We start from the raw sequence: 85,236 nt of genomic DNA, 5'->3' as shown, positions 1-85,236 counted from the left end.
CCTCACGAGCCACCGGATCCCCCGACCCCGACAACTCCACCGTGTCACCATCACGAGCCACCGGATCCCCCGACCCCGACAACTCCACCGTGTCACCATCACGAGCCACCGGATCCCCCGACCCCGACAACTCCACCGTGTCACCGTCACGCGCACCGGGGGCGCGCTCTCCGGATGTCCGAGCCGGGGGCAGGTAGCCGGTGCCCGGCTCGACGGGTGGGAGCGCGTAGCGGCGGCCGGCCCGCCAGTCGGTGAGCGGTGGGCGCTGCGCGTCCCAGTGGTAGCCCTGACCGATCGCGTAGGTATTGGCCGCCTGCCAGGTGGCACCCGGATTGTCGACCAGGAACTGCGCCTCGGCCAGCGCATCTTGCAGCAGTACGAAATCCGCGGGGAGCGGCTTCCCTTCGCGCAGCCGGTGCCATGCCTCGGCGATATCGGCGAGACGGTCCATCGGCCGCCGGATCAGCTGGCCGGTGGGGTCGTCCGCATCGCGCACCAGGTGTTCGTCGGCCATCAGATGGTTCTTGATCTGTTCGAGTTCGGCCCGGGTGAAATTCGGTACCTCGTCGCGCATCCGGCCGATCAGCCGATCGGCGATTTCACCGGGATCGACCGCGCGCACGATCGTGTCCGGGTCGGCGCCGGGCACGATATCGGCCGGATCGACCACACCCAGCAGCATGTCCCGGACCTGGTCGACCGTATTGCGGACCAGCTCCGGATCATCGTCGGCGAACCGGCCGGCGGCCTCCGCGGCCACCTGGTCGATCGCGGTCTCCATCCGGGCGAGTTGAGCCGGTACATCACCCAGCGGATCGATACCGCCGAGTTCGTCGACGAGTCGGCGGCGCACCAGATCGACGAATTCGCGCGCCGCCGCCCGCTGCCGATCGTGCCGATGCTCCTCGACGCCCCGGGCGACCCGGTCCAGATCACCGTCGTCGGCCAGGAAGCGGTCGTACTGTTCGTCGGCCCAGCGCTGGACCTCCCCCCACCGCTCGGCCTCACGATCCCATTCCCGGCGCAGACCGGCCGGGATATCGGTCAGCGCGGCAGGCGGCAGATGATCGTCTTCCTGCCAGCGGCGATGCATCGGCTGCACATCGGTGTCCGGCGGCGCGAACCATGCGTAACCGCGGAACACCGTCCCGAACGGCGGTAGCTTCTGCAGCCAGGGCCGCGCGTGTACCCAGCGGCCGATCTCCGGATGCCGCTGGATCCAGGCCTTCACCGCCGGATGTTTCGGGACCTGCGCGGCCATCAACATCAACCGCATGAAGTTGTAGGCGTCCGCACCCCAGTGCTGGCCGTAGACGTCGTTCGGATCGACCCCCGAGGTGTTGTACTGCGACGGCGCCATCGGCGCGTGCACCGGCAGAGTGCTCTCCGGGACCTTGCCGGCCGGCACATCGTCGGTGGGCAGGGTGATGTCGTTGATCACATCCTCGCTGGCCCAGCCGCTCACTCCGTCGGGTAGATCCTTCTGACTGTACTTCTTCGGCAGTTCGGAATCGTCGCGGCCGGCCACCCGGTCCGGACGGGTCGGGTCGACGGGATGCCAGTCGCCCTCGCTGTCGCGCCATCTCGTCATATCGAGGCGGCGCCCGGCGACCCATCCGGTGCTCATCCGCTCGACCTCCGGCGGATCCATGGGCTCGTCGACCCGCCAGTTGTCTTCCCGGTCGACGCGGATACGCCGGTATTCCACCGTTGTTTCCGGGCGCACCACGGCCTGTGCGACAGCGGCGTGGTGCTGTAGGGCGTGCAGCAGTGCCGCATCGTGATCGGCTCGCGGGTTCGCCGGATCCGGGCGCGGACCGAATACGATGATCCGCGGCTCATCGCCCTCGATCAGACCGACCCGATCGGTCACCATCCGGCCGCCCTCGGCCTCCACCAGCCCCCGCCAGACCCCGGCTACCCGGGCCATATCGTCCTGCAACCGGCCGATCCGGTTGTGTGCCCGGTTCACATCGCCGGCCGCGTCCGCCAGCGCATCGATACGCAGCAGCCGCCGCTGATACGCGGAAGGACGCAACCCGCCTTCGCGGAACTCCCGATACGCGCCGTCCCGCAGTGCCCGCAGCACCGAGTCCAGCTCTTCCGGCTCGAGGAGACCCTCGACCAGATCGCCGCTCTCGTCCACCAGCCCGAGCCGGCGGGCCAGATCGTCACGCATGACACGGCGCGGTTTGATCCGCTGTAGTTCGGCGCCGCGCTCCCGGGCCAGTCGCTCCAGTTCGGCCGCCACCGCTTCGGGCCGGGGCCGGGCGAAGTAGTCCGGATCCCCCTCCAGTCCACCGATCTCCTGGTCCACCTGCCGCAACCGGGCATCCAGTTCGTCGAATTCGGCGGTCTGCCGAATCAGTTTGCGCAGAATCTCCCGGCGGTGCAGGCGCTCCTGTTCGCCGACCGGAGACCGATCCCGCCGGGGGCCCTCGTCGATGCCGCCGTCGTATTCGACGGTGTCGTAGCCGGTCTCCTCGTCGAGACGGAGGATGACCTGCTCGCGTTCGTCGGGCCCGAGATCCGTCCAGTCCGCGGGGTTCTCCACGCCGAGATTCCGGGCGCGGTCGATAATCTTGGCGCGCAGGAACTCCCGTTCCCGGATGATGCCCTGCCGCTCCCGCTGCAACCGGTCGTATTCGATCCGGCCGGTCAGATCGCGTACTTCCCCGTCCGCGCGGATCAGCCGGGGCACGAGTGCACCGATCTCGTCGACCAGCCGAGCGTCCGCGGCGTCGAGAGCACGACCACCCAGGTCCCGTACGGTGGCTCCGATCCGGTCCGGTTCGAAGGCACCCGGGTCGACCCGGGTGTGCAGCGCCGCCGCGAGGTCACCTACCCGAGCCGCCAGGGCGTCCCGGCGCAGGATCGCGTCGGCCAGCGCGTCACCGAGCAATTCGTCCGCGTCCGCACTATCGCGCACGGAGCCCTCCGGCCCGGATTCCGCTGCGCCGGCTCCGGGCCGACCTCGGTCCTCCTGCGCCCCCGCGCCATCGGGTTCGGGCTCGCCACCACCGGATTCCGGCTCGTCGGCACCGAGACTCGGATCCGCCGCGGGCTCGGCGGGCGTCGCGGCCGGCTCGGCGTCCGGCTTTCCGGCACGACCGGATTCCGGGCCCGAATCGGAATCGGGTCCGCGATCATCCGGCCCCGCCGGCCCAGGCGGGGTGTCATCACCGGGACCACCGAGCATCTCGTGCCACCAGCGCGCCCGGTCCTCGGCCATCCGCGCGACCCATTCGGCCAGTACCGCGCGCTGTCCGGCCAGCCAGTTTTCCGGATCCATATCGGCCAGGAACCGCATCCGGCCGGCGTCCATCCGGGCATTCCATGCCGCCCGGTCCACCTGGGTGAGCTGTATCCGGTCGAGGCGCTCCCGGGCGTAGCCGAGCTGCCGCTCCGCCTGCTCGGCCCGGAATCGGAGGAGGTGATCGTCCGGGTGATCCGCGGCCTGACGGCGCGCCCAGGCGGCGTCGTCCGCGGCGGCGTCGACGGCGAGCTGCGCCCGGCGCAGTTCGATCCAGTCCGTCAATTCCCCGAACGATTCGGGTGGTGGACCGGCGGCCCGCGGCTCGTTCCCGGATCCACCGGGCTCACCACCGGGGCCCTCGTCCGGATCTCCGGACGCCACCGGCGGACTCGCGGGCGGTTCGCCACCGCTGCCGCCGTCCCCACGGCCGGTCCCGGGCTGCGGCGGTATCGCACCACCCTCCGAACCCGGTGCCGGAGGCACTTCGCCACTCTCCGGCCCGGCCGCGGGCGGTGAGGTCCCACTGTCCGGATCATCCGACGGCGAATCACCGCTGTCCGGCCCCGGTTGTGGCGGCGCCCCGTCACTCTCGGATCCGGGTTCCGAGGCGATCCCGCCGTCCTCCGGACCGGGCGCGGGCGGGGGTGTTTCCTCGCTCCGCGGGCTGTGCGGCTTCGACGGGCCGTCCTCGGGACCGTGCGGCCGGGGACGGCCCCCGCCCGGACGCGACGATCCTCCGTCGAGCAGTCCCGGATCGGGACCGGTGAGACCGGTTGTACCGCGGGTGTATTCGTCGAATAGACGGACCAGCGCGGCGATCAGGTCGGCACGGTCGCGTACTTCGCGGCGCAATCGGTCCAGTTCGGCGGCGAGCTCCTGCGGACTGAGGCCCTCGTGGTTCTCGATCCGGCCGTCGCGGTACGCCTCGTAGACCTTCACGAATGTCGCGTCGTCGGCATCGGTCAGGTCGACGCCGACCAGCCGCGCCCAATCGCGGTTCGCGGTGGGCCGCCGGCCCGGATCGTCGTCCGGGACCAGGTGGCTGTCCGGCCGGGCCGCCGCTTCGGCGACCGCGCGGGCGAAATCCGCGGCGCCGAGCGCCCGGACCGCATCCGCGATGAGAGCACGCAACCCGCCCATGGCGTCGCGATCGTGCATCGGGAACCGGCCGTCGGCGATCCGCGGATCGGCGGTGTGGTCGCCACGAGGGACCTCGGTGTACGGGTCGATACCGAACAGGGTGTTCAGATACTCGTCGAGGGCCCGGCGCACCAGCTCACCCTGACCGTCCCGTTCCAGCGTGCGGATCAGCCGGAACAGCTTCTTCGAGTCGAGTCCGCCGGGATCCACCGCGAACAACCGTCTTCCGCCCGGCCCGTCGACATACCCCGGTGGCAGCAGGGCCGCGACCCTGCGCTCGACGCCCGCGCGCTCGGTGGCCCTCTCGGTCGCCATCTTTCGCGCGATATCGTCGGTGACCAGCCGCTCGGCCAGCCGGTCGCGTGCCGCGTCGACAGCCGCCGCGTCGATCTCCCGGAGTCGTTTCGCGTAGTCGGTCAGGTCCGCGAACTGCTGCGCTCGCCGCGCCCGGCGCCGGCTCCGGTCGGTCAGCCCGTCCACGGCCGATCGGTGCGTGAGCGTCCGCTCCGGAGCGTCCGGGTCCGGGATCAGGCTCAGGCCCAGCCGATCCGCGAGCTGACTCCGCGCATCGGTGAGCTCGTTGAACAGCTCGATATCGGTGGCCGTCCGGATGAAATCGGCCAGCGCTTCCAGCTGCACCGCCCGGACCGCGTTGTCCAGCATCAGATCGGCCGCCACCCGGTGCAGATCGTTCAACAGCGCCGCGTCCGGGACGATGCCGAGTTCCGCCGAAATCCTGGCGATCTCGGCCGCCACCACTCGGGCGGGGCGCGGGGGTGTCGCACCGAACGCGGCCCGATGGTCCGCGGCGGAACCGGCGATCTGCTGCCATGTTCCGTCCGCGTCACGGACCAGCAGTACCGCGAGTTCCCGGTCGAGGATCGTCTCCCGCAGATAGCGCATCGGCGGGACGGGAACCGGATCCAGCACCGCTTCCCCGGTCCAGTCGTGCCGGACGGTCCGGTAGTCCAGGACCAGTTCCCGATCGTCGAGCTGATCCTGCAGCGTACGGTCCGCGGCCAGCGCGTCGGCGAGTACCTGGTCACGGTCGCGCGGGCCGTCCACGACGACCAACCGATCCGGCTGCCCCTCGCCACCCGGCACGCGCAGGATCTGCCGCCCCAGCAGATCCCCCACCGGCTCGCCGAGATCGGGGTCACCGAGCGTGCGCCGGGCCGCCTCGACGAAATCGGCGACGCGCTGCGACCGGGCCGCATTCTCCGCGCGCAGCCGGTCCACCACGGCCTGTGGATCGGTGAGGAGGTCTTCCAGCGACAGGTCCCGCATGGCGGCCCAGCTCGCCAGTTCGTCGCGGATCTGATCGCGGCGCAGGGCGTTCTCGAAGAACCGGCGCAACCCCTCGTCCCGGCCGAGCTCGTAGCCGTCTCCCCACATGGGCAGTTCGTCGGCACCGTTCTCCACCGCAGAGATGCCGAGCAGACCCGGTTCGTGGCCGAAGGCGGCCAGGATCTCGACGAGGAAGCGGCCCATCGGGTTCTGGTCGATGAAACTGACCTCGCCGCGGAACGGTACCGCCCGGCCCGCCGGATCCGGCGGTGCGAAACGCCGGGGCCGACGAGGTTCCGGGGCATCCGCGTCGTCGCGGAAATCGTCACCGAGGAAATCGCCGTCGAGGAAATCGCCGTCGAGGAAATCGCCGGGATCGTCCTCGGCCCGCCGCGGACCGTCCAATTCCCCGGGCGGTTCCGTACGCGGCAACCTGCGCTCGCTCTCCGCCCCGGAATTCGGATCCTGCGTGGTGTAGGGCAGCGTCTGTTCGATCAGGTAGCGCCGGACGGCGGCGGCGAGGCCCTCGATGGCCCCGGCGGCCCGCGCCACCCGGTACTGCTGCTCGTCGATGACCCGCCCCAGCGTTCCCGGGTTCTCGTCGGGGAGCTCGATATCCAGCAGTCGCCGGGCCGCGTCGGCCAGGCTCTCCCCGTCCGGCGCCGGGCCGACCGGTAGTTCCGAGGTCCGGGTGTCGCGTTCCGCGGCCAGCGCGTCGGCCAGGGCCTCGGCTTCGGTATCGGAGATCAGTCCACGGTCGCGCAACTCGTCGAGGATCCGCTGTTGCTGTCCGGAGTCGGCGTCGGGGCGCCCGGCAACGGTCAGCAGATCTCGCAGGGCCGCCGCCCGCGTGACCCGGTCGGAATCCAGATCGGCGAGCAACTGGTCGCGTGCCGCGCCCGGGTCGCCGTCGGTCAGCCACGGCTGGTACTCCGCGCCGTCGCCGGGACGCATCGGGACGAATTCGCCCGCGGTATCGCGCATCCGCGCCGACAGGCCGCCGAACAACGGGATGTGCTCCCGATTCCGGATCCAGACCGGTAGCTGCTGACCGATCCGCAGCAGGGTGGGATCGGCCGCGCCCGCCTCCGGTGCCGGACCGATCACCGGGTGGTCGGAGGTGGCCGGCGGCGCGGCGGGCGGGGGCGGTGCCGGGTTCGCCAGATCCCCGATTCCCGCGACCCCGTCGGCGATCGCCGCCTGACCCCGGCTGTCCCAGCCGGACCCGGACGGGTACTTGACCTGGACCTCGCGCACCGGCCACATACGCCGGAGCGCCTCGATCTCGCGGCGCAGCGCCGCCATCCGCTCCGGTGTGGCGGACGGGAGCTCACCCTGCGGAACCAGACGCCAGCGGTCCGGGCCGTCGGGTACCAGATCGAAGGCGACCTGTTCGCCGCCGAGATCGAGCACCAGCGGCGGCATGACCGCATCGGGTTCGATCGGGCCGTCCGGCCCGCCGGGATCGTCGCCCGCGGGCTGCCCGTCGCCGGGATCCGGTGGCGGCGCGGCCGAATCGGGCGGTCCCACGGATCGTTTCCGCGCGCCGCCCGAGCCCGCCGCGGGTCGGGCGGGATCCGGTTCCGTTCCGCCGTCGCCGTTCCGGGGAGGTCCGTGCCCGGAATCCATCGCGTCGCGGGACCGATCGGACAGCCCGGTCCCGCCGTAATCGTGCTCGGCGGTTCCCGTGAGCAGTAGGAACAGTTCACGTACCGGACGCGGTACCGCGTCCGCGCCGCGCATGACGTACTCCATGAACGCCTCGGCCAGCGCCTCCGACGACCACAGATCGCCGTCCGGCGTTCGGCTGTAGCCGCTGAGCTCGTCCAGCCACCGGCCGTAATCCGCGTCGGGGTCGGCCAGCGCGCGGGCGAGTAGATGTCCCTCGGCCAGCGCGCGGGCGGCCCCGCCGCCGGCGTAGTCCAGTGCGTGCCCGTATTCGTGCACTGTCACGGCATAGACCGCACGGCTCAGTACCGTCGGCGAGAGAATTTCGTCGCGGACGGAACGCTCGGCCCGGCCGAGGAAGTCCGCCGCGTTCGTGGCGTGCCGGTAGTTGAGGGTGATGTCCTGTGTGAAGTAGGAGTCGCCGTCCCGGTCGTATCCGGCGCCGGTGTCCGCGAGCACCCCTTCCCGGATCTCCCCGATACCGACCGAGCGGATATCGGCCTGTGGGAACCGCCGGTACATATCGGTGATCGCCCGCGCGAACTCCCGCACCACCCCGGAATCCAGACCGTCGAGATCGAATCCGAATACCGCGAAATCCGGATTACCGGTCGCCTCGCGCAGGAGATCGCGTAGCCGTTGACCGACCTCCGCGGGAGTCAGATCCGACCATTCGTCCCGGTGCGGGGCACCGAGTACGGCGGGATCGCCCGCGCTCGGCTCCGCCGCAGCGTCGGCATCGGATACAGCGGCGGTACCCTCGTCCGGCACCGCATTGCCGACCGCGTCCGGCGCGGTGTCGTCGACAGCATCCCGGACACCGTCGGCCGCGACCCGACCGTCCTCCGGCGGGGTCCCGTAGTCCGGAATATCCGGCTCGGCCCGGCGGCCGCCGGATTCCGGCCGGCCCGGCGGCGCGGCTTGCGGTCCGTCGGGCGGATTCGCACTCCCGCCGTCGGTGCTCACCTCGGACCGTGGTGGCCCAGGGGGACGCAACCGGACCGTATCCGGATCGAGGTCCATGGGACCGACCTCGGGAGCCGGTGGCCGCGACCGAGGCGCCGCCGGATCGGTTTCCCCGGGATCGGGTCCGGATCCTTCACCCCGGTCGGGTTCCGGGCCGGCGTGCCGGATCAGCCGTTCGTACAGTTCGCGCACCGCGGCGGTGGTGGCCCGGTAGCGAGCGGCGCCGTCGGTTCCGCTCAGGACATACTCGGTGAAGGCGTCCAGGAGCACCTGATCCGCACGTGGGTGCGCGTGTTCGGCCTCCTCGGCCCCGGGCACCCGGCGGCCGAGCCATTCGCCGAAATCCTCGCCCGGAAGCCGTCCGGATCGCAGCACGAGTTCCATCTCGACACCGAGCCGCGCCCGCAGCCCACCGGCGTAGTCGAGCGCGCGGGCGTATTCACGGACCGTACTGCCATAGACCGGCCGGTCCAGCACGATCGGCGGCAGTTCACCGGCCGGCACCCGCACGCGCACCTGCCCCACGAAATCGTGGACCCGCCCGGCCCGCTCGTAGTCGAGGGTGATCTCGCGAATATGGGGTGGGTCCGCGGTCGTGTAATCGTCCTTGCCCGGGACGATATCGACGAGCCCCTCGTACCGCGGTTGCCCGATACCGACCGACCGGATATCGGGCTGTGGGTACGCGCGGTACATATCGGCTACGGCACGGGCGAATTCGCGGACGGTTTCGTGGTTCAGATCCGGTAGCTCGAACCCGAACACTTCGAAATCCGGATTGCCGGTGGCTTCCCGCATGAGATCGCGCAGTTTCACGCCGACACTCTCCGGGCTCAGGCCCGACCAGTCATCCGGTTCCGGCACACCGAGCAACGCGATATCCGCCTCGGCCGTCCGGCCGGTACCGCTGTCCCCGGCACCGGGTTCCGGCACTCGCGTAGGCCTGTCCGGCAAGAGTTCATCGACTTCGCCGGCGTCCGGCGTCGCACGGTCGAGCACCCGCCGCTGCGCCTCCCGCGCGGAACTCTCCGGACCGGGTTGCCGGAATCGGGCCTGATCGAGCAATCGCCCGATCTGCGCACCCGGCGAGTTCGGCGCCGCCGCCCGGACCAGCATGTCGTGCAACCGCACCAGATGCGGATCGGCCTCGTCGCGGCCGTGGGTCACGACCTGATCGAATACCTGCTCCAAGGCGAACCCGGGATGCAACTCCCCGGTTTCGGTCTCGAACGCGCGTCCGCTGAACTGCTCGCGCACCCATTCGTCGTAGTCCTGCCCCGGCCGCTGTTCGCGATGGTGACTGCGCAGTACATTGTCGACCAACGCCTGTACCGATTCCGCACCGGTGATATCGAGTGCCCGTGCCCATTGCTGGACCGCGACCGTATACGCCGGGCGTTCCCATCCACCCGATTTCGGCGCGTTGTAGTAATGCGCGGCGACTTCATCGGGTACCGACCGGAGAAGGTCCTGCGCCGACCGGATATCGAATTCGATCGACGCGGAATGTGGTGTCCGGCCCGCACTATCCGCCTCGAAGGTCGTCGCGTAGGGGTCACCCTGGCCGAACGCCACGCTGTGGATATTCGCCATCGGATATCTGCGGGCCATATCGATGAGCCCACGTGCGAATTCCCGGACGATATCCGGATGCAGCCCTTCGCTGTCGAATCCGCGCACCGTCAACTCGTCGTTGCCGAGTATCTCGCGCAGTCCGGCCTGCAGTTCCTCCCCCACGCGCACCGGATCGAGCGCACTCCAGTCGTCCCGGCCGGGGATACCCAGCACCCGCTCGGAGTGTTCCAGCCCGAGCAGGATTCGCATATCGGCGTCCGGTACGAGCAGGCGCGGCTCGACACCGTCCTGCAATCCCAGCAGGTCGTGCAGCAGGACGAACGGACCGTCCGCCTGATCCCGGCCGCGGAGCTCCACCTCGACGAAGGCATCGATCAGGAGCCGCTCCGGTATCAGGCGATCGACCCGCACGCTGTAGCTCTGGAAGATGTCCAGCTCCTGCCGCATCCAGCGGTGGAAAGCGACCCGGTGCTGCTCGCCCAGCCGGTTGTACACGTAGTACTGCGCCAAGGGTTCCTCGATCAGACCTTCGGCCGTCCGCCCGGTCGAATCGTTCAGGGCGGCGGCGAACGCCTCCACGGTCTGCCGGTGCACCGTGGACACCGACCCGACCGCGCGCAGCGGATCGGAATTCAGCACCAGCGACCGGACGGGCGCGGCCGGGCCGGGATCGTCGGCGACGGACAGCTCGACCCGCCGCGAATACATCGCACTCCGGTCGATCCGCACACTCTGCAACCCCACCTGGGGATAGCGCGCCGACAGATCGGCGACCGTCCGGGCGAACCGGCGCGCTTGTTCGATATCCACCGGTACCGTCCCGGACCTGCGCGGCCGGTGGAGTTCGCCGGGATCGTCCGGCACCCGATCGAACCCGTACACCTCGAAATCGGGGTTTCCGAGTGCGGCCCGCATACGGTCGCGGAGTTCGTCGCCGATTTCCGTCAGGCTCAGCTGCGACCATTCGTCCTGTCGCGGCGTGGCTCCGGCGGACGGATCATGCTCCGGGGACATCGGATCCGGGTCACCGCGCCCGGCGTCCATCTGATCGCGCGGAATGTCCGCCTCGGCATTCCGCCCGCTCAGCCGATCTCGGAACCGGCGCCACCGGCCGGGTGGTTCGCTCCGCGCGTCCGGCGCCGCGGCAGGGTCGTTCAGCAGATCGGCGATGCGCCTGCCGAGGGCTTTCGGCGTCGGCGCGGATATGCCGTGGTAATGCCGGGCGAGGATCTGCGAACTGTCACCGCCGGCGGTCGGTCTCGGCACCCGCCAGCCGCCCCGGCCGTCGGGTTCCAGCCAGAGCGACAGATGGACGGCCCCGAAATCGAGCACCTGGAGTCGCTGATGCGGTAGCGAGCGCCCGGAGTCCGGCAGCACGATCTGCCGGGTGTGCAGTCGGCGGGCCACCGCGGCCGGGTGCGGTGCGTCGGCGGGCATATCCTCGGCGACGGCACGGCGATAGCCGGCTTCCACGAAATCCGAGCGCAGCGAACCGGCCTGCTTCCAGCCCGGCCGGCGGGCACTGCGCTGATCGTCGATGGTATGGAACGCCTCCGGACCGAGTTGCTCCAACCAGTCGGCGAAGCCGAGATCGGTCCGCCCGGCCTGCCGGAACCCGAGGTAGTGCTCCAGCATCTGCGCCATGATCTCGGAACGGCCCGGACGCCGGAACGATCCTTCCGCCACTCCGGCACGGGTGGGCACGGAATCCGGCTCTCCCCCGGTACCTGCTTCCACCGTCCGGTATTCGAGATAGTGGCTGTCGTCCCAGAGCACATCGGCATATTCCGGATGTGCCAGCGCCAGATCCGTGAGCGCGGCCAGATGATCCCCGGGGGCGGCCACGATCCGCAGCCACGGCCGCCCGTTGTCGATGGTCGCCGGATACCGGGCGACCCGATCGGTCAGCCGCTCCGCCATATTGTCGCCGTCCGCGTGGTTCGCGCGATTCGACGCGAGGCGGTCCGGATGAGTCGCCACGATCCGGTCGAGCGCCCGGCCGGCCGGGCCGGGTCCGGCATCGTCCGGGCGGGACGGTTTTACGGCGGCCGGGCCGTCGTCGTCCCAGCGGGGCGCTCCCCATTTGCTGTGGTCGTCGTTCCGGACGGCACGCACCACATCCATCGCGATCTCGGTATCCGCGATCCCGTTCTTCCGGAGGTAGCGCCGCACCGCCTCGACGCCGGCCCGGTAGGCCACCCGCTCGGGCGGTTCGGCGCCCGGCGCCCGGTTGCGCGATGCCTTGGAAAGAGCTCTGTCGTAAGCATCGGTGTAGGCCTGCTCGGGCGGACCGACCGGCACGAATTCTCCGAGGTCACGCAGCATCCGCAGCGTCTCGATCTCCTGTACGAGACTGCGGGCTCGGCTGCGCTGATCCGGCGGGTTGTCGCCGAGCCGGGTAGGAGGTGCCGGCGGCTCGGCCCGATCCGGCCCGATCCCGTGGGCACGGTCCCAGGCAGCGGCGAGATGTTCGCCGTGGGTGATGCCGCCGATCAGCGGCCCGCGACTCGGCAGCTGGTCGAGAACAGCGCGGAAGCCGGCGCGATGGGCGGCCGCGTAGAAATAGCCGTACGAACCGCCGAGCGTCCGGCGGTCACCGTAGATCTGCTCGGCCCGCCGGTAGGCCTTCCGGTACGCGTCCGCATAGGTCTTCGCCAGCGGGTCGACGGGCTCCGATTTCGTCGGGCCGCCCTCCAGCCCGACGAGACTGTGCAGAGACAGCGCGTAGGCGTCGGCCGTCCGTTCCGCCATCAGGCGTACGTATTCGTCCCGCGGCAGGGTCAGCCGTTCCCGGACCGTATCGACATCCGCCAGTTGTTCGGCCATCCGGGCCGCCACGATCAGGTCCCGGGCATGCTGAGCAGGAGTGTTACCGGGATCGAGCACAACTGTCCGGGTGCCGGGGTCGTACCCGGCGGCCGGGCCGAGCCGCAGCCGGCCGCCCGGCGGCCGGCTCGTCGCGGACTCGGGTCCCACGCTCAGCTGGATCCGGATGCCGTGCTGTTCCAGCGAGTTCGTCAGCCACGGGGCCAGGCCCCACAGGAATGTACGACGCTCGATCTCTTCGAGAGCCTCGCGCACCCCCTCGTACACCGCCGCGACGCGCTCGGCGGCCGCGGTATCCGCCGCGCTGTCGGCGGTGAGCGGACCCTCGGTATCCCGCGACGAACGGTCCTGCCGTCCCGTGCGGTCCTGCGGTGCACCATCCTCGCGGCTGCTGTCCCGCACTGCGTTCGGGTCACCGGATTCGTCCGCCGACGTCCGATCACCCTGGAGGGCGTCCCATTCCGTGCCCGCCTCCTTGCGGCCGCTCAGTCCGATATCCGGATCGCCGGGGTTGTCGAACAAGGGATTCCCCAGCAACTCCCGGATACCCGCCGCACGCCCCGCGTCCGGACCGGCCGCCGCGGCCACCGCGTTCCGGTAAGCCTGTTCCAGCTCCCGGCGCCGCAGTGCGTCCACCGGATCGGCGGTGGGCCCGCCCAGCGGGTCGTATCCCCAATCGGCCATCTCGCGGTGGAAGTCGGCCTGACGCGCGAAAGCTTCGGCCTCGACCGCCATCCGCGCCACCACATGCGCGTCACGATCGATACCGCGAATCCGATCGGGAGTCACCGCCGACCGGCCGTCCCGCACCGCCTCGGCCAGCGCCGCCGCCCGGACGATCGCCGCCGCCTGAGCGACCTGGTCCCGGCCGTGGGCCGCGACGACGACCTCCATACTCCTGCCGTCGAAACCGTCGGGCCGGACCGGACCCTCCGATATCGAGTCGAACCGAATGGTCGCGCCGGCCGCACGCAATACGGCAATCGCCTGTCGGCCGGTCGCGCTGCGCGACAGCAGATCCGCCACCTCGACGGCGTCCGGCGCCGACGCTTGTCCCGGCCACAGCTCCGCGGCGGCCCGTGCCGCGGCGACCTGTTCCGAACTATCCCGGTTGTTGCCCGTCGCCGGATCCCGGCCCGGCTCACCGGCTCCGGTCGAGGCCGGGTCCCCCGCGTTGCCCCGATCGTCCGCGGACTGCCCCCGCTGATCCGCCGGTCCCCGGTCGCGCCCCGGCGCCGAGCCGGGATCGGCCGGCGATCCGGACCCGTCTTCTCCCGCCCCGGGTTCGGAAGGGCCGGGGTGACGCCCATCATCCGTACCGCCCCGTTCGGGCGGGCCGAGACCGCGGCGCGCGGGATCCGGCGCCCCCAGCTCCGGGGTGTCGAACCAGCCGAATTCGGCGGTTACCGGCTCGTCGGCCGACCGGACCAGCAGATCGTGGATGATCCCGACCGGACTCCCGGGGTCCGGTGGCAGGGTGCCGTCCGGCCCGAACCGGCTCATCGTCACCGCGAGGAAGGCTTCGGAAAGCGCCTCGGCCGGGTTCAGCTGGCGGCTACCGGAATGGAAGCTGTAACCGCTGAGCGATTCCCCCAGCCACGCGAAATAGTCGTCGATACTGGTGGCGTCCTGATTGCGCCGGAAGAACTCGCGCAGCAGATGTCCGTTGATCTCGCGGCGCGCCGCATGGTCGCCGGCGGCGTCGAGAACATGACCGAATTCGTGGACGGCCCGGGCATACGCGGGGCGGTGCCGCACCGCGTCCGGAAACCATCCGGTATCGGCGTTGTGGTCGGTGGCCCGCCGGACCTCCGCGGGGTCACCGGCCATGAACGCGTTGAACTCGATCGCCGCGGCGCGCCGTTCGCCGTCGACGAGCGTCCACCGGGTGTGGCCGAAAACGCCCATCCGCATTCCACCGCGGAAACCCACCTCGTTCAGTTGGGCCGAGGGGTGCGCCGTGAACAGATCGACCAGTGCCCGGGCGTACTCGCGGACAACCTCCGGGTGCAGTTCCGGGCGGTCGAACCCGAAAACCCGGAATTCGGGATTGCCGGTGATCGCGCGCAGTTCGTAGCGGAGCCGGGCGCCGACCTCGGCCGCGGAAAGGGCCGACCACATATCGTCCTCCGGGGCGCCCAGCAGTTCGGTATCCGACGGGCGGTCGGCCGGGCCGACGATCGGCAACGGCTGCGTATCGGCGGCGCCGGGCGCCGGCCGGGTGTCCCCGACGACCGGCAACGGCTGGGTGTCACCCGCGGTGAATGCCGGCGGTGAATCGGCGACACTCGGGAACCACTGACCGTCACCCACACTCACGGTCCGCGGCGAACCCGGAGTGCCGGGCCGGTCGCCCACGGGCAGCGCTGTCCGGCTCGGTTGTGAATCGGCCGTACTCGGGAACCGTTGACCATCGGCCACGCTCACGGTCCGCGGCGGAGTCGGCCGGCTGTCGCCGGAGACCGGCAACGGCTGTGTATCGCCCGCCGTCGGCGGCGCGTCGCCGGCGATCGGCAGACGCTGGGTTTCGGCGGTATCCGATTGCTCCGGTCGCCGGCCCCGGTCCTCTGCGCCGCGGCCGGCCGGACCACCGCCGTTGTCGATTCCGCCGATCATCTCGACGCGCACCGGATCCCCGTCCCGGGTGAGGTCGAAACGGCGCACCGTGACGTCGCCGTTGGCCGTGGTCCGCGCCTCGTGGTACTCGACCTGCAATGTTCCGTCGAGATGCGCGGTCAGCAGCTCCTCACGGGCACGGATGAGCGCACGTCCGGAGGCGCTGTCCGGGTCGATCCCGCGGGCACGCAGCTGCGCCGGGGTCTCGGTGAGGACGGTGGCGAGGTTCTTGTCCATGGCGAGGGTCCGGACCAGATACTCCGGCGAACCTTGCTGCGCGTCGGACACTCTGGACCCGCCGAGCGTCGAACTGCCCCCTTTTGCTTCGACCACCAGCAATTTCGGTGGCGAATCGGCTGTACCCGGCACCAGTACAGCGATATCGACGACATTCTTCGCACTGCTCGCGCCCTCGAACGGCGAGAGCTGGATCGCGCCCGGATGCAGGTCCGGGTCCAGGGCGTAGGCCAGCCCGCCCAGCTCGCCGAGCTGCTGTGAGGTGAGGACCTCCTGCCGGACCAGGGCATGGTACTGCTCGGCGTGCGAGCGCAGATCGTCCAGCAGCGCGAGCCGATCCTGCCGATCGTCTTCACTCAGGCTCTCGTCGTACAGGACCTGCTGTTCTTCGCGAGCTATCTCCCCTTCGAGTTTGTTCGGGGTGAGATATCGGAGATCGGCCAGGTCGGCGCGGGCCACCACACCCGCCTCGACCACGAGCACTTCCAGATTCGCGGCCAGCAGGTCACGCCGGGCCTGCTGTTCGAGGCGCGTGGCCGAGGCTTCGGCCAACTGTCCGGACAGCGCCGGATCGACGGGTCGATAAGGGGTGGCCGAGCCCGGCTGAGCCCGATGCCGGTAACCGGCTCCGGCCAGCGGATCCGGCACCCAGCCGTGCTGGTCGCGCAGCCGCAAATCATTGTCGCGATACGTATTCGGCGGATCATCGCGATGATGCCGCCGCCCTTCGGAATCACGGTAGTAGGGGTCGCCGCCCACCTCTTCGTCCGCCGGCCGGTTCCGGCCCTGGTCGACGCCCGATTCCGGGGCACGACGCCCCCCGGGCGCACTGTCGTCACCGGGGCCGGGTGTCGCGGCCTCGTCCGAACGACCGGCCGGCCGGTCCGCTCCCGGGGCAGACGTCCGCTCCTCGTCCGACCCCGAGGGCTCGTTTTCGTCCCGACCGGAGGGCTCCTCTTCATCTCGGCCCGACGACTCCTCTTCATCTCGGCCCGACAACTCGTCTTCGTCCCGGCCCGACAACTCCTCTTCGTCCCGGCCCGACAACTCGTCTTCGTCCCGGCCCGACAACTCGTCTTCGTCCCGGCCCGACAGCTCCGCTTCGTCCCTACCGGAGGCCCCCTCCTCGTCCCTACCGGAGGACTCGTCCGCCTCTCGCGAGTCGTCGTGTCCCGCCGGGGGCTGCTCGTCGTCGCGCGGCCAGTCCGACAGCCGCGTCTCCGGTCGGCGGCGGGTTTCGTCCCAGTGATCGTCGGCGGTGGCACGGTACTGCGCGGCATCGCGGTCGGCCGCTTCCGCCCGATCGCGGAGCAGATCCCGAAACCCGGCGGGGCCGTCCGCCCCGGCCCCGTCCGCCAGCATGTTCAGATACTGCGCCCGCCGGCGCTCGAGCAACGACTGCAGGTCGGCGGCCTCGGCGGCCCGGCGCGCCGTATAGTGCTCCGGGTCCTCCCGCCGGCCCCGCACCCGCTGCCGGTTCGCGCGGTAGTCGTCCTGATCGTGACGCAGGTAGGCCTCGACCGAGGGACGGACCCGCGCATCGTGTCCGCTGGGCGGGACCACCCGCCCCACCCCGTCCAAGATGGTCGCCGAGACCTTGCGGATTCGCGCCGGCGTGGCCGGTGGGTAACCGCGCGTGGGCGGTTCTCCCGTCGGATCCGACACCACGATCTCGTACTTTCCGGTGAGCGGATCGATCCGCACCCGCATCGAGTAGGCGTGCGCACCCACCCCGTATTCGTCGACCGCGCCGGCATAGGTATCGAGAACGAACGCCCGCGGCCCCCGCCCCGCGGCCACCGCCCGCGGATCCATCTGCGCCGCCCGGCGCAACAACTCGTCGGCGACGGCCTGGTGCCGCGGTTCGTCCCCGTCCGGCGCCGGATAGTCGTAGAGCTTTCCGCCGAGGGCGTCCTCGATCTCGGCGCGGTTCATCCCGCGCGGCCCGACCGGATCCGCGGGCGGCCGGATCCGATCGCTTCCGGTCTGCTGCGCGAGCTCTTCCAGGGTGAGTCGTGCGCATTCACCACGGTTACGCGGATCGGGCGCGGACGCGGGGTCGTCCGGGGCCCGACCGGGATCGTCGGAATCATCCGGGGCCCGACCGGGATCATCAGGACCATCCGGAGTCCGATCAGGATCATCAGGACCATCCGGAGTCCGATCAGGATCATCAGGACCATCCGGAGTCCGATCAGGATCATCGGAGCCGGGTCGGGAATCGTTGTCGCGGGCGGTATTACGCGATACCGAATCCCTGGACGTACCGCGGGTTCCGCTGTCCCGGCCGGCACCGCCCACCGGATCACCGCCGGGTACCGGTAGCGGGAGCACGTCCTCGGGCCCGATACGGCCGTCGCTCATATCCCCCGCCGGCGGCGCACCGATCGGTTCGGACCCGTCCTCGGACCGCACGCCGTTGTCCGAATCCGGCACCGGGGCACCGGTCCGGCCCGCGCGGATACCGCTGCCGTCCGTACCGGGATACGGCGACCGACCGCCTGCTCCGGCGCGATCCCCCGCCCGCGCGCGCGAACCGCCCTCGCCCGCACTCGATGAACGCGACTCCCCCGGAGTACCGGACGACGACCGCGAATCGCCACCACTGCTCGGGGCCTGCGACAAACCCGGAGCTGCGGGGCTGGAACTGCCGGATGCGGTACCGGGAGTGGACGGCGCGGAGCCGGGCGCCGCACCGGATGCACCGGGTGGTGTCGCCCCCGCGGGCGGTATCGGGGCACCCGCTATCGGGCCCGCGCCGGGCGTGCCGACGACCGGCCCCGGCGTGTCGGTGCGGTCACCTGTCACCGGATCGGCCGTACCGGTATCCGTACCGCCGGGCGCGCGCGTGCCTTCCGAGGCGGCACCGGTCGCGCTGTCCTGTTGTCCGGCAGCGTTATCGGTGCTTCCGGAACGGTCCGCGGGCGAATCCGACCGGGATTCGGCGACCGGCCCGGCCGGTTCCTCGCCCCCGGCGCGGTCGGCGACTCCTGCACCCGATTCGGACCGCTCCCCGCTACTACCCGCCGGATCCGCGGCACCGCCGGTATCCGCGGTTTCGTCACCGCGCGATGCCGGCCCGTCCCCGTCGCCACCGGCCGGCGAAACCGAGTTCGCCGGATCGGAATCGCCGCTGCCGGTGCTCTCTCCGGAGTCATCGCGGCTGCCGCCGGGGCCCCCGGATTCGTCGCGGCTGCCGGTGGTTTCTCCGGAGTCGTTGTTCGCGCCGGGCCCGTCGCCGGTGGCTCCGCTGTCCACCGAACCGGCGCGATCGCCGTTTCCGCCGTGCGAAGCACCGTTGTCCCCCGGCGCACCGCTCCCGTCGGAGCCGGCCGGTGTACGCGCCGGGCTACTGGTCTGTGAGCCGTCACCGGACGAGCCGCCGGCCCCCGGTGCGAACCCCGCCCGGGGCTCGGTGCCGTTGACCACCGCGTTGATCCGGTCCATGACGGTCCGGTCGCCCCAGGTGTCACGGTAGCTGTCGCTGTGCACGCCGATTCCGTGGTTGGCGTAGAAGGACTCGGCCCGTACCTTGTTACCACCGGTCAGCAGGCCGTTGCCGGCCCCGGCGGCCAGTGCCATCGGGCCGAACTGCTGGGGCAGCGTGGACATCGTCTGTCCCATCGCGGTGTCCCAGCTCCCGGTCTGGGCCCAGATCACCGCGAACTGGGTCGGAATCGCGGCGAGCACACCACCGAGGCCGCCGGTGAAACCGGCGACGGCACCGGTGATCATCCCGTCCACATGCTGACGCAGCAGCCCGCTGGTCTCGTTGCGCAGGGCGTTACCGACCAGATCACCGACCGGACCGGCCGCCGCGCCGCCCGCGGCGGAACTCACCGCGGTCACGACGATCTGGCCGAGATCGAAATCCGGGCGATGATTCTGCTGGATCTGCCAACCCTGGATACCGATTTCCTGGAGGGTGCCGAGGATCGTATCGATCGCGACGTGCCGCAGCATGAACTGGACGAATTTGCGACCCACGATGCGCAGGATCGCCTGCATCACCCGCTGACCCAGAATCCGCACCGCGATCCGGGTGATCGCCACCGCCGCGGCCGAGACCGCGGGGGCGGTGGGCGGAAAGATCCACGCCGCCGCGAGTTCCGCCGCCAGCAGGGCCAGCGACGAGAGGTACATCAGCTTCGTGTACTCGATCTCGGTACCGGTGCTGTACGCCGAATCGCCCAGCTGGCGGAAGTATTCGGCAAGTTTCGGGACCGACTGATCGTTCTCGGATCCGTCACCGGAGATGAGGCTGTCGAAGGCCGCGACCATCTCGGTGACGCCGTCGCCCTCCGGATAGGCGTACAACGAAGCACGTTTCGCCTCGATGATGTCGGCGACGATATCGTCGAGCGAATCGGCGGCGCTCCGCCAGTCGCCGCCCAGCCCCCACATCTCGTCTTCGTTGCCCTCGGGCCATTCCACGCCCGCGAGAATCGCGAGATGTTTCGCCCAATCCCAGATCTCGATCATGGCGGGTTACCGGTGATTCACCAGCTGGAGTGCGTGACCGAACCGCTCCGGCCGCCACTGTCCGCACCGGCGGGCGGCGGCGCACTACCGTCGGATACCTGCCGGCGGACCGCGGCGGGCGGCCGTGCGGTGGACGCGCTGACGGTGCCCGGGATATCGACGCTCTCCATACCCTCGACGAGGTCGGAGAGTTTCGGCATCCGGTTCCGCTGCATATCCAGCGGCGCCATCAGATCGGTGGTCTTCTCGGAGATCGACTTACACGCCTGCTGAGTGGCCTCGACCACCGCCTTCGAGATCTCCGGATAGTCCAGTTCGTCGATATCGTCGGCGAATTTCACGTCGATCACCACATTGTCGGCGTTCACCGTGACCCGGACCTTCTTACCGCGGGCCGTGCCGGTGGCGGTGAGTTCCGCGCGTTGCTGCTGGATCCGGGCGATGGTGCGCATCTGTTCCTGCACACCACCGACAATCGCGGCGAGATCTGCCTTGGCCTGTTCGTTGGTCATTGTCGCGCCGGCCCGATCAGCGCAGACCGTCGCGGTTACCGTCTTCCATATCCTGCAGGTAGTCCGCGCTCTCGACCTGTCCGTCGTGGAAGGAACCCATCGTGCCGGAGATGTTCTCGGCACTGGCTACCAGGTTCTTCTTGCCGGAGCGGTATCCGTTGTCGTTGTCGCCCTCGTAGAAGGCGGTACCCAGCGAATCGTCACCCCAGGGCTTCCCGCGCGCCCCGATCCGCGATTCGAGGGTGTCGAGCACAGCGTCCACCCGGTCCCGGACACCGCCCGTCCGGTGCGCGGCCGCGCGGAAGGCTTCGTCGTTGTAATCGACCCTGTCGCCCATAACGCCCGCTCCTCCCGTGGTGCCGAGCCACCCCCCGCACCGTTGTCACCGTCGGGATCGACGATGGCAGCCGGGAACGAACCCGGCGTGATGCAGGTGTGAACAGGAGCTTGCTCATAGTTTGCGAACTGGAAATAGCGCAGCGCGCAGCAACTTACGTGCGACCGCGGCGGACCGGAACGGTGCGGAGAAGTATCCGGACGGATTTCGGTGAGCGTACCCCGGCAGCGAAGCGTCGAGCATCTCGACCGCCACCGCCCCTGGGATCCTCTGGCACCCGGATACAGAAACAACCTGCGACAGGGCATCATCGACCGGTATGCGTGCCCTTGTACAACGCGTGACCACGGCGCAGGTCCGGGTGGACGGCGAGACGGTGGGCCGGATCGATCCGGCCGCCCACGGAGTCCCGCACGGTCTGCTCGTGCTGATCGGGGTCACCCACACCGATACCGAGGCCCTCGCCCGCGCCATGGCCGAGAAGATCTGGCGCCTGCGGATTCTCGAGGGTGAGCGCAGCGCCGCCGATCTGTCGGCTCCGGTTCTCGTGGTCAGTCAGTTCACCCTGTACGCGGATACACGCAAAGGGCGGCGACCGTCCTGGTCGGCGGCCGCGCCCGGACCGATGGCGGAACCGATCGTCGAAACCGTCGCCGAAACGCTGCGGCAGCTGGGCGCCCCGGTGGCCGGTGGCCGTTTCGGGGCGCATATGCAGGTGGACCTGACCAATGACGGACCGGTCACCGTCCTACTGGAGCTGTGATCCGGCGGCGCGGTGATATCCGGCGCTACGGGCGCAGCGTGAGAATCCGGGGGCCGTCCTCGGTGACCGCGACGGTGTGTTCCCAGTGCGCCGCACGGGAACCGTCCGTGGTCACGACGGTCCAGTCGTCGTCGAGGACCTTGGTATCGGAGGTACCGAGCGTGAGCATCGGCTCGATGGCGAGTACGGAACCCACCACCAACCGGGGCCCCTTACCGGGTTCCCCTTCATTGGGCAGGAACGGATCGAGATGCATTTCCCGGCCGATACCGTGCCCGCCGTACCCGTCCACGATGCCGTACGGGCGCCCGTGCTCACCCGCCGCGGCGCGGGTACCGAGTTCGATCGCGTGCGAGATATCGGTGAGGCGGTTCTCCGGAAGCATGGCGGCGATACCCGCCTCCATGGATTTCTCGGTGGCCTCACTCAGCAACCGGTCGGCCTCGGACAGTTCACCGACCCCGAACGTCCACGCCGAATCCCCGTGCCAGCCGTCCAGGATCGCGCCGCAATCGATGGAGACCAGATCGCCCGGCGCCAGAACCTCCGAATCGGTCGGGATCCCGTGCACCACGCGGTCGTTCACCGAAGCGCAGATCGAAGCCGGGAACCCGTGGTAGCCCTTGAACGACGGCACCGCGCCCGCGTCCCGGATCACCTGTTCGGCGACCCGGTCCAGTTCGAGTGTGGAAACGCCCGGCTCGGCCGCCGCACGCACCGCGACCAGAGCCCGGCCGACGATCGCACCGGCCGCCGCCATGGCGTCGAGCTCCCCGGCGGAGCGGAACGGTACGACCTTCTTACTCTTGCGACCGAAGACCACAGCTCTCCCTCATCGAAGGATCGGCGCCGGATCGGGCACCGTGGCTATCCCGTGGTGGCATTACGGCCCAGTGCCTCCAGGGCCCGCGCGTTGACCTCGTCGACCTCGCCGACGCCGTCCACCGAAACGACCAGGCCGTCGTAGTAGTTCAGCAGCGGCTGGGTCTCGTCACGGTAGATCCGGAGCCGGGTACGGATGGTTTCCTCGTTGTCGTCGGAGCGACCCCGGGCCAGCATCCGATCGACCACGGTGTCCTCGGACACCACGAAGCACAGCACCGCGTCGAGTTCGCTACCCAGATCGTCGAGGATCTTGGCGAGCGCGTCGGCCTGGTCGACCGTCCGGGGATAGCCGTCGAGGACGAACCCGCGCGCGGCGTCCGGTTCGGCCACCCGGGACCGCACCATCCGGTTGGTGACATCGCTGGGCACGAGTTCGCCCGCATCCATGTAGCGCTTCGCCTCGAGGCCCAGCGGAGTCTGCTCGCTGATATTCGCGCGGAAGAGGTCACCCGTAGAGATATGTGGTACGCCCAGCTTCTCCGATAGCAGCACGGCTTGAGTGCCCTTGCCCGCTCCCGGCGGTCCGAGTAGTACAACTCTCACTTGAGGAACCCTTCGTAATTGCGATTCATGAGTTGGCTTTCGATCTGCTTCACGGTGTCCAGGCCGACGCTCACCATGATGAGCACGGCGGTACCACCGAACGGCAGATTCTGCGCCCCACCGGAGGAACCGATATCGAGGAACAGATTCGGCAGGACGGCGACCAGACCGAGGTAGATGGAGCCGGGCAGGGTGATCCGGCTCAACACATAGGTCAGATGGTCGGCCGTCGGCTTACCGGGGCGGTAGCCCGGGATGAAGCCGCCGAACTTCTTCATTTCGTCGGCGCGTTCCTCCGGGTTGAAGGTGATCGCGACGTAGAAGTAGGTGAAGAAGACGATAAGGCCGAAGTAGATCGCGATGTACACCGGGTTACCGGGGTTCACCAGGTACTTCTGGATCGCCTCCTGCCACCAGCTGGGATCGGTGGCCGAGGTCGAGCCGGTGAGCTGGGCGATCAGGTTCGGCAGGTACAGCAGCGAGGACGCGAAGATGACCGGGATGACGCCCGCCTGGTTCACCTTCAGCGGCAGATAGGTCGACGAACCGCCGTACATCTTGCGGCCGACCACACGCTTGGCGTACTGCACCGGAATCCGGCGCTGGCCCTGTTCGACGAAGATCACGGCCATGATGATGAGCAGCGCGGCCACACAGACGAGGCCGAAGACGAGGCCGCCGCGGCTGTCCAGGATCGATTTGCCCTCGCCCGGGATCCGGGCGGCGATACCGGCGAAGATCAGCAGCGACATACCGTTGCCGACACCGCGTTCGGTGATCTGCTCGCCGAACCACATCACCAGGGCGGCACCCGCGGTCATCACCAGGACGATGATGATCATCCCGAAAATGCTGGTGTCGGCCAGGATGTCCTGCTGGCAACCCTGCAACAGCTGACCGCGCGCGGCCAGTGCCACCAGACCGGTGGCCTGCAGGATCGCGAGCGCGACCGACAGGTAGCGGGTGTACTGCGTCATCTTGGTCTGGCCGGCCTGGCCTTCCTTGCGCAGTTCCTCGAACCGCGGGATGACGACGGTCAGCAGCTGGACGATGATGCTCGCTGTGATGTACGGCATGATGCCGATCGCGAACACCGAGAGCTGCAGCAGCGCACCGCCGGAGAACAGGTTGATGAGCTGGTAGATACCGGCGGAGTCACCACCGGAGACCAGGTCGATACATTCCTGGACCGCCCTGTAGTCGACCCCGGGCGACGGTAGCGAGGCACCGAGGCGGTACAGCGCGACCAGCCCCAGCGTGAAGAGAATCTTCCGCCGCAAGTCCGTAGTCCGGAAGGCCGTAACGAAGGCGGAAAGCACAGATCCTCCTGGCGAACGACATGGTCAGGCCATGGAATTTTTCAGCGTGTCCCGGTCGGAAATCGCCGAACCCATGACGGGTCTTGGCAGACAACACTTGAACTCTAACAGTGACGCCGGACGAGCCTGCACTCGTCCGGCGCCCGGTGTCTTCTCGACATGGTCGGGAGCGCTGCGTGGTTACACTGCGCTACCTCCTCCGCGCTTGACCCGACCATGTCGATCGTCGAAACGGCTGACGTCAGCCCAGTTCGGTGGCGGTGCCACCGGCGGCGGTGATCTTCTCCTTGGCGGAGCCGGAGAACTTGTCCGCACTGATCTGCACGGCGACGGAGATCTCTCCCTCACCGAGCACCTTGACCAGCTGGTTCTTCCGGACAGCGCCCTTGGCGACCAGCTCGTCCTTACCGACGGTGCCCCCTTCCGGGAACAGCTCGGCGATGGCGCCCACGTTCACGACCTGGTACTCCACCCGGAACGGGTTGGTGAAGCCCTTGAGCTTCGGCAGCCGCATGTGGATGGGCATCTGACCACCCTCGAAGGCGGCCGGCACGTTCTTACGCGCCTTGGTGCCCTTGGTGCCGCGACCCGCGGTCTTACCCTTGGAACCCTCACCGCGACCCACGCGGGTCTTATCGGTCTTCGCGCCCGGAGCGGGACGCAGATGGTGCAATTTGATGGTCATGTCAGACCTCCTCAACTGTTACGAGGTGGCGCACGACATTGATCAGCCCACGGTTCTGGGCAGTGTCCTCACGGACCACCGACTTGCGGATGCCCCGCAGGCCGAGGGTGCGCAGGCTGTCCCGCTGATTCTGCTTGGCGCCGATCGAACTCTTGATCTGGGTCACCTTGAGATCTGCCATCGTCAGACTCCTTGTCCGGCACGGGCACGCAGCATGCCCGCGGGAGCGACGTCCTCGAGCGGCAGACCACGACGGGCCGCGACCTCTTCGGGACGCTGCAGCATCTTGAGCGCGGCAACGGTCGCGTGCACGACGTTGATCGCGTTGTCGCTACCGAGCGACTTGGCCAGGATGTCGTGGATGCCCGCGCATTCCAGCACCGCGCGCGCGGCGCCACCGGCGATCACACCGGTACCCGGAGAGGCCGGACGCAGCATGACCACACCGGCCGCCGCTTCGCCCTGCACCGGGTGGGTGATGGTGGAGCCGATCATCGGGACCCGGAAGAAGCCCTTGCGCGCTTCCTCGACACCCTTCTGGATGGCCGCGGGAACTTCCTTGGCCTTGCCGTAGCCGACGCCGACCAGACCGTTGCCGTCACCCACGATGACCAGGGCGGTGAAGCTGAAGCGCCGACCACCCTTGACCACCTTGGAGACACGGTTGATGGCGACGACGCGCTCGAGCTGGTTCTTCTCGGCCGCATCGTTACGACGGTCGCCGCCCCGGCGGTCGCCGCCGCCCCGGCGGTTGTCGCGACCCCCGTCGGGGGCGTTGGAGTTCTGTCCGGCGGGTCCGTTTCCGCCGTCACGCCGCTGACGTCCCGGCATCAGACGTTCCTTCCGTTCACACAGGTATGTGCAGTCATGTTGGTCATCAGAACTTCAACCCGCCTTCCCGAGCGGCATCGGCGAGCGCCGCGATCCGACCGTGGTAGTCGTGGCCACCGCGGTCGAAGACCACGGCCTCCACACCGGCGGCCTTGGCGCGCTCGGCGATCAGTTCGCCGACCTTCTTGCCCTTGGCGGTCTTATCGCCTTCCAGCGCCCGCACATCGGCCTCGATGGTCGACGCCGAAGCGAGGGTACGACCGGCGGAGTCGTCGACGAGCTGGACGTGCAGGTGCCGCGAGGAGCGGTGCACGATCAGCCGCGGACGCGCGGTGGTGCCTTCGATCTTCTTGCGCAGGCGGAAATGGCGACGCGTCTTCGACAGCCGCCGGCGAGTGGAAGCATCCTTGCCCAGCGGAATCCGCTTGGCCTTCTGATTCTCGGTTTGCGCCATGATCACTTACCCGTCTTTCCGACCTTGCGGCGAACGACCTCGCCGGCGTAGCGGATGCCTTTGCCCTTGTACGGGTCGGGCTTGCGCAGGCCGTGGATGACCGCCGAAATCTGGCCGACCTTCTGCTTGTCGATCCCGGATACGGAGAATTTGGTGGGCGATTCCACCGCGAAGGTGATGCCCTCGGGCGCCTCGATCGGCACCGAGTGGCTGTAGCCGAGGGCGAACTCGAGGTTGCTGCCCTTCTGCTGCACGCGGTAGCCGACGCCGAAGATTTCCATCTTCTTCTCGTAGCCCTTGGTGACACCGGTGACCATATTGTCGACCAGCGTCCGGGTCAGGCCGTGCAGTGAGCGGCTGCGACGTTCGTCGTCGGGCCGGGTGAACACCAGCCGGCCGTCCTCCTGCGCGACGGTGATCGGCTCGGCGATGGTCAGCGACAGCTGTCCCTTCGGGCCCTTCACCGCGATGTCCTGACCGTTGATGGTCACCTCGACACCGGAGGGGAGCACCACGGGATCTTTACCGATACGCGACATTGTCCGTACCTCCCTTTACCAGACGTAGGCGAGGACTTCCCCGCCTACTCCCTGCTTGGCCGCCTGGCGGTCGGTGAGCAGGCCGGTCGACGTGGAGATGATCGCCACGCCGAGGCCGCCCAGGACCTTGGGCAGGTTGGTGGATTTCGCGTACACGCGCAGACCCGGCTTCGACACCCGGCGCAGACCCTGCAGGCTGCGCTCCCGGCTGGGGCCGTACTTGAGGTCGACGACGAGGGCCTTGCCCACGGTCGCGTCCTCGGTGCGGTAATCGGCGATGTAGCCCTCACGCTTCAGGATCTCGGCGATATTCGCCTTGAGCTTCGAATGCGGGGCCTTCACCTGATCGTGGTACGCCGAATTGGCGTTGCGCAGACGTGTCAGAAAGTCTGCGATCGGATCGGTCATGGTCATAGTTCGACCTCGACACCTTTCTCGCTGCGGTTCCCATACAACACCCGCGCCAAGGGCGCCGGCCGTGGGCCTACAGCAATTCGGCTGGTCCGGACGGCAGTCACCGCCGGATGAGTTCGTATCGCCCGGGGGCCCGCACAGGGCCGCCCAAGGGCACAATGGTGCCCCGGCAACCGGTCTAGTGTAGGAGCTGACCCGGGTACGACAAAATCGGGGCCCGCGATCGCCCGCTCGGCACGCGCGGGCGGATGGAACACCGCACGGCCGGACGGAACACAGCGGCCCGTACCAGGAGACGGCGGCAGGGGCCCGAGTGTCGACCGACTCGGGCCCCTGCCGGTTTTCCGTACCGTACAGCTCACCGGGCGCTGCGGTGCACCTCCGGCAACTCGCCGAACTGTTCGCGGGTCACCTCGTCCGCGCCGGCCGGGCTGTGCGGCGGTTCGGCCCGCAGATCCATATCCAGCCCCTCCACATCGTGCTCACCGATGTGCACCTGGGCCGTGGACGGTGCGTATCCGGTCGCGACGACCGTATAGGTGCCCTCGTCCAGATTGCCGAACACATACGACCCGTCCGCGCCGGTCTCCTGTGTCTCGATCACATTGCCGAGCGCATCGGTGAGCGTCACCCGGGCCTCGGCCAGCGGCCGGCCACCGCCGCGCACCACACCGCCGACCCGCACACCCGGACGCAGCAGCACCTCGAGCGGTGCGGTATCCCGGCTGCTCACCTGTGCCGATACCGCGGCCGGGTGGTAGCCGAACGCGCTGACCGCCACCGTGAACTCGCCTTCGGGCAGACCCGTGAGGTCGAAGCCCCCGGCGGAGTCCGACTCCGCCGCGGCCAGTACCTCGCCGCGCATATCGAGGGCGGTGACGGTCGCACCGGATACCGGCGTGCCGTCGCCGGTGCGCAGCACCGTACCCACCAGACCGGCCAGCGTGGTGAGGGTGACGTCGTAGGACACCGGATTGCTACCGAGGATCGCGGTGGACGCGTCCGGGCGCCGGCCCTCGGCCGAGGCGATCAGAACATACGAACCCGGCGCCGGGGCAGCCAGTTCGTAGAAACCGTCCTGACCGGACAGGGCCCGGCTCAGCTGCTGCCCGGCGGGTGAGATCAGCGTGAGGGTCGCACCGGCGATCGCGATCGCCCGCCCGTCGTAGACCCGGCCGAACAGGACCGAACCGCTACCGCTCGGCTGCGGTGCAGTATCAGCCGAGGTATTCGCACCGTTGCGGCCCACCGCGGCGAATGTCGCGGGTTCCGGCGCGGCATGGCGTGGCGATGGGTCGGTTGCCACCTTGCCGGTCACCGGCGTCGCGGCCTCGGCCTCGTCGACGACCCGCTCGGCTTCGACCGAGAGCCCGGCCGGCGCGGCCGGCGCCGCTTGCGCCATGGCGTGGACGGTTTCGGGCTTCGCGGCCTCGGCGGGAACGCCCGCGACCGCGGCGGCCGCCGCCCGCTTGGCGGTGGGGATGGTCAGCGCGATGATCGCCGCCGCGGCGGCCACGCCACAACCGATGAGGATGCCGACCTTGAAACCGTTCTCGGTGGGCACCGTGAAACCACCGGCGAAGGTGGTGCTCATCTCGGCCAGCACCGCACCGATGGCCGCCGAGGCCACCGAGGTACCGATCGAACGCATCAGCGTATTGAAGCTGTTCGCGGCCGAGGTCTCGGTGATCGGTACCGCGCTCATGATCAGGGCGGGCATGGCGCCGTAGGCGAAACCCACCCCGAGGCTGATGATGATGGCACCGACCATCAGTCCCCACGGCTCGCCCATCAGCGGCACCGTGGCGCCGTATCCGGCCGCGATGATGATCGCACCGAGGATCAGCGTGACCTTGGGCCCGGCCAGCGCGGACAGTTTCGCGCTCAGCGGCGAGGACAGCATCATCATCAGACCGCCCGGCGCCATCCAGAGGCCCATCGCGACCATCGACTGACCCAGGCCGTATCCGGTGGCCTCCGGCAGCTGCAGCAGCTGCGGGAAGATCAGCGCCTGCGCGAACATCGACATACCGATGACGATCGAGGCGGCATTGGTCAGCAGTACGCGCGGACGGGCGGTGACGCGCAGGTCGACCAGCGGATCCCGCGAGCGCAGCTCCCACGCACCCCACAGCAGCAGTACCACGGCAGCGGCGACGAACAGCGAGATGGTGGTGGCACTTGTCCAGCCCCAACTCGCGCCCTTGGATACGGCCAGCAGCAGGCTGACCAGTGCGGCGCCCAGACCGAGCGCGCCCAGCACATCGAACCGGCCGCGTTCGGCGCGCGGCGGGGTGGCGGGCACCACCGCGAAGATCAGCAGACCCGCCACGGTGGCCAGCGCCGCGACGCCCCAGAACAGGTAGCGCCAGCTGCTGTATTCCACGACCGCGGCGGCCAGCGGCAGCCCCAGGGCGCCGCCGACGCCGAGCGAGGAACTGATGAGCGCGATCCCCGAGCCGAGTTTGGCGGGCGGCAGCAGATCGCGCAGCGCGGCGATACCGACCGGGATCAGGCCCACGCCCATCCCCTGCAGTCCGCGTCCGATCAGCATCGGCCACAGCGACGAGGACACGGCGCAGATCACCGAGCCGATCACCAGCGGGACCACCGATCCCACCAGAACGGGCCGCTTGCCGAAAAGGTCACCGAGCCGGCCCGCGACCGGGGTGGTGACCGCGCTGGCCAGCAGGCTCGCGGTCACCACCCAGGTCGCGTTCGAGGGTCCGGTGTCCAGGATCTCCGGTAGCTGCCCGAGCAACGGCATCACCAGGGTCTGCGTCAACGACGCGACGATCCCGGCGTATGCGAGCACCGCCAGTACCGCCGCGGGGCGGACGACGGGTTCGGGTTTGGTCACGAGCGTGCTCCTCGATAAGTGGACGATCGACCGATGTGCATAATACACATAACATGCATGATGCAATCTAACCAATTCGCCGCGGTGAACATTCCGCGTCATCCGGCGCCGACGAGGTCGAACACAGACCCGGGCGCCGCGCCCCCGGCCCGGATCGCCGCGGATACTGCACCATTGGGAAGGTGCAGTACACGCTCGCCGATCTCCTGCCGTCCGTCGCCGCGTCGTTCGGGCTGGATACACCGAACCCGCTGGCTCTCGCACCCAACCGTGATGTGGTGGTGCTGCTGATCGACGGCCTGGGTGCCGAACTACTCGCCCGTCACCGCGATATCGCGCCCACCCTGGCGGCCCATATCGGCACCACGCTCACGGCCGGATTCCCGGCGACCACCGCGACCAGCCTGACGAGCCTGGCCCTGGGCGCGCCGTGCTCCGCGCACGGCATCATTGGCTACAGCTTCGCCGTCCCCGATACCGACGGCATCCGGTTGTTCAACTCGTTGCGCTGGCGGTTCGACTCCGCGACCGGCGACGATGCGCGCGACACCTATCCGCCCGAAACAGCCCAGCCGGAGAAGAGCCGCCTGCAGGACCTCGCCGCGCAGGGCGTGGAGGTGCACTATGTGACCCCGGAATACCAGACCCGCTCCGGCCTGACCCGGGCCGCCTTCCGCGCATCCGGAATCCATCATTCCGCCGCCACCCTCGCCGAGGTCCGGGCCGGAATTCTGGAGGTCGCCGACCACCCGGGCACCCGGTCCCGGTTCGCCTACGCCTATTTCCCCGAACTCGATTCGGCCGGACATCTGCACGGACCCGAAGCACCCGAAACACTGGCGGTACTCCGCGAGATCGACGCCTTCACGGCCGATCTGCTCGCCGATCTGCCGGATACCTGCACCCTGCTGGTCACCGGTGATCACGGAATGATCCACGCGGACAATATCGTCGACCTCGACGCGCGCGAGATGCTCCACCGGGGAGTACGTCTCATCGGCGGCGAGGCCCGGGTCCGCCATATCTATCTCGAACACCCCGGCGCATCCGCCGACGTGCTCGACACCTGGCAGGCCGAGTTGTCGGCACACGCACGGATCGTGAGTCGCGAACAGGCCCTGGACGAGCAGTGGTTCGGTCGCACCCCGCCCGGCCCGGTGATCGCGAACCGGATCGGCGATCTGGTCGCCGTCGCCGAAGGTCGCACCGTACTGGTCCGACCGGCGAGCGAACCCCTGGAGTCGGCGATGCCCGGACATCACGGCGCCTGGACGCCGGACGAACAGCTGGTACCGCTCATCACCTCGCGCTGATCCGACGATCCGGGTGGTGCCGGTTCTCCACACCGGGCCGGACCGCCAGGGTGAGCGCCCCCGCCGCCGCTGTGGCGGCCGCGGCGAACGCGACGAGACCGGACCAGCCGAACCAGCCGACCGCGGCGGCACCGAACGCGGTCCCCAGACCGCCGCCGACGAAGTACACGGCCATATAGGCGCTGTTGAAACGGGCCGGCGCGGCCGGCTCGACGGCCAGGACCGTGCTCTGGTTCGCGACCTGGGCCGCGAACAGCCCGGCGTCGAAGAGGCCGAGACAGATCAGCGTCACCGGGGTGTTCGACAGGGAGAAACCCAGCGTTGCCGCCGCCGCGCAGGCGAGCGCGAGGCCGGCCAGGATCACCCGCCGCGCACCGACGCGGTCGGTCCAGCCACCGGCTATCCGGGTCGCGGCGACCCCGAGGAGGCCGGCGCAGGCGTACCCACCGATCCGCTCGGGTGAATACGAGTACGGCGGCTCGGACAACGCCACCGCCAGCCCCGCCCATATCGCGCAGAAAGCGAAGAACCACAGGGCACCTCGTATCGCCGCCCGGCGCAAGACGGCGAATCGGGCGAGGAGTCCGGGGATTCCGCGCACGGTCGCCAGGTACCCGGCGGTCGTCCGCCCCACCGCGGCCGGCAGCGCGAAACGGGCGCCGACCGCCACTGCGGCGCAGGCCCCCGCGAATACGAACAGCATTGCGCGCCAGCCGATCATCTCGGCGAGCCACCCGCCCACGATGCGTCCCACGAGTATCCCGGCCGAGATCCCCGCGGTCACCACGCCGAGCACCGTGGCCCGCCGTCGCGGTGCGGCGAATCTCCCCGCCACCGAACTCAATTGCGCGCCGACGGCCGACCCCGCCCCGATCAGCCCCACCAGCACGCCGAGTTGTGCGGACGAACCCACCGCGGCGCCCACGGCCAGAGCGGCTGCCAGCGCCGCGAACTGCACCGATACGACGGTCCGCGGCGGGAACCGGTCCACCAGCGGCACCAGCAGTACCAGGCCCACCAGGTAGCCGATCGGTCCACCGGCCAGCGCGGCACCGACCGCGGCCGGCGAGGTGTGCAACGATCCGGCCACCTCCGCGACGGCCGGTTGCAGGGGGTAGGTGGTCGCGGTGCCCAGCGCGGCCGCGAGCGCCGCGAACCACACGACGGGCGTCCGCAATGCAGGTTCGGGAATCGGATCGGTTTCCATACCGCCGACGCTAGGAACGCACCGGCCCCGGTTCCGGCGGAAACCGGACATCACCGTCGGCCGAACGGATCCGCGCTCACCACCACCGCACGGCGCCCACCGACAACCCTTGACCTGAATCATTGTTTAGGTCTTAGCGTCGGGTCATGGTCACGAACTCGACAACCGATTCCGCAACAGCGTCCGCCGGCACGATCCGCCGGATACTCCCCGACCTCTGGGAGACCGGGGAATTCGTCGTCCCCGGTGGACCCCGCACCCATGCCTACCTGTGGACGCCGCCCTCGGGCGCGAACATCCTCTTCTACTCCCCCGGTAACACCGCCGATTTCGACGCACTCGCCGAACTCGGCGGCGTGACCCGGCAGTACCTGAGTCACCAGGACGAGGCCGGGCCGATGCTGCGGGCCGTATCCGATCGGTTCGGCAGCCGATTGCACGCCCCCGCCGCCGAGGCCGAGCGGATCGAGGCCTTCGCTCCCATCGATACCGCGCTCGCCGAGCGGGCGGTGGACGACGCCGGAATCGAAGTACTACCCACCCCGGGCCATTCCCCGGGCAGCACCAGCTACCTGGTGCCCGGACAGGGCGGTCTCACCTACCTGTTCACCGGCGACACCCTGTTGCGCTACGACGACGGTGTCTGGCGGACGGGCTACATACCCGGCTACAGCGACAAGGACGGACTACACGCCGCGCTCGATATTTTCGCCACGGTACAACCGGATGTCGTCGTATCCAGCGCCTTCCTCGCCGGGTCGGCCGGCTTCCACCGGATCGACCGGGGCACCTGGCTCAGTTGCCTCGACCAGGCCCGGTCCGGGCTCTGAGCCGGCGGATATTCGACCGCAGCGCCGGCCGGCCCGGCGCCCATAGCCCGAGGACGACGGCCGCGGCCAGACTGATGACGGCCAGAGTGAAGCAGGTCTGCTGCATACCCTGGACGAATCCGCCGCGGGCGAGGTCCAGCAGCGGCCGGGCCTGCGGACCGGCCGCTTCGGCGAGCCGGGCGGTGGCGGCGAGCGAATGAGCGACCGGTGCACGGGCGGGTTCCGGAAGCCGGGCCAGCACCGGGGCGACGGTATCGCGGTAACCGGCCGCGAGCACGGTACCGGCGACCGCGATACCGATGGCGGCGCCGATCTCCCGGGCCGCGTCGTTGACCGCGGCCGCTACGCCGTGATGTTCGGCGGCGGTGTCGTTCATGATCGCGGTGGTGGCCGGCGCCGCGGCGAAACCGAGTCCGATACTGATGACGAACAGCGGCCACAGCAGGCCGAGATAGCCCGAATCCGGCGTACACCGGCCCATGAGCAGCAACCCGACGCCGAGAACGCTCAGGCCCGTGACCGTCGGGAGACGCAGCCCGACCCGCACGGCCAGACGCGGAGTCAGCCAGGACAATCCGACGATCGCCACGCCCATCGGTAGCACCGCGACAGCGGCGCGCAGCGGGCTGTAGCCCAGGATGAGCTGCAGATATTGCACGACGATCAGGAACAGACCGAAGGTGATCAGGAACTGAACGGTGAGCGAGGCCGCGCCGCAACCGAATCCGCGGCGCGTGAACAAGCGCAGATCGAGCAGCGGTTGCCGGACCCGGAGTTCGACCGCGACGAACAGCGCCGCCGCCAGCCCGGCCCCGGCCAGTCCGGCCAGGATGCAGGGATCGGTCCAGCCTCGATCGGCGACATCGATCAGAGCCCAGACCAGCAGGCCGATCGCGGCGGCCACGGTGAACGCGCCGAGCGGGTCCCGGCTCACCGGACCGGAACTGCGCGATTCGGTGAGGGTGAACGCCGCCGCGAACAGCACAGCCGCCACCGCGGCCAGCCCGACGAAGATGGACTGCCAGGACCACCAGCGCAGCAGCAGTCCGGACCCCACCAGTCCGAGCAGACCGCCACTGCCGGCGAAACCGGCCCATACGCCGATCGCCCGGCCGGCCACCGCGGCGGGAAATCCCGCGGTGATCAGCGATAACGTCGACGGCATCACGAGAGCGGCACCGGCACCGGCGAGACCACGGGCCGCGATCAGCCAGCCCACCTCGGCGGTCAGCAGCGGCAGTACGGAGGCCCCGGCGAATATCGCGAGGCCGATGACGAGCACCCGGCGGCGCCCGAACCGGTCGCCGAGCGCACCGGCGGGCAGCACCAGACAGGCCAGCGCCAGGGTGTAGCCGTCGACGATCCATGCCGACTGGGTCGCATCGGCGCCGGTCGCCACCGCGAGCTGGGGCAGCGCGCTGTAGAGCGCCGCCATCGACGCGATCACCAGAGCCACCGCCAGACACGACACCACCACCGTCCGGCGCTGGTTCCAGGTCCAGCCCGACGGCGGCGCGCTGATCAACTCCGTGGTCGACAACTGCTTTCTCCGTTCACGATTCGTTGCGCGACCGGTGCGAACCGACCGGGTCGACGGCGAGATCCAGCCGGGCGAGCCTGCGCACCAGATGACTCGGCACCCAGTCCGGTTCGGGATCGCGGACGCTGAAATCACTGGTATGCCGCAGCAGCAGGTCGATGGCCGCACGAACCTCCAGTCGCGCCAGGGCCGCGCCGATACAGAAATGGATCCCACGACCGAAGGCGAGGTGGCCGCGGCGCCGCTCGAGCCGGACCTCCTCGGGCTGTTCGAATACCGCCGGATCGCGATTGGCCGACCCCCACAGCAGATACAGATGCGATCCGGCCGGCAGCTCGACCCCACCGAGCGCGGTATCGGCGGTGACGTGCCGGTAATGCCCCCGGAACGGTGATTCCAGCCGGAGCGCTTCGTCGACGAAGACCGGGACCAGCGCCGAATCGGCACGCAACGCGGCGGTGATATCGGGCCGGGTCGCGAGCAACCGGACCGCGGTGCCCAGCAGCGACGCCGTGGATTCGGCGCCGGCGGCCACGAATTGGACGAGCATCAGCACCGCCGTACCGGTCGATACGGTCCCGGCCGCCACGGCACGCGCCAGCTCACCGAGCAGATCCGGACCCGGCCGCGCGACGGCCCGGTCGAAATGCTCCGACAGATAACCGGCCAGTTCCATGGCCGCAGTGGTCGCGGCGGCGACCTCGTCGGCGCCGACCACCCCGTCGAGCAGTTGTGTAGCCGCGAACGACCACGACAGCAGAGTGCCGGAGTCCTGCTCGGGCAGACCCAGCAATCGGGCCACCACGGCCATCGGCAACCGATGCGCGATCCCGGCCACCCAGTCGATACTTTCCCCCCGCACACCGTCACGCCATGCCTGCTCGAGGGTCGCCACGACGAACGGTTCGAGTTCGCGGATCCGCGCGGCGGTCAGGGCCGGGGTGAACACCCGGCGCTGTGCTCGATGCGCCGGCTCGTCGCCGGTCGCCAGCACATGGCCGGGGTCGGCGAGGGGCGCGAGTTCGATCTCCGCGACCGTGCCGTCCGGGTGGACCATCATCGTCGCGGTCAGGTTCGAGGAGAAGTCGCCCGGCCGGGCGGCCGCTTCGGTCACCAGATCCCAGGTGGACACCAGGTAGAACCGCGATCCACCCACTCGGTGGACCGGGTCCTCGCGGCGCAATCGCTCGTAGAACGGATACGGATCGCCCAGCTCGTGCATGGACTCCACGCTTGCCGCCGCGACCGCCCCGAGACAAGTAGTGCGACCGAAGTCGATACGAAAAAGGTTCCGAGATATCGGACTGTTGTCTCGAGGGGTTACTTTCACCTGCGAAAACAAGCTCACACGCACGGTGATTTCGTCTCATACTGAGATAATGAGCAGGGATTGGCTACTGGGCACCGACCGGCACCACAGCGCCGCCGACCATATCTACGGCGCCGCCGCCGACCTCATCGCGCGCCACGGATTCGATCGGCTCGATGTCGACTCGGTGGCCCGGCACGCGCACTGCTCCCGCGCCACGGTCTATCGGCACACCGGGGGCCGGACGCATCTACGCGAAGCCGTCCTCACCCGTGCCGCCACCCGGATCACCGATCGCATCCAGGGAGCGATCGGTGATCGCACGGGCACCGACCGCACCTGTACCGCGCTCACTGTCGCGCTCAGCGAGATCCGCGCCGACCCCGTCGTGATGGCTTTCCTGACCTCCCGCCACGGCCCCCGGGCCGCGGTGACCTTCGCCGCATCACCCGCGCTCCTCCGCGTCGCCGCCGACCTGGTCGGTCTCCGGCGCGACGACCCGCTCACCGCCACCTGGCTCATCCGCTCCGTACTGCACCTGCTGCTGTGGCCCACCGACCAGGACACCGAAGCCCTTTTACTCCAGCGATTCCTACTCCCCGCCACCGATCAGCAACCACCTGCCTGAGCTGATTCCGGAGCCCGCCTTCCGGCCACTCAGACTGCGACCGGTTGTATCCTGATCTCGCATTTCGAACCCTTCGCGGTACCGGCTCCGGAGTTGACGCTCACGGCGAGAGAGTCCCGGATCGCCGGAACCACGAGACCGCTGGCCACCCAGGCGGAATACGGTTACATTCGAGCGAACACTTCGGTCCGGAGGTTCCATGGTCGCTCGCGCACAGTCGGCAGACGAGACCGGAGGGTTTTCGCCGGGAGATCGCTGGGTACCGGTGGACCGGCGCTGGTTCGGCCTGGACCGGGCCACGATCACACCCGCGCTGGTGGTGATCGTCGTGGCGATCGTCATGGGTGTCGTACTGCCCGCGGTGAATCGCGCGGTGCCCTACGACGACAGGGTTCGTCCCGGGGATGTCATGGCGCTACGCGGCGGAATCGAATTCACACCGGTACCGGGCTGGGGCATCACCCAGGGCGTACGAGCCGATGCCCCGCCGGTGGGCGGGTCCTATCCGACCCAGGCGGTGGTGGTGGACGGGCCACTGCGTTTCGGTATGGAAACCGGGACTTTCTCCGGGACCACGGCGGAGCTGCTCTCCCGGATCCAGCGGACCGACGAATTATCGCATCGAGGCGACCGGCCGCGAGTTACCGGGGACCCGGTCGCGATCGTCACCCGGGACGGCCTGCGCGGGCTGCTGGTCCGGTACTCCGATACGCATACCGACGGCGCGCTGGCGGCGTTCGTAGTGGCCGGAACCGGTGTGGAGGTCGTGGCCACCGGCCCGATCGACACACCGCCCCGGGCCGCGACCGATATCGCCGAGATGCTCATCAGCATCGCTCATACCGGGACGGAGTCATGATGAGCACCGATCTCGTACAACGCAGGGTCCGGGCAGTGGCGGATTCCGGGTGGGGGCGCGGCTTCACCTTCTACCAGCCACGCAACCTCGCCTTCTGGGTGTATCTGGTACTGGTCGGTGCCGGATCGGCCGAATTCGTCTCGATGCTCGCCGATCGCTCCGCTGTCTACGGTCCGGCGCTCGCGGTCGCGATCGTGGCCTTCACTTTGTACGGAGCATTGTTCTGGTGGTTCACCCAGCGCCTGGACCGCTACGCCCGCCAGCCCGCCACCATCCTGGTGGCCGCGTTCGGATGGGGTGGTTTCGCCGCGACCTGGATGCTGGCCGCGAATGCCAACGACGCGCTACGAGCGCTCTATGCCAAGGCTTTCGGCCAGACCTGGGCCCTGGACTGGGGTGCGGGACTCGCGGCGCCCTTCACCGAGGAGATAGCCAAGGGCATCGGACTGCTGTTGCTGATCGCGCTGGCGCCACGACTGGTCCGCACCGCATTCGATGGATTCGTACTCGGCGCGCTGATCGGCCTGGGCTTCCAGATCATCGAAGATATCGCCTACGCCATGAATTCGGCCGCTTCGCAATTCGGCGCCAACCAGATCGGCGCCGAGGCGTCGACGATCTGGATGCGGATGGTCGTCGGGGTCGCCGCCCATATCCTCTACAGCGCGATCTTCTGTGCCGGACTGGTGTACCTGCTCGGCCGTCCCGCCGAACCGCGCCGGGTGGGTCGTGGACTGGTATTGGCGGCCGCGGCGATGCTGCTGCACGGACTGTGGGATTCGACCGGCGCGCTGACGTTCGGCAACGGCGCCCTGGTGATCGCGGCATGGGTGGTACTCGTCCTGGTCGCGCTGGTACTGGTCGTACGCGTTTTCGAGATGACCGTGGTCCGGGAACGACAGTTCCTGCGCGATATCCTCGCCCCCGAGGTCGAGACCGGGGTACTGACCACTGCCGAACTGGACGCGGTCAGCGGTGACCGCCGGGTCCGGCGCCGCTACCGCAGATCCGGGCAGGGACGAACCGAACGCCGGCATCGCGGATTCGTTCTCGAAGCGGCCGGCGATCTCGCCGACGCACTCGCGGATGCGCGCGGCACGGATACCGCTCGCGTCGAATTCGCTCGCGGCGAGGTGACCCGGCTGCGCGAGCAGCGCCCGCCACCGTCACGCGATACCGCTGTCGACCGATAGGTCAGAAGCGCCCGCCCCGGCTGATCCGCCGCGATCCGCCCGACCCGCCGAAGGATCCCGCCCGATACCCACCGTGGCGACGGTGACCGCCACCCATCCCGCCGCCCATTCCACCGCGCAGCATGCTGTCGATCAGGATGCCGCCGAGGATCGCGCCCGTCTGTGCCGTACCCGACGGTGGGCGGCGGACCTCCCAGGCCTGTACCCCGGCCTGCGCTTCCTGCAGTGCGCGGCCGGCGAGATCGGCGGCCGCGCGGGCATGCTCGAGCGCGGCGGCCGGGTCCTCGGTGCGCAGCCGCTGCGCCTCGTCGAGATGGCGCTGGGCCTCCGACAGCCGAGTGCGGGGCATCGCGTCCATCGCGCCACGACGGGTGGCGATGAAATCGGTGGCCATCCGGACCCGGGTGGCCGCGTCGCCGAGCGCCTGGTCCAGCCGGCGTGCCACGTCCTCGGCGGCCCTCTTCCGGTCCCCGGCCGCGGCCAGCGCGTGATCCAGGGCTCCGTCCGCGGCGACCGCGTCGTGGTAGGCACTCAGCGGGTCGGCCGCGGCTGCGGTCTCGGCGCCGGACAGCACGGTCCGCGCGGCGGCGACGGCCGTCGCCAGTTCCGCACCGCCGTGTTCGGTGAGGCCGGCCGCGGTCTCGAGATCGCCGCGCAACTCCGCCAGGGCGGCGGGCAGCCCGGCCCGCGCCTGCTGGATATGGGCCGCCGCACCGTCCACCGCGTCGAGCAGGGTGCGCGCCTGTCCGAGCGCGCCCTCGGCCGCCCGGATATCGGCGACCGCCCCGCCCTGTTCGCCCACCGGCCGGGCGATTTCCCGGCGACCGTCACCGACGCACTCCTCGGCGAAGGCGATCCGTTCGCGGGCCATGGTGACGTTATCGGCGATCGGGGCCAGCACACTGGCCGGATGCGCGCCCGCGAGCCGGGTCAGTTCGGCCGCCGCGGCGGGGATCCGCCCGGTGAGATCGACGATATCGCGGGTCAACGCGTCCAGCCGGGGCCCGGCGTCGATCAGCAGATCACGCATGGCATCGAATTCGGCCACGCGGGCATCGAGTTCGCGGTCGGCACGTCCGGCGGTGGTGATCAGCTCGAGCAGCAGGGTGCGCTGTTCGTCCGGTGTCTCCGGGACAGCGTCGTCGAGCCGCTGCCGGATCGCGAACGCGGTCGCCGTGGCGGTCCGCGCGTTCTCCAGTGCGGTCCGGAAGGGCAGCACCGCCGTATCACCGAATTCCCCGACGGCCAGTTCCAGCTCCTCGGCGCTGGTCCGGACGGCATTGTCGAGTTCGACCAGGATTTCCCGCGAACGCGCGTGCAGTGCCTCGAGCGGCAGTGCCGCGAGCGCGGCGGGGTCGGTGGGATCGGTCTCCCGGGCCTGTTCCAGTTCGGCCCGGTCGCGAGCCCGCCGCCGGTAGCGCTGATACAGCAGCAGACCCGCCAGCGCGAACACGATCAACACCGCGATGATCAACACCGGGCCCGTGCTCACCCCGCCTCCGCTGATGGCCGTCCCGATCCCGGTGGCCGTGGCCACACCCGCGTCGGCCCAGCGGCTCGCACGCAGTGCGGGTTCCACCTCGTCGGTGAGGATCCGGTCGGTCTCGGATTCGCTCACCCCGCTGGGCAGCGCACCGTCGAGGGCATAGGCGCGATCGCGGGTGGCGACGGCCAGCAGCAGATCGCGGTCGCCGAATCCGGATAGCCGCGCGGTCTCGGCCGCCCAGTCCGGTGGGTTCATACCGGCGAAATCGCCCACGTAGGCGACCCAGAGTCGCACCTTGTGCTCGGTGTAGAGGGTATCGACCGCGGCACGCACCCGCTGGGCGTCACCGCTGTCGAGCGCACCGGCCGGATCGATGACGTAGGTGTCCATCCGAGTGGGCTGCTCCGCGGTGGCGCCCGGTGCCGCCACCGCACCGGCGAGCACCATCCCGAGCACGAACCACGCGATCCGGCGGAGCGGACTATTCGAGGTCGGCATGCCACGAATGTAGCGTGCGCGGCGAACCGGGCCGGTGGTCACGGCGTGCGCTCCGCCACGGTTTCGCCGTGGACGGTCACCGATACGAATAAGAAACACCGGCGAAATCTTGTCTCGATAACTTCCGGACGCTCGACCAGACAGCACCGGAGGTTCCCATGACCGATTTCCTCGCGCGCGAAGCAGCCGAGACCCTGACGCGCGGCCTGGGCAGGCGGGGATTCCTGCGCGCGGCCGCGGCGGTCGGCGCCGTGGGAGCCGCGGCCGCCGCGACGGCCTGTACCGCGGAGACCACCGCGAACACGGTCGCCACCTCGTCACCCGCGCTGCCGTTCAGTGGTGGCGTACCCGTCCTACAACCCGGGCAGGGCGATATCCCCGGTGACCACTACCTGGGGTCCGAAGTGGACCAGGTGCTCTGGGGCTATGTTCCCAACGTCCACAGCGACGCGGTCCTGCGGATGAAATCGGGCGAAACCGTCACCATCGACGCCGTCTCGCACGAAGGGATCCTGGAGGACCAGGGCCGTGACCCGCTGGAGTATTTCGGTGCCGAAGGTGTCGCGCGGGGAGATGTCCTCGCCGACGCGATCGCGATCGCCGAGGGGTACGAGCGCACGCCCCGCGACTTCGACAAGGACGGTCCGCATATCGTCACCGGCCCCGTCTTCGTCGAGGGCGCGCAGCCCGGCGATGTCCTGAAGATCGAAACCCTCGCCGCGGTCCCCCGAGTGCCCTACGGCGTGGTGTCGAGCCGGCACGGCAAGGGCGCACTCGCCCGGACGTCGAACGGCGAGGCACCGGCCGGTATCTCGCTCGACGAGGTGATGCCACCGGTGACGACCGACCGTCGGCCCGCCGGCGATCCACGCGACTACGGCAACGTCTCCACCTTCACCGCGATCGAAGAGGGCCTGGGCGTGATGCCCTTCGGCGACGCGAAGGTCCGCTTCCCGCTGCGGCCGTTCATGGGCATGATGGGCGTGGCATTCACACCGGATACCGATCCGAAAGCGGCTTCGGCCAATTCGATTCCACCCACCCGCGGTGGCGGCAATATCGATATCCGGCTGCTCGGCGCCGGTTCCGCGTTCTATCTGCCGGTCTTCGCCGAAGGCGCCCTGTTCTACGTCGGCGACCCGCATATGGCGATGGGGGACGGCGAAGCCGCGCTGACCGCGATGGAGGGTTCGCTACGCGGCACCTTCCGCCTGACCGTCTGCAAACCCGGTTCCGGGGACGCCCCCGAGGTCGCCTACCGGTACCCGTTCGGTGAAACCGACGAGGCGTGGATCCCCATCGGCCTCTCCGACCCCGACGGATCACAGCACGGCCAGTCCAGCGATCTGAACATCGCCATGCGCCGCGCGGTCGTCAACGCGCTCGACTTCCTGGAACAGGAGAAGGGAATGGATCGCGCCACCGCCTACGCGTACCTCTCCGCGGCGGCGGATTTCACGGTGTCCCAGGTCGTGGACCGCACGGTCGGCGTGCACGGCCAGATCTACAAATCCCATTTCGCCTGACGGCGGCATCCAGCCGCGGGCCGGACACCCCGGCGCCGGTCGGCCACGCCGCTCGCAGTGGCCGAACCGGGCGCCCGTGCCGGGACGGTCCGCGCCGGATTCGTCGGCCGGTATTTCCATTGCGCGAGCGATACCGCGCCCGCACGATGTGGTCATGCCGACCTTCGCCGATTTCGACCGTCGCCACTACCGAACAGTCGATGTCGCCACCGGATACGACGGGTGGGCCCCCACCTACGAGCGGACCGTCCTCGACGATATGGATCTCGCCCTACTGGACCGCCTGCGCCGGCCACGGTGGCCGGAGATACGCCGGGCGGCCGATCTGGGCTGCGGTACCGGCCGTACCGCGGCCTGGCTACGCGAGCGCAGCACGGCACGTATCGACGGTATCGACCTCAGCGCGGGCATGCTGGTACACGCCGGAAAGCGCGGTGCGCACGCCGCCCTGACGCAGGGCGATGTCCGGGCCACCGGATTCACCGGCGGCGCCTACGATCTCGTGATCTCCTCGCTGATCGACGAACATCTGCCCGACCTCGCGCCCTTCTACGCCGAAGCACGCCGGCTGGCCGCCCCGGGCGGTGTATTCGTCCTGGTGAGCTACCATCCGCAGTTCATGATGGTCACCGGTATGCCCACCCACTACACCGGTTCCGACGGTGAACCGCTGGCCATATCCACCCATCTGCACACCCTCGGCGACCATGTGACCGCCGGGGTCGCGGCCGGATGGCAGCTCGCCGAACTCACCGAGAGTTCGATCGACGACGCCTGGATAGCCGCGAAGCCCAAATGGGCCGAGCTGCGCGGACATCCGTTCACGATGGCATCGGTCTGGGTCTGACCGACCGGGCGTGCCGACCCGGACATCGCTCGGATCAGCGGGTGACGGTGACGCTGACGCCGGGCGGCGCCGCGATCGGCGCGTCGATGATCACCGACAGGGTCGAGCCCGGCTGATCGGCGGCCCGGCCGGCGTATTCGGTGATGTTCTCACCGAGACGCTGTTTCGCCTCCGGGGTGAAATTGGGCGGCAGTGCCCCGAGGACGGGGCCGAGGTTCAATTCCTCGACAGCCCGCGCCTCCGTATCGGTGAGGTTCACGGTGACCGCCTCCTCGGATCGATCGACGGACAGGGCCGAAGCCGGGCCGCTACCGAGAACGAGACAGCCGGCCGAGGCCGCGAGAACGGTCAGCGGAAGGTGGAATCTCACGGAAGAACTCCTATGTTTGTCGATTGTGTTTTCGGATCTGTTCGTTTCGCCGTCCAGGACGGCGGGCGGGCCCTCCACCGGGCGGGCCAGGGGCCGAGCCGGGAATGAGAAGGCTGTTTCGTTCGGCGCGTTCCTTTCTGCGGGACCCGGTGCCGGGGGCAGGAATGTGCCCATGAGGACACGCACACCGGCGCCCTCGGGTGCGCGAAGGCTGCCCCGTCGGCCGCGGTACAGATCGGCCGCGGTACACCGCATGCGGCGGTCACTGCCGGGAACGAGTCCCGAGACGAACGGATCGATACGGCACGGTGTGGGTAGCGCCGGTCCGCGCCGCATCCGGCAGGGCGCTACGTCCGCGGTCGGCGCGCCGACCGCGTCACGTGAGCACCCCACCGCCGTTCTCCGAATCGAACGACCTCCGCCGGGGCAGCTTTCACCGGCCGGTGGGCATCGGGCCACCGGCGCAGTGTAGGACTGTCACCTGCGGCAAACGCAGAGGCGCAGCAGGATTTCTCCCCCGGTCGCGGACGCACCGGCCGCCGGTAGTTCGATCCGGGACCGGCGACACGCCGAATCCGACAGTCCCACAACGAGACCGATGAACATCAGGGCGACCGGCCACAGATCGTCGATCCGGGGCCGGGGTACGGCGGAACGTACACACGCGTAGCGGCAGTGCACGGACTGCCCGCCGGTGTCGTCGGGCCGCTCGGTTTCCGGCTCGGCCGAATCGACCGCCGCGACGATGGCGGATACGAGTGAGACATAGGTGGTTTCGCGCGGATCGACCATCTGCCCGTCGCGGACCTCGAGTGTCAGCACCACGGCGGCGAAAACGAGCACGAGCATCCGCAGCAGCTTCGGCGCCCGCGCGTAATGCCTCACGGTCGCGATACTAACCGATGGCCGCCGCGCCCGATTTATCCGGTTCTCCTCGGCACTGGGAACGAATTCGACTATGCCGCAACATCTATTGATCCCGACTCCCGGCGCATATCGATACCGGCGGCCACAGCCCGATCGACCGGACCGCGCGCCGGAGCCGCCCGGAACTGCAACAGGTTCGCCTCGAAGCGAGCGGGCCGGGTACCTGCCCACCGACCGGGTCGGGTCGTCCGGACGACGGGCGATGACGGACGCCGGCGGAGCCGAAGTCTCCCGCACACCGCCAACCGCCCACCACTCACCCCGTCCGCCACTCACCCCGGTCGGCACACCAGGCGTGCGCCCACCGAACTCGCCGACGAACGTTCGCGCCGCGCCCGCCCGGCTCCGTTCGAACCCGGGCGGGCGGATTCCGATTCTCCTCGACTCTAGACATACATTCAGAATGTATGTAACTATCGAAGAGTCGACCGAGGAGGAGAACGAAATGAACCACGACGCACTCGACCGCGGCCATACCGCCGACCTGGCCGGCGCCAGGATCCGATACTCCGACACCGGCGACGGACCGCCGGTGGTCTTCGTGCACGGCCTGCTCGTCAACGCGGACCTGTGGCGGAAAGTGATCCCGCCCGTGGCCGCGGCCGGATACCGCTGCATCGCCCCCGATTGGCCCCTGGGCTCACATTCCGTCCCGGTGCCCGACGCCGACCTGACCCCCACCGGAGTCGCCGACCTCATCGCCGCGTTCCTGGCGCATCTCGGCCTCACCGATGTCACGATCGTCGCCAACGACACCGGTGGCGCCATCACCCAGATACTGCTGACCCGCGCTCCGGAGCGAATCGGCCGCGTCGTACTGGCCTCGGTGGACTCCTACGAGAGCTTCCTGCCCCAGCCGTTCACCGCGTTACCCCAGCTGACCCGCATCCCCGGATCGGTCCGGCTCACCACCGAGCTGCTCCGCTTCCGGCGGGTGCAGCGACTGCCGTTCGCCCTCGGACTGCTGACCAAACGCCCCATCCCACCCGCGGTGGTCGAATCCTATCTGCGCCCTGCCCGGGAATCGGCCGCCATCCGCGACGACCTGCGCCGATTCCTGCGGCACGCGCGACGCCACTACACCCTCGATGCCGCCACCCGGTTCGGATCGGTGACCGTGCCGGTGCTGGTCGCCTGGGCACGGGAAGACCGGCTGTTCCCCGTATCGTTCGCCGAACGCCTCGTCCGCGACCTACCCGGTGCCACCTCGGTGCTCATCGACGACTCCTACACGCTGATCCCCGAGGACCAGCCCGAGTTGCTCACCAGGCGAATTCTGGAGTTCACTCGGCTGCATGCCACGCCGTAGCCAGGAGGACCGCTCCCGCACCACCCGGACCGCGCTCGAACAGGCCGGGCGGCAGTTGTTCGCCGAGCACGGATTCGCGGGCACATCCGCGGCGCAACTGGTCACCGCGGCCGGCGTCACGCGGGGTGCGCTGCAACACCACTACGGCGATAAACGCGGCCTGTTCCTGGCGGTACTGGAACAGCTCGAAATCGAGATGACCGCCGAGATCGAGCAGGTGATGCGGGCACCGGCCACCGATGACGTCCTCACCACGATGGCGTCCGGCCTGAACGCGTTCCTGGAAATATGCCAGCGCCCGGAAGTCATCCGCATCACCCTGTTCGACGCGCCCGCGGTGCTCGGCTGGGAAGCATGGCGTGAGCTCGAGGCCCGCCACGGCCTGGGCCTCGTCACCACCGAACTGGAACGCGCCCGCGAGACCGGCCTGATCACCGCGACCGCCCTACCGGTCCTGGCCCAGCTCATTCTGAGCGCGGTATCCGAGGCCGGCCTCATCGTCGCCCACGCCGACGACAAGGACACCGCCCGTGAACAGGCCCGGCAATCGCTGCTACTGCTCATCGGCGGCCTGCTCCGCACCTGAATCGACGATATCCATACCGGCGAACCAGCGAGGTTAGACCCGGCCGGGTGGCGGATCCTCGGCAGCGCCCGGCGCATCCGTTGCCGAAGCGGGCCCGTCCGCGGCGGTGAGGGGGTGCCGGATCGACTCCGGGAGCGGTCGGCCGGCAGGCGAACCGACCGCAAACGGCGCAGTCGAACCGGACAGGCTCACGAATCCGTCCACGCTCTCACGGACGGAAAGACCGCTACGATCCGGGGTGCGCGTGTACGCTGCCCGAGGCCGGGAAGCACGCTCGATTCGTATCGGCCATCCGAACCGGTTCCAGGACTGCACGATCAGATCGAAGTAGTCGTGTTCTGTTTCGGGTGAGGCCGCGACGACCCAGTACGCAATATCGAAGAACTCGGTATCGGCCTCGGCCGTGTAATCGCCGACGGGCAGTATCACGCCCGCATGCATCTGCGCCTCGGGGAGATCGGGATGCGAAAGAGACAACGCCGATCCGGCCGGAAGCGACCGCAACGTCCGTACGAAGTGTCGATACAGCCGTTCCCGCGCCCTCGTCTGCGTCGGTTCGGGATTCATTCCGGTCTCCCCTCGTTGTTGTCACGGCAGCGCCCTGCCACGTCGATCACGACACCAGGTGGCCGTATCCGGTGACGATGAGACCGATGTTTCCAGCTGCCGGATTCTGGGAGTGCAGATAGGCTTCCGATGAATGATCGAGCACGTTCCAACTGCCCGGGATCAATGGAGTGGAGTCGAATACCCGCGCACCGAACTCAGGGTCTGTAGGTAACCGTCCGTGCGTTTCCGGCATCAGTTGTATGTAGTCGCTGGATGAGATCGCGGCGAATACATGCTCACTATTGTTCTCCCGCGGAACACCGGCGAGTGTCAAATCGCCGACATTATTCGCGCCCGTTCCCCAACTGCCGATGAAGACGACATCGTCGGTATGCAGCATCGCCCCGCGGCCCGCGGATTCGGCAGCGAGGACACTCCCGTAGGAATGGCCGATCGTGGTGATATGCCCGGACGCCCCTTCCTGGGTGGCGCGCAAACCTTCGTGGTAATCGCGCGCTCCGGCAGCACCGTCCCGGGCCGACTGGGGAAACATCGCCTGCACCATGGACTCGGGCTGCCTATAGCCACCCCAGTAGCTCACCGCCGTGCTGGAATTGGGGGCACTACGCCGCGCGACCTGCTGCAACTGGTCCACAGTCGATTTCGCGTAGGCGAGCACATATTCAGGTCGCTGCGCAGGTTGCAGCAGTACAGCGGTGTTACGGGAGAAATCCGGATTATTCCGCGAGAAGGCCAGCCCCCCGTCGGTGTCGATGTGAGTGAGGAAAATCCCGGGTTCGTCCACAATCGCCTTTATACCGGCGTATTTATTGGCTCCGGGGTAATCGTTCGCGTCCCGCGCTCGCTGAAGAAGGACTTCCAAGTTTCTACGGTTGTAGAAATCCCGGTCCGCTGTCGGAATTCCGTTCCGGTTCCCCAGAAACGGATCCGCATGGAAGAGATCCGATCTGTCGGATGCGGAGAGGTCTTCCCAGGCGTCCCGGAGCTGCCGCGGATTACCGGGCAGTCCGATATCCGGACGCGCCGTCCGAGAGGTGGCAGCGAGTGGCTCGTGCCGTAGCAGCTCTCGGAGTACCCCGTCGTTGTTCGATTGGGCCAGAATAATATGATGATTGCCGCGCAGCGCCGCCTCACCCGCTCTGCGATACAGCGTCTCGGAAATACCTTCGCCCATTTCCAGAACAATGTGCTCCAAACGCCGAGCCAATGCTCTGGCCTCCAGGATTCCGGGGCTCAGATTTTGGAGTACGGAGGCGATGTCATGCCGACTCGGCCCGGAGCTGTCCATATCATCACCTCGGCGATCGACCGATCGGCCGGGCCGGTCAACCGATCCGAGCCACAGCCCGGCTCACTGTGACGAGCCCCGGCGAGACAGCAGTCGAAAGCACGGCGACCATCGGGCAAGTGTGCCAGACGGGATCAGATCCCGGAAGTCACGGGCGGCTGAACACACCGAGGCATATGGAATGCGGGCCCGCCGCTGCGCCATCTCCACCTCCCACTACTCCCGTGCATGATCGCTATTTCACGATCAAGGCGAATGATCGCGATTTCACGATCACCATCCTTCGGGGAAGCGCGCGAAGGACCCGAGCCGGGGCTCGGGTCCTTCGTTGTGCTATCGATCCCGGATCGGCGAACCGTCCGGGATCAGCTCACCAGGAGCTCTTGTGCACGCCCGGCAGCTCGCCGCGGTGCGCCATCTCGCGCAGGCACACACGGCACAGGCCGAACTTGCGGTACACCGCGTGCGGCCGGCCGCAGCGCTGGCAGCGGGTGTAGGCGCGGACAGCGAACTTCGGCTTGCGGTTGGCCTTGTTGACCAGTGCTTTCTTGGCCATGTCTCAGTTCTCCTTGAACGGGAAGCCGAGGTGCTTCAGCAGGGCACGGCCTTCTTCGTTGTTGGTCGCGGTGGTGACAACGGTGATGTCCATACCACGCGGACGATCGATCTTGTCCACATCGATCTCGTGGAACATCGACTGCTCGCTCAGACCGAACGTGTAGTTGCCGTTGCCGTCGAACTGCTTGGGCGACAGACCGCGGAAGTCGCGGATACGGGGCAGGGCGATCGAGACCAGCCGGTCCAGGAACTCCCACATCCGGTCGCCACGCAGGGTGACCTTCGCGCCGATCGGCATACCCTCACGCAGTTTGAACTGCGCGATGGATTTGGTGGCCTTGCGGATCTGCGGCTTCTGGCCGGTGATCAGGGCCAGGTCGTCGACCGCGCCGTTGATCAGCTTGGCGTCCCGGGCGGCGTCGCCGACACCCATGTTCACCACGACCTTGACCACGCCGGGGATCTGCATGACGTTCGGGTAGTTGAACTCGCTGTTCAGCGCATCCTTGATCTCGGCACGGTAGCGCTGCTTGAGCCGGGGCTGCACTTTCTCGGAGGTGGTCATATCAGATGTCCTTCCCGTTCTTACGGGAGATCCGAACCCGCTTGCCGGTTTCTTCGTCGGTGCGGTAGCCGATCCGGGTCGGGTTACCGTCCGAGTCGACGACCATCACGTTGGACACGTGGATGGGCGCTTCCTGGGTCACGATGCCGCCCGAAGAGGCGCCACGCAGGTTCGCGGAGTTCGCGACATGTTTCTTGATCCGGTTGACGCCCTCGACCAGGATCCGGTTGTCCTTCGGGAAGGCCTGGATGACCTTGCCCTTGGCACCCTTGTCCTTGCCCGAGACGACGAGCACGGTATCGCCCTTGTGCACCTTCATGTCAGAGCACCTCCGGGGCCAGCGAAACGATCTTCATGAACTTCTTGTCGCGCAGCTCGCGCCCGACCGGGCCGAAGATACGGGTGCCGCGCGGGTCGTTGTCCGCCTTGATGAGCACGGCGGCGTTCTCGTCGAAACGGATGTAGGAACCATCCGGACGGCGCCGTTCCTTGGTGGTGCGCACCACGACGGCCTTCACGACGTCACCCCGTTTGACGTTGCCGCCCGGGATGGCGTCTTTCACAGTGGCGACGATGACATCGCCGATACCGGCATAGCGGCGCGACGAACCACCGAGAACGCGGATGCAGAGAATCTCCTTGGCACCCGTGTTGTCGGCGACGCGCAGCCGCGACTCCTGCTGAATCACTTCAGCCTCCTCGACCTGGACGATAAGCACGCCGGATTGCCGACCCGACGGGCATGGTCTGTCACCATCCGAACGCACGCCTACCAGCGGTTCTTCTACGATCTCGACGATCAACCACCGGGGGTTCGCGGCCGAATCGCGGGCACCGGGCCCGCAGGCAACCGGTCAAGGATAGCGAATCCGCAGCTAGGACCGAAATCGGGGTGGTGTCCAGTCGTCCGCGTCGCCCGGCGCGACGCCGGGATGGGGCGCCGGTAGCCTCATGGGGCCGGTTCGCCTAGGAGAGGTGCGGGTCTCGCATCGGGGAGAGGTTTCGTTGAAATCATCGGATCGTCGGTTCGTGCTCGATCGCCGTGGATTCCTGGTCGCGCTGGGACTCGCGCCCGCGGCCGCGTGGCTGGCCTCGTGTTCGGAGGCCCAACCCATAAAACTGGTGACCGTCGATATGACCGGTTCCGATCCGGCGATCCGGCCCCAGGACGATCTGTACCGGCATGTGAACGGTAAATGGCTGCGTGAGTACCAGCTGCCGCCGGACAAGACCTCCTACGGCGCGTTCAGCGAGGCCGGCGAGCGCACTCAGCAGCAGTTGCGGGAGATCGTCGAGAGCATCAGCGATCCCGAGGACGGGACCGAAGCCCAGCAGATCCGCGACCTGTTCGACGCCCGGATGAATCTGGACGAGATCGAACGACTGGGCCTGACCCCGCTTGATTCGATGTTCGCCGAGATCGAGGACGCGAAGGACAAACCGGCCCTGGCCGAGGTGATGGGCCGGCTGCCGATCGGCGGACTGATCGGTATCGGGGTGAGTATCGACCAGAAGAACTCCTCGGCCTATATCCCCGCGATCGGCCAGTCCGGCCTCGGCCTGGACGAGCAGTACTACCGTGACCCGCAGTTCGCCGAAGAACTCGCCGGCTACCGGACCTACCTGGAGCGACTGGCCAAGGGTGCGGATCTGCCCGACCCGGCCGGGATCGCGGGCCGGCTGCTGGACCTGGAGACCCGGATCGCGGCCGCCCACTGGGACAATGTGCGCAACCGCGATACCGAGGCCACCTACAACGTCTTCGACTGGGACAAGGCCACGGCCCTGGCCCCGGAATACGACTGGGGTCCGTGGCTGCGGGGTATCACCGACCGGCCGCAGGATCTGTTCGCGAAGGTGGTGGTCAACCAGCCCTCCTTCGTCACCGAGGCGGGCCGGATCTGGGCCGGGACCGATATCGCGATCTGGCGGGACTATCTGAAGCTCGCGGTGCTCAAGACCTACGCCAATGTCCTGCCCAAGGAGATCTCCGACGCCAATTTCGATTTCAACGGGCGGCTGATGTCGGGGCTGAAGCAGCGCCCGGAACTGTGGAAATCGGCCGTCGGCTCGGTGGACAGCAATCTGAGCGAACAGCTGGGCAAACTGTACGTCGACAAGTATTTCCCACCCGAGGCCAAGGAGCGGGTGCAGGTGATGGTCGACGATCTGATGTCGGCCTACCGGGAGAATTTCACCGGCTCCGCCTGGATGTCGCCGGAGACCCGCAGGGCCTCGATCGAGAAATTGGACAAGATCGGCGCAAAGCTGGGGTATCCCGACAAATGGGTGGATTACTCGGGCCTGAAGGTCACCCGCGGCAAATTGATCGAATCACTGCGCGCGATCAACGATTTCGAGGTGAAAAGGGCCTTCGACCGGCTGGGGACGCCGGTGGACAAAACGGAGTGGAGCGCCTCACCGCAGACGGTGAACGCCTATTACTCCCCCACCCACAACGAGATAGTCTTCCCCGCCGCTTTCCTGCAGCCGCCGTTCTTCGACAAGGACGCCGAGACCGCGGTGAACTACGGCGGAGTCGGCGCGGTGATCGGGCACGAGATCGGCCACGGATTCGACGACCAGGGCTCGAAGTTCGACGGTGACGGTAACCAGCGCGATTGGTGGACCCCCGCCGACCGGGCTGCCTTCGACGCCAAGTCCCAGCAGCTCATCGAGCAGTACAACGCGCTGGTCCCCGAGGGTCTGTCCCCGGATCAGCATGTGAACGGCGCGCTGACCGTCGGCGAGAACCTGGCCGATCTGCGCGGGCTGCAGATCGCGCTGTCCGCCTACCGGATCGCCGAACAGCGTCAAGGTGTCACGAACCCCGACTACCACACCATGTTCAATTCCTACGCACGGATCTGGCGCTCCAAGTCGACCCCCGAGGTCACCGAACGATTGCTGGCCGGCGATACCCATTCCCCCGACGAGTTCCGGGTGAACCAGGTCGTCCGCAATATCGCGGAGTTCTACCGGACCTTCGGGGTCGTGGAATCGGACAAGCTCTTCCTGCCCGAGGACCAGCGCATCGAGTTGTGAGGAGTGGTGGGGGAAGCGGTCCGTCCACTTCCCCCACTCCCGAAAACCCGGACCGGTGGTCAGCTCTCGGCTGCCTTCCGGTAGCCACGGACGGCGAGCGCCCCGAATACCGCGATCATCCCCACCGACCAGGCCGCGGTCTGTACCAGCGGTGTGGCGATCGGACCGCCCAGCAGGAATCCGCGCATGGTCTCGATGGCACAGCTCATCGGCTGGCCACCGACGATGGGCTGCAACCAGCCCGGATAATTCTCCAGCGGTACGAAACCGGAATTGAAGAACATACCGACCAGCACCAGGATCGCGAAGATCTGGACGGCTCGACCACCGGCCCGGCTCACCCCTACCGCGACCACGAGCGGGGTGAATCCGGCGACCACGATCACCGGGACCGCGACGACCCCGAGCACCCCGATCCAACCGTTGTCGAATCGCAGACCCAGCAGTACCCCGACCGCGATCACCAGCAGGGTCGCGACCGCGGCCCGCGCGCATTCGGCGATCAGCCGGCCCAGCAGCGCGCTGGCCCGATGCACCGGCAATACCCAGAACCGACGGAGCAGCCCGCTCTGCCGTTCCCCGAACAGCGATTCACCGGTGCCCATGGCGCCGTACACGGCGCCCGCGACAGCGATCAGCGGTACGAAACCGTAGAGCGGCTCCGCACCGTCGGCCGAGCCGAGCGTGCGGCTCAGCACCAGTTCGAACATCAGCAGCAGCAGGATGGGCAGCACCAGCGTGGTGGACAGCACCTCCTGCTGGCGACTCCAGCGGCGCAGCAGCCGCCCGGTCTCCACCAGCGCCTGATCCAGGAATACCGTCACCGCCGCTTCCTTTCCGTCCATACCGCCAGAACCGCGCCCGCCACCAGCAGACCGGCCACCCAGGCCACAGCCACCCCCAGTCCATCCGGATAACCGCCGTCGGCGAGCCCGCGCAGCGCGTCGGCCACCTGCGATACCGGCTGGTTGCGCACGAACGGCTGGATCCAGCCCGGAAAGCCCTCGACCGGTACGAAACCGGTCGAGATCATGACCAGCAGGAGCTGCGGGACGAACAGGACGGTCGCGCCCACTTGCGGATCGGCGGTCGCGGTACCGAGCGCGTCGGTGGCCAGCATCATCGCCACCCCGAATCCGAGGACCAGGCCCAGGAACACCAGTGCGGGTACCGGGCCGTGGAAGCGGAATCCGAACAGCGTCCCGATCACCAGCGCACCGCAGATCGCGGTGAGGGCCCGGGCCAGATTCGCCGATACGCGGGCGGCGGGCGGTACCCAGGCGGCCACCGGCATGGCCCGCAGCCGGGTACCCATACCGCCGGCGACCTCCCGCGCGGCCCGGTCGGCGGCGAACATGGAACTGAAGAACATCGCGTGCACGACGATCAGCGGCAGCAGATACTGCGCGTAGTCGACTCCCCCCGCCTCCACGGATTTCCGCAGCGGTACGTAGAAACAGACGAAGAAGGTCAGCGGCGCGGCGAACGCGAGAACGAGATCGCCCTCTCGAACGGCCGCCCGGATCGACCGCTCGCTCAATGCTGCCCACTGCATACCCGGTGGCACCCGCAGGCTCTCGGACGACCCCGGCCGCGCGGTCACGGCCCCCACCGCCACACTCATGAGGTGGCCTCGGCTGTTTCACGCGTGGTGAGCCTGATGAAGACCTCGTCGAGTGACGGCCGCCGCAATGCGATATCGATCAGCTCGATATCGGCGTCGGTGAGCCGGGCCAGTGCGGCGGTCAAGGTCGCGGCACCGTCGGGCGCGGGCAGCGAGACCCGATCGGCGGAATCGGCGACCGTGCATTCGGACAGCGGTGACAGCGCGGCCACCACGGCCGGTACATCTCCGGGATCCACCGGCACGACCTCGCAACAGCTCGAACCCGAGCGGGCTTTGAGTACATCGGCGGTACCCTCGGCGATCACCGTGCCCTGGTCGACGACGATGATGTTGTCGCTGAGCGCGTCCGCCTCCTCCAGGTACTGGGTGGTGAGCAGGATGGTCACGCCCTGGGCCTTGAGTTCGCGTACGAGCGCCCACAGCTGCTGGCGGCTCACCGGGTCCAGCCCGGTGGTGGGCTCGTCGAGGAAGACCACCCGCGGCGAACGCACCAGCCCGCACGCGATATCTATCCGCCGGCGCATACCGCCGGAGTACTGCCCGACCCGCCGGTCGGCGGCTCCGGTGAGCGAGAAGCGTTCCAGCAGTTCTTCGGCCCGCTGCCGGGCCGCCCCGCGGCGCAGGCCCAGCAGCCGCCCGAACAACACCAGGTTCTCCCGGCCCGTGAGCATTTCGTCCAGCGCCGCGTACTGGCCGGTCAGCATGATCGATTTCCGCACCTCGGCGGCGTCGCGGACCACGTCGTACCCGGCCACCGTCGCCCGGCCCGAATCCGGCCGGATCAGCGTGGACAGTACCGAGACGGTGGTGGTCTTACCCGCCCCGTTGGGGCCGAGCACACCCAGTACGCTCCCGGCCGGTACGCGGAAATCTATCCCGCGCAGCGCTTTCACCTCACCGAACGATTTCACGACGGACTCGACGACTATGGCATCGCCGGAGTCCGCCCGCTTCTCTGACATCGTGTTCTCCATCCTGGGAGTTCCCCGCCGCCGACCCGGCGACTTCTACTCGTTCGCGTCTCGGGGACGCCTATACGTCGCGCACGGCGGCGAAAACACGCTGATCCAGCAGAGCCAGCCGATGATCGGCTTCCGGCAACACCAGCATCGGCCGCAGACCCGCTATCGCGAGCTGATCCACCCATTCGTCCTCGGTGAGGAAGATCCGGTCCGTACCCGCCCGCACATCGGTGGCCCCGGGGTGTGGTTGCCCGGGCGCGGGCGACATCAGGAAGTGCACCGAGGTCAGCAGCTGACTGTGGGCCACCACCGTTTCGATGAACACCACCGCGCCCCCGGGATTCAGCAGTTCGCGCAGTTGGCGCAGGGTATGCCCGATGTGGTGGGCGTTGTGCAGCACATTGGAGGCGATCACGAGGTCGTAGCGCGGCTGTCGCGCGAGATCGGCGTTCATATCCACGATGGCGAACCGCATCCACGGCCGGTCGGCGAAACGCGTCCGCGCCGCGTCGAGGAAGAAGTTCGACACATCGGTGAAGTGGTATTCGACGGGCAGCCCGGCCAGACCGGCCACCACATCGTCGGTGGTGCCGCCGACACCCGCACCGAGTTCCAGGATCCGCACCGGCGACCGGTCACCGCCGATCCGGGCGACCGTTGCGGCGACGATCTCCCGCGCGGCGTGGTTGAGGTAGCGGCTGATCGCGTTCTCGCGATAGGTCGCTTCGGCGGTGAACATATCGCCGTCCGGGAACAGCAACTCCTGGACGCGCATCCGGTCCTGGATCAGTTCGACCAGATGTTCGTTCGTACCGCCCAGGAAGGTGGCGAGCCGGGGCGCGTAACCCAGGTCCGTACAGGCCTGCACCAGTTCTGTCCGCGCCGGAGCGGGTATCTCGCCGAGATAGCGGTAGCCGCTGTCCGGGTCGCCGGTGACGGATCCGTGCCGAGCGAGTTCCCGGAGCCACTGCCGCAGCAGCCAGCGATGCCGCTGGGCGACCTTCAGTCGTTCGGCGATGTCCTCGACGCTGTGCACAGCCCGATCCCGCAGCACCGGTTCCAGGACACGGTGCATCGCACGCGCACCGAAGAGGTCGAGATCGTGCCGGGCCGAACGTAACCGGTCGAGGTCCAACTCCGCGGGCACGACCTGTTCGGCCGACCGGCGGGCCCGTTCACCGAGATCCGCCGCGTTCGCGGCCGGCACCGGGCTTACCTGCGTACGCGGCGCCGGCCGTCCGGAATCGGCGCCGGATACCGGCACCGTCGCGGCGGCCGGCCGCACCGCGGGCCGGTCCCCGACCAGCCGGACCACATCGTCGAGCGAGGCCCCGCCGACCAGATCGCCGACCGGCAGTTCGTAGCCGTATTCCTGCTGCACGAGGCGACGCAGTTCCAGGGCTTGCAGCGAATCCAGTCCGAGCGCGACCAAGGACCGGGTGGTATCGATCGATGCGAGATCGTCCTCACCCAGAACATGGGCGAACAACTCCACGATCCGCTGGGCCGGGGTGACCTGAGCACCGGCAGCCGGTGCGACGACGGAGTCCGGTACCCGATCCGGGACGACCTCGGCCCCGGGGGTGACCAGTCCGGACAGCAGCGGCCCGTAGCCGAAGGCACCGAAGAACGAACGGCCGCGCGCCCAATCGAATGCGGTGATCACCGTATTGCCACGCGATTCCCCGAGTCCCAGCGCGATGGCGTCGGCCGAGCGCATCGGCAGGTACCCGACCTCGGCCAGTTTCCCGGTATCGGAGGCGCCCACACCTTCGTGGACGGCCCACTGTCCCCACTGCACCGAGACGCAGTCCACGCCCGCGTCGCGCAGCCGGTACGCGAGGGCGTCCAGCATCCGGTTGGCCGCCGAATAGACGACGGTGCCGCGTCCGCCCAGTGTCGCGGCCAGTGACGAACACAGCAGCACCCGCGCGTCTCCGGCCATCGGCAGCGCGTCCAGCACATGGGTGAGGCCATCGACCTTGGCCCGCAACAGTCCGACGACCCGGTCGCGGGTGAGCTCGGCCAGTTCGATGCCCACGATCCCCGCGTGATCCGAGGCGGCGTGCAGTACGAAATCCATTGGTGCGTCATCGAACTCGGCTGCCAGGGCCCGCACCGCTACCGGATCACCGATATCGCAGGACAGCACCCGCACCGCGGCGCCGGCTGCCCGGATCGGTGCCAGTTTCCGTGTCACCTCGGCGGTTTCACCGGACCGGCCGAGCAGCGTGACCTGCCGGGCACCGGCAGCAGCGAAATGCGCGCAGAATTCGATACCGACCTTGCCGGTGCCGCCGGTGATCAGCACATTGTGCGGTACGCCGACCGTATCCGCGGTGGGCACGGTCTCGGACAGTCGCTTCGCGTAGAGGTTTCCGTCACGGACGGCCAGCTCGGCTTCGTCGGCGGTGTGCAGGGCACTGAGCACCACCGCTGCCGTATCCGCGGTCGCCGCGGCGAGGTCCAGATGACGGAAGGCGATTCCCGGATATTCGGCGCCGACCGATCGGAAACCGGCCGCCGCGGCCGCAGCCACCGGATGCGGCCGATCGCCGTGGAGCACCGCTTCGCCGCCGACCGTGACCAGCCAGTAGTCGGCCACGGTCGGACCGGGCTCGGTCCACCAGTCCCGCGTGCCGAAGAAATCCGCGACCGCTTCGCTCATATCCTGATCCGAGGCCGCGGGCAACAGGGCGACCATTGCATCGATACCGTCGAAATCGGCACGGGTATCCGCGCTGAGGATCCGTGCGGTCGCCCCGTAGTTCTCCGCCTCCGCGCACAGTGCGGCGGTCAATTCGGCGCACCCGCCGGAAGTGTCCACCAGACCGATGGCACGTGGCGCCGACAGCTTTCGCCGCGCCGGCCGCACCCACTCCTCGACCAGCAACTGGGCCGGGATCACGCGCTCGGGTTCCGGAGTCGCCGCCACCGGCGTCGCCGGGGCCGGGACCGCGGCGGGCGGCCGGGATGCCGGAGCGGTGCCGGAGCCGAGCGACAACCACAATCGCTGCCGGCTCATCCGCATATTCGGGAAATCGAGCAGGGGCGGCCGGGGCGTTCCGGCCTCCGTGGCCAGTGCCCGCCAGCGGTAGTTCTGGTCGTTCACCGCCAGCGTCGCCAGGTTCCGGGTGAACAGGGCGAGGTCCTCGGCGGTCCGGTTGGAGGTGCCGGTCACCGTCGCGGCCACCGCGGTGGGGGCCTCGGCCGGGAGCGACAGGGTTTCCAGATTCTCGCGGACCGGAAGCTGCAGGGTGGGGTGTTCGGCCAGCTCCACGAACGAATCGGCACCGGCCGCCACGGCGGCCGCGATCGCCCGATCGAAGCGCACGGTATTGCGCAGGTTCCAGAACCAGTAGTCGTCGAGTGTCGCCTCGGTGGGGAACGACTCCCCCAGGGTGGCGCCGAACGCGGCGACCGCACTGTGGCGGAAGCGCTCCTCGGACAACCGGCCCCGCAGCCCCGCTCGCAGATCGGCACGCAGACTGTTGACCATGCCGGTATGCGCCGGGTAGCGGACCCGGATCACCCGGCTGAACCGGCCGGCCTCGGCGAGGGTGTCGACGACCTCGCCGACGACCTCGCGGTCGCCCGAGATACCCACCATGCGCGGGGAATTGACCACCGACACTTCGGCCCAGCCGGACCGCCGCGCCAGCAGGGCTTCGGCCTCGTCGCGGTCGGCCTCGACAACCGCCATCGCGTAATCCTCCGGAGCGATCCGGTCGACCGCCGCGGCCCGCGCGCCGACGACCAGCAGTGCGTCCGGGAGTGTCATCTTCCCGGCCACATAGGCCGCGGCGATCTCGCCCTGGCTGTGCCCGACCACGGCCGCGGGTTCCACTCCGGCCGAACGCCACAGCGCGGCCAGCCCTGCCATCTGCAGGAACAGCGCGGGTTGCACGATACGGGCCGCGTCGTCGGCGGCCACGGAATCGTCGAGCAGATAGGCCAGCGGCGCGTCGTCGAACTGTTCGGCGTACTCGGCGGCGCAGCGATCCACTTCTTCGCGGTACGCGGGCGAACCGGCGTAGAACACCTTCCCCATACCCGGCCGCTGCCCACCCTGCCCGGGAAAGACGAATGCGTGGGTGCGGGCGACCACAGCATTGCTGCGGACCACCGCGGACGTCTCACGTCCGGCGGCGACCGCGGCCAACGCCCCGGCCAAGGACTCCTGGTCGCGCACCAGCGCCAGCGCGCGGTGGCGGCGCGGCACTCGGGTCCGGAAGAGCATATCGGCGATCTCGCCCGCGGTGACCGCAGTGTGTTCGCGCGTGTAGGCCAGAATCGAAGCCGCTTCCTCGCGCAGCAGATCCGGCGTATCCGCCGACAACAGGACCGGAACGGACCCATCGGGCATCCGATGGCTAGACATCGGCGTTCTCCTCACTGGCAGGCATCGCGATGATCGCGTGGGCATTGGCGCCGGCGGCACCGAACGACGAGATGGCGCCGTAGCGGTATCCGTCCACCGGTTTCCACTCGGTGAGTTCGGTGGCCAGCCGTACGCCGGTGCTGTCCCAATCCACGCGGGTCGTCGGCGTATCGGCGTACAGGGTCGGTGGTATCTGCCCGTGCAGTCCGGACAGCAGCAGTTTGGTCAGGCCGAGCATCCCGGCCGCGGCCTGGGCGTGGCCGGTATTGGCCTTCACCGAACCGAGCCGGGCCGGCGAACCCGCCGCGCCGTAGGTGTTCTGCAACGCGCGGATCTCGACCGGGTCGCCGGCCCGGGTGGCGGTGCCGTGGCCCTCGATCATGCCGACTGTCGCGGGATCGATACCCGCGGTGGCGATCGTCTTGCGGATCACTCGTTCCTGCGCGTCGGTCCGAGGTACCAGGATCGGTTTGCCCGCGCCGTTGTGATTGTGATGGGAGGCCAGGATCCGGCCGTAGATCCGGTGCCCGAGCCGCCGGGCCCGCGATTCCGGTTCCAGCACCACCACGCCCACACCCTCGCCCCATAGCGTCCCGGAGGCGTCGTCGGCGTAGGAACGGCAGTGTCCGTCGTCGGAAAGGGCGTTCAACCTGGAGAATTCGTAGAAGGCGCCGGGCGAGCCCATCACACTCACCGCACCTGCCACGGCCCAGTCGCATTCCCCGGCCCGGACGGCCGCCGCCGCGAGATGGATGGCCGTCAGCGACGACGCGCACGCGGAATCGATGTTCACCGACGGCCCGACCAGCCCGAGGCTGTGCGAAACCCGGCCGGACATACCGAAGGTGCTGAAGCCGATGATCCGATGGCCCGAGTACTCGTGCACCGCGGACCCGCGCGGTCCGTACTCCATCGGCGAGGCACCGAGGAAGACGCCGGCATCCTCACCCGCGAGCTCCCCGGGATTCATACCGGCGTTCTCCAGCGCGCGCCACACATTGCGCAACATCACCCGCTGCTGGGGATCGGCCGCGACGGCGTCGCGTTTGCCGAGACCGAAGACCGCGCGATCGAATTCGGCCGCGGCAGGGAGGAATCCACCGGCGTCGCTGACCCGTTTCCAGCCCTCGTGCCGGTGCACCGAGAGCAGATCGTCGACATCCCAGCCGCGGTCGCGCGGGAACGGGCCGATGAGCTCCCGGGATTCCACCAGCGCGTCCCACAGTGCGCGGGGTTCTTCGATACCGCCGGGAGCCTCCACGGCCATACCGGCGATGACGATATGGTCGAGGGATTCCTGGGCCATCACTGATCCTCGTGTCATGCGTTCGATCCGGAGCGTGCGCTTTCGGCGACCAGTCCCGCGAGGTCGGCGATATGGTCGTTGAGGTAGAAGTGGCCGCCGTCGAACACTGTGACCTCGACGTCGTCGCTGTGCCGGCGCCAGCCGTTGAGATCGGCGAGGCTGACGATCGGGTCACTGTCCCCGCCGATCGCGTGGATCCGGGTGGCGATCTTCACCTCCGGATCGCAGCGGTAGGCGTCGGAAGCCAGGTGATCGGCCTTGATCGCCGGTAACGCCAGCCGCATCAGCTCACGGCTGGCGAGCACATCGGAGCCGGTTCCCTCCAGCCTCGCCAGATGGTCGAGCAGTTCGTCGTCGTCGGTGGGGGCCGGTTCGCGATACGCGCCGCGGCAGGGCGCGACCGCCGCGGAGACCACGGCCTGGTTCACCGGCAGGCCCGCCGCCTCGGCGAGCTGTACGAACTCGAAGGAGACCAGCGAGCCCATACTGTGCCCGAAGGTGACGAACGGCCGTCCACCGTGCACCGCCGCGGCCCGGAACTCCGCGAAGGCGCCGCCGGCGATATCGACCAACGAGGTGAGCGCCGGTTCGTTCGCCCGGTCCTGGCGGCCGGGGTACTGGAAGACGAAAACATCGAAATCCGCGCTGAATGCCTTGGAGAGCGCCCGGTAGGCCGACGCGCCCGACCCCGCGTGCGGAAAGATCAGCAACGGCAGCGGGTCGGCCGCCCTCGCTCTGTGGAACTTCCGGATCCACCCTGGACTCTGCATACGATCACTCCGCTCTGGTGCTGTGTCGAAACGACCGGGATATCCCGGTCCGGTGCCCGTTCGGCAGCGCCGGGGCCGGCGGTATACGCGACCCTCCGCTGCGGGGCTCGACGACGAATGGGTACACGGGGTCTCACGACTCCCGCGCGATGTGGTCCGCGGGCAGCGGTGCCAGCGCCGCGACGGCCCGGCTCCACAACCGGGCCAGCCGGTCGACCTCGGAACCGGCGAAGGGGCCGTCGCTCCACCGCCAGCGGGTCATCAGCCGCGGCCCCTCCGAACCGGTTTCGACGGCGGCGATGAGACTCAGCGCATAGCGCACCGGCAGATCGGGTTCGGTATCGACCGGCAACGCGGCCGTCAGCCCGGGATCGGTGACCATCGACCAATCCCCCTCGCGATAACCGCCGAGATCCAACCGTCCGAGATAGTTGAACTCGACCTGTGGATCCGCGGAATCGACCAGTTCGGGAATGCCCGCGATCTCGCGCAACAGCCCGAAATCCAAGCCCTGCTCGGGTATTTCGCGCATCCGCGCGGCCACCGAATCCAGCAGTTCCCGGGCGGCCCCCGGTTCGGTCTCGGCCCGGTCCACATCCACCGCGTCCGCACCCGCACCCAGCCGGACCGGGTACACATCGGAGAACCAGCCGACGGTCGCGGAGGTATCGCAACCGGCCACGATATCGGGCCGCCCATGGCTTTCCATGGCGATCAGGGCACCGGCGCGCGGATCGTGGCCGCGTTCCCGCCGCCACGACGCCAGCGTCGCGGTCAGCGCGGCGAGCAGCAGATCACGGATGCCGTCGGGCCCGGCTCCGGCCGCCAGGATCCGGGCGGTGGTCGCCGCCGAGGCCGGAACCTCGGTGAACCGCAGGGACGACCAGGTATCGCTCGCCCGTACCGCGCGAGCGCCCAATACGGGGTCCGGGGCCTGGACCTGCGCCACCCAGTAGTCGCGTTGTGCGAGCACCTCCGGTCGCCCGGCGCGCTCCCACAGCAGCTGCGACCACCGCCGGTACGAGGTGTGCTCCCCCGGGACTTCCGGTGCCCGGCCCGCCGCGACCTGCTCCCACGCCTGGGCGAGATCCGCGACGAGAATGCTCCACGACACCACATCCACCGCCAGGTGGTGGACGGCCAGCAGCAGCAGGTCGCCGCGGGGCATACCGCGGAAACGTACTGCGCGCACCAGTTGCCCGCCGACCGGATCGAGCTCGTCGAGCGCCGCGCGCGCCGCGCCGCGGATCACCCGCGCGACCTCGGGTTCGGTGCCGCCGGGTCCGAGCTCGAGATCGGCCAGCACAGCCGCCGCGGCCACAGTGCCCGGCTCCCGGGTGACCAGCCGCGGCCCGTCCGCGGTCTCGGACAGGACCGCCCGCAGCGTGTCGTGCCCGTCCAGGACGGCCTGCAGTACCGACTCCAGCTCGACGCGGGTCATACCGTCCGGGATGGCCAGCAGTACACCCTGCGCGAGCCGCCGGTAGTGCGGTTGCGCGTACATCCACGACACGATCGGCAGTGGCGGTACCGGTCCGTGATCGGATTCCGCCGATTCCGCCGATTCCGCCGTACCCGCGTCCACGGCGGCGGCCAGATCACGAATGGTCGGCGCGGTCACCACCATTCGGGGTGTCACCGCCAGACCACGCCGCCGGGCCCGGTTCACCAGCGAGATCGCGACGATACTGTCCATGCCGAGGCCGAAGAAATCCTCGTCGACACCCGGTGCGCCGCCGTCGAACACCTCCGCGAGTACCGCGCTCAGCGCATATTCGGTCGGGGTGGCCGGCGCCGCCGCCCCGTCGCGATGCTGCGCGCGCAGCAGCTCTCCGGCACGGTCCGACAGTGCGCGGACGTCGAGTTTGCCGTTCGAGGTGACCGGCAGTTCCGCCAGCACCGCGAGCCGCCCGGGAACCATATAGGCAGGCAGCACTTCGGCCAGCAGGGTGCGCAGTCGTGCCGGATCCACCGCGGTACCGGGCACCGGTACCAGAAATCCCACCAGTCCCGCACCGTCGCCCCGGCGGTGCACGATCGCGGCGGCGGCGGCGATACCGGGCAGATCGCGCAACGCGGTCTCCACCTCACCGATCTCGATCCGATAGCCGCGAATCTTCACCTGGTCGTCGGCGCGTCCCAGATATTCGAGCCCACCCCGCGGGCGGTACCGGACCAGGTCGCCGGTGCGGTACATCCGTTCTCCGGCGCGCACCGGATCGGCGACGAAGCGTCCGGCCGTGGCCGCCGGACGCCCGATATAGCCGCGCGCGACCTGCGGGCCCGACAGGTACAGCTCCCCCACTGCCCCGATCGCGAGCGGGCGCAACCGCGAATCCAGCACGTAGGCCGACATTCCGGCGGTCGGCAGGCCGATGGTGGGCGAATCCGGATCCGGATCGCCGGGCCGCGGCACGGTCACATTCGCGACCACGGCCTCGACGGTCGTCTCGGTCGGCCCGTAGCAGTTGTGCACGGCGATACCGGTCAGCGCGCGCAGCCGTGCCCAGAGGTGCGCGTCGATGGCTTCGCCACCGAGCGCGAGAACCGTGAGCTGCCCGTCCGGTAATCCGGTGGCCTCCAGCTGGCGGAACATCGACGGCGTCGTATCGATCATGTCGATACCGGACCGGGTCAGCCCCGCGACCAGCCCGGCGGCGTCGCGCATCGTCTCCTCGCCGAACACCTGCACGCTGTGCCCGTCGAGCAGTCCGATCATGGGCTGCCAGGAGGCATCGAAACTCAGTGACCAGGCGTGCGCGATCCGCAGCGGCCGGCCCAGTGCGCGGACCGCCGGCCGGTACACCCGCTCCCGGTGGTCGGCGAAATAGCCGACCAGCGCGCGATGGGTACCGACGACACCTTTCGGTTCACCCGTGGAACCCGAGGTGAAGATGAGGTAGGCGCGGTGATCGGGGTGGCGGCGCACCGGAGGCGCCTCCGCCGGATGACGCTCGATCCGGCCGGCGACCGCCGGATCGTCGAGGTCCAGTGCGGCCGGTCCGTCCGGATCCGCCGCGTATCCCGCGGCCGTGAGCAGCAGTCGTGGCCGGGACCGGCGGAGAATGGATTCGATCCGCGCCGGCGGCAGCGTGATATCGACGGGTACATAGGCGGCACCTGCCGCGAACACCGCCAGCACCGCCACGATCGACCGGGCACCGCGCGGCAGGCACAGCGCGACCACATCTTCCGGCCCGACTCCCGCGGCGACGAGTTCCCGGGCCAGCCGGGTCGACCGGTCGTACAGCTGCCGATAGGTCAGCCCGGCGGTATCCGCGGTGGCGTCGGCGAGCGCGACCGCGTCCGGTGTCGCGGTGACCTGCCGTTCGAACAGATCGAATACCGTGGCCGCCGCGTCCGTTTCCGGCAGTGCCGGTACGGCGGCGGCACCCAGCAGCCGGGCGACCTCGGCGGCGGAGTGGACCTCGACAGCGCCGGTGGGGGTCCCGGCGGCGCCGGGCAGGCTACGCAGGACGGTGAGCATCATGGATCCGATATCGTCCGGCCGGTACGGCAGCGCGCCCGGTACGGCCTCCACCGCGACCAGCAGTTCGTCCTCGTGGACATGCGCGACCACCGTCAGCGGATAGTGGGTGAGGTTCTTCGACAGCACCGGTTCGAACGAGACACCGCCGGCTCCGATATCCGCGCCGAGCCCGTCCAGCGGCGCGTTCTGGAACACGAACATCGTGTCGAACAGCGCACTGTGCCCGGCGGCGAGCTGGACCGACGAGAGGCTCAGATAGCCGATCTCGCGCATCGCGCTGGATTCACGTTGCAGCCGAGCGCAACTCGCCGCCACGGATTCGGCGGGGTCGAGCCGGAAGGCGACCGGCACGGTGTTGATGAACAGGCCGATCATCCGGTCCACGCCCGCGATCTGATCCGGGCGTCCGGTGACCACCGTGCCGTAGACGGTATCCGCGCGGTCGGTGAGCCTGGACAACACCACCGTCCAGGCGAATTGCACCGCCGTGTTCAGGGTGAGCCCGTGCTCCCGCGCCCAATTACGCAGCGTCCGCGTCTCTTCCACGGTCAAGCCGACTCGGGTGATCTCGGGCGGTACCGGATCGGCGGTACCGCCGAGGCTCAGCGCCGCCCCGCCCTCGGCGACCATCAGCGGACCGCTCAGCGGCTCCAGATATCGGACCCACTGCTGCCGCACCAGATCCGTATCCCGTCCGGCCAGCCAGCCGATGTAATCCCGGTAGGGCCGCACCGGCGGCAGCACTTCCGGCGCGGCACCCGCCGCGTACAGCACCCGCAGTTCGGCGAAGAACAAGCCGAGCGACCAGCCGTCCAGCAGGATGTGGTGCGCGGTGACGATCAGCCGGTGCCGCCCGCTACCGTCCGCGGCGGGAGGCAGTGTCACCAGCGCCGCCCGCAGCGCCGGGCCCTCACGCAGATCGAACGGCCGCCGGGTCTCGGCCTCGGTGACCGCGTCCACCTCGGCGTCGGTGGCGGTCAGTTCGGTCCACGGCAGATCGATCGCGGTGGGGATGATCTGCACCGGTTTCGGCAGATCCTCGTCCCAGAACACCGCACGCAGGTTCGGATGCCGGACCAGCAGCGCCTCGAGGCTGCGGCGCAGTACGGCGATATCGAGTGGGCCCGCGATATCGACCGCGAACGGGATGGCGTACACATCGTGTCCCGCGGCGGTCAGCTGGGCCAGGGTGAACAGCCCCTCCTGCAGCGGACTCAGCGCCAGGACGTCCTCGATCTCGGCGTTCACTGCCACATCCTCCGCATCACCAGCAGTCCTTCGTCTTCGTCGGTGAGGATCGGTGCCGCACCGATCGGGTCGTCCGGATGTTCCGCGACGGCGCGCAGGGTGTTGTAGAAGGCGGTGCGCACGATGCGCGCGTCATCGGGTTCGAAGGAGTCCGCGGCGTAGAAGAGGACGGCTTCGACCCGATCACTGAGCAGGAGCGAATTCGCCGGGAAGATCATGAGCAGCAACGCGTTGTCGGTGGCGCCGCCGGCGTCGAAGGATACGAGTTCCAGGCCCGCGTCACCGAGCAGATCCGCCAGTTCCCGGCGCCGCGCCGGATACGACTCGAGTACGAACATGCTGTCGAAGAGTTTGCGGGCCCCGGCGGCCCGGATCGCCGAGGTCAGCGGGTACTGCTGATACTCCATGAGTTCGACCCGCCGCGACTGTGCCCCGACGAGCGCTTCGCGCCAGGTCCGCTCCCGGCGGATCGGTACGACGGCGGGCACGATATTGGCGAAACAGCCGATGGCCTCGTTCACCCCGTCGAGATCGGCCGGGCGGCCCGAGACCGACTCCCCGAAAACCGGGGCCGGCGAACCGGTCACGTAGCGCAACGCGTTGGCCCAGGCGAGCTGGCACACCACACCGAAGGTGGTGCCGAGTTCGGTCGCCAGCGCCGTCAGCGGCCGCACCAGATCGTCCTCGATCGCGAATTCGACCGCGACCGGCTGTGCCGATCCGCCGGGTGCGCGCCCCGGCGCGACCAGGCACGGTTCGATACCGTCCAGCACCTCGCCCCACGCCGTCTCGGTGGCCCGCGCACCGGCACGGACCGAGCCCAGGAAGCGGGCGAAAGCGTCCGGATCGGCGAGAGGTTCGGCCCCTGGCATGGCGAACTCGGCGAATATCTCCTGGGTGAGCAGCTGCCCGGACCACCCGTCCAGCAGCAGATGATGCATGGTCAGCACGATCATGTGCCGGGATTCGGGCAGCCGCGCCACGGTGACCCGGAACATCGGGCCCCGGGCGAGATCGAACTGTTCGGCCTGATCGGACCGGAACAACTCCGCGAGCCGGGCCGCGGGATCCGGATCGGTGGCGAAATCGAGTTCGCGTACCGGGATATCGATATGCGGCGCCACGATGCCGTACGGCGTGCCCGCATGCGATACCGACACTGTGATGCGCAGATTCGGGTAGCGGTTCAGCACCGTGTCATAGGCGGCGGCCAGCCGTGCGATATCGAGGTCACCGCGGACCCCGATCAGGGTCTGCACGTTGTAGAGGTCGGCGGAACCGGCGCTGAGGGCAGTGAAGAACAGCCCGGACTGCATGGGCGCCAGCGGGTACACGTCCTCGTAGGATCCGTAGTTGCCGTGCCAGCGGTCCAGATCGAGCTGGGTCACATCGTCGGCGAGTACATCGCTGGGAGTCAGCCGGCGGCCCGGGTTCTCGCGCACCGTGGCGGCCAGTTCGCGCAGCGCGCCGAGCCACCGGTCGGCGAGTTCGCCGGCTTCGGCCGCGGTCAGTACGCCCTCGGCGTAACGCCACGAGGCGCGCAACACCGGTTCGCCCGCAGCGTCGACCAGTATCGCCGTCTCGACAGCGAGCAGTGTGCCCGCCGGCCGAGCGGGTTCGGAATATCCACCCGGGAAGCCGGATTCCGCCGCGATACCGCCGACTTCGGTCGCGCCGCCGACGATGAATCGGCCCAGGTACCCGAACCTCAACTGTGATGCGGATTCCGGCAGGCCGGCGGCGCCGGAACCGCGCAGCAGACCGTAGCCGATACCGGAACCGGGAACGGCGCGCAGCTGCTCCTTGACCGCCTTGACCGCGGCGACCGTATCCGGTTCGCCCGATCCGGCCGCGATATCCAGTACCAGCGGATACGCGCTCGCGAAGGCTCCGACGGTACCGGCGAGTTCGGCTCCGGCGAACAACTCGACGGCCCGGCCGTGCCCTTCTACGGTGAGCGATACCGTGGCGGCGTCCCGGTCGCGGGCGCGCCGGTAGCGGTGCACGGCCACGGCCAGCGCGGCGATCTGGATATCCCCGAAATCGCAACCGAAGGCCCCGGTCACGGTATCGGCCAGGAACGCGGTGTCGCCGCCGAGTTCGGCGGTGATCTCGGCGGTACCGGTATCCGTCACCGGGTCGAGTTCCCGCGTACCCAGCAGCGGGTCCGGGCCGGTGGCCGCGGTCTGCCAGTAGGCGAGTTCTCCGGCCACCGCATCGGTCCCGGAGTATCTGTCCAGGTTCGTATTCCAGGTTCGTACCGAGGTGCCCGCGACCGTCTCCGACGGTGCACCGGCCCACCACCGGCGTAGCTCGTCGTGCAGGATCGGCCACGACGCCGCGTCGGCCACCAGCCGGTGGATCACCAGTAGCAGCCGCCCGGTCGCGGTATCCGGTGTCCGCACCCAGACCGCGCCCACTACGGCACCGGCCGCCGGGTCCAGACCGTCCGCGAGGAGCCGCGCCTGTTCGGTGAGTACTTCCGCGACTCGATCCCATTGCCCGGAAGGCAGTTCCACTTCGGCGACACCCGGGAGACCGGTGTCCTCGTCCGGGCCGGGTACGTAGTACGCGAGCCGGCCGTCGGGAGCGGTGCCGATCCGGGCCCGCAGCAGCGGATGCCGATCGGTCAGCGCGCGGATCGCCGTGGCGAGTTGCCGCGCGGTGGTCGCGGCCGGGGTCACCAGTGCGGTCGCCCGGCTGTGGGTGCGATAGGCGGCGGCGGGCAGCCGGGTGAGTTCGCGCGCGGCCGGGCCGAGCGGGATCCAGCCGGTAGCGCCGGAGTCCGGCAGCACCGGGGCGGCGGTGACGACCGATTCGGTGACGGCAGCGATCGCGGCGACGGTACGAGCCGCGAACAGAGCGCTGGTGGTGATGGCCAGATCCCGCTTCTTCAGGGCCGACACCAAGCGGATCGCGCTGATGGAGTCGCCACCCAGGGCGAGGAAATCGTCATCGGCCGCCAGCACCGTCGCGGCGGGAATCTCCAGGACCGACCGGATGGCCTCGGCCACCGCGCGTTCGGTGTCGTCGCGCAGGGCCCGGCCCCGGCCTGCCGCGCGGCCCAGGCCGGGTAGCGGCAGGGCCTTGCGATCGAGTTTCCCGTTGGCGGTCAGCGGCAGCCGCTCCAGCCGGACCAGCGCCGCCGGGATCATGTAGTCGGGTAGCCGTTCGGCCAGCCGGGCCCTGATCCGCGTAGCGTTCTCGGCCTCGCTCTCGGTGACGAACGCCGAACCCGCTTCGGGCACGTAGTAGGCGGCCAATACCGTATCGGCGTCCTTCGCCACCGCGATCGCCGCGGCGGCCGCGATACCGGGTACCTGTTTCAGCACCGAGCCGATCTCACCGAGTTCGACGCGATGGCCGCGGATCTTCACCTGATCGTCGGCCCGGCCCAGGTATTCCAGGCGCCCACGGGAATTCCACCGCGCGATATCGCCGGTGCGGTACATCCGCGCACCGGGTTCGTCCAGGAACGGGCAGGCCACGAAGGTCGCCGCCGAAGTGCCGGGGCGGCGGTGGTAACCCTGCGCCAGCTGGACTCCCGCGAGGTAGAGCTCTCCGGCGACCCCGGCGGGTACCCGCCGCAGCTGCTCGTCCAGGACGAACACCGAGGAATTCGCCTCGGGGATCCCGATGAGCGCGGGCCCCTGTTCCGGTGCGCCGGCGAAATCCTCGTGGGTGATGTCCATGGCGGCTTCGGTCGGCCCGTACAGGCCCAGTACCGTCCCACCGAACATCCGGCTCGATTCGGCGACCAGCGCCGGCGGTACCGCCTCCCCGCCGAGGTAGACGAACCGCATCGACCGGAAACAGTCCGGATCGGGCCCGGAGTCCAGGAGCGCGCGCACCACACTGGGCACCAGGGAGATCTGGGTTATCCGATACCGGGCGATGATCCCGGTCAGCGCCTCCACATCCGCCTGCCACCAGTCCGGTGGCGGCAGAACGGTCGCCGAACCGGTACACAGCGCGTTGACCAGCTCGAATACCGAGACGTCGAATCCGATGGGCGCCTTCTGCAGAATCCGTTCGGTACCGAAGCCGAAATGGTCGCGCATCCACTGCACATGATTGGCCGCGGCGCGATGACCGACCACGACGCCCTTGGGCCGCCCGGTGGTGCCGGAGGTGTAGAGCAGGTAGGCGGCATCGAGTGGATGCACCGGCCGGACCGGTTCCACCGGCGGCAGCTCCCGTGCCCGCGCCAATGCCCCGGTGACTGCGGCGTCGGCCAGGTCGAGCACCGGGATATCCGCGGCAGCCGGTAGCGCGCTCTCACCGGATACGGATCGCACCAGCAGTGCCGGAGCGGCGTCGTCGAGCAGGAACGCGATCCGGTCGGCCGGGTAGCTCGGATCGATCGGCGTGTACACCGCCCCGGCGCGCAGCACCGCGGCGAAGATCACCGGCAGCAGCTCGCTGCGTTCGGCGAAGACACCGACCCGGTCGCCCGGGCCGACGCCGTGCTCGGCCAGCAGCCGGGCCAGCGCCGCCACCCGCGTACCGAATTCGACGTAGGTCAGCTCGATATCACCGAATACGACGGCCACTCGTTCGGGATGGTTCGCCGTGGCGTCCCGGATCATGCCGTCGAGGGTGTCGCGCTGGATCGGCACCCGGGGCCCGGCCGACCAGGTGGCGAGTTTCTCGGCGTCGGCTTCGGAGAGCACCAGCAGCCGGTCGAGCGGGGTGGCCGACGCGGCGTGCGCCAGGATGCGATCGAGGTACTCGTGCAACCGGTCGACGGTGGCGGCGTCGAAGAGATCGGTGCGATAGGTGATCTGCACCTCCACCCGGTCGGCGTGCGCGAACGCCTCGACTGCCAGCGGCAGCAGGGACGCGCCGTGGTCGGCCAGCCGCCAGCTCGTGGTCGCACCCGGCAGTTCGGGACCGCCGAACTGCTGCTGGACGAACAGCACCAGTACGTCGAACAGTTGCGAACCGATGTTCCCCGTGGCCCGATTGACGGCCCGGACTATCGCCTCCTGTGGGAAGTGCTTGTGCGCGAAGACCGCATTGGTGACGTCCCCGGCATACCGGACCAGATCCGCGAAGGTCACGGCCGATCCGCCGGTGAGCCGCAACGGCAACATATTGATCAGGTTGCCGATCAGGTCCTCGGTTCCCGATTCCTCACGATTGGCCACCGCGGTCCCGACCACCATGTCCCGGGTACCGGTGATCCGCCGCAGCGACAGATAGCAGGCGGCCAGGAAAACCTGTAGCGGAGTGGCCCGCAACTGCTCGCCGAGCTTGCGCAGGGTCGTCTCGGCGGCGGCACTCAGCAGCCGGTCCGACCGCATACCCCGCTCGGTGACGACGCTCGGCCGCCGGTCGTAGGGCAGTGCGAGTTCGGGCAGCTCACCGTCGAACCGTCCGGCCCAGAATTCGTCATCTGCGGTGTGGTCGGCGCGCGCGTAGCGATCCTGCTCCCACTCCGCGAAATCGGCGATCTGCCGGTGCGGCTGTTCGACCCGGATGTCACCGGCCAGCGCCTGCCGATAGAACCGCTGCACATCACCTGACAGCGCCGGCAGGGACATCCCGTCCCAGGCGATGTGCTGGATGACCACGACCACGACCACCGTCTCGGCGTCCAGGCGGGCGAAAGTGAGCCGCAGCGAGGAGTCCGCGGACAGGTCGAAGCGCGTCCGCGCGGCGGCGGTCACGAGTTCGTCGACGCGCAGGCACGCCGTGGCGGTGTCCGCACCGGTGAGGTCGACGTCGGTGATCCGGGGTGCGAGTGCGGGGTGTATCCGCTGGTAGGGATCGCCGGATTCGTCCACGTGGTAGGTGGTGCGCAAGACCTCGTGCCGCTGCGTCAGTGCCACGAATGCCTGCCGGAGCGCGGTATCGCGTACCTCGCCACGGAAGGTCATGACCTGGCACACGTTGTAGGCGGTGCTGTCCGGATCGATCTGCTGATGCGCCCAGACGAACCGCTGCCCGAACGAGAGCGGGGCCCGTCCGGGATCGCGCCGGGCCGGGACCTCGGGCGCGGCGGTCAGGCCTTCCTCGGCCAGCCGCGTCCGCATCAGTTCCGCGAGTTCATCCAATGTCGGCATGATCAGGCGACCTCCACGCCCTCGGAGGTGCCGACCGCGGCGACCTCCAGCAGAATGCGTGCCACCCGCGCCAGCCGCCCGGAGGTATCCGCGGCCCCCAACGCCGCGGCGATCCCCCGCACAGTGCGCGCCTCCAGCACCACGGCGACCCCGAAATCGGTGACCGCGAGCAGACTGCGGACCTTGGCGGTGAGCGTCGTCGCCAGAATCGAATTACCACCCGCGTCGAAGAAATCGGTTTCCACGCCGAGCCGCGGCAGGCCCAACACCTGGGCCGCGATATAGGCGAGAGCCGCTTCGATATCGCCGTCGGGTTCGGTGTAACCGGCCGCGGCGGCGGTATCGTCCACCGCGAACAGCGCGCCGACGGCGCCGCGATCGGATTTGCCGTTGGCGGTCAGCGGCATCTCGTCCAGGATCCGGACGGATTCGGGAATCATCTGCGCGGGCAGTAGTTCCCGGAGCCGAGCGACCGGGTCGGCCGGGGTGGTACCCGGTACGGCGACCGCGGCCGCCACCAACCGGCCGGACCCGGTGACCAGTGCGACCGCCGTACGGATACCCGGCAGGGTCGCGAGTGCCGATTCCACCTCACCGAGTTCGACCCGGTAGCCCCGGATCTTGACCTGATGGTCGGCCCGGCCGAGGAAATCCACCGTGCCGCCGGGCAGGTACCGAGCCAGATCCCCAGTGCGATACCAGCGTTTTCCGTCGTGGCCGACGAACCGGTCGGCGGTGCGTCCGGGATCGCCGCGATAACCGTCGGCCACGCTCAGCCCGCCGATCCACAGCTCGCCCGGCACCCAGTCCGGGCAGTCCTCGCCGCGTTCGTTCACCACCCGCAGCGCCACATTCGCCAGCGGCGCACCGTAGGGGACCGTGGCCCAGCCCGCCGGGAATCCGGCGGTGACCTCGTAGACCGTGGAGTGGATCGCGGTTTCGGTGGTTCCGCCGAGACCGGCGAAACGCAGGCCCGGCACCCGGGCGCGCAGCCGGTGCCCGAGTTCGGCCGGTACCCGGTCGCCACCGGTGATCACCAGGCGTACCGAGGCCAGCTGGGCCGCGGTGGCGGTATCGGCCAGCATCGCGACCAGACCCGGCGCGCAGTTCACCACGGTGACCCCGTGCCGCTCGATCAGTTCACTCCATGCCAGGGCGTCCCGTTCGGCGCCCTCGTCGACACAGATCACGGCGCCGCCGAGCGCGAGCGGGGCGAAGATATCGAAAACGGACAGATCGAATTCGAGCGAGGACAATGCGATCGTCCGATCGCCGGAGCCGAGCCCGAAGTGCGCGCCGATGGCGTCGAGGGTGTTCGCCGCGGCGCGATGTCCCACCTCCACGCCCTTCGGCTCACCGGTGGATCCGGAGGTGAACAGCACGTAGGCCACCGCGCCGGCGTCTACGCGGGGCCGCTGCGCGAGCGGCGCGCCGGATAACGCCTGTTCCAGCGGCAGCGCGGTCACCTCGTCCGGTAGCCCGGTCACACCGTCCACCAACGCGATCCGGGCACCACCGCGCCGCAGGATCCGCTCCCGTCGCGCCGCCGGTTGCCCGATCCCGATCGGCAGGTAGGTGGCGCCGGCCGCCAGCACGCCCAGTACCGCGGGAATCTGCCGGTGTCCCTTGGGCACGATCACCGCGACGGTAGCGCCGGGCCGCACTCCGGCCGCGTACAGCGCAGCGGCCACAGCCGATGCCTGCCCGGCCAGTTCGCCGTAGGTCAGCGACCCGGAATGCCAGCCGACCGCGATCCGGTCCGGATCCCGCTCCGCCCGGGCGAAGAACGCGTCGTGCAGGGTCCGCTCGCCGAAGTCGGCGGCAGTCTCGCCGGCCGCCGCTCGTACCGCGCGCTGCGCCTCCGGGAGCGTGATCGCCAGGGGCGCCGACCAATCGGCGTCCGGCTCGACCAGGGTGCCCAGGATCAGGCGGAACTGCTCGAACATCGACGCCGCGACGCCCTCGGGCAGTGCGTCGCGCCGGATGTCCCAGTTCACCAGCAGTCCGCCGCCCACCTCCGCGACCTGCGCGTCCAGATCGACCTGCGGCCCCTGGGACAGGATCCACACCGGTTCCCCGAAGATCCGGGTGACCCGCTCGGAGAAGAGCTCCCCGAGATCGAGTCCCGAGGTGAAGACCACCGACGGGGTGACCGGGGCACCGCGCAACCGGCCGAGGTCGCGCAGGACGTCCAGCCCTTCGTACTGTGCGTGCGCGGCACCGGTGTGCAGGGCGTGCTGCAGCCGTTTCGCCCGGGCCGTCATCGATTCGGGCCGGGTGGCGTCGATATCCACCAGGACCGAATTGGTGAAATCACCGACCACCGAGTCGATCTCGTCGTGCAGTGGTTCCCGCGCGAACAGCGGGATATTGAGCAGGAAGCGCTGCCGGGCCGACCAGCGTGCGATCACCTCGGCGAAAACGGTCGCCAGCGCCACCGCCGGGGTGATCCCGTTGCTGTAGGCGTGGCGCTGTAGCCGTGCCCTGGTATCGGCGTCGAACCAGTGGTGCAGCCGGACGCTGCGGGTCGGATCGGGGCGCTCGGTCTCCGGGATCACCGGTAGTGCCGGGATATCCGGCAGCTCGCCCAACTGCCGGGCCCACCATTCCCGGTCGGCGGAATTGTCCGCGGCGGTGCGTTCCTTGTCGGCGAGGTAGTCGCGGAAGGTGTAGCCGATGGGCGCGAGGCTGTCGGCGTCGGTTTCGTAGAGATGTGCCAGATCGTCGAGGATCCGGCGATAGCTCTGCGCGTCCGCGGCGAGCATGTCCACGTCCAGGTGCAGCCGGTGCCGCCCGCCGGGCAGGAGGCTGAGGGCGATATCGATCACCCGGCCGTGTTCGACCTCCATCCGCTGGTGGCTCTTGTCCTCACGCAACCGCTCCAATTCGGCGTCCGGATCGGCGTACCCGGTCAGGTCGGCCGTTTCGAGGGTTCGCGGCGATACCGGCAGGACCCGCTGGGTGCCGCTGTCCAGGAATTGCGCACGCAGTTGATCGTGGCGGGCGACGAGCCGGGACACCGCGCGTTCCAGCCGGTCCGCCCGCACCCCGTGACCGTCGAATTCGACGTACAGGTGCGCGGCGACCCCGCCGAGCCGCTGGTCTCCCCGCCGGCCCATCCAATAGGCGTGCTGCATGGTCGCCAGGCCGAATTCGGCGCCCGGGTCCGCGGATTCGGTGGTGGCCGGTTCCGCGACCGGCCCCGCGGGCCTTACCGCGCCCGCGGCCAGCAGCCGGGTCCACGCGGTGACGGTCGGCGCCAGCGCCAGCTCCGAGCTCCGGACCTCGAAGCCCCGTTTACGCCAGGTCGCGGACAGCTTCATGAGCTGCATCGAATGCATACCCAGACCGACGAGATCGTCGTCGTAGCCCATCGACTCGGGCGGTACGCCGATGGCTGCCGCCACCATGTCGCGTACCTCGGATTTGTCGAGCATCCCACTCCTCAACCGCAAGAACTTGTCCACAGAATAAGGCAAGCCTTGCCTAACTTCAACGGAGTTGCCCACCACTGGGGACCCTCCGGATCGTCACCTGCCGATCGGTCGGAAAGCCCTGCTCACTCAGCGTGGAACAGGACTCGGACCGATCCGGTCGGGCCGCCCGGCCGCCGGTGCGGCGCCCGCGCGAAATACCCGCGCACGCTCAGCGAGCGCCGAACTTCTTTCCCAGCGCACTCAACGTCGCGGCGTCCAGACCAGAGGCGCCCATCGGGGAAACCGCGGGCGCCCGATCGGCCGCCGGGCCGGCACCCGCACCTGTTTCGTCCTGCTCGAGTTGCCGGGCCAGATCGTGCACGGCCGGATGCCCGAAAACGGTCTGGACATCGAGCGTGTACCCCTGCTCGGCGAGATCGGTGACCATGCGCAGCGCGGCGATACTGTCCCCACCGAGCGAGAAGAACGTGTCCTCACGGCCCACCTCGTCGTCCTCGTCCAGGTCGAGCACGGTACGGATGGCCGTGGCGATCACCTGTTCGGCTTCCGACTGCGGCGGGCCACCCAGGCCGGAGGTCATGAACACGAATCCCGTGGCCGCCGCCGCGAACAACGCGGGCGCCGCGTCGTCGGCCCCGGCCGGAGCGCCGGGGTCGGCCGCCCACGCGGCGGCACGTTTCGCGAAACCGGCCGCGAAGGCGTCGATCTCGGGCCGGCCGGCCAGCTGGGGCGGGAAGACGATATGCACCGCGGTGGAATCGGCCGCCGGGACGATATCGAAGACGATATCCACGCCGTGGGGTCGCGCCACCTGCCGCCCGATCTCCCGGACGGACAACCCGTGCCCCTCGAGCGCGAGCGGACCGCCCGGGCGGATCTGGACCAGGGCCTGGAACAACCCACCCGCGGCCGGAACGGCATGTCCGCGCAGCAGATGGGCGAGCCGTTCGATCCGCGGACCGGCGTGCTCCCGAGCCGCCGCGACGGCCGCGGCCGCCCGGTCGATCACCTCGCGCGCGGCCGGACCGGTGGTATCCAGCCGAATCGCCAGATAGTTGGTGAAATTGCCGATCACCCGCGCGGTTTCCGCGGTGCGCGCGGGGTCGGCGAGACCGATCACGATATCGTCGCCGAGGCCCGCATCGCGCAGGGCAGCCGCGGCGAGTGCCAGGATCGGCGCGCTCTCCGTACCGGGGACCGCTGCCGAGATTGTCGCGGCGGGCAGCGCCACCGTCCGGTGCGGGAGACCGCCACCGGCGCCCACCGTGATGACGGGCGTCCGCTCGGGAGCGGCCGCGAGCCGATCGCTCCAGTAGGCCAGGGCCGGATCGTCCGCCGCGGTCGCGGCGAGATGACGCAGCTGGGCCGCGGCGTGCTCGCGATACTGTCCCGCGGCGGGCGCGGATTCGCCGGTGTAGTGGGCGAACAGGCCGGTGACGATCAGATCCAGCGCCCTGTTGTCCGCCGCGACCGGGTGCACGGCGAGGGTGAGAACATCGCGATCGGCCTGCCGATACAGCCGCAGCCGGAGCGGAATCCGCCGCACCGGATCGAACCGGTGCCCGGCGTCTCCGGCGAGCGCCGCGACCAGTGCGGCCTCGTCGGCGGTTTCCGGTCCGATCTCCAGCACCGATTCCGGTGTGGGCAGCGGCTTCTGATACGGCATCCGGCGATCGTCGGGGAACACGCTGCGCAGGATCTCGTGCTCGGCGAGTAGCGCGCGGGCCGCGCGATCCAGGGCGGCGGGGTCCAGCCCGCCGGTGATCTCGACCGCGAGAAACAGATTCGGCACCGGGGACCCGGCCGGACCAGCCGGACCGGGCGATCGCTCCGGCAGGAGCGCCGCCTGTTGCGACAGCGACAGCGGCAGCGCACGGCCCGCCCCGGCCCGCTCGGGCGCGACGGCGATTTCCTGCGTATCCGGTTGCTGCACGAGCGAATCTGGCATTGCGATCCTCAGGTCACTGATCGAATCCCCGAAGAGGCGGGAACAGCTGTTTCGACGCCTCGCCGAGATAAGTTAGCCTATCCTAAACGATGCCGGAGACGTTGTGGAGCCTTCACCGCATAATCCGGAACACATCAGGGTCAGATCGGCTCTGACCCACTGCCGACCGCCCACCGCGGACTCGCGTCACCCACCGCCACCGCCTCCGACGCCGGTACATCCGGCGTATCGACGAACGCGGCCAGCAGCCCCGCGAGCTGCCGCGCGAGCTGTTCGGCCCCGGCCGGGTCGCCCGCCGGGGCAGCCGCGCGCACAGCCACTCGCAGCGCACCGGCGGCCGTGGACCCGAACGCGAAGACCAGCCGGTGCACCGGATCGGCACCGGTCTCCAGCACCCGGACCGCGACCTCGTCCCCGAGCCAGGCCTGCGCGGGCGCCGCGTACTCGCTGAACTCGACCACCGCCCGGCACAGCTCGTACGGGGACCGCCCCGGGCGTACCGCGGTGGCGATCGTGTCGATCACCATGTCCCGGCTGCCGTAGATCCCGAGCGCGGTGGCCCGGGCGCGGTCGAGCACCGTGCGCAGGGTCGGGGCGCCCGAGAGATCGTGACGCAGCACCACAGCCGCCGACAGCGGACCGACCACCTCGGCGACCGTATCGTCGGCCCGGCCCGACAGCGGCGCCCCCAGCGCGATATCGGTCCCCGCGCCGCGCGCGTACAACAGCGCCGCCACCACGGCCTGATAGAGCATGTACTCGGAGGCGCCCACCGTTTCGGCGAGGGCCCGCAACCGGCGGCGCAGCCCGGCGGGCACCTCGAAGTACGCCGACCGGATCTCCGGCGCCACTTCCCGGTCCGGCACCGCGACCGCGGGTAGTCCGCTGAGCGTGGACCGCCACTGTTCCAGCTGGGGTCCGGCCGATTCGACGACGGCCCGCTGCCACAACGCGTAGTCGGCGTAATCGACCGCCGGTCCCGCCCACCGCGGCGGCGCACCGGTCCCGGCCCGGCTGCGATAGGCGGTGGCCAGATCGGTGAAAAGGATCCGCAGCGACCGGTCGTCGGCCACCAGCCGATCGGCGGTGAGCAGGAGCGCGTACCGGTCGGCACCGAGTACGAACAGGTGGGGCCGCACAAGAGGTCCCGATTCGCGATCCCATTCGCTCGGCGCGCCGAGCGCGGCCGCCAGCTCGGCCTCGTCCAGTTCGGTGCACGGTAGCCCGGCGGTCGTTTCCGGCAGCACCACCTGATACCGCGCGTCCCCGTCCCCGGCGAAGACGGTACGCAGAATCTCGTACCGCGCGTACACATCCGCGAAGGCAGCGGCCAGCGCCGCGCGATCCAGCGGACCGTCCAGGAGAGCCGCCGACCGTACCGCACCCGGCCCGGTGACCGCGCGCTGGTTGTAGGACAGGGGGATACGTTCGGGCCGGGGCCGGCGATCCAGTTCCGGCCGGCCCGAGCGCGCGACCGGGGTCGCGTCGATCAGGGCCGCCAGCCCCGCCACGGTCGGCTCGTCGAACAGTGCCCGGACATCGACGGTGACGCCGAATTCCGCCCGGATCAGCAGCACCAGCCGGTTCGCCAGCAGCGAATGACCACCGAGTTCGAAGAACGAATCATGCGCGCCCACACCCGCGCAGCCGAAGATCTCCCCGAACAGCGCGGCCAGCCGGGCCTCGGTGGGTGTATTCGGCGGGCGGATACGCGCGGTCCCGAAACGCTGTGGTGCGGGCAGCGCGCGTTTGTCGAGTTTGCCGTGCTCGGTCAGCGGGATCTCGTCGATCACCGCCCAGGCGGTGGGCAACATATAGTCCGGCAAGGAGCGCGCCGCGTACCCCCGGACCTCGGCCACATCCAGCTCGTTCCCGGCGGGCACGAGATAGGCGGCCAGGGCGGTGCCGGTGGCCGGATCCTGGAACGCCACCACAGCGCAGGCGGCGACACCCGGATGCGCGGACAAGGCCGCCTGCACCTCTCCCGATTCGATCCGGTATCCGCGCACCTTCACCTGTTCGTCGGCGCGACCGACGAATTCGAGCTCACCGGCGCTGTTGCGCCGCGCCAGATCGCCGGTCCGGTACATCCGCTGCCCGGCCAGACAGGGATCGGCCACGAAACGCTCGGCGGTGAGTCCGCATCGATGCAGGTAGCCGCGGGCGAGCTGCACACCACCGAGGTAGATCTCGCCGATCACCCCGTCGGGTACCAATTGCAGCCGGTCGTCGAGCAGGTAGACGTACACATTGCGGTTGGGCACGCCCACCGGGACGATCCGGGTGCCCTGGGGGCCCCGGACGGTGAGGTGGGTGGCCGAGACCACGCCCTCGGTCGGTCCGTAATGGTTGCGCAGTTCGGCGTCGAAGACCCCGGCGAACCGATCGGCCACCTCGCCGAGCAGGGCCTCGCCGCCGACCGGGACCCGGCGCAGCGCCCGCCATTCGGTCACCTCGGGCAGCATGAGGAAGGTGCTCAGCAACGAGGGGACCATATGCAGCACGGTCACGCCGTACCGGGTGATCAGCTCGGAGACATAGGGGATATCGCGCAGCGCATCGGGTTTCGGTACCACCAGGCACGCACCGAGACTCAAGGTCACGAAGATATCCAGCAGCGAAGCGTCGAAGCTCACCGACGAGGACTGCAGCAGCCGATCGTCCGCGGTCATATCCCATTCGGCGCCGAAACCGAGCAGATGATCGGCGATCGCCGCGTGCGGGACACCTACGCCTTTGGGGTTTCCCGTCGAACCCGAGGTGTAGATGACGTACGCCAGGTTGTCCGGACGTAGCGGCCGCGATCGATCGGCGTCGCCGAGATCGTGCCCGGGCAGTCCGGCGGCACTCTCCTCGGCGGCCGCCAGCTCCGCCCGGCCGAGTACCAGCCGCGGACGCGCGTCCGCGTCCATGAAGTCGATGCGCTGATCCGGATAGGAGGGATCGATGGGGAGATAGGCGGCGCCCGCCTTCAGCACGGCCAGGGCGGCCACCACGAATTCGATCGAATTCGCGATCCGCAAGGCGACGAGGTCCTCGGTGCCGATCCCCTGGCCGGCGAGTCGGCGGGCCAGCCGGTTGGCACGAATGTTCAGGTCCGCGTAGGTCAGCTCGAGATCGGGCTCCCCGTGGTCCCCCGGTGCCACCAGCGCGGTGGCACCGCCGTCGCGCGCGACCTGATCCTCGACCAGCGAAACGAGTGTCGCGGGCGCGCTGTCCACCAGTTCACCGTGCGACCGCGCGAGCAGCTCGGCCCGGCCGCGCGCCCCGAAGAGATCGAGATCGCCCAACCGGGCACGCGGATCGTCCACCGCGCTGCCGAGCAACTGGACATAGTGGTGGAGCAACTGCTCGACCAGTGCCCCGTCCAGCTGTGCCGGCCGGTGATCGGCCTCCAGCCGCGGCCGCCGTTCGTCGAGTACGACCGTGACCCGCAGCGCGACCGGCACGACCGCCGACCCGAACCGCTCCACCGTCGTGGTCACCCCGGCCGGCTCCGGGACCGCGATCGGCGGGCGCACCCCGAAACCGATCCGCGCCATCTGCTCCAGACCGTCCCGGGCCCCGGTGCGATCGGGGTTGACCGCGTGCACCACCCGGTCGATACCGATCTCCCGATGGACCATCCCCGCGGCCACCGTCCGCGCGAGAGCGCCGAGGAACTCCGCGAAGGTCGCCGCCGGCCGGGGTTCGGCCCGGACGAGCAGCGTATTGCCGAAGTACCCGATCGTGCCGGATTCGCCCGGCCCGCGCAGCCCGGCCGGGACGGCCACCAGGAAATCCTCGGTGGCCGTACAGCGATGGATCAGCGCGGCGAAGGCGGCCAGCAGTACCGCCGAATCGTCCACGTCGTACGCCGCCGCGACCGCGCGTACCCGCCCGAGCAGATCCGGCGCCAGCGGCACCGAAATATGCGCGGCGGTATCCGGACCCGATGTCCGCGCGGCCGGTCGGCCCGGTAGTTCCAGCCTGTCGGGCAGCGGTCGCAGCGCCCGGCGCCAGTACTCCATACCGGCGCTGTCCTCGCCGGCCGGACCCGCCACGCGCCGGGCCGGTGGCAGCGGCAGCGGGATTCCGTTGTATCCCGCGGTCAGCTCGGTGGCGAACACCGACGCCGATTCGTCGTCCCACGCGATCGCGTGCGCCACCAGCAGGAGCAGATACTCCCGCGGACCACGGCGGATCAGCGTGCTACGCAGTGGGGCCTCGGTGGCCGGATCGAAGGGCCGGGCCAGCTCCCGCCGGGTCAGCACCTCGACGCGGCGGCGCGCGGGATCCTCGGCCAGCGCGGACAGGTCGTGCTCCTGCCAATGGATCGGTAGATCCGTACGCACCACCTGGTACGGCTCGCCGTCCGGACCCAGCCCGTAGGTGGTGCGCAGCACAACGTGCCGTTCGACGATCGATTCCACTGCCGCGCGGAGCTTTTCGGTGTCCAACGGTCCGCACATCCGGTAGACCACCGGAATGTTCAGCGTACTGTCACCGGGATCACGGGTCTGCAGGAACCAGGCGCGACGCTGCCCGGACGACAGCGGTCGCCGCGGCGCCGCTTCCGGTCCGGGCGGGCCGGGGTCCGTGTGCCGGGCCTCGTGATTCGCGTCGTTGGCGATGATCGACATGATTCCCTTCGGCCCCTGAACTGGTTCGCTTGCCGCGGCTACCGGCCGGCGCGGGTGCGCCGGCCGGAGCGGCTCATTCCGGTGTGTCGGTCAGATACCCGCCGCGCCGGAAGTATTCGGCGCCCGGGTGCTCGGTTCCGTCCGCGGCGCGGATCCGCGTGATCAGCAGGCCGTGGTTGTCACCGCGATGGGCATCGCGACCCGACACCACGACACCGCCGTCCTCCTGCACGATGACCCGCCCCGGGGTGCCGCCGTAGCGGGCCGCGGAGACCGCCGCCTCCAGCACTTCGATCCGCTCGCCCCGATAGTGGCTGAACGCCCGCGGGTACGGTGCCGACAGTGCCCGGACGAATCGCTCCAGCTCGGTCGCGGACGAGTTCCAGTCGATGCGGCTGTCCCGATCGGAACGTTTGTGGAAGTAGGTACGGGCGGCCTTGTCCTGCGGCCGCCACTGCGCGGTGCCGGCGGCGAGGGCCTCGAGCGCTTCGTGGACCGCGCCCGGGATGAGCTCCATACCCGCGAGTACCAATTCGGTCCCGGTGGCCCGGGGCCCGATCGGCAGTGAATGCTGCACGAGGATATCGCCGGTATCGAGTTGCTCGTCCATCCGGTGCACCGTCAGACCGAACTCGGACGCGCCGCTGATCAGCGCCCACAGCACCGGGGAGAACCCGGTGAACTTCGGTAGCAGTGAATCGTGCAGGTTCAGGGTGCCGTGGGTGGGCATGTTGTAGAGCTCCGGCGGCATCCAGGTGTACCAGCTGTTCACCACGATGACGTCGGGCTCCGCGCGCTTCACCAGGTCGATGGTCGCGGTGTCGGCCCGTTCGGTCAGGTGTACCGGGATTTCGTGTTCGCGGGCGAGCTCTTCCACCGAATCCGACCAGATCCCCTTGTAGGAGTCCTCGCTGGCGGGGTGGGTGACCGCGAGCACGACCTCGTGCTCCGAGTCGATCAGCGCCTGCAGAGTCTTTCGCCCCCAGGTCTGGAACCCGAACGAGACGATACGCATGAACCAACCTCATCCTCATATAGCCGATAAAAGTAAGGCAAGCCTAGCCTAGTTTCAGATACCCGTCGGATGGGTATCAGGCCGCACTACCGGACCTCGCGGCCGAAACACCCGCGGCCACCGGCTCGGCCGGCGAATACGCCAGGATGCGGTCCGAGAGTTCGCCCAGACAGCTGAGATTCGGAAAACCCGGCCCCTGCGCGAGACCGGCGAGATTCGGCAGGTACAACTTCGCGGCCAAGCCGTCGACCGCCAGATCGTGGTCGATCGCCGCCTCGAGCCGAGCCTGGGTGAGCGGGCCCCCGACGGCCAGTTCGAGCAGATCGGCGGCTTCCTCGTCGAACAGGTCCAGGAACCACAGCGGCTGCCCGCCGGTCGCGTCCACGACCAGGTCGAAGGCGTGCGTCCGATCGGGCCGCGATTCGTTGCGCAGGGTCAGCGCGACACCGTCGCCCTGATCGGCCACCCGCACCACGCGACCCTGCAGATGGTGCACCCGGTTGTCCGCGAGCAGGGTTTCCTGCACCCGCACCGAGAACACGCCGCGGTCGGTACGCCGCACCACATCCCGGCGTTCGGCGATACTCAGCGCCCGCCATTTCGCGGGATCGCTGAAAAGCGAATTCTCGAAATAGCTCTCGCCGCGGGTATAGATCGTGGCTCCGGGCGAGATCACCGAGACGGTCAAGACATCGTGGCGGACCAGTTCGTCCATAGCCGAACCCGCGGTCTCGCCGCCGCCGATCACCGCGGCCCGCGAGGACACCGGCAACTGCCGTCGCCCGGCCAGATCCCAGAAGTCCGCGATACTGAGCACTTTCGCATGTCGCGCGAGCGCACGACGGCTGTCGCCGGGCCCGGTGATCATCAGCCGGTCGGCCGCGGCCTCGACGGTGCCGCCCTCGGCATCGGCTACCGTGACCCGCCAGCCCGCGTCTTCCGCGCGAATGGCCCGCACACTGCCGCGCAGGATCTCGACACCGGATCTACGCGCGACCCACTGCAGGTATTTCGCCCACAGATTGTGTTCCGGACTCGGGCGGCCCCGGTCGACCCATTCGGCGTAGGTACCGCGCTCGACCAGGAAAGCGGTCCAGCCGAACGCCATCATGGCCTCGTTGACCGCGTGGTTGTGTCCGCGCGCCCAGGTCGAGTGGTACGGGAAGCCGATATCCTTCTCCGGGCTCGTACCCAGCCGATGCCGGCCGTCGGTCCAGCCACCCGCGGCCAGCCAGTTCCCACCCACCGCGTTCGGTTCCACGACAGTGACTCGCGGCGCGGGCAATCCCAACTCCCGCAGCACATACGCTTTGGCCGCTACCGCCATCGCTTTCGGACCCGCACCGACGACCAGAAGTCTGTCCACTGGTTCTCCCAACTTTCCCGACAACCCCGTTGGCGTCGCGCCTCATCTGGCGTGGTGGCGATCGCGCGAAGGCACGATCCGATCCACCCGACTTCGCATAGGCTTACCTTACATGAGGCGGGTCCGCGAAACCTCGGGCAAAGTCCGGGAATTCACGAAACCGCAGGTCCGGACACCCACGGCCGTAAATGCGCAACACACCGGCCGGATAAGCCGACGGCTCCGCCGCGGGCCGGACCCGCGACGAAGCCGTAGCCGATATTCCGTTGTGCCGTGACGACGCCCGGCCGGGCCGGTGCGGTGGGGATGAATATTGTTCTCCGGGTACCGATTCCCGACGACCTTCT

49 protein-coding genes and 1 pseudogene are annotated in these 85,236 nt (G+C 69.2%); 11 read left to right on the top strand and 39 right to left on the bottom strand.

Going from position 1 to position 85,236, the window contains the following annotated elements; translation table 11 throughout:
* The 3 genes from ACWEWT_RS21480 to ACWEWT_RS21470 all read right to left on the bottom strand — a co-directional run.
* Positions 1-20,053 (bottom strand): WXG100-like domain-containing protein (locus ACWEWT_RS21480; RefSeq protein WP_452561348.1); only part of this gene is annotated, 20,053 nt, incomplete at its 3' end.
* Between the two features lie 17 nt (positions 20,054-20,070).
* Positions 20,071-20,565 (bottom strand): YbaB/EbfC family nucleoid-associated protein, encoded by a 495-nt coding sequence (locus tag ACWEWT_RS21475; protein WP_452561346.1) that lies wholly within the window; start codon positions 20,563-20,565, stop codon positions 20,071-20,073.
* A gap of 16 nt (positions 20,566-20,581) precedes the next feature.
* A complete protein-coding gene (locus ACWEWT_RS21470; protein ID WP_452561344.1) occupies positions 20,582-20,902 on the bottom strand; it encodes a hypothetical protein in 321 nt (106 codons plus the stop codon).
* 319 nt (positions 20,903-21,221) lie between these two features.
* On the opposite strand from ACWEWT_RS21470, the gene dtd reads away from it, so the two are divergent.
* Positions 21,222-21,665 (top strand): D-aminoacyl-tRNA deacylase, encoded by a 444-nt coding sequence (gene dtd / locus ACWEWT_RS21465; RefSeq protein WP_452561343.1) that lies wholly within the window; start codon positions 21,222-21,224, stop codon positions 21,663-21,665.
* Between the two features lie 25 nt (positions 21,666-21,690).
* Here dtd and map read toward each other — a convergent pair whose 3' ends face one another.
* The 11 genes and pseudogenes from map to ACWEWT_RS21410 all read right to left on the bottom strand — a co-directional run.
* Positions 21,691-22,488 (bottom strand): type I methionyl aminopeptidase, encoded by a 798-nt coding sequence (gene map / locus ACWEWT_RS21460; protein WP_452561342.1) that lies wholly within the window; start codon positions 22,486-22,488, stop codon positions 21,691-21,693.
* 44 nt (positions 22,489-22,532) lie between these two features.
* Positions 22,533-23,093, bottom strand: a complete 561-nt coding sequence (locus ACWEWT_RS21455; protein ID WP_039822471.1) for an adenylate kinase — start codon at positions 23,091-23,093, stop codon at positions 22,533-22,535.
* A complete protein-coding gene (gene secY / locus ACWEWT_RS21450; protein ID WP_452561341.1) occupies positions 23,090-24,412 on the bottom strand; it encodes a preprotein translocase subunit SecY in 1,323 nt (440 codons plus the stop codon). Before secY ends, ACWEWT_RS21455 begins: the two co-directional genes overlap by 4 nt.
* Before the next feature lie 241 nt (positions 24,413-24,653).
* The gene (gene rplO, locus ACWEWT_RS21445; protein ID WP_450002801.1) at positions 24,654-25,097 is read right to left on the bottom strand and encodes a 50S ribosomal protein L15; all 444 of its coding nucleotides are present in this window, start codon (positions 25,095-25,097) and stop codon (positions 24,654-24,656) included.
* Position 25,098: 1 nt separating this feature from the next.
* Positions 25,099-25,278: a 50S ribosomal protein L30 gene (gene rpmD / locus ACWEWT_RS21440; RefSeq protein ID WP_265802553.1), complete on the bottom strand. Its 180-nt coding sequence runs from the start codon at positions 25,276-25,278 to the stop codon at positions 25,099-25,101.
* A 2-nt stretch (positions 25,279-25,280) separates the two neighbouring features.
* A complete protein-coding gene (gene rpsE / locus ACWEWT_RS21435) occupies positions 25,281-25,928 on the bottom strand; it encodes a 30S ribosomal protein S5 (RefSeq protein WP_452561339.1) in 648 nt (215 codons plus the stop codon).
* Positions 25,929-25,974: 46 nt separating this feature from the next.
* Positions 25,975-26,382, bottom strand: a complete 408-nt coding sequence (gene rplR / locus ACWEWT_RS21430; RefSeq protein ID WP_030522649.1) for a 50S ribosomal protein L18 — start codon at positions 26,380-26,382, stop codon at positions 25,975-25,977.
* 2 nt (positions 26,383-26,384) lie between these two features.
* On the bottom strand, positions 26,385-26,921 hold the full coding sequence (gene rplF, locus ACWEWT_RS21425; protein WP_452561337.1) for a 50S ribosomal protein L6: 537 nt from the start codon (positions 26,919-26,921) through the stop codon (positions 26,385-26,387).
* A 15-nt stretch (positions 26,922-26,936) separates the two neighbouring features.
* Positions 26,937-27,335, bottom strand: coding sequence for a 30S ribosomal protein S8 (rpsH, locus tag ACWEWT_RS21420; protein ID WP_069161946.1), 399 nt, complete (start codon positions 27,333-27,335; stop codon positions 26,937-26,939).
* Between the two features lie 358 nt (positions 27,336-27,693).
* On the bottom strand, positions 27,694-28,737 hold the full coding sequence (locus ACWEWT_RS21415) for an MSCRAMM family protein (RefSeq protein WP_452561446.1): 1,044 nt from the start codon (positions 28,735-28,737) through the stop codon (positions 27,694-27,696).
* Between the two features lie 9 nt (positions 28,738-28,746).
* A pseudogene (locus tag ACWEWT_RS21410) lies at positions 28,747-30,195 on the bottom strand (MFS transporter); the annotation flags it as partial.
* 182 nt (positions 30,196-30,377) lie between these two features.
* On the opposite strand from ACWEWT_RS21410, the gene ACWEWT_RS21405 reads away from it, so the two are divergent.
* The gene (locus ACWEWT_RS21405) at positions 30,378-31,508 is read left to right on the top strand and encodes an alkaline phosphatase family protein (RefSeq protein WP_452561336.1); all 1,131 of its coding nucleotides are present in this window, start codon (positions 30,378-30,380) and stop codon (positions 31,506-31,508) included.
* On the opposite strand, the gene ACWEWT_RS21400 is transcribed toward ACWEWT_RS21405, so the two are convergent.
* Entirely contained in the window at positions 31,495-32,715 is a 1,221-nt protein-coding gene (locus ACWEWT_RS21400) for an MFS transporter (RefSeq protein ID WP_452561335.1), read from the bottom strand. The two genes, ACWEWT_RS21405 and ACWEWT_RS21400, sit on opposite strands and share 14 nt — an antisense overlap.
* Positions 32,716-32,909: 194 nt before the next feature.
* Here ACWEWT_RS21400 and ACWEWT_RS21395 point away from each other — a divergent pair, with 194 nt between their 5' ends.
* Positions 32,910-33,545: an MBL fold metallo-hydrolase gene (locus ACWEWT_RS21395; protein WP_452561445.1), complete on the top strand. Its 636-nt coding sequence runs from the start codon at positions 32,910-32,912 to the stop codon at positions 33,543-33,545.
* On the opposite strand, the gene ACWEWT_RS21390 is transcribed toward ACWEWT_RS21395, so the two are convergent.
* Positions 33,511-35,085, bottom strand: a complete 1,575-nt coding sequence (locus ACWEWT_RS21390) for an MFS transporter (protein ID WP_452561333.1) — start codon at positions 35,083-35,085, stop codon at positions 33,511-33,513. The genes ACWEWT_RS21395 and ACWEWT_RS21390 overlap by 35 nt on opposite strands.
* Before the next feature lie 13 nt (positions 35,086-35,098).
* Entirely contained in the window at positions 35,099-36,307 is a 1,209-nt protein-coding gene (locus tag ACWEWT_RS21385) for a cytochrome P450 (RefSeq protein WP_452561331.1), read from the bottom strand.
* 157 nt (positions 36,308-36,464) lie between these two features.
* Here ACWEWT_RS21385 and ACWEWT_RS21380 point away from each other — a divergent pair, with 157 nt between their 5' ends.
* From ACWEWT_RS21380 to ACWEWT_RS21370, 3 genes are all read left to right on the top strand, one after another.
* Complete coding sequence (locus tag ACWEWT_RS21380; RefSeq protein WP_452561329.1) at positions 36,465-37,022, top strand: TetR/AcrR family transcriptional regulator; 558 nt, start codon at positions 36,465-36,467, stop codon at positions 37,020-37,022.
* Between the two features lie 199 nt (positions 37,023-37,221).
* Positions 37,222-37,881, top strand: coding sequence for a hypothetical protein (locus tag ACWEWT_RS21375; RefSeq protein ID WP_452561328.1), 660 nt, complete (start codon positions 37,222-37,224; stop codon positions 37,879-37,881).
* Positions 37,878-39,074: a PrsW family intramembrane metalloprotease gene (locus ACWEWT_RS21370; RefSeq protein ID WP_452561326.1), complete on the top strand. Its 1,197-nt coding sequence runs from the start codon at positions 37,878-37,880 to the stop codon at positions 39,072-39,074. The genes ACWEWT_RS21375 and ACWEWT_RS21370 overlap by 4 nt, the downstream gene beginning before the upstream one ends.
* Before the next feature lies 1 nt (position 39,075).
* On the opposite strand, the gene ACWEWT_RS21365 is transcribed toward ACWEWT_RS21370, so the two are convergent.
* Entirely contained in the window at positions 39,076-41,058 is a 1,983-nt protein-coding gene (locus ACWEWT_RS21365) for a TPM domain-containing protein (protein ID WP_452561324.1), read from the bottom strand.
* Between the two features lie 158 nt (positions 41,059-41,216).
* On the opposite strand from ACWEWT_RS21365, the gene ACWEWT_RS21360 reads away from it, so the two are divergent.
* Together ACWEWT_RS21360 and ACWEWT_RS21355 are read left to right on the top strand one after the other, a co-directional pair.
* On the top strand, positions 41,217-42,584 hold the full coding sequence (locus tag ACWEWT_RS21360; protein WP_452561323.1) for an acetamidase/formamidase family protein: 1,368 nt from the start codon (positions 41,217-41,219) through the stop codon (positions 42,582-42,584).
* A 154-nt stretch (positions 42,585-42,738) separates the two neighbouring features.
* Positions 42,739-43,431, top strand: coding sequence for a class I SAM-dependent DNA methyltransferase (locus ACWEWT_RS21355; protein ID WP_452561321.1), 693 nt, complete (start codon positions 42,739-42,741; stop codon positions 43,429-43,431).
* Positions 43,432-43,465: 34 nt separating this feature from the next.
* On the opposite strand, the gene ACWEWT_RS21350 is transcribed toward ACWEWT_RS21355, so the two are convergent.
* Both ACWEWT_RS21350 and ACWEWT_RS21345 read right to left on the bottom strand, forming a co-directional pair.
* Positions 43,466-43,801 (bottom strand): hypothetical protein, encoded by a 336-nt coding sequence (locus ACWEWT_RS21350; protein ID WP_452561320.1) that lies wholly within the window; start codon positions 43,799-43,801, stop codon positions 43,466-43,468.
* Between the two features lie 477 nt (positions 43,802-44,278).
* Positions 44,279-44,686, bottom strand: a complete 408-nt coding sequence (locus ACWEWT_RS21345; RefSeq protein ID WP_452561318.1) for a hypothetical protein — start codon at positions 44,684-44,686, stop codon at positions 44,279-44,281.
* A gap of 487 nt (positions 44,687-45,173) precedes the next feature.
* Between ACWEWT_RS21345 and ACWEWT_RS21340 the strand changes: the two genes are divergently transcribed.
* Together ACWEWT_RS21340 and ACWEWT_RS21335 are read left to right on the top strand one after the other, a co-directional pair.
* Positions 45,174-46,037, top strand: a complete 864-nt coding sequence (locus ACWEWT_RS21340; RefSeq protein WP_452561316.1) for an alpha/beta fold hydrolase — start codon at positions 45,174-45,176, stop codon at positions 46,035-46,037.
* Positions 46,024-46,623, top strand: coding sequence for a TetR/AcrR family transcriptional regulator (locus ACWEWT_RS21335; RefSeq protein ID WP_452561315.1), 600 nt, complete (start codon positions 46,024-46,026; stop codon positions 46,621-46,623). Before ACWEWT_RS21340 ends, ACWEWT_RS21335 begins: the two co-directional genes overlap by 14 nt.
* A gap of 33 nt (positions 46,624-46,656) precedes the next feature.
* Here the strand turns inward: ACWEWT_RS21335 and ACWEWT_RS21330 are convergent, their stop codons facing one another.
* The 6 genes from ACWEWT_RS21330 to rplN form a co-directional block, all read right to left on the bottom strand.
* Positions 46,657-47,190, bottom strand: coding sequence for a hypothetical protein (locus ACWEWT_RS21330; RefSeq protein ID WP_452561314.1), 534 nt, complete (start codon positions 47,188-47,190; stop codon positions 46,657-46,659).
* Positions 47,191-47,236: 46 nt separating this feature from the next.
* A complete protein-coding gene (locus tag ACWEWT_RS21325) occupies positions 47,237-48,481 on the bottom strand; it encodes an alpha/beta hydrolase (RefSeq protein WP_452561312.1) in 1,245 nt (414 codons plus the stop codon).
* A gap of 370 nt (positions 48,482-48,851) precedes the next feature.
* Positions 48,852-49,037, bottom strand: a complete 186-nt coding sequence (locus ACWEWT_RS21320) for a type Z 30S ribosomal protein S14 (protein WP_014349101.1) — start codon at positions 49,035-49,037, stop codon at positions 48,852-48,854.
* A gap of 3 nt (positions 49,038-49,040) precedes the next feature.
* Positions 49,041-49,604 carry a 50S ribosomal protein L5 gene (gene rplE, locus ACWEWT_RS21315; RefSeq protein ID WP_449902000.1) on the bottom strand — a complete coding sequence of 188 codons (564 nt, stop codon included), beginning with the start codon at positions 49,602-49,604 and terminating at the stop codon, positions 49,041-49,043.
* Position 49,605: 1 nt separating this feature from the next.
* Positions 49,606-49,923 carry a 50S ribosomal protein L24 gene (rplX, locus tag ACWEWT_RS21310; RefSeq protein WP_030522663.1) on the bottom strand — a complete coding sequence of 106 codons (318 nt, stop codon included), beginning with the start codon at positions 49,921-49,923 and terminating at the stop codon, positions 49,606-49,608.
* Between the two features lies 1 nt (position 49,924).
* The gene (rplN, locus tag ACWEWT_RS21305; RefSeq protein ID WP_014349098.1) at positions 49,925-50,293 is read right to left on the bottom strand and encodes a 50S ribosomal protein L14; all 369 of its coding nucleotides are present in this window, start codon (positions 50,291-50,293) and stop codon (positions 49,925-49,927) included.
* Positions 50,294-50,633: 340 nt separating this feature from the next.
* Between rplN and ACWEWT_RS21300 the strand changes: the two genes are divergently transcribed.
* Entirely contained in the window at positions 50,634-52,649 is a 2,016-nt protein-coding gene (locus ACWEWT_RS21300; RefSeq protein ID WP_452561310.1) for a M13 family metallopeptidase, read from the top strand.
* Positions 52,650-52,708: 59 nt separating this feature from the next.
* On the opposite strand, the gene ACWEWT_RS21295 is transcribed toward ACWEWT_RS21300, so the two are convergent.
* From ACWEWT_RS21295 to ACWEWT_RS21235, 13 genes are all read right to left on the bottom strand, one after another.
* Positions 52,709-53,473, bottom strand: a complete 765-nt coding sequence (locus tag ACWEWT_RS21295; RefSeq protein WP_452561309.1) for an ABC transporter permease — start codon at positions 53,471-53,473, stop codon at positions 52,709-52,711.
* The gene (locus tag ACWEWT_RS21290; RefSeq protein ID WP_452561307.1) at positions 53,470-54,273 is read right to left on the bottom strand and encodes an ABC transporter permease; all 804 of its coding nucleotides are present in this window, start codon (positions 54,271-54,273) and stop codon (positions 53,470-53,472) included. Before ACWEWT_RS21290 ends, ACWEWT_RS21295 begins: the two co-directional genes overlap by 4 nt.
* Entirely contained in the window at positions 54,270-55,238 is a 969-nt protein-coding gene (locus ACWEWT_RS21285; RefSeq protein WP_452561305.1) for an ATP-binding cassette domain-containing protein, read from the bottom strand. The genes ACWEWT_RS21290 and ACWEWT_RS21285 overlap by 4 nt, the downstream gene beginning before the upstream one ends.
* Before the next feature lie 70 nt (positions 55,239-55,308).
* Positions 55,309-59,556: a nocobactin polyketide synthase NbtC gene (gene nbtC / locus ACWEWT_RS21280; RefSeq protein WP_452561443.1), complete on the bottom strand. Its 4,248-nt coding sequence runs from the start codon at positions 59,554-59,556 to the stop codon at positions 55,309-55,311.
* Between the two features lie 55 nt (positions 59,557-59,611).
* Complete coding sequence (locus tag ACWEWT_RS21275; RefSeq protein ID WP_452561303.1) at positions 59,612-60,925, bottom strand: beta-ketoacyl [acyl carrier protein] synthase domain-containing protein; 1,314 nt, start codon at positions 60,923-60,925, stop codon at positions 59,612-59,614.
* A gap of 14 nt (positions 60,926-60,939) precedes the next feature.
* A complete protein-coding gene (locus ACWEWT_RS21270; protein WP_452561301.1) occupies positions 60,940-61,695 on the bottom strand; it encodes a thioesterase II family protein in 756 nt (251 codons plus the stop codon).
* 133 nt (positions 61,696-61,828) lie between these two features.
* A complete protein-coding gene (locus ACWEWT_RS21265; RefSeq protein WP_452561299.1) occupies positions 61,829-66,433 on the bottom strand; it encodes an amino acid adenylation domain-containing protein in 4,605 nt (1,534 codons plus the stop codon).
* Entirely contained in the window at positions 66,430-72,501 is a 6,072-nt protein-coding gene (locus ACWEWT_RS21260; RefSeq protein WP_452561297.1) for an amino acid adenylation domain-containing protein, read from the bottom strand. Before ACWEWT_RS21260 ends, ACWEWT_RS21265 begins: the two co-directional genes overlap by 4 nt.
* Before the next feature lie 2 nt (positions 72,502-72,503).
* On the bottom strand, positions 72,504-75,938 hold the full coding sequence (locus ACWEWT_RS21255) for an amino acid adenylation domain-containing protein (RefSeq protein ID WP_452561295.1): 3,435 nt from the start codon (positions 75,936-75,938) through the stop codon (positions 72,504-72,506).
* A 208-nt stretch (positions 75,939-76,146) separates the two neighbouring features.
* Positions 76,147-77,886, bottom strand: a complete 1,740-nt coding sequence (locus ACWEWT_RS21250; RefSeq protein ID WP_452561293.1) for a condensation domain-containing protein — start codon at positions 77,884-77,886, stop codon at positions 76,147-76,149.
* A 140-nt stretch (positions 77,887-78,026) separates the two neighbouring features.
* A complete protein-coding gene (locus ACWEWT_RS21245) occupies positions 78,027-82,508 on the bottom strand; it encodes an amino acid adenylation domain-containing protein (protein WP_452561292.1) in 4,482 nt (1,493 codons plus the stop codon).
* A gap of 73 nt (positions 82,509-82,581) precedes the next feature.
* Positions 82,582-83,523, bottom strand: coding sequence for a methionyl-tRNA formyltransferase (locus ACWEWT_RS21240; protein WP_452561291.1), 942 nt, complete (start codon positions 83,521-83,523; stop codon positions 82,582-82,584).
* Positions 83,524-83,599: 76 nt separating this feature from the next.
* A complete protein-coding gene (locus ACWEWT_RS21235; protein ID WP_452561290.1) occupies positions 83,600-84,889 on the bottom strand; it encodes a SidA/IucD/PvdA family monooxygenase in 1,290 nt (429 codons plus the stop codon).
* Positions 84,890-85,236: the final 347 nt, after the last annotated feature.

The organism is Nocardia sp. NPDC003963 (assembly GCF_053605105.1).
This window is presented reverse-complemented; position numbering and strand designations above follow the sequence as displayed.

Excerpts from the sequence above, each read along its gene's own strand:
- ACWEWT_RS21245 (WP_452561292.1), bottom strand. The coding sequence starts at position 82,508 with ATGTCGATCATCGCCAACGACGCGAATCACGAGGCCCGGCACACGGAC.
- ACWEWT_RS21385 (WP_452561331.1), bottom strand. The coding sequence starts at position 36,307 with ATGCACGAGCTGGGCGATCCGTATCCGTTCTACGAGCGATTGCGCCGC.
- ACWEWT_RS21260 (WP_452561297.1), bottom strand. The coding sequence starts at position 72,501 with ATGCCGACATTGGATGAACTCGCGGAACTGATGCGGACGCGGCTGGCC.
- ACWEWT_RS21320 (WP_014349101.1), bottom strand. The coding sequence starts at position 49,037 with ATGGCCAAGAAAGCACTGGTCAACAAGGCCAACCGCAAGCCGAAGTTC.
- rplX (WP_030522663.1), bottom strand. The coding sequence starts at position 49,923 with ATGAAGGTGCACAAGGGCGATACCGTGCTCGTCGTCTCGGGCAAGGAC.
- ACWEWT_RS21470 (WP_452561344.1), bottom strand. The coding sequence starts at position 20,902 with ATGGGCGACAGGGTCGATTACAACGACGAAGCCTTCCGCGCGGCCGCG.
- rplO (WP_450002801.1), bottom strand. The coding sequence starts at position 25,097 with ATGACCATCAAATTGCACCATCTGCGTCCCGCTCCGGGCGCGAAGACC.
- rplF (WP_452561337.1), bottom strand. The coding sequence starts at position 26,921 with ATGTCGCGTATCGGTAAAGATCCCGTGGTGCTCCCCTCCGGTGTCGAG.
- ACWEWT_RS21375 (WP_452561328.1), top strand. The coding sequence starts at position 37,222 with ATGGTCGCTCGCGCACAGTCGGCAGACGAGACCGGAGGGTTTTCGCCG.
- ACWEWT_RS21415 (WP_452561446.1), bottom strand. The coding sequence starts at position 28,737 with ATGGCGCAAGCGGCGCCGGCCGCGCCGGCCGGGCTCTCGGTCGAAGCC.
- ACWEWT_RS21270 (WP_452561301.1), bottom strand. The coding sequence starts at position 61,695 with ATGCAGAGTCCAGGGTGGATCCGGAAGTTCCACAGAGCGAGGGCGGCC.
- ACWEWT_RS21400 (WP_452561335.1), bottom strand. The coding sequence starts at position 32,715 with ATGGAAACCGATCCGATTCCCGAACCTGCATTGCGGACGCCCGTCGTG.
- rpsE (WP_452561339.1), bottom strand. The coding sequence starts at position 25,928 with ATGCCGGGACGTCAGCGGCGTGACGGCGGAAACGGACCCGCCGGACAG.
- rplE (WP_449902000.1), bottom strand. The coding sequence starts at position 49,604 with ATGACCACCTCCGAGAAAGTGCAGCCCCGGCTCAAGCAGCGCTACCGT.
- ACWEWT_RS21240 (WP_452561291.1), bottom strand. The coding sequence starts at position 83,523 with ATGCGTATCGTCTCGTTCGGGTTCCAGACCTGGGGGCGAAAGACTCTG.
- ACWEWT_RS21365 (WP_452561324.1), bottom strand. The coding sequence starts at position 41,058 with ATGCCGACCTCGAATAGTCCGCTCCGCCGGATCGCGTGGTTCGTGCTC.
- ACWEWT_RS21330 (WP_452561314.1), bottom strand. The coding sequence starts at position 47,190 with ATGAATCCCGAACCGACGCAGACGAGGGCGCGGGAACGGCTGTATCGA.
- ACWEWT_RS21360 (WP_452561323.1), top strand. The coding sequence starts at position 41,217 with ATGACCGATTTCCTCGCGCGCGAAGCAGCCGAGACCCTGACGCGCGGC.
- ACWEWT_RS21335 (WP_452561315.1), top strand. The coding sequence starts at position 46,024 with ATGCCACGCCGTAGCCAGGAGGACCGCTCCCGCACCACCCGGACCGCG.
- rplR (WP_030522649.1), bottom strand. The coding sequence starts at position 26,382 with ATGGCGCAAACCGAGAATCAGAAGGCCAAGCGGATTCCGCTGGGCAAG.
- ACWEWT_RS21380 (WP_452561329.1), top strand. The coding sequence starts at position 36,465 with ATGAGCAGGGATTGGCTACTGGGCACCGACCGGCACCACAGCGCCGCC.
- ACWEWT_RS21255 (WP_452561295.1), bottom strand. The coding sequence starts at position 75,938 with ATGCTCGACAAATCCGAGGTACGCGACATGGTGGCGGCAGCCATCGGC.
- ACWEWT_RS21370 (WP_452561326.1), top strand. The coding sequence starts at position 37,878 with ATGATGAGCACCGATCTCGTACAACGCAGGGTCCGGGCAGTGGCGGAT.
- ACWEWT_RS21275 (WP_452561303.1), bottom strand. The coding sequence starts at position 60,925 with ATGGCCCAGGAATCCCTCGACCATATCGTCATCGCCGGTATGGCCGTG.
- ACWEWT_RS21355 (WP_452561321.1), top strand. The coding sequence starts at position 42,739 with ATGCCGACCTTCGCCGATTTCGACCGTCGCCACTACCGAACAGTCGAT.
- dtd (WP_452561343.1), top strand. The coding sequence starts at position 21,222 with ATGCGTGCCCTTGTACAACGCGTGACCACGGCGCAGGTCCGGGTGGAC.
- ACWEWT_RS21340 (WP_452561316.1), top strand. The coding sequence starts at position 45,174 with ATGAACCACGACGCACTCGACCGCGGCCATACCGCCGACCTGGCCGGC.
- ACWEWT_RS21290 (WP_452561307.1), bottom strand. The coding sequence starts at position 54,273 with ATGAGTGTGGCGGTGGGGGCCGTGACCGCGCGGCCGGGGTCGTCCGAG.
- rpsH (WP_069161946.1), bottom strand. The coding sequence starts at position 27,335 with ATGACCATGACCGATCCGATCGCAGACTTTCTGACACGTCTGCGCAAC.
- ACWEWT_RS21325 (WP_452561312.1), bottom strand. The coding sequence starts at position 48,481 with ATGGACAGCTCCGGGCCGAGTCGGCATGACATCGCCTCCGTACTCCAA.
- rpmD (WP_265802553.1), bottom strand. The coding sequence starts at position 25,278 with ATGGCAGATCTCAAGGTGACCCAGATCAAGAGTTCGATCGGCGCCAAG.
- ACWEWT_RS21250 (WP_452561293.1), bottom strand. The coding sequence starts at position 77,886 with ATGCCAGATTCGCTCGTGCAGCAACCGGATACGCAGGAAATCGCCGTC.
- ACWEWT_RS21285 (WP_452561305.1), bottom strand. The coding sequence starts at position 55,238 with ATGTCAGAGAAGCGGGCGGACTCCGGCGATGCCATAGTCGTCGAGTCC.
- ACWEWT_RS21475 (WP_452561346.1), bottom strand. The coding sequence starts at position 20,565 with ATGACCAACGAACAGGCCAAGGCAGATCTCGCCGCGATTGTCGGTGGT.